This window comes from Cobetia sp. UCD-24C, assembly GCF_001306765.1.
Classification (GTDB): domain Bacteria; phylum Pseudomonadota; class Gammaproteobacteria; order Pseudomonadales; family Halomonadaceae; genus Cobetia; species Cobetia amphilecti.
On sequence record NZ_LJTD01000007.1, the window covers coordinates 1 to 115,343 of the forward strand.

Consider the following 115,343-nt stretch of genomic DNA (forward strand, 5'->3'; position numbering starts at 1 on the left):
GCTGGAAGTGCTCACCGACAGCGATTACCAGAAGGCCTGTCGCCCGTTCGCGCGCAACTGTGGCTTCACCATCGCGGAAGCGACCCAGTTCGTGATCCTGATGGCGGATGATCTGGCGCTGGACACCGGCGCTCGCATCATCGGCAGCGTGCCGGACGTGTTCGTCAATGCCGACGGCTGGAAGCGTTCCATCTCGGCGCCCGGCGTCGGCAACTACATCACCCTGAGCAAGGCGGTGGCGCTGGCGCGCGATATCGTCGGCGATGAAGGCGTGCGCCAGCGCAGCTTCGTGCACGCCCATGCCACCTCCACGCCGAAGAACCGCACCACCGAATCCCACGTGCTCAATGAAGTGGCTCGCGCCAACGACATTCAGGCCTGGCCTGTGGTGGCGGTAAAATCCTTCGTCGGCCACAGCCAGGGCAGTGCCGCGGGCGATCAGGCGGTGTCGGCGCTCGGCAGCATGGCGACCGGCATCCTGCCGGGTATCCCGACGCTGGATGCCATCGCCGATGACGTGCATCACAGCCACCTCGACATCCGCCGCGAGGCGCGCGAGTTCACCGCAGACGTCGCCTTCATCAATGCCAAGGGCTTCGGTGGCAACAACGCCAGTGGCGTGGTGCTGTCGGCAGACGTCACGCTGAAGTTGCTGGCGGCGCGACATGGTGAGGAGGCACTGGCCGCCTGGCGTGAACGCAGCGGTCTCTGCGAGCAGCGTCGCGCCGACTATCTGGACAAGGCAAAGCGCGGCGAATTCACGCCGACCTATCGCTTCGGTGAAGGCGTGCTCGAAGGTCCGGAGCTGGAGATCACGGATCGCGAGATCCGTATCCCCGGCTATGCGAAGCCCGTCTCGCTCAAGGTCGACAACCCCTTCGGTTCGCTGTAAGCCAGGCTCGCTGCAAGACCGGCTGGCTACCCCTCCCGAGTTGCGCACTCGCTGACGAATCCCCTCCCGCGACTGGCAAGCCGCGCGAGGGGTTCTACACTCGGCGTACCGGGGGAGCCGGCGGCGCATCAGCCACTGCGTCCCGGCCTTCTGCGGCTCCTCATCCTTCGTCGTCCACTGCAGCCGGTCACCAGGCTGACCCGCTGCCGACAGAGCTCGAGTTCGTCATGCCCAAGAACATTGCCGTCTATCCCGGCACCTTCGACCCGATCACCAATGGCCATACCGACCTGATCGAGCGTGGCGCCCGCCTGTTCGACAAGGTGGTGGTCGCGGTGGCTTACAGCCCCAGCAAACGCCCCGCGCTGCCGCTGGAGATGCGCATCGATCTGGCACGCCGGATTCTGGCGCATCTCGACAATGTCGAGGTCATCGGTTTCAGCTGCCTGCTGACAGAGCTGCTTGAGCAGCAGAATGCGCGTATCATTCTGCGCGGCCTGCGTGCGGTCTCCGACTTCGAGTACGAACTGCAGCTGGCCAACATGAACCGGGCCCAGGCACCGCACGTCGATAGCCTGTTCCTGACCCCGGAATTACAGAACTCCTACATTTCATCGACCATCGTGCGCGAGATATCGCGTCATGGCGGTGATGTGTCGCGTCTGGTGCATCCGCTGGTGGCCGAGACCCTCGCCCGGCATTTCTCCGCTACCGACGACGACACCGCCACAAGCTGAGGACAGCATCATGGCCCTGATCATCACTGATGAGTGCATCAACTGCGACGTCTGCGAGCCGGAATGTCCCAATGGGGCCATCTCGCCGGGGGAAGAGATCTACGTCATCGACCCGGACCTGTGCACCGAATGCGTCGGACACTTCGATGAGCCGCAATGTCAGCAGGTCTGCCCTGTCGACTGCATCCCGCTCGACCCGGCCAACAAGGAAAGCCAGGAAGAGCTGATGGACAAGTACCACATCATCACGGCCGCACTCGGCAACTGATTGCCGCCTGCTCCGGCAGCCGTCATGGCGATGACATGGCCTGTACTGCGCCACATCCGTCGTGACGGCTGCTGCTTGCTTCTTGCCTGACACCCCCTGCTTTCTCCGCAAGCCCTCTCTATAAGCTCTTTCCTCAAGCCCTTTCCTCAGGCTCGGCCCTGACTGACGCTTCAGCGCCAGACTCGCCAACGCGGCGCCTCTTGCTGCAAGACACCAACGGATAACGTAACCGACTGGCACTAACACCGACGGGCAAAGACGCCGGCTGGCAACACACTTCGTTCGCGATCAAGACCTCCCGCGCTGCCCGCCATTGCCTGCTCCCCTGGCCTCACTGCCGGCCCCGCTGCTGACATGGCCAGACAGCATCGTGGCTACCAGCCTGCTCTCGGCCCCTGCCTAAACGGCTACGCAATTAATACCAAACGCTACGTCAGGTTATTTTCTGTTAGGGCAATGTAAACAATCTATTCTATCCTGTAGTGATAAAGTCACTGTCGTACCCTTTCACGCGCACGGATTGCCCATGTCCTCTCGCTCGCTTTCTACCGTTCTCAAGCGCCCCTTCCAGGGGACACGCACACAGCTGCCCAATGCCGGCACGGGGATGCTGCTTGTCATGCTGGCGATCATGGTGGTCCTGATCGTGGTGCCGCGTCCGCAGCTGTTCAGCTCGGTCGGACAGTACCTCGTCCCGCATTCACTGCTGGAAATGGGCGCGATACTGGTCGCTCTGATGTCTGCCGTCTCCATCTTCCAGGGGCACCGTCGGACGCTGCCGACCAGCTTTCTGGTCATGGGGTGCGCCTTCATGCTCTCCGCCTTCTTCGACATGGTGCATATCTTCAGCTATGACGGCATGCCCGACTTCGTCAGCGAAGCCTCCATCAGCAAGGCCATCCATTTCTGGCTGGCAGGGCGGACCGCCTTCATCATCGCGCTGCTGGCCCCCTGCCTGCTGACGGCCCGCCCCGTACCGCGCCGCTATCTGCCCGTGGCCTTTGGCTTGACGCTCGCCATCGGGCTGGCGGTGAGCTGGATAGGCCTCTTTCATCTCGACTTCCTGCCAGAGACCTTCATCGTCGGCAGCGGCCTGACCGCCTGGAAGATCGGCTACGAGTGGGCCCTGGCGCTGAGCGCTGTGCTGGCCGCGGTACTTTTGCTCGGCGCGCGCCGACTGCCTGAAGGCACCAATGCCGGCTGGCTGGCAGTCGCGGCGCTGGCCACGGGGATTTCCGAGCTGTGCTTCACGCTCTATGCCACTGCCTTTGATGTCTTCAATCTGCTCGGCCATCTGTACAAGGTGGTGGCCTACGCGATGATCTATCACGCCATCTATTCATCGCGCATGGTCTACCCCTATCAGCAGCTGCAGAAGATGAGTGACGCCCTGGGCGAGGCCGAACAACGCTGGCAGTTTGCGCTGGAAGGCTCAGGCGCCGGCGTCTGGGACTGGAAGCAGGATACCGATCACGTCTTCTACTCTCCGCAGTGGAAGGCGACGCTCGGCTTCCAGGAACACGAGATCGGCAGCAGCTTCGATGAATGGAAGTCACGCATCCACCCAGATGACATGCCGCGCACCCTCGACGACCTGAAACAGCACTTTGAAGGCCACAGCGCAGAATATCGCAACGAGCACCGCATGCTGACGCGCAACGGTGAATGGAAGTGGATTCTCGATCAGGGACGCGTGGTGGAGCGTGCCGAGGATGGCCGGCCCCTGCGCATGATCGGTACTCACAGCGATATCGACTGGATCAAGGAGCAGCAGCAACGCCTGATCAGCAGCCGTGCCCGTCTGCGCTCCATCTATCACTCCGCCCCGGTGGGCATCATCGTCGCCGACCGGGATGGCACCATCGCGGATGCCAACTCGGCCATGCATGCCCTGCTGGGCAAGAGTGATGCCGAGCTTTTCCAGCAATCGCTGTGGGGGCTGTTCTCACTGGATGAGATCAGTCGCATGAAACGTGCCTGGGGCCAGCTGCAGCGCGAAGGCGGCAGCTTCCAGGACGAATACCACATGCAGACTGACACGGGGCAGATGTTCTGGGCGGAAGTCACCCTCACGCCGCTCGAGGGCGAGGAGCGCACCCTGGTACTGATCAACAATATCGAGGACCGCCGCCGCGCCATCGAGTTGCTCGAGGAGAACGCGACCCTGTACCAGGAAGTCTTCAGCACCGGCAACGCCATCAAGCTGCTGATCGACCCGGAGCTTGCCGAGATCATCGATGCCAACCCGGTCGCCGCCGACTTCTATGGCTACAGCATCGGCGAGATGTGCGGCATGCCACTGGGCCGTATCAACGTGCTGGCCAGCCAGTCGCTCTCCAAGCGCATCCGTGCGGTCGTCAACCGCACCGACAACCACTTCGAGGCCAGCCATCAGCTTGCCAACGGTGAATTGCGTGATGTCGAGATCTTTACCGGCCCGGTGGACCTGAACGGCCGCACCCTGCTGTTCTCCATCGTTCACGACATCACCGATCGCAAGCGTGCCCAGCGCGACCTGCAGGCCGCCAACCTCAAGCTGTCGCGACTCTCCGAGAGCCGCAGCCAGATCCATCACCTCGCGGAATGCCTGCTGACCTGCTCCCAGCTCGATGAGATCATCACCCAGCTCAATGTTCGTCTGCCCAGCCTGTTCGCCGGCTGCGAAGGCAACGTGACCCTGCATGACCCGAATGACATCAATCAGACGATGCATATCAACTGGGGGTCACCGCCCACCGACGCTCGTCACCTCAAGCAGACGCTGACGGTCGGGGATGGCCAGGTAGGGGAATTCGTACTGCTGATCCCGCCGGAAGAGGACAGCCTGGAGCGCCTGCAACCCCTGGCGGAAGATGTCAGCCACCTGGTGATGCTGGCACTGGCCGACCTGCAGTTGAAGCGGGGCCTGGCACATGAGGCGCGCAAGGATACGCTGACGCGCCTCTTCAATCGTCGTCACCTCGATGAAGTGCTGCCCCAGAAACTGGCCGAGGCCAGCATCGGCAACCCGCTGTCCCTGGTGGTGCTGGATCTCGACCACTTCAAGCAGGTCAACGATACCTACGGGCACGAGATGGGCGATCAGGTCCTCACGCGTCTAGCCAACCTGATACGTGAGTCGATGCGCAGCTCCGATGAAGCCTGTCGCTACGGCGGCGAAGAGTTCGTGATTCTGATCCCCGGTGCCAGCGCAGCGGTGTCACGCGCACGCGTCGAGGCCATTCTCGAAGCCTTCCACGAAGAAGTCTTCGAGCATGAGACGCTGGGGCCGCTGACCGGCTTGAGCTTCTCCGCTGGGGTCGCCAACGCGCCGCATGACAGCCAGGCCACCGACGCGCTGTTCAACATGGCCGACAATGCGCTCTACCAGGCGAAACGCGCCGGACGCAAACGCGTGCTGTGCTTCAACTCACTGCCGCCTGCAGCCGATAGCCACGCCAGGCAACCCGCGCACTGACCGCCGCCCTCACCACCCTTCAGACACGACAACGCCGACCCTCGAAGTCGGCGTTGTCGTGTCTGAATCATCGAGCCATGGCTCGTCTCACATTTGCCATATTCCTTCAGGTCTTACATTTCATCAGCACGTCGGCTCAACTCACACCCGAGGCAGCGACGGAATGTCGCTTCCGCGGGCGTCTTGACCAATGTCTCTGCTGTAGCATCCAGATTCCCTCCTAGAGCCGCGAAGGGGGCAGACACAAGGAAGACTGCCGTGCCAGCGACTGTCGTCAACAACAACAGGGGGCGCCCTATCAATGCATCTGCCACCATGGCGCCGGCTCCCGGTCCTGACTGCTCCGGTTCACCAGGCAGGTCCAGCGCCTGAGCGGGCACGGCCATGGCAAGAGCCATCGCCCCACCCACCATGAGCCCCAACCATCCTTCTCGTCTTGTTTTCATTCCCCTCACTCCCTGTAGGCTGCATGGATGCGCTCGCGTCCCTATCGGTATGACGGCCTGTTGGCGCACTACTCCACCCAAGTGTATCAGGTGAACTCATTCCAGCTGGAGATAGTGCATGCCAAGTGATCAACGTAGAGGGTGCGTCGCATCAAGGATACTGTGTCGAGAAACCTCATAATACAATATGACGATATATTAAATCTGTGGTGATATTATATAACTCGTACGGAACCATCATAATCAACAACACACGCAAGGATATTGATCATGTTTGCAAGGATGCTGTTTACTGGCGCTATTCTCTTCTCTGCGGCACAGGCGCATGCCGCCAGCGACACCGTTCCTTCTGATAAATTCTATCTGGGCGGGGGAGCCGGGCAGGCTGTCTATCACAGTGACACTCTCGATGATATCGATGACATCGAGGGCGCCAATGTTGACGAAAAGGATGCCGCTTACACCCTGTTCGGCGGTTATCGATTCAACCCGAACTTCAGCATGGAAGTCGGCTACGTCAACCTGGGAGAGGCAACGGGCAAGGTCAGCGGTGTTGGTGAGGTAGCGTCTTTTGAGGTCGATGGTGTGTCGGCTTCACTGCTGGGTCGCTTGCCGATAGATGGCGGCTTGAGCGTGATCGGACGCATCGGCGCCATCAAATGGGACTCCGAGGCCAAAGCGTCCAACGAAAAGGAAAAGGATAACGGCACTGACCCCCTTTTCGGTGGCGGCCTTGAATACAGCAATCAATCCCTTTTCGCCCGTGCTGAATACACACGTTATATGCTCGATGTGGATAGCGGCAGCTCCGATGAAGATTTCGACATCGATCTGTGGAGCCTGAGCGCTGGTATGTATTTCTAAAGAGCGACTCTAGTTTCTTTTACTAAACGTCAAGAATCATCGCCTGTATTGATGCCCTGCAGAGTTTCTGCGGGGCATCATCACATCCGGGCTCCTACAGGGCATTGACGACTTCCTGCGCAAGGGTAGGCTTGTAGCTCTTGAATGGAGCGCCAATGACCGATTCCCCACGCCAAACCGACATCTCCTCGCCTCTCCCTCCTCGCGCCGATCGCCATATGTGGCGCCTGGCCTGGCCCATCATCCTTTCCAACATTTCCGTGCCGTTGCTGGGGCTGGTGGATACCGCCGTGGTCGGGCATCTCGAGGATGCGGTGTATCTGGGCGCGGTCACGCTGGGCGCGGTCCTCTTCAGCTTTCTGTACTGGGGCTTCGGGTTCCTGCGCATGGGCACGACCGGCATGACGGCACAGGCCCATGGCCGTGAAGACCACGATGGCCTGCGTACCTTGCTGGGCCAGGGCATCGGGCTGGCACTCGCCATCGGGCTGGTGTTGATCATCGCCGGCTCGCCGCTGATCACCCTGGGACTATCGCTGATGGAGGCCAGCGAGACCACGCGCGCCCTGGCCCATGACTACGCCAGCATCCGGCTGTGGTCGGCGCCGGCGGTGCTGATCAACTACGTGATTCTGGGCTGGTTCCTGGGGCTTGGTAATTCGCGCGTCACGCTCGGCATCCTCGTGCTGACCAATGGCGTCAACATCCTGCTCGACCTGGCTTTCGTGCCCGGGCTGGGCATGACCAGCGATGGCGTGGCGCTGGCCAGCGTGATCGCCGACTACTGTGCGCTGGCCACGGGCCTGTGGCTGGTCGCCCGCCAGCTCAGACGCATGCCGGGGCGCAGTGATCGCGCAGCGCTGCTGTCTCTCCCCGCCTGGGGCGCGCTGATCCGCGTCAATCAGCATCTGTTCGTGCGCACCCTGTGCCTGCTGGGCGCGACGGCCTATTTCACCTCGCAGGGTGCCAGCTTCGGGGACGATGTTCTGGCGGCCAATGCGGTGCTGCTGCAGTTCGTGATGATGACGTCCTATGCACTGGATGGCTTCGCCCAGGCAGCGGAGTCAGAGGTCGGGCGAGCCGTCGGCCAGAACGACTGGCAACGCTTCGCGCGCAGCGTGGGGGCGGCAACCCGTTTCTCCTTGATCACCGCGACAGCGGCCAGCGGCCTGCTCTGGCTCTGCGGGCCGGCGTTGATCCACCTGCTGACCGACATTCCCGAAGTCCGTGCCCTGGCCACCCTCTATCTGCCCTGGATGGTCGCCATGCCCCTGGTCGCGGTGTGGAGCTACCTGCTGGACGGCATCTTCATCGGCGCCACGGCGACGCGTGAAATGCGCAATACGCTGGTGGTGTCCCTGCTGGCATTCATCGGCCTGTGGCCGCTGCTCGAAGGCTTCGGCAATCATGGACTGTGGCTGGCCTTCCTGCTGTTCACCAGCGTGCGCTCTGCCGTGCTCGGCGGCTACTACCTGCATCATCGCCGCCATCATTGGCGCTGATGCCATGCCAGTTGAAGCCTCCAGCAGGTTGATACAGCGCTGAAAGGCTTGCCGCTGGCATTGGCGTGCCACTCGACCATCGCGCGATATTATCCTGATAGCGAATGGACTAATGTGAGCGTGCCAACCCGTTTCCCATACCGATAAAAAGCCGACAGGGACTCTCACATGCTGCAATCGCTATCACGGCCAGCCGTCAAGCTGGTTGAGCGCTATCTGCCTGACCCCTATATCTTCGTCTTGTTGCTGACCGTCGTTGCAGCGGCAGCCGCCATGCTCATCGAACAGCGCTCCCCCACCGAGGTGATGCGCTATTGGGGCGATGGCTTCTGGAATCTGCTGACCTTCTCGATGCAGATGCTGCTGGTGTTGATCTCGGGCTTCATGCTCGCCAACACCCCGCCGGTGAAGAAAGGCCTGGCCAGCATCGCCTCGCTGGCCAGAACGCCCGGCAGCGCCATCATGCTGGTCACCTTCGTGTCGCTGATCGCCAGCTGGATCAACTGGGGCTTCGGGCTGGTCATCGGGGCACTGTTCGCCAAGCAGCTGGCCAGGATGATCAAGGTCGATTACCGCCTGCTGATCGCCAGTGCCTACTCCGGTTTCGTGATCTGGCATGCGGGCATCTCGGGCTCGATTCCGCTGACCATCGCCACCGCGGGCCACTTCACCGAGGACAGCATCGGCATCGTGCCCACCTCGGACACCATCTTCGCCTTCTTCAATATCGCCATCGTCGCGGCGCTCTTGATCATCATGCCGCTGGTCAATCGCGCCATGATGCCCTTCGAGAAGGAAAGCGTGTACGTGGACCCGGCCCTGCTCGAGGAGAAGCACACCGAGATCAGCGACCAGCCTCGTCCTGCCGAGCGTCTCGAGAACTCGCCGATTCTCGCCTGGGTCGTCGGGCTGTTCGGCCTCGCCTGGCTGGTGGATCACTTCGTGATTCGTGGCGGCGGCCTGAACCTGAACGTGATCAACTTCAGCTTCCTGTTCCTGGCCATCGTGCTGCATGGCACGCCGCGCAAGCTGCTGGACAGCCTGAATGAAGCCATCAAGGGTGGCGCAGGCATCGTCATCCAGTTCCCCTTCTACGCCGGCATCATGGCGATCATGGTGCAGTCGGGACTGGCCGCCACGCTGTCCGAAGGCTTCGTGTCGATTGCCACCGCCGACAGCCTGCCGTTCTGGTCCTTCATCAGTGCCGGTATCGTCAATCTGTTCGTGCCCTCCGGTGGCGGCCAGTGGGCCGTGCAGGCACCGGTCATGATTCCCGCCGCCCAGGCATTGGGTGCCGACCTGTCACGCGTCGCCATGGCCGTCGCCTGGGGCGATGCCTGGACCAACATGCTGCAGCCCTTCTGGGCATTGCCGGTGCTCGCCATCGCCGGCCTCAAGGCCAAGGACATCATGGGCTTCTGTCTGGTGCAGCTGCTGGTGACCGGCATCATCATCTCGCTGGGCCTGACGCTGCTCTGATACCTGCCTGACGGCGGCGTCAGCTAGCCTTTTCAGCCAGCGATTCAGATAGCCTTACCGATAACCCCGCAAGCTCCTTGCCCCCACAGGCGACGGTGGGGGCAAGGTCGTTTATAGATAGCTGATATGCCGCTCACGGGGTGCCAAGACGTCACGAATCCCGCAGACTAGCCATTATCCCTCTCTGCGCGGCATGCCAGAGCCATTGCTTCACCTGAGAGCCCCTGACAGCTCCCACTCACCTGACAGGCCCGTGCCTGAAGGACGCCCCAATGAGCGAGAACCAGCCAGAACAGACCGCCCTCAACGAAGCTCTGCCCGGCCAGCATCAGTTGATCATGACCGAGCTGATGACCCCCGACATGGCCAACTTCAGTGGCAAGGTGCACGGTGGCGCCATCCTCAAGAAGCTGGATGAAGTCGCCTACGCCTGTGCCAGTCGTTACAGCGGCAGCTATGTCGTCACCCTCTCGGTCGACCAGGTGCGCTTCAAGCAGCCGATTCACGTCGGCGAGCTGGTGACCTTCCTGGCCTCGGTCAATCATGTCGGCCGCTCCTCGATGGAGATCGGCATCAAGGTGGTCGCCGAATCCATCCAGGGTCGCTTGATTCGCCATACCAACAGCTGCTATCTGACCATGGTCGCGGTCGATTCCAACGGCCAGCCGGTGCCGGTGCCGCCGCTCAATCTGGAAACCCAGGAACAGAAGCTGCGCTTCCACAAGGCCGCCATCCGCAAGAAGCTGCGCAAGCAGGCCGAAGAAGAAGAGAAGCGCCAGGAATCCATCGAGTTCTGAGCGAAACCCGGCAAATGCTGCGAGCGCAATCCTGACAGTCAGCACAAGATACGGAGTGCACCGCCCCGAGCGGATGGCGATACTGATCGTGAACCTTGCACAGCGAGATGAACGATGACATCAGTGTCCGGCGAAAAGACGGCGGCGGGGATGACGGCACCACCTGCCGCTGGCGACGCTCAAGGGTGCGATGAGGCCATCTGGCAGCGTCTGCTGGCGCGCCAGCCGATCGCCGGGGAGGCGCTGCGCTACGGCGTGATCACCACTGGCATCTTCTGTCGCATCGGCTGCCCATCCCCGGCTCCACGCCGCGACAACCTGCGCCTGTTTGCCGACGCCCATGCGGCGCGAGCCGCAGGCATGCGCGCCTGTCGGCGCTGTCATCCTGAGCAGTCCGACAAGCCTGATCGCCCTCAGGCCGACAAGCAGACTCGCCATCCCGTCAGGGCCACGTCTGGAGCACCGACGATCCCGGAATTGAACGCCTCACATTCATGCGCCTCCACTGCCGCCCGCTCGACACCTGCGAATGCTGACTCAACCCCCGCCTCGCCCTGGCCGCTGGCGGTGTGTCGGCAGCTGGAGCAGGCCGTCGCCGCAGGCGAGCCCACCCCGACACTCGCAAGCCTGGCGGCGGAGCACGGGATAAGTGCCTCGCATCTTCAGCGCCGCTTCACGACACTGTTGGGCCTGTCACCTTCCGAGTACTCGGCGGGTCTGCGCCAGATGCAGTTCCATGCGCTGCTGGAGGAAGGCCATGGCGTGACCGAGGCGATCATCGCCGCCGGCTATCGCTCCAGCAGCCGCGCCTATGCGCGCAGGGACGGCATCACGCCTAGCGCCCGCCGCTCCGGCGGCCAGGGAGAAGACCTGCTGGCACTACATTGGCCGTGTCGCTTCGGGATACCGGAGCAGTCCTGCTGGCTGAGCGCAGGACTCAGCGCGCGTGGCGTGGTCGTCATTCAGCTCAGCGACAGTCGTGAGACGGGCCAGCAGGCGCTGGAAGCACGCCTGCCCAGAGCCAATTGGCAGCAGACAGAGACAGACGAGCAGGACGGCAACGCTCACGCGGCCAGTCGCCTGCTGCATGCCTCACTGGGGGCACGGTTACTCGCCCTGTGCGAGCAACCGGAGACCAGTCATGCACTGCTGCTCGAACTGCCGCTGGATGTGCGTGGCACCGCCTTTCAATTGAGCGTCTGGCAGCAGCTCAACGCCACCGTGAGCGGCGATACCCTGACCTACCGCCAACTGGCCGAGGCGCTCGAGCGACCGACCGCCAGCCGCGCCGTCGCCAATGCCTGTGGTGCCAACCCGCTGGCTCTGCTGACGCCTTGCCATCGTGTGGTACGCGGCGATGGCGGGCTTGGCGGCTATCGCTGGGGCGTGCCGCTCAAGCAGGCCAGATTGGCGCAGGAGTCCGGCACCCGCCGGGAGTGAGAGCGGCGATGTGCTAGAGCGTCATGGGGCGCAGTGCAGGCGGCGCCTGCAGCTGCTCGCGCACGATTTCCAGCGCGTGGGTCAGCGCCTCACGGCTCTCGGCGGCGCTCAGGCACAGTCGGATGGCCTGCGGTGGCGGCTCATTGCCGACACAGAAGGGCTCGGCGCTGGTGACGTGCACACCCCGCTCGGCCAATGACGCGACCATCGCCTGACTGCGCTGCCCTTCGGGCAACTCGAGCCACAGATCGAACGAGGACGGCCGCGCCGCCGGCGACCACTCCGCCAGCAGCGTGCGGGCCAGTCGCTGGCGCGCGCGCATCTCTTCCATCTGCCACTCCACCAGCTGTATCGCGTTGCCGCTGGTCAGCCAGGCGCAGACCGTTTCCATCAACAGCGGCGCCACCATCCAGCTGTGGCTGCGCAGCACTGCGCCGATGCGGGTCAGCACCTCCACCGGCGCCCGCAATACGCCCAGGCGCAGGCCACCGGCCAGCAACTTGGAGGTACTGAAGACATACAGGGTGCGCTCCGGCGCCATCTGATAGAGACGGGTGCCGCACTCCTCGTCGGGCAGATATTGCACCCCATCTTCCAGAATCCAGAAGTCATGCTGGCGCGCGAGGGCGACCAGTGCCTCGCGCCGTGCATGAGACAACTGCGCCGCGCCCGGATTGTTCTGCTCGGCCATCACATAGACCATTCTGGGCGCCTGCTGACGACACAGCCGCGCCAGCGCCTCGACATCCATGCCGTCCTTGTCCAGCGGCACCCGCAACAGCTTGAGGCCACGTTCGGCGCTGGCGACGATCAAGCCGGGATAGGTCAGTGCGCCGGTGACCACGGCATCCCCGGGCGCCAGCAGCGCCGACAACGCCAGCGTGATGCCATTCTGGCCGCCCTGGGTCAGCATCAGCTCCTCGGGGGCAACCGGCATGCCAAGCTCGCCCATCCAGCTCGCCAGCAACTGCCGGTGGCTGCCGTCGCCGAATTCATTCTGATACTCGACACTGCGCAGCAAGGCCTCGGGTGACTGGCTGATCGCGGCCAGCGCCGCCGCCATACCCTGCTGCCGCGCGGGGTGAGGCGGAGGCAGGCTCATGGTGAGATCGATCACGCCGGACGCTGCCGGCAGAGCGCCCTCCTGTTCTGGCGCCAATCCGTAGGCCTTGCTGGCACGCAGGGCATGCCCGAAGCTGCTGAAGGATCCATGCGCGCTCCGGGTGGCACCGTTGATGTAGGTGCCGCTCCCGACACGCGCCGACACCAGGCCACTCCGCTCGGCCTCGGCGTAGCCTCGCGTCACCGTGCCGATGGTCACGCCCAGCACATCCGCCAGCCGTCGTTGAGGCGGCAGTCGCTCGCCTTCCTTGAGTTGGCCCGCGGCGATATCGAGGCGAATGGCCTCCGCCAGCGCACGGTAACGCGGCATGGCGGGGTCCAGGGTCGGAATCCACATTGTCATGGTGACAAAAAACCTGTTGACGGTAATTGTCATCAGATTATGCTCAAAACATGCCGCCAACAAGCCACAAAACACGGGAATGTGCCGGCATCCACAAATTGAACCCATACAATCAGACACACCACCTCGACAACGCCCACCACGCTGAAGGACACCCATGGAATCCCTCGCCTTTCTGGCCCCCGCCACGCTTTTCATGCTGTCGATGACCCTGACGCCCGGCCCCAACAACGTGATGTTGACGGCCTCGGGGGCCAACTATGGTTACTGGCGCACCCTGCCGCATATCTTCGGCATCCTGATCGGCTGCCTGGTGCTGTTCATCGCCATCGCGCTGGGGCTGGGGCTGGTCTTCGAGCGTTATCCCATCGTGCAGACGCTACTGAAGGTGCTGGGCAGTGCCTACCTGCTCTACCTGGCCTGGAAGATCGCCACCGCCCCGCCCCCTGACTTCGCCAGCCAGCAGGATGCGCGTCCGATGACCTTCCTCGCGGCGTGCCTGTTCCAGTTCGCCAACCCCAAGGCCTGGGTGATGGGCATGGCGCTGATGGCAAGCTTTCTCCCCGAGGAAGGCCCGGCACTGCTCAACGCCGTATTGCTGGCAGGCTTCGCGGAACTGGTCGCGCTGCCGTGCATCTCGCTGTGGGCGGGCTTCGGGACCGCCATCGGGCGTCTGCTGAATACCGAGCGCGCCTGGAAGATCTTCAACCGCGTGATGGGCGTGCTGACCGCTTCCTGCGTGGTGATGATCCTCGGCTGACCTCAGCCTGCGTCTGGAGTACGCGGATGACACCGGAGCGTCGAACACTGTTCGAATAATCACTGTTCATGCAGGCGAGGTTGGTTAGACTGTCGAGACGCCAATTCCACGCTCGCACAGGACGCTCCCTGCATGCTGACACTCTACGGTGATCGCCGCTCCGGCAACTGCTACAAGGTCGAGCTGCTGCTGCACCTGCTCCAACGCCATCATCACTACATCGAGGTCGACATTCTGGCCGGCGACACCCGCACGCCGGAATTCCTGACCCGCAACGTCAATGGCAAGATTCCGCTGCTGGAGCTGCATCGCGGCGAAACGCTGTCAGAGTCGAATGCCATCCTGAATTACCTCGCCGATGGCAGCGACTACCTGCCGAGCGACCCCTTCCTGCGCGCCAAGGTGCTGCAGTGGCAGTTCTTCGAGCAGTACAGCCATGAGCCGTACATCGCCACCGCCCGCTTCATCAATCGCTACCTCGGTCTCCCCGACGAGCGCCGCGCCGAGTACGCCGCCAAGCAGGATGGCGGCAAGCGTGCCCTGCGCGTGATGGAGCACCATCTCGCCGAGCATGACTGGCTGGTCGGGGGCCGATTCACGATCGCCGACATTTCCCTTTATGCTTATACGCATGTTGCCGATGAAGGCGGCTTCGCGCTGGATGACTATCCCGCCATAAAGGCGTGGCTGGCACGTGTCGCGGCGCAGCCGGGGCATTTCGATATCCCGCGGGACTGATAGGATATGGCATCCCCGACGACCGCCGTTTGCCAGGACACACGATGCCAACCTTGACCTATCGCCCGATGACACCGGAAGACCACCCTGCCTTCATCGCCATGATGGAGGCGACCCCGGGAGTGGTCATCCGCGATTCCGACCGCCATGCCCCTGTCACCCGCTATCTGGCGCGCAACCCCGGCATGAGCCACCTGGCCTTTCTCGATGAGCGCCTGGTCGGCTGCGCCATGGCGGGCCATGACGGCAAGCGCGGCTATCTTCAGCATGTGATGACGGCGCCGGACATGCGTGGCCAGGGCATCGCCAGCACGCTGGTCGACCGCTGTCTGGCAGCCTTGGCCAGCGAAGGCATCGACAAGGTGCATCTGGATACCCTGCACGACAACCATGACGCTCATCGCTTCTGGGAGCGTCTTGGCTGGTCCAACCGCAATGCCGAGATCGTGCGCTTCTCGCGCATTCTGGTGGACAACCCCAACGCCTGAGACAGCCGCCTTCTATCCGGACGACCGCTAAGCAAGCCCGACGACCACTGAGCAAGCCCGACGACCGCTGAGCAAGGAGCTCTACCGTGCAATTTCTCGAAAATGACGACCTCGGCAAGCTGATACTGCGCCTGATGCTGGGCCTGCTGTTGCTGTTTCATGGCCTCTCGAAATTGCTCGGTGATGGCGGCACGCTGAGCTGGATCGCCGGCGAGCTCGAGAATCTGGGCATCCCGGGCGTGGTGGCCTATGGCGTCTACATCGGCGAGATCATCGCGCCCATCATGCTGGTGCTCGGCGTGCACTCGCGCATCGCCGGACTGATCGTGGCCGCCAACATGCTGTTCGCCTTTGCCGTGGCGCACATGGGCCAGCTGTTGAGCCTGTCGCCCTCCGGCGGCTGGGCGCTGGAGCTGCAAGGCTTCTTCCTCGCCAGCGCCCTGGCCATCGTCTTTCTCGGCAGCGGCCGCTTCGCGGTACAGGAGGACTGATGGCCGACGTCGTCACCGCCAGCACCTATTGCGAGAATGCTCCTCAGCACCCGATTCATGGCCCATATCATGATCATGAATACGGCTTTCCGGTCAGCGATGACCGGGTGCTGTTCGAACGCTTCGTGCTCGAGATCAATCAGGCCGGCCTCTCCTGGCTGACGGTGCTCAAGAAGCGCGCGGCCTTCCGCGAGGCCTTCGAGGAATACGATATCGCGCGCATCGCCGCCTACGGGGACGAGGACCGCGCGCGCCTGCTCAACAATGCCGGCATCATCCGCAACCGGCTCAAGATCAATGCCGTGATCCACAACGCAGGCGTGGTGACGCAGCTCAAGGACTCCCACGGCAGCTTCAGTACCTGGCTGGATGCCCATCATCCACAACCGCTGTCAGCCTGGGTCAAGCTGTTCAAGAAGACCTTCCGCTTCACCGGCCCCGAGATCGTCAACGAGCTGCTGATGAGCTGCGGCTATCTGCCCGGCTGTCATCGTGATGACTGTCCGGTGCAGGCACGCGTGCTGGATGCCGGCCCGCGCTGGGCCGAGCCGGGCGCCCTGGCGGCGATCCGCGCAGATGACTGACGCCTGCTCCCACGCCTCCCGCTTTCTTCTCCCTCACAGGTAGCCCACGCATGGACTCCCTCACCCAGATCTGCCTCGGAGCCGTCGTTGGCGGCGCCGTCATGGCGCCGGCCATTCACCGCCTGTCCGGCCCGAAACGCGGCGCGGCCATCCGCTATGCGCTGCTCGGCGGAGCGGCGCTCGGCACCCTGCCCGACCTCGACGTGATGATCGACTACGGCGACGCGGTCGCCAATTACACCCATCACCGCGGCTTCAGCCATTCCCTGCCGGTGCTGGCGATTATGGGCATCGTGCTCGGCTGGCTGCTGGCGCGCCTGCCACGTCTGGCGAGCCTCGGCCGTGGGCGGCTGATCGCCTGCTGCGTGCTGTGCCTGGTCACCCACCCGCTGCTGGACAGCTTCACCACCTACGGCACCCAGCTGCTGTGGCCGTGGCCCAGCCGTCCCATCAGTCTGGCCAGCGTCTTCATCATCGACCCGCTCTACACCCTGCCGCTGCTGATCACCGCCCTGTGGGTGGCGATTCGTGGTCGCGCCGGGCACCTGTTGAGCGCGGGCCTCATGCTCTCGAGCCTCTATCTGGGTTGGGGACTGGCCGCCAAGAGCTGGGTCGAACATCGCGTGGCGCCGATGCTGGCCAGCCAGGGCTTCGCCGACGCCCCGCGCATGGTGCAGCCGACTCCCTTCAACAGCCTGCTGTGGCGTGTCAGCGCAACCACGCCGCAGGCGGATCACGAGTGGATGGTCAGCGTGTTCGACTCCGACGCGCAGCTGGCGTCTCTCGCACGCCGTGATTTTCCGCGCCATCCGACGCTGGATGCCGAGGTCGCGAAGCTGGAGCACGGCCAGCGTCTGCGCTGGTTCGCGGCGCCCTATCTGCGAGCGAGCCGCGAGCGGACCCCAGAGGGTGAGACGCTGCTGGCAGTGACCGATACACGCCTGGGCTCACCCGGCTATCACCCCTTCCGCTTTGCCCTCGCACGCCAGAACGCCGCGGGGGAATGGCAAGGGCTCGAGGACAGCCAGCGCCTGCCCAGCCGGCCTGTCGATCGCGCCGCCCTGCTAAGCCTCTGGCAGGCCGTCCACGACCCGCAGACGCGCATGCAGCCGAATCAGCGCACCGTCTCTGCCACGCCCTCAAATCCCTCGGCCGAGACAAGATAAAGCGCCGCTGATGAAGGCCCGAGATACGACAACGCCCGCCATGGTAGCCATGGCGGGCGTTGTCGTATCAGTGCTGCAAAGACGATCAACCGAGGTACTTGATCATCACCCCCGCGGCAACCGCCGAGCCGATGACGCCGGCCACGTTCGGCCCCATGGCATGCATCAGCAGGAAGTTGTGCGGGTTGTACTCGAGCCCGACCTTGTTGGAGACACGTGCCGCCATCGGCACCGCCGAGACACCGGCCGACCCGATCAGCGGATTGATCGGTGTCTTGGAGACCTTGTTCATCAGCTTGGCCATCAGTACCCCGCAGGCCGTGCCGATACCGAAGGCGACCACGCCGAGGGCCAGAATGCCCAGCGTCTCCACCGCCAGGAACTTGTCGGCCTGCAGCTTGGAGCCCACCGACAGCCCCAGGAAGATGGTGGTGATGTTGATCAGTGCGTTCTGGGCGGTATCCGACAGACGCTCCACCACGCCACACTCGCGCATCAGGTTACCGAAGCAGAACATGCCCAGCAGCGGTGCAGCGTCCGGCAGCAGCATCGCCACCATGATCAGCAGCACCAGCGGGAACAGGATCTTCTCGGTCTTGGACACCGGCCGCAGCTGGGTCATGACCAGGCTACGCTCCTTGGCGGTGGTCAGCGCGCGCATGATCGGCGGCTGGATCATCGGCACCAGTGCCATGTAGGAGTAGGACGCCACGGCGATCGCACCCAGCAGCTCCGGCGCCAACAGGCTGGCGACATAGATGGAGGTCGGGCCGTCCGCACCACCGATGATGCCGATGGCCGCCGACTGCTGCAGGCTGAAGTCCATCAGGCCCATCGAGGTCATCGCCACCGCGCCCAGCAGGGTCGCGAAGATGCCGAACTGCGCCGCCGCGCCGAGGAACAGGGTCTTGGGATTGGCCAGCAGCGGGCCGAAATCCGTCATCGCGCCTACGCCCATGAAGATCACCAGCGGCGCGATGCCGGAGGCGATCGCCACGCTGTAGAAGCTGTAGAGCATGCCGTTGGAGAAGCCGCCATCCAGCGCCATGTTGCTGGCCTGCTGCTTGAGCGCGGCGGGAATCTCGCCATGCAGCGCCTGCTCCACCGCGTGGCGCGCCTCATCCAGCGGCAGGCTGGCGATGTTGACGTTGAGCAGATTGGCCATCGCAGCCAGCAGCTCCGGCTTGCCGAGATGGGCCGCCTGCTCGGCGGCAGACAACGCCAGCCCGGCTTCCGGGATGTTGGCCAGAATGCCGCCGAAGCCGATCGGCACCAGCAGCAGGGGTTCGAAGTTCTTGCGGATCGCCAGATAAAGCAGGCCAAGGCCGATGACGATCATCGCCAGCTGGCCGAAGCTCATGTTGTAGAGCCCCGAGCCGTGCCAGAGGTTGAGTATCTTGTCCATGTCGTGTCGCCTTGCAGAGGAGCATCACCGACCGGCCCGCCGCGCATGACGACGGGCCGGACACACCGGCTCAGAGGGTGATCAGAACGTCGCCGACACTGACACTGTCGCCTTCCTTGACCTTCACCGCGGAGACGGTACCGGCCTGGTGGGCACGGATCTCGGTCTCCATCTTCATCGCCTCGAGGATGATGACCACATCCCCTTCGGCCACGCTGTCACCGACACTGACATTGACCTTGAAGATGTTGCCCGCCAGCGGCGCACTCACCGGCTCACCGGAAGCGGCCTGTGCGGCAGGTGCCGCCGCTGCGGCGGCCGGAGCAGGCGCCGCTGGCGCGCTGGCCTGCACCTGGGTGATGTCTCCGCCTTCGGCGACCTCGACGACATACTGCTTGCCGTTGACGTTCAGGGTGTAAGTCTGCGGACCGCTGGACGCGGTTTGAGCACTGGTGGCAGGCGCTGCGGCGACGGGCGAACTTGCAGCCTTGGACGCCTTGTCATCGACAGCCTGCGGCGCGGGCTCGAAGGCATCCGGGTTGCCACGGTTGCGCAGGAACTTGAGGCCGATCTGCGGGAACAGCGCGTAGGTCAGCACGTCATCGGTCTCGCGCTCGCCGCCTTCCAGCGTGATGCCCTCTTCACTGGCCTTGCCCTTGAGCTCCTCACGCAGACGCTCCATCTCCGGCGTCAGGTTGTCTGCCGGGCGGCAGGTGATCGGCTCGCCGCCTTCCAGCACGCGGGACTGAAGCTCACTGTCGAAGGGCGCCGGTGCCGCGCCATATTCGCCCTTGAGCAGCGCCTGCACTTCCTTGGAGATCGACTTGTAGCGCTCACCCATCATCACGTTCATCACCGACTGGGTGCCGACGATCTGTGAGGTCGGGGTCACCAGCGGGATATAGCCCAAGTCCTTGCGTACACGCGGAATCTCGGCGAGCACGTCATCCAGCTTGTCACCGGCGCCCTGCTCCTTGAGCTGGCTTTCCATGTTGGTGAGCATGCCGCCCGGCACCTGCGCGACCAGGATGCGCGAGTCGATACCGCGCAGACTGCCCTCGAAGGCCGCGTATTTCTTGCGCACTTCGCGGAAATAGCCGGCGATATCCTCGAGCTTCTCGAGATCGAGCCCGGTATCGCGCTCGGTTCCCGCCAGCATCGCGACCACGGATTCCGTCGGGCTATGGCCGTAGGTCATCGACATGGAAGAGATGGAGGTGTCGACGTTGTCGATGCCCGCCTCGATGGCCTTGAGGGCCGTGGCGGTGGAAAGCCCGGTGGTGGCGTGGCACTGCATGTGGATCGGGATCGACAGGCTCGCCTTGAGGCGCGAGACCAGTTCAAAGGCGGTGTACGGCGTCAGCAGGCCCGCCATGTCCTTGATCGCCAGAGACTGGGCGCCCATGGACTCGATCTTCTGCGCCAGCTCGACCCACATCTCCAGGGTGTGCACGGGGCTCACGGTGTAGGAGATGGTGCCCTGGGCATGCTTGCCCTGATCCAGTACCGCCTTGAGCGGACGCTCGAGGTTGCGCGGGTCATTCATGGCATCGAAGACACGGAAGACATCGACACCGCTGGTCGCGGCACGCTTGACGAAGGTATCCACCACATCATCGGCGTAATGACGATAGCCGAGCAGGTTCTGGGCGCGCAGCAGCATCTGCTGCTGGGTCTTGGGCATCGCTTCCTTCAAGGCACGAATGCGTGCCCAGGGGTCTTCGCCCAGGTAGCGAATGCAGGCGTCGAAGGTCGCGCCGCCCCAGCTCTCCAGCGACCAGAAGCCGATGTCGTCCAGCTTGGCGGCGATCGGCAGCATGTCATCGAGGCGCATGCGCGTGGCCAACAGTGACTGATGCGCGTCGCGCAGTACCACATCCGTGATGCCCAGCGGTTGCTTGTCCATGAGTGATCCCTTGTTCTTTATATTGTGGATATCGAGTTCTGCGCGCGCTGCAGGCAGCCTGTTGCGTCAGCCTGCAACACAGAATATTGCACTCGGGGGGAGGTCTACCCACCGTACTGCTCGTGATAGAATCGCCGCCTGCTACTCTTGGCAGTGGTCGGACGCTCGGCAGAGCCCAGACGCTATCGGCGAAGCCGCGAAAGCGTCAGTGCCTGTGCTGGTCCTGCCGGAAGCGGTGAATCGCTGCGGCCATGACGGCCGTCAGTTCGCTGTCGTCCTCTGCCGCAGGTGCCGGGGCAACCGGCGCCCGCGCAGCACCTGGCGCAGCGGGCACTGGTGCAGGCGCGAAGCGATCCACCAGCCTGGCCATCGCCATCATGGCGACCACCAGCAGACTTAGAAACACGAACACGAACCCCATCCCGAACACCATCAGGTTCAAGCCTTCACCGAGCAGATCATTCTCTTGCATGCCAGTGTCCTCGAGTCTTTCTCGTTATCGAGCCGCACTACGGCGCAGCGCCTGCGCTGAACGCCAATGTCTTCGGTCACGCCGGACACGGCACGACGGATAGGCTCCGCCGCCGATAGCCTCTGTCGGTATGCCCATGCAGCTGCATTCAATGCTTGTTGGTCGCTCTAAAGTGCCTGATTCCACGGCAATTGCAATGACACCATCGTTGACCCCACAGGCCCTCGCGCGGGCCGGCCGCATCGGCATCGCGCCGATGGAAGGCGTGATAGATGACATCACGCGCGAATGTCTCACTGGCCTTGGCGGCTACGACTGGTGCGTGACGGAATTCGTGCGCGTGACCCACGTCAAGTTACCGCCGCGCGTCTTCAAGCGCATCTGTCCGGAGCTGCTCGACGCCTCCCCGACACAGACGGCCCGTACACGACACGAGACCCCGGTCGCCCTGCAGCTGCTGGGAGCCGACCCCGAGGCACTGGGCATCAATGCCCGCGTCGCCGCGCGTCTGGGTGCGCCAAGCGTCGATATCAATTTCGGCTGCCCGGCCAAGACCGTCAACCGACATGATGGTGGCGCGGCGCTGCTGCGCTCGCCGGAACGCGTCTTCCGCGCGGTGGAAGGCGTGCGCAAGGCACTCGAGGGCACGGGCGTACCGGTCACCGCCAAGATTCGTCTCGGCTTCAATGATCGGCGCCTGGCGCTGGCCTGCGCCCAGGCAGCCGAGGCAGGCGGCGCGACTCAGCTGGTGGTACATGGGCGTACCAAACAGGAAGGCTATCGCCCGCCGGCGCACTGGGAATGGATCGGCAAGATCACCTCCGAGCTCTCCATTCCGGTGGTCGCCAATGGCGATATCTGGGATATGCACTGCTACTGGCGGGCGCGCTCCCTGTCCGGCTGTCGCGATGTCATGCTGGGGCGTGCCGCCTTGGCTGACCCCTTCCTGGCGGCGCGCATCAAGCATTGGCAGGCGACCGGCGAGCTGCTGCCCGAGACGGACTGGACACAGCGTGCGCAGGTGCTGCTCTCCCACGCCGAACGCTGCGCTCACCTCCCCGACAAGGTGATGGTGCCGCTGCTCAAGCAGTGGATGAACATGATGCGCCAGAGCGGCAACGCGGAAGCCGAAAGCCGTTTCCAGGCCATCAAGCGCCACAAGGGGCGTGCCGAGTTCTTCACCGGCCTGGTGGCCGGCACTGCGCTGGAGCTGGCGCCGAGTCTTCTGACGTCGGTGACTCGTATGCCGGAACCGGCTCAGGCACCAGAATCGCCTCAGACATCGGAAACGGAAGCCGCGACCACCCCGGCCTGAGCCTGAACCGGAACATCAGCACCGGCCAACACCCGATCCGGTCGCGGCCTCGATCAGTGAACCAAAAAAAGGGCGCCCCTCGCGAAAAGGGCGCCCTGGCGATCGTCCGCCCGAAGGCGTGACATCACAGTCAAGGAAAGCGGTAGAACACTCAGATCGTCAGCAATGTGGGGATCGGGGCCGTGCAGGCGGCGATCTCTCGGCGCTGACCTTACCTCAGAGCCTTGCTTCAGAACCTTGTTTCAGAACCTGGCCTCAAAGCCTAGCTTCTTTCATTGCCTGACTTTTCTTCAGACGAAGAAAAACCCGCTTCAGTGAAGCGGGTTTTTCAATTGGCGCGCCCTGGAGGATTCGAACCTCCGACCGCCTGATTCGTAGTCAGGTACTCTATCCAGCTGAGCTAAGGGCGCATAAACCTTGAAATCTGTGGCCTGAGCATTTCAAATGACTTCAGGACTTTATCGTGCGAGTACTGCGTCTTTCCAACTTCACGTCTTGCGTTGCAGTGGCGCGCCCTGGAGGATTCGAACCTCCGACCGCCTGATTCGTAGTCAGGTACTCTATCCAGCTGAGCTAAGGGCGCATCTTACTGCATTTGTACCTAATGGCGGAGAGAGAGGGATTCGAACCCTCGATAGGGCTATAAACCCTATACTCCCTTAGCAGGGGAGCGCCTTCAGCCACTCGGCCACCTCTCCTCATCAGGTACGGCGCATATCTTACTCATTTGATTGGGCTTTGTCCAGCCCCTGTGTCGATTTTTTGGCTTCGATGCTGAACATCTCATCACCACTCGACAACAGGCTCGAGGCTGCGCGCCCCCAAGCAATCTCCCCGCATGAACCAGAACATGACGATGGCTAGCCTGTCGTCGCGTCTCGTTCGAGGGAGCGAGCATATTACCGAACCAGAATCGGCTTGTCTCCCCCTTTTTGAGAAAAAAGCCAAATTTTTCCCTTACGGAACACAGACTTGAACAAGCCGCCCTCTCATCACCCCGCATGAGCCGCTGCTCATGGAGGTAAGTACGCCGTTGTTCATGAGCTAGGCGGGCCGCCCTCGCCTGCTCCAGGCCCACACACGCGAACGCCAGCCATGGGGACAATGGCTGGCGTTTATCGGGTCGTGCAGGGTCGTGCGACGTGCAGGCGCAGCATGCCGTCAGGCGATGGCATCGCCATTGTCTTCTTTCTCACGCTGGATGCGCTGATAGATCTCTTCTCGATGGACGGCAACGTCCTTGGGCGCGTTCACACCGATACGCACCTGATTACCTTTCACTCCGAGAACGGTGACAGTGATGTCGTCTCCGATCATCAGAGTTTCACCCACTCTACGGGTCAGGATGAGCATGACTGATCTCCTTGTCAGAAATTCAAAACAGCTGGGACTTCAACGGGATGTGGAGGCGGCGATCGACCGGGACAAGTCGACCACCCTGATGCATGAAGCTCGAATTATGCGCTATGCATGCTCCGACGGCCAATGCCATACCTTCATCACACCCGATAGACACGTTGAATGAAAGCGCCCGATGCACAGACTGACATTCATAAGAATGACAGAAAATGCATCGGGCGCTATCGACTTCACGTGCCGCACGTCCGCCAGACCAATATCCCCGGCCTGGGCACCGGCGCTTCACGACTTGGGCAAGTCATTGATTGTCGGTGTCTTTACGACTTCCTTGCTGCACGCTCCGTGGTGAGACTCAGGCAGTCTCGTCGCTGATCGCTTCTGCATCCAGCCCGAAAGCGGTGTGCAGGGAGCGAACCGCCAGCTCCATGAATTTCTCGTCGATCAGGACGGAAATCTTGATCTCTGAAGTGGAGACCATGCGGATATTGATGCCTTCTTCCGCCAGTACGCGGAACATCTTGGAGGCGACACCGGCGTGAGAACGCATGCCGACACCGACCAGCGAGACCTTGGCGATGTTGTCATCACCGCGCATCTCACCACCACCGACGGACGGAATCACCGTCTCGGTCAGGATGCGCTGGGTCGCCTTGAAGTCGGTCTTGGCGACGGTGAAGGAGAAGTCAGTGGTATTGCCGTCCGGAGAGACGTTCTGGACGATCATGTCGATTTCGATGTTGGAATCGGCGATCGGGCCCAGAATCTTGGAAGCGACACCCGGGATATCCGGCGTGTTGAGCAGAGTCAGCTTGGCTTCGTTGACATTGAAGGCGATGCCGGAGATCAGCGGTTCTTCCATGTTGTCTTCTTCCTCAGCGACGATCAGGGTACCCGGGCCATCCTCGAAGGAAGACAGCACACGCAGGGGAACATTGTACTTGCCGGCGAATTCCACCGAACGGATCTGCAGGATCTTGGAGCCCAGGCTCGCCATTTCCAGCATTTCCTCGACGGTCACCGTTTCCAGACGACGTGCCTTGGAGCACACGCGCGGGTCAGTGGTATAGACACCATCGACATCGGTGTAGATCTGGCACTCATCCGCCTTCAGTGCGGCGGCCAGGGCGACACCGGTGGTGTCAGAGCCACCACGACCCAGCGTCGTGATATTGCCCTCTTCATCGACACCCTGGAAGCCTGCCACCACGACCACCTTGCCATCGTCGAGGTCTTCACGCAGGTCATCGGTATCGATGTGCTGGATACGCGCCTTGGTGTGCGCGCTATCGGTGCGGATTCCCACCTGCGCCCCTGTGTAGGAGGTCGCGTCGACGCCGATCTTCTGCAGCGCCATGGCCAGCAGGGAAATGGTGACCTGCTCGCCAGTGGAGACCAGCATGTCCATCTCGCGCGGTGTCGGGTCATCATTGATCTCGCTGGCGAGACCGATCAGTCGGTTGGTCTCGCCACTCATGGCAGAGACGACCACGACAATCTGATGGCCTTCATCGCGGAATCGCTTGACCTTCTCGGCGACGGCCTTGATCCGCTCCACCGAGCCGACCGAAGTGCCTCCGAACTTCTGAACGTATAGCGCCATGTGCGTTTCCGTTATCCGTGTCCGTTTGCGTTGTCCCCACATGAAGCTCATGTGAGCCCAAAAAGAGGCCGGGTCTCCCCAAGAGGAGCCCGGCCTTCATCTTGTACTGTCAGCCCAGCTGGGCGTCTACCCATGATGGCACACCGGCCAGTGCGCCCGGAAGCGAGGCGGCGTCACTGCCACCGGCCTGGGCCATGTCAGCACGACCACCACCCTTGCCACCGACCTGCTCAGCCACGTGACGCACCAGGTCACCCGCCTTGACGCGCGAGGTCAGGTCGTCGGTGACACCGGCGATCAGGCTGACCTTGTCACCGTCCGCGACGCCGAGCACCAGGATGCCGGAGCCGAGCTTGGACTTGAGGTCATCCATCAGGCCGCGCAGCTCCTTGCCGGAGACGCCTTCGACCTGCTTGGCCAGCACCTTGATGCCCTGGACATTCGCGATGTCGCTGAGCATGTCGCTCGCCGAAGCGGACGCCAGCTTGGCCTTGAGGCGTTCAAGCTCCTTCTCGAGGCCGCGGTTGCGCTCCAGCAGGCTGCCGACACGCTCTTCGACCTGCTCCGGCTTGGCCTTGAGGCGCTCACCGAGGCGAGCCAGAGTCGCTTCCTGCGCGAGCAGGAAGTCACGCGCGGCGCGACCGGTAATGGCCTCGATACGACGCACGCCGGATGCGATGCCGGTCTCGGCGAGAATGTGCATCTGGCCGATGTCGCCGCTGCGCTTGACGTGAGTTCCGCCGCACAGCTCGATGGAGAAGGCATCCTGACCGATGGTCAGCACGCGGACTTCCTCACCATACTTGGCATCGAAGAGTGCCGCTGCGCCGCGCGCCTTGGCCTCATCGAGGCTCATGAATTCAATGGTGGTCTCGGCGTTGGCCAGGATCTGCGCGTTGACGATGCGCTCGACCTCGGACAGCTGCTCGGCCGTCATCGCCTCAAAGTGACTGAAGTCGAAGCGCAGACGCTCGGCCGTGACCAGCGAGCCCTTCTGCTGAACGTGCTCGCCCAGCACCAGACGCAGCGCTTCGTGCAGCAGATGCGTGGCGGAGTGGTTGCGCACGGAAGCCGCGCGCAGCTCGGCATCGACCTGCGGACGCACCTTGTCACCGACCTTGAGAGCGCCTTCGATCAGCACACCGTGGTGCAGGTGATGGCCGGTCTGCTTCTGGGTATCGCTGACCTGGAAGCGGCCGCCATCCAGATGCAGATAACCGGTGTCACCGGCCTGGCCGCCTGACTCGCCGTAGAACGGGGTAGTATCGAGTACCACGATGCCCTTGGTGTCCACCTCGAGCTGCTCGACGGCATTGCCTTCGGCGTCGAACAGCGAGGTGACGGTGGCTTCCCCTTCCAGCTGGTCGTAACCGGTGAAGACGGTCTCGCCTTCCAGCACCAGGTTGGCGGAGTAGTCGCCGCCGAAGTTGCTGGCGGCGCGGGCGCGATCACGCTGTGCTTCCAGGGCCGCCTGGAAACCTGCCTCATCGAGGATCAGCTCGCGCTCGCGGCAGATGTCGGCGGTCAGGTCATACGGGAAGCCGTAGGTGTCGTAGAGCTTGAAGATGGTCTCGCCGTCGAGGGTATTGCCCTCGAGGCCAGCGATGGCTTCTTCCAGAAGCTTCATGCCATGTTCCAGCGTACGCGCGAACTGCTCTTCTTCCTTGAGCAGCACACGTTCGATCTGCTCGCGAGCGGCGCGCAGTTCCGGATAGGCATCGCCCATCTCGCTGTCGAGAGCCGCGACCAGCTTGTAGAAGAAGCTGCCACGCGCCCCCAGCTTGTGGCCGTGACGCACCGCGCGACGGATGATGCGACGCAGCACGTAGCCACGGCCTTCGTTGGACGGCAGCACGCCATCGGCGATCAGGAAGGCGCACGAGCGGATGTGGTCAGCCACCACGCGCAGTGATGGCGTGGCGATATTGTCGTGACCGATGATCTCGGCCGCGGCGGCCAGCAGATTCTGGAACAGGTCGATCTCGTAGTTGGAGTGCACGCCCTGCATCACGGCCGCGACACGCTCCAGGCCCATGCCGGTATCGATGGACGGCTTGGGCAGCGGGTGCAGCGTGCCCTCGGCGTCACGGTCGAACTGCATGAAGACCAGGTTCCAGATCTCGATGTAGCGATCGCCATCTTCATCCGGGCTGCCCGGCGGGCCACCGGCGACATCTTCGCCGTGGTCATAGAAGATCTCGGAGGACGGGCCGCACGGACCGGTGTCACCCATCTGCCAGAAGTTGTCCTCGTCGAGACGCGAGAAGCGGTTCTGGTCGATGCCGACCTCGTTGAACCAGATGTCACGGGCTTCGTCATCGCTGACGTGCACGGTGACCCACAGCTTCTCCTTCGGCAGGCCGAGTTCTTCGGTCAGAAACTTCCAGGCGAACTGGATGGCTTCGCGCTTGAAGTAGTCGCCGAAGCTGAAGTTGCCCAGCATCTCGAAGAAGGTGTGGTGACGGGCGGTATAGCCGACGTTGTCCAGGTCATTGTGCTTGCCACCGGCGCGCACGCAGCGCTGCGCGGAGGTTGCACGGCTGTAGCCACGCGGGTCACGACCCAGGAAGACATCCTTGAAGGGCACCATGCCGGCGTTGGTGAACAGCAGGGTCGGGTCGTTGTTCGGCACCAGGGAGCTGGTGGGAACGATGGTATGGCCCTGCTTCTCGAAATAGGTCAGGAAGGCGTTTCTGATTTCTGCGCTTTTCATAGAGGTTCCGTAGCGATGTGCGTAAAGACGCTCCGGGGGTCTTCTGCATGACTTCCGCATGGTTTCTGCATATTCATCCATGTGGGTATGCATGGAGGTGCAATGAAAAGCATGAAAGAAGGCGCCTGCCCCGTGCCGTCGCAAGACGACCTAGTATAACGCCTGTTCGCGCAAGCTAAAGGGGGGGAAATGTCTTGAAGCGCCGGTTTGCGCGTCATGAGAGCCAAACAGTCGCCCGCCAGCTAGCCTTCTTCGCCCTCATCACTCCAGGCGGACTCCATGGCATAGCGCAGCTGCTCATAGTCGAAGCCGCGCTGGAGCAGAAAGCGTTCGCGCCGTGCGCGCTCCTTGTGTCCCTCGCCGGGGCCGGTAAAGCGCCTGGCCAGCGTCTCGCGCGCCAGCTCGAAGAAATCCACCGCCTCGACATGACCGAAGGCATCCGGCGTCGGGTCACTGGCGGCACGCATCACGGCATTGAGCGTCTCGCTATCGATACCACGCTGGCGCAGCTCCTGCTGGATACGCCTCGGCCCCTGCCCGCGCAGTACTCGCGTCCGCAGGAAGCTGGCGGCAAAGCGCTCATCGGATTGCAGGCCCTCCTCGGCCATGCGCTCCAGCACCTCCTCGATCAGCAGCTCGACCTCATCGCGACTCAAGGCCGCCTGTGCGCCCTCCTCGCCCGCGGCTTGCCGCTCTGCCAACTCGTCATCGCTGACCGCACGCAGGTAGTCACGCTCCTTGAGATAGTCGTGCAGCTCGCGGCGGCTATGTTCGCGGCGCGCCAGACGCGCGATGGCATCATTGCGCGCACGCCGTTGCGGCGTCATCGCGCCTGAGTCGAGCGGTTGATACTCAGGCCCACCCATTTCAGCGCTGTCATCGTGCATGGTCATGCTCCCCGGGGTTGAGCAGAAGGACATCGATGGACGTGAACGCAAGGCGCCCGCCTCCGAGTCATCGGGGCGGGCGCCTTGGGATCATCGCACCGGGTCGGAAACGACACGGTGCGATGACGACAGCCTGGCGGCTGGCGCTCTTGCTCTTTCTTCTGGACGAACCTCAATCGAGATCGATATCCAGGTCGTCTTCACTCTCGGCGGCCGCGGTCTCTTTCGGCTCTTCCTTGGCTTCCGGTGCTGCCAGCAACTGGGCACGGATCTGGGTTTCAATCTCCTCCATGATGGCGGGATTGTCTTCCAGGTACTGGGCGGAATTGGCCTTGCCCTGACCGATCTTGCTGCCCTGATAGCTGTACCAGGCGCCAGACTTGCCGACCAGACCACACTGTACACCCAGGTCGATCACCTCACCGGCGTGATAGATACCCTTGCCGTAGAGAATCTGGAACTCGGCCTGACGGAACGGCGGCGCGACCTTGTTCTTGACGACCTTGACGCGGGTCTCGTTACCGGTGACTTCATCACCGGACTTCACGGAGCCGGTACGACGGATATCCAGACGCACACTGGAGTAGAACTTCAGTGCGTTACCGCCAGTCGTGGTTTCGGGGCTACCGAACATCACGCCGATCTTCATGCGGATCTGGTTGATGAACACCACCATGCAGTTGGCGTTCTTGATGTGACCGGTCACCTTGCGCAGCGCCTGGGACATCAGACGCGCCTGCAGGCCGACGTGGGAGTCGCCCATCTCGCCTTCGATCTCGGCACGCGGCGTCAGTGCCGCCACGGAGTCGACGATGATGACGTCAACACCGCCGGAACGTACCAGCATGTCGACGATCTCGAGCGCCTGCTCACCGGTGTCCGGCTGGGAGACCAGCATCTCGTCCAGATTGACGCCCAGCTTCTCGGCGTAGGACGGATCCAGTGCGTGCTCGGCATCGATGAAGGCACAGACCTTGCCCTGCTTCTGCGCCTGGGCGATGACCGAGAGGGTCAGTGTCGTCTTGCCCGAGGATTCCGGACCGTAGATCTCGACCACGCGCCCGAAGGGCAGGCCGCCGATGCCGAGTGCGATATCCAGCCCCAGAGAACCGGTGGAAACCGACGGGATGGCCACACGCGGGGCATCGCCCATGCGCATGACGGCGCCCTTGCCGAACTGGCGCTCGATCTGGGACAGCGCCGCGTTCAGCGCCTTGGTACGATTGTCGTCCTTTGCCATGTGGCCTCCTGTCGAACGGCGGAGCCACACGGGCTGCCACCTGGAATAGAGAATTCTGTCACTGAGAGCTGAGCAGACACCGTCAGACTAGCGGCTGAGGTGTCGTGGCAAAACCCTGTATACATGGACAGTATAATGCCGCAAGTTGCGTCACTCTGCCAGTCCGGTGATGCGCTTTTTCAGGCAGCACCCTCAACGCGGGGCTTGCATCGGCCTCACGCGTCTTCGGTGCCGATCTGCAAGGCCTCCACGCGCTCTATCAAGCCCTGCAGCGCTTCCCTCACCGCGGCGTCGCGCACGACCTGCCGGTCGCCGGGAAAGTGACAGCAGCGTGCCTGCTGCCGCGCCTCGCTCCCCCACGCCAGCCACACGGTGCCGACGGGCTTCTCGTCACTTCCCCCGCCGGGGCCGGCCACACCGCTGATCGCCACCCCCAGCTCAGCGCCGCTTTCGCGACAGGCGCCCCGCACCATCTCGCACACGACTGCCTCTGAGACGGCACCGAATGTTTCAAGCGATGCCTCACTGACCCCCAGCAGGCGCTGCTTGGTGGCATTGGAATAGGTCACGTAGCCCGCATCGAAATAGCTGGAGCTGCCGGCAATCGCCGTGATCGCGGCGCTCACCCCGCCCCCGGTGCACGACTCGGCGGTGGTGACACGCACGCCGCGCGCGACTGCCAGCGCCTGCAGCTGCTCAGCCAAGGCATTCGCGCACGCAGCCTCGGGGGTCGTACCAGTCAATTGGCTCACGAACTTTCTCCTTGTGGAGGTCATCGGGTGAAAAAGGCAGCGAGCAGGAGACATCACAGGCATTGGAGCCGGCCGCGCCAGTCCGTAGAATATCGCGCATCCCGCATGCCGTGCTCTCGCATGTGTGCTTTTTCCCATTGCAGTGCAGTCAAGGAAGTCCATGGCCATGGCCAAGAACAGCGCGCCCCAGATGACGCCGATGATGACGCAGTACATGAAGATCAAACGCGAGCACCCCGGCGTGCTGCTGTTCTATCGCATGGGCGACTTCTATGAACTGTTTCATGAGGACGCCAAGCGCGCAGCACAACTGCTCGACATCACGTTGACGGCGCGCGGCAGCTCCGGTGGCTCACCGATTCCCATGGCAGGGGTGCCCTATCACAGCGCCGAAGGCTATCTGGCACGCCTGGTCAAGATGGGCGAATCGGTAGCCATCTGTGAGCAGATCGGTGACCCGGCGACCAGCAAGGGGCCTGTCGAGCGCAAGGTCGTACGTATCGTCACACCGGGGACGCTGCACGATGAGGCGCTGCTGGATGCCAGCCGTGACAACCTGCTGGTGGCGCTGCACCGTGATGGCGAGACCTGGGGCCTGGCCGCTCTCGAGCTCTCCTCCGGTCGCTTCAGCGTGCTCGAGGTCAATGGTGATGATGAGCTGCTGGCCGAGATCCAGCGTCTGTCGCCTGCCGAAGTCATGGTCGGCGAAAGCCGTACCCTCCCTGCCAGCCTGTCCTCGCGTCCGGGCCTGACCCGCCAGAGCGATTGGCACTTCGATCACGAGACTGCCTTGCGCCTACTGTGCGATCAGTTCGGCGTCCAGGACCTCAACGGCTTCGGCTGCAGCCACCTGACGCGCGCCGTCACGGCAGCCGGCGCCTTGCTCGACTACGCTCGCGACACCCAGCGCACCGGCCTGCCCCACGTGACCGCGCTGGCCGTCGAGAGCCGCGATGACTCGGTGGTGATCGATGCCGCCAGCCGTCGCAACCTCGAGATCGATACCAACCTGGGCGGCACCAGCGACAACACGCTGGCCAGCGTGCTGGACGTCACCGCGACCGCGATGGGCTCACGCCTGCTCAAGCGCTGGCTCAACCGCCCGCTGCGCGATCAGCTCCAGATCGGCCAGCGTCAGGCGGCGGTGCAACGTCTGCTGGATGGCGACTATCCCTTCGAACTGCAAGGTCTGCTCAAGCGCATCGGCGATGTGGAGCGTATCCTCGCCCGTGTCGCGCTGCGCAGCGCACGCCCCCGCGACATGGCACGCCTGCGCGATGGCCTCAACACCCTGCCCGAGCTGCGCGCCGTGCTCGCCAGCGTCGAGAAAGGCAGCGCCATCGATGACCTGCGCGATGCCATCCGCCTGTTCCCGGCACTTTCCGCGATGCTCAGCGAGGCACTGGTCGAGAATCCGCCGGTGGTGCTGCGCGATGGTGGCGTGATCGCCGATGGCTACGATGATGAGCTGGACGAGTATCGCGGCCTGTCCGAGAACGCCGGCCAGTATCTGGTCGCACTCGAGACCCGCGAGCGCGAGCGCACCGGCCTGAGCAACCTCAAGGTCGGCTACAACCGCGTGCATGGCTACTTCATCGAGCTGCCGCGCTCGCAATCGGCCGAGGCCCCGCCGGAATACATCCGTCGCCAGACCCTCAAGAATGCCGAGCGCTTCATCATCCCCGAGCTCAAGGAGTTCGAGGACAAGGCGCTGTCCGCCAAGTCCAAGTCACTGGCGCGTGAAAAACTGCTGTATGAGCACCTGCTGGATGATCTGAATACCGAACTGGATGGCCTGCAGCAGACGGCCCGCGCGCTGGCATCACTGGATGTGCTGACCGCCTTCGCCGATCGCGCCGCCGCGCTCGATTTCGTGCGCCCCGAACTCAGCGAGACCCCGGGCATCGATATCGAAGGCGGCCGCCATCCGGTGGTCGAACATGTCAGCGATCATCCCTTCGTCCCCAACGATGTGCGCTTCGATGATGCGCGGCGCATGCTGGTGATCACCGGCCCCAACATGGGCGGTAAATCCACCTACATGCGCCAGACGGCACTGATCGCTCTGCTCGCGCATACCGGCAGCTTCGTGCCGGCGTCGCGCGCCTGCATCGGCCCGCTGGACCGCATCTTCACGCGCATCGGCTCATCGGATGACCTGGCCGGCGGACGCTCGACCTTCATGGTCGAGATGACCGAGACCGCCAGCATCCTGCACAACGCCACTGATGAGAGCCTGGTGTTGATGGATGAAATCGGCCGCGGCACCTCGACCTTCGATGGCCTGTCACTGGCATGGGCCAGCGCCGAGCATCTGGCGCGCACGCGTGCCTTCACCCTGTTCGCGACTCATTACTTCGAGATGACAGCGCTGCCCGAGCATGCCGATGCCGTCGCCAACGTGCACCTGACGGCCGCTGAGCACGGCGATGGCATCGTCTTCATGCACCGTGTCGAGGAAGGCCCTGCCAGCCAGAGCTATGGCCTGCAGGTGGCCCAGCTGGCCGGGGTGCCGCAGAGCGTCATCCTGCGGGCACGCGAGAAGCTGACCAGCCTGGAGCAGCAGGAAGTCGATCGTCCGCAGGTGGCGCGCGAGGATGCGCTGGGCCAGCCGGTACCGCAGCAGAATGACCTGTTTGCGGCACCGCCGCATCCGGTCGTCGAGGCCCTCAATGGTCTTGACCCGGATGACCTGAGCCCCAAGCGAGCGCTGGAGCTGATCTACGAATGGCACCGTCAGCGCTGAGCGCCGTCACACCGAGCCAGCGTTGGCGCGCCTGGCCCGAGAATGAGCGGCAAGGCTCGACAGCAACCTTCGGGCATAGCACCATTCCAAAACGATCCGCCCCTGCTGATTGCGGGGGCGGCAGAGCGCCACTAGAATAACGCCTTATAACATCTGCGCCGCTTATAACCTGAAGGCCATGATGTCGCCGAGACGACACATGGTGGGCGCCTGGACCACGACCTACGAGAGAGACGCCAATCCGCGTCAGGAGACCTGCATGGCATTCATCGTCACCGAGAACTGCATTCGCTGCAAATACACCGACTGCGTGGAAGTCTGCCCGGTGGATTGCTTCTACGAAGGCCCGAACTTCCTGGTGATCAACCCGGATGAGTGCATTGACTGCGCGCTGTGTGAGCCGGAATGCCCCGCCGAAGCCATCTTCTCCGAAGATGAAGTGCCGGAGAACCAGAAGGAATTCATCGAGCTGAATGCCGATCTGGCCGAAGTCTGGCCGAACATCAGCGAGAAGAAGGACGCCATGGAAGACGCCGAGAAGTGGGATGGTGTCGATGGCAAGCTTGAGTATCTGGAGCAGTAAACCCCTCAAGCAACCCGCATCTCACGTGGCAAGCGGCTTGCCCGCCCTGACCGGGCAAGCCCGGCTCTCACGACAGAAACGGCAGCGATTCCCCCGGGAGCCGCTGCCGTTTCGGTATCTGATGCCGGAAGCCGGTGCCTCAAGCTCATGCCAAGAGCTCATGCCAGGAGCTCATGCCAAGAGCTCAGCACCCTGACATCCGGACATAAAAAAGGGCGACCCCGTAAGGTCGCCCGCTCCAAGCGTGTCCCTGTCGATCCGTCCTGGATCGCACTCCTGAGTGCTGTCCCTGCCCTTCACGACGTCCTGTCATTCGGGGCGCACCGTCACGCGTGGCGGGCATTGCAGCACTGCTCGCGCAGCTGTCCCACCGCAATGCCCGTTAGTGCAGATATCTGCCTGTCCTGCTGTCCTGCCCATGCATTGCCCGGCGTCCTGCCTGTACCGCTCCCTGCCTGTGCAGCTGACAGCCTTACGACATTCCTTGTCCGACCATCCTTGTCGTGGCTTCCTGCCACTTGATGCTGCCGCTGTCTGCCCCATCATTCCTGACGCGGATGATGTCCCGTCATCCGTCACTTCCTGTGAAGGGCAAGCTTCCTGACTGCATATCAGAGCCTGGGGCTCTTCGACACTCCGTGTCGTTATCGTGCTTCCTGCCTGTGTGGCGCTTCCCATCGCCGACGGATCATCCTGATCCTGACACACTCCGGTGTCATGCCTGCCATCCTTACTTCCCTGGCATCTCTCGCCTGACTCCTTCAAGCGAAGATATGCAGCTCTCTGCTACCGACGTCCATGTCAGGTCCTTTTCCGCCAAGCGTCCTGCTCAGCGGGGCGAAACGTCCTGTCTCGCCATCAAGTCTTTTCTGATCATCCCGTTGGCATCCTGCCGAGACTGCGGTGTCCCGCCGCACCCTCACGTCCATGCAGCCATTCTGGGCAGCATTCGCCGGCGAGGCAACTAGCCAAACCGCTTAACCCGCTATACCTGAACAGGCCGTCAAAGAAAATATATTCAATAAAATCAAATAGATATTGAAGAACATACGTTCATATCCGCAGGCAACTCGCAGCCAGTGTCTCGATTGTCCTGCGGGATTTGTAAGAGATGGCTTACACGAAATCAATGCCTGAAAGCGGCCTGTTTCCTGCATCCCCCTCAAACGCACTCAATCATCGCCTGCAATGTACAACGGGGCCGTGCCAGAAGGCACGACCCCGTTGCAAGTTACCTCTGCGATGCTGGGCGCTGAGCCCTCACATCACAGGAGATTACTGACCCTTGATCTCTTTCAGGCCGTTGTAAGCCACATCACCCAGCTGCTGCTCGATCACCAGCAGACGGTTGTACTTGGCGACACGGTCAGAGCGGCACAGAGAGCCGGTCTTGATCTGGCCAGCACAGGTACCGACGGCGAGGTCGGCGATGGTGGTGTCTTCGGTCTCGCCACTGCGGTGGGAGATGACCGCGGTGAAGCCGGCGGCCTGCGCCATCTTGATCGCATCCAGGGTCTCGGACAGCGAGCCGATCTGGTTGAACTTGATCAGGATGGAGTTGCCGATGCCTTCATCGATACCACGGCTCAGGATGCGCGTGTTGGTGACGAAAAGATCGTCGCCGACCAGCTGCACCTTGTCGCCCAGCTCGTCGGTCAGCATCTTCCAGCCTTCCCAGTCGGACTCGTCCATGCCGTCTTCGATGGAGACGATCGGATATTCCGCGGCCAGGCCGGCCAGATAGTCGACGAAACCACGTGCGTCGAAGCTCTTGCCTTCGCCGGACAGGTTGTACTGACCGTCCTTGTAGAACTCGGAAGACGCGCAATCCAGCGCCAGGGTCACATCGGTGCCCAGGGTGTAGCCCGCATCGCTGACGGCCTGCTTGATGACGGCCAGTGCTTCGGAGTTGGACGCCAGGTTCGGTGCAAAGCCACCTTCATCGCCCACGGAGGTGCTCAGCTCGCGACCCTGCAGCACCTTCTTCAGCGCGTGGAAGATCTCGGCGCCGGTGCGCAGTGCTTCACGGAAGGTCGGCGCGCCGACCGGCTGGACCATGAACTCCTGGATGTCGACGTTGTTGTCGGCATGCTCACCGCCGTTGATGATGTTCATCATCGGCACCGGCATGGAGTACTGGCCCGGCTGACCGTAGAGCTCAGCGATGTGAGCGTAGAGCTCGATGCCCTTGGCCTGCGCTGCCGCCTTGGCAGCCGCCAGAGAGACGGCAAGAATCGCGTTGGCACCCAGCGATTCCTTGTTCTCGGTACCGTCCAGCGCCAGCATGGCATCGTCCAGCGCGCGCTGGTCGAGTGCATCCATGCCCACGAGGCGCTCGCGGATCGCGCCATTGACGGCTTCGACTGCCTTCAGCACGCCCTTGCCCAGATAACGGCTCTTGTCGCCATCACGCAATTCCAGCGCTTCACGCGAACCGGTGGAGGCACCGGAAGGAGCGCAGGCACTGGCGCGTTGGCCACCTTCCAGCACGACCTCGGCCTGTACGGTCGGGTTACCACGGGAATCGAGCACCTCAAGGGCGCGGATTTCGACGATATTGGCCATCTTGTGTCGTCCTCTACACGGGGGATTGAAACACCACGACGGGCATCTTGCCCATAGTGCAAAAAGGCCGCTCACACAGGGGTGAACGGCCAGTAGTCCTGCTCAACGAATGTCCAGCGGCGCGAAGCCCTTGACCAGCGCATCCAGCGATTGCAGCTGGCGCAGGAAGGGTTCGAGCTGGTCCAGCGGCAAGGCGCAGGGGCCGTCACACTTGGCGTTGTCCGGGTCCGGATGCGCTTCGAGGAACAGACCCGCCAGCCCCAATGCGACACCGGAGCGTGCCAGATCAAAGACCTGCTCACGACGCCCGCCAGCGGAATCGGCTCGCCCGCCCGGGCGCTGCAGCGAGTGGGTGACATCGAACAATACCGGCAGGCCGCTATCCTTCATCTCGGCCATGCCGAGCATGTCGACCACCAGGTTGTTGTAACCGAAGCTGGAGCCACGCTCGCACAGCAGAATCCGGTCATTGCCCGCTTCACCGCACTTGGCGACGATATGGCGCATCTCGTGCGGCGCAAGGAACTGCGGCTTCTTGACGTTGATGACGGCGCCGGTGCGCGCCATGGCCACGACCAGGTCCGTCTGCCGCGCCAGGAAGGCCGGCAGCTGGATGACATCGGCCACTTCCGCCACGGCTGCCGCCTGATGCGGCTCATGCACGTCCGTGATGATCGGCACACCGAAGCGCGACTTGATCTCGGCCAGAATCTCGAGCCCCTTCTCCATCCCGGGACCGCGGTAGGAGTGCATGGAGCTGCGGTTGGCCTTGTCGAAGCTGGCCTTGAAGACGTAAGGCATGCCCAGGCGTGTCGTCACTTCGACATACTGCTCGGCGACTTCCAGCGCCAGCTCCCGCGATTCGAGCACGTTCATGCCACCGAAAAGCGTCATCGGACGATCGTTGGCGACTTGCAGACCCGCAAATTCGATCACGCGTTGTTCGTTGCTCATCTCTGCACCGTCCATCAAATCGTTGTCCATCGGCAGTCTGCCTGGGGATGCTCTGGCGAACATCAAGACATGCAACCACCGCGGAGAAGACCTACGGGCGCCACCCGAGGTGGCGCCCGCTCAACACCCTATCACTCGCCGCGAGTACGCGCCGCCTTGTGACTGAGCGCGGCATTCACGAAGCCGGTGAACAGCGGATGGCCATCACGCGGCGTGGAGGTGAATTCCGGGTGGAACTGACATGCCACGAACCACGGGTGATCCGGCAGCTCGACCATCTCGACCAGCGAGTTGTCGACGCTGCGACCGGAGAAGACCAGGCCCGCTTCTTCAAGGGCCGGCACGAACTGGTCGTTGACCTCATAGCGGTGACGGTGACGCTCGACGATCTCGTCGCTGCCGTAGGCCTGATGCGCCTTGGAGCCGTTGAGCAGGCTGCAGGCCTGGCCGCCGAGACGCATGGTGCCGCCCAGATCAGACGCCGCGTCGCGGGTCTCGATCTTGCCTTCCGGCGTCAGCCACTCGGTGATCAGACCGACCACCGGGTGCTGGGTGTCATGGGTGAACTCGGTGGAGTTGGCATCGCTCCAGCCCGCAACATTACGCGCGAACTCGATGACGGCAACCTGCATGCCCAGGCAGATGCCCAGATACGGCACCTTGTTCTCACGCGCGAAGCGCGCAGTGGCGATCTTGCCTTCCACGCCACGCTCGCCGAAGCCGCCCGGTACCAGCACCGCGTCCTTGCCGATCAGACGGTCGGTGCCGTTGCGCTCGATTTCCTCGGAGTCGATGAAGTCGACGTTGACCTTCACACGCCCCTGGATACCGGCATGGATCAGCGCCTCGTTCAGCGACTTGTAGGCGTCGAGCAGCTCCATGTACTTGCCGACCATCGCGATGTTGATGGTCTTGAGCGGGTTGAGCTTGGCATCGAGCACCGCGACCCACTCGGACATGTCGGCCTCTTTGGCCTCCAGGCGGAACTTGTCGCAGACGATCTCATCGAGGCCGGCTTCGTGGAGCATCAACGGAATGCGATAGATGGTGTCGGCATCCTGCAGGGAGACGACGGCACGCTCTTCGACGTTGGTGAACAGCGAGATCTTGCGACGCTCGCTTTCCTCGATCTCGACTTCGCTGCGGCAGATCAGGATATCCGGCTGGATACCGATGGAGCGCAGCTCCTTGACGCTGTGCTGGGTCGGCTTGGTCTTGGTCTCGCCGGCCGTCTTGATGTATGGCACCAGCGTCAGGTGCATGAAGAGCGCACGCTCGCCACCCAGCTGCGCACGCAGCTGACGGATGGACTCCAGGAACGGCAGCGACTCGATGTCACCTACGGTACCGCCGATCTCGACCAGTGCGACGTCATAGCCTTCACCGCCGGCGATCACGCGACGCTTGATCTCGTCGGTGATGTGCGGGATGACCTGCACCGTTCCGCCGAGGTAGTCACCACGGCGCTCCTTGCGCAGCACGTGCTCGTAGACGCGACCGGTGGTGAAGTTGTTGCCCTGGGTCATGCGCGAGCGGATGAAACGCTCGTAGTGACCGAGGTCGAGGTCGGTTTCCGCGCCATCTTCGGTGACAAAGACTTCGCCGTGCTGGAACGGGCTCATGGTGCCCGGATCGACGTTGATGTACGGATCCAGCTTGAGGATGGTGACCTTGAGGCCACGGGCCTCGAGAATAGCCGCCAGCGAAGCGGATGCGATGCCCTTGCCAAGCGAGGACACAACGCCGCCCGTCACGAAGATAAATCGTGTCATGGAAACCTGCCGAAAACGTGAGCTGTAGGAGAGATCCGGGGGAACGGATCAGGATGGGTCGCCAGTCTAGCGGAAAGGCTGCTCCGGCTCAATTTGAATGCCACCACCTGCCCATCTCGCGTCGCCATCCGATGCACCCGCCATGACGCATCAGACCCGCCGTGGCGGGCCTGATGCGTGACGCCACATGACCTTTACACTTCCAGGAAATCAAGAATCCCTTCAGCGGCACGGCGACCTTCATCGATGGCGGTCACCACCAGATCGGAGCCGCGCACCATGTCACCGCCAGCGAACACCTTGGCATTGGTGGTCTGGAAGGCATGACGCTCGGCGCTGGTCGCGATGCGGCCACGCTCATCGACGGCGATGTCGAAGTCGGCGAACCACGGCGCAGGGCTTGCCTGGAAGCCGAAGGCCACGACCACGGCATCCGCCGGCAGAATCTCTTCAGAGCCCGGCACCACTTCCGGGCGCTGACGGCCATTGGCATCCGGCTCACCCAGACGGGTGCGCACGACCTTGACGCCTTCGACCTTGCCATCGCCGACCACTGCCACCGGCTGACGGTTGAAGAGGAAATCGACGCCCTCTTCGCGAGCATTGGTCACCTCACGGCGTGAGCCCGGCATGTTGGCCTCGTCACGACGGTAGGCACAGGTCACGCTTTCCGCGCCCTGGCGGATGGAGGTGCGGTTGCAGTCCATCGCGGTATCACCGCCGCCGAGCACCACGACCTTCTTGCCTTCCATGGAGACGTAATCCGCCGGGTCCTTCTCGAAGCCCAGGCAGTGATTGACGTTGGCGATCAGGAAGTCGAGCGCCTTGTGCACGCCCGGCAGATCCTCGCCCGGGAAGCCGCCGCTCATGGCGTTGTAGGTACCCATGCCCAGGAAGACGGCATCGTATTCCTCGAGCAGCGCATCGAAGGTCACGTCACGCCCGACCTCGATGTTGAGACGGAACTCCATGCCCATCTCTTCGAAGATCTCGCGGCGACGCGTCATCACGCCCTTCTCGAGCTTGAACTCCGGGATACCGAAGGTCAGCAGACCGCCGATTTCCGGATGGCGATCATAGATCACCGGACGCACGCCATTGCGCACCAGGATATCGGCGGCACCGAGACCCGCCGGGCCTGCACCGATGATGGCGACGCGCTTGTCGGTCCAGCTGACCTTGGACATATCGGGGCGCCAGCCCATGGCGAAGGCGGTGTCGGTGATGTACTTCTCCACCGAGCCGATGGTGACGGCACCAAAGCCGTCATTCAGGGTGCAGTCGCCCTCGCAGAGACGGTCCTGCGGGCAGACGCGACCACAGACTTCCGGCAGCGAGTTGGTCTGGTGCGAAAGCTCGGCGGCCTCGAGGATATTGCCCTCGGAGACCAGCTTCAGCCAGTTGGGAATGTAGTTGTGTACCGGGCACTTCCACTCACAGTAGGGATTGCCACAGCCCAGGCAGCGATGTGCCTGGCTGGCGGCTTCTACCGGCTTGAACTCGGCATAGATCTCGTTGAACTCACGTGCACGCACGCGAGCATCTTTCTTCTGCGGGTCCTGACGACCCACATCGATGAACTGGAAGTCGTTGGCGAGCTGATTGGCCATGATGAATCCTCCTTCAAAATCCGGGCACCGTCGCGGTGCGGGCCCTCACCCGAGGCATGCTGGGGTGAGGGATGCGATCACTCCGGCTGACGCCGTGACTGGTCCAGCAGGCCGTTGAGGCTTGCCGCCTTCGGCTTGACCAACCAGAAGTGACGCACGAAGTCAGGGAAATCACGCAGGATGTCGCGCCCGCGCTCGGAGCCGGTCTCGGCCACATATTCCTCGATGACTTCGCGCAGATGGCGACGATAGGCCTCCATGGCTTCGGTATTGATGCGGTGGATTTCCACCAGCTCGTGGTTGTACTTGTCGACGAAGTCGCGATTCTCGTCCAGCACGTAGGCGAAGCCGCCGGTCATGCCCGCACCGAAGTTGACGCCGGTCTCGCCCAGCACGCACACCAGACCGCCGGTCATGTACTCACAGCAGTGGTCACCCGCGCCCTCGATCACGGCGTGCGCACCGGAGTTGCGCACCCCGAAGCGCTCGCCGGCAGTACCCGCGGCATACAGCCGCCCGCCGGTCGCGCCGTACAGGCAGGTGTTGCCGATGATGGCGGTCTTGTGGCTCTCGAAGCGCGAACCACGCGGCGGCACGATGGTCAGCTTGCCGCCGTTCATGCCCTTGCCGACATAGTCGTTGGCGTCGCCTTCCAGATGCATCTCGAGTCCGTGCGCGTTCCAGACACCGAAACTCTGGCCTGCCACACCGGTCAGGCTGACCTTGAGCGGCGAGCCTGCCAGCCCGGCCTCACCATAGCGCTTGGCGATTTCACCCGAGACACGCGCGCCCACCGAGCGATCACAGTTGGTGACATGGAAGCTGAACTCGCCACCGCTGCGGCTGTCGATCGCCGATTCCATCGCGGCCAGCATCTCGAGGTTCTTGGCACCGGGATCATGCGGCTCGTTACGGCTGACCTGGCAGAACTGCGGCGCGTCCTTGGGCACGAAGTCATTGCCCAGCAACGGCGTGAGGTCGAGACGACGCTGCGCGTTGGTCTCGCCTTCCAGCACTTCGAGCAGATCGGTACGACCGATCAGGTCGGTGATCTGACGCACGCCCAGCAGCGCCATCAGCTCGCGCACTTCCTCGGCGATGAAGCGGAAGTAGTGCTTGACCATCTCGACGGTGCCGCGGAAATGCTCGTCACGCAGCGCCTGGTGCTGGGTCGCGACACCGGTGGCACAGTTGTTCAGGTGGCAGATACGCAGGTACTTGCAGCCCAGCGCGACCATCGGCGCGGTGCCGAAGCCGAAGCTCTCGGCGCCCAGGATCGCGGCCTTGACCACGTCCAGGCCGGTCTTGAGGCCACCATCCGTCTGCAGACGAATCTTGTGCCGCAGCTGGTTGATGCGCAGCGCCTGATGCACCTCGGGCAGCCCCAGTTCCCACGGGGAACCGGCGTGCTTGATCGAGGTGATCGGGCTGGCCGCGGTGCCACCGTCATAGCCGGAGACGGTGATCAGGTCGGCGTACGCCTTGGCGACACCGGTGGCGATGGTGCCGATCCCCGGCTCGGAGACCAGCTTGACCGAGACCTGCGCCGACGGATTGACCTGCTTGAGATCGAAGATCAGCTGCGCCAGATCCTCGATGGAATAGATATCGTGATGCGGCGGCGGCGAGATCAGTGTCACCCCCGGCACGGCGTAGCGCAGACGTGCGATCAGGTCGTTGACCTTGCCGCCTGGCAGCTGACCGCCTTCACCGGGCTTGGCGCCCTGTGCGACCTTGATCTGCAGTACCTCGGCATTGACCAGGTACGCCGGCGTGACACCGAAGCGACCGGAGGCGATCTGCTTGATCTTGGAGGAGCGCACGGTGCCATAACGCGCCGGGTCTTCACCGCCCTCACCGGAGTTGGAGCGCCCACCGGCCTCGTTCATGGCCTGGGCCAGTGCCTCATGTGCCTCGGGAGACAGTGCGCCAAGCGACATTCCGGCGCTGTCGAAGCGCGGCAGCAGTGACTCGACGGACTCGACTTCCTCGATCGGCAGCGGCTCGGCGACCGGCTTGAGGGTCAGCAGATCACGAATGGTCGCCACCGGACGCTCGTTGACCAGGCGCGCGAACTCCTTCCACTTGCCGTAGTCACCCTGCTGCACGGCCTGCTGCAGCTTCACCACCACATCCGGGTTGTAGGCGTGGTATTCGCCGCCATGCACGTACTTGACCAGCCCGCCCTGCTTGATGCGCTTGCGCGGCAGCCAGGCTTCACGGGCCAGCAGCTCCTGCTGGAACTGCAGCTCGGCAAAGCCGGCGCCTTCGATGCGCGAGGCCATGCCGGTGAAGCACATGTCCATGACTTCACTGTTGAGGCCGACCGCCTCGAACAGCTGCGAGCCACGATAGGAGCCGATGTGCGAGATGCCCATCTTGGACAGGATCTTGTAGAGCCCCTTCTGCATGCCCTTGCGATAGTTCTCGCGGGCATCTGCCGGGTTGCCGGACAGCTCGCCGGTGCGATGCATGTCAGCCATCACCTGATAGGCAAGGTACGGGTAGACCGCCGTGGCGCCCACCCCGAACAGCACTGCCATCTGGTGCGCGTCACGCGCATAGCCGGTCTCGATCACCAGGTTGACGCGCGGGCGCAGGGCCAGTGCACCGAGATGATGATGGATGGCGCCGGTCGCCAGAGCGGCGTGGATCGGCAGCTGCCCCTTCTTCAAGCCACAGTCGCTGAGTACCAGAATCACCTTGCCATTGCGCGCCGCTTCCTCGGCCTGCTGACAGAGGCCCTTGAGCGCCTGCTTGAGGGAGTCCTGCGCCGGGTCGTAGTGCAGCTTGAGCGTCTGCGAGGTGAAGGCCGGATCTTCGTGATTGACCAGCGCATTGAACTTGCGCGGTGACAGCACCGGCGTGGTCAGGATCAGGCGATGCGCGTGTTCCGGCGTCGCGTCGAAGATGTTGAGCTCGGCGCCACAACAGGTCTCCAGCGACATCACGATCGCTTCGCGCAGCGGATCGATCGGCGGGTTGGTGACCTGGGCGAACTTCTGACGGAAGTAGTCGGTCAGCACGCGATTCTGGCGCGACAGCACGGCCATCGGCGTGTCATCGCCCATGGAGCCGACCGCCTCCTGACCGCTTTCGGCCAGCGGGCGCAGCAGCTGATCGCGCTCCTCGAAGCTGACCTGGAACATCTTCTGGTAGACGTCCAGCTGATCGGCATCCATCGGCTGGAAACGCGCCAGCTCGGTCAGTGCAGACTCGAGATAGTTGGCGTTCTCACGCAGCCAGCGCTTGTAGGGATGCGCGCCCTTGAGGCGCTCGCTGACCTGATCGGTGTGCAGCACTTCACCGGTCTCGGTATCGACACCCAGCACCTGACCCGGCCCGACGCGCCCCTTGGCGACGACATCTTCCGGCTTGTAGTCGTAGGTGCCGATCTCGGAGGCCAGGGTGATGAAACCATTGCGCGTGATGACCCAACGCGCCGGACGCAGGCCGTTGCGGTCCAGCATGCACACGGCGTGGCGACCATCGGTGAGCACGATGCCCGCCGGGCCGTCCCAGGCCTCCATGTGCATGGAGTTGTATTCGTAGAAGGCACGCAGATCGGAGTCCATCTGCTCGACGTTCTGCCACGCCGGCGGCACCATCATGCGGATGGCGCGATAGATATCCATGCCACCGGTCAGCAGGACTTCCAGCATGTTGTCCATGCTGGAGGAGTCGGAGCCGACAGTGTTGACGATCTCGTCCAGCTCGGCGATCTCGGGCAGCTGCTCGGAGACGAAGTTCTCCTTGCGCGCGTTGGCCCAGCCGCGGTTGGCCTCGATGGTGTTGATCTCGCCATTGTGGGCGAGGAAGCGGAACGGCTGGGCCAGCGGCCAGCGCGGCGCGGTGTTGGTCGAGAAGCGCTGGTGGAAGACACAGATCGCGGTCTCGAGGCGCGGGTCGCCCAGGTCCTTGTAGAAGCGCGGAAGGTCTTCCGGCATCACCAGGCCCTTGAAGGAGATGACCTTGCCGGAAAGCGAGCAGACGTAGAAGTCCTCTTCACTCTTCAGCGCCTGCTCGGCATAGCGACGCGCCATGAACAGATCGACATTGAAGGCGATGTCAGTGCGCTCGTCGGCGGCACCGACGAAGACCTGACGGATGCGCGGCAGGCAGTCGCGGGCCATCGGGCCGCACACGCTGTCATCTACCGGCATGTCGCGCCAGCCCAGCACCTCGAGATTGCGCGCGCTCAGCGCCGACTCGAAGGCGTCACGCGCGGACTGTTCACGCGCGTCATCATCAGGCAGGAAAAGCGTGCCGACGGCATAGCGGGCGCCCAGTTCCAGCCCGAGGGTTTCTCGAGCGATCTGGCGCATGAAGCCGTCCGGCATCTTGAGCAGCAGGCCACAGCCATCGCCGGTCTTGCCGTCAGCGGCAATCCCGCCACGGTGGGTCATGCAGGTCAGGGATTCAATGGCGGTCTGCAGGAGTTCGTGGCTCGCCTGCCCTTCCATATGGGCGATCAGACCGAAGCCGCAGTTGTCGCGGAACTCTCCCGGATGGTGGAGACCTTTGTTCATGGGGCGTGCCTCACGGAGAAATCATGTGTCCAGATGCTTTTTTTCAAGCATTTTCCCGGTTATAGTTATCGGTTATCTTTATTTTTATACCTGCCGATAGTGGCGCCATCAGTGTCGCTACACGACGCCAGATTTCCCTCGAGCATATCCCCCAGCTTCCCGCCTGCGCAATTCTCCACAGGTCGCCCATCGACCAAAAAAACCTGACAAAACCGAAGGTTAGAAGAACCTTCAACCAAAAAACCCTGTAGGCTCAAGCGCTTAGCGGGTAGACATGCCTCATGAATTTCGCCTTGCAACTTTAGTATTGGTTAAATAAAAAACAGCGTTTTTATTCGATTTACCCCATACCGATTACGCATACGGCATACCAATTCAGGAATCACGCTCCACCAATGACTCCGGCACGGCGCGCTGACACCCGCCAAAAGAAAAGCCGCCACCCAGAGGGTGACGGCTTGCGTGGTCGTGCAGCGCTTATGAACCAGCCGATGGCTGGCCGGGATGTCAGCGAGAGCTGCGCGGCCAGTGCTCCAGCATGTCGGCCAGCACGCCGGCTGGCGCCTCTTCGGTAATCACCGCTCGGCCGATGCGCTCAAGCAGGATCAGGCGCAGACGGCCATCGACATTCTTCTTGTCCAGCTGCATGTGCTTGAGGAAGTCCTCGACGCCCATGTCTTCCGGAGCCGCCAGCGGCAAGCCTGCCTTGGCGATGATGTGCGAGACACGCTCCACATCCGCACTCGACAGCCAGCCCATGCGCGCCGAAAGCTCAGCCGCCATCAGCATGCCGGTGCCGACGGCTTCGCCGTGCAGCCAGACGCCATAGCCCTGGTCCGTCTCGATGGCATGCCCGAAGGTGTGACCCAGATTGAGCAGCGCACGCACGCCCTGCTCGGTCTCGTCCTGCGCCACGACATCCGCCTTGATGGCACAGCTGCGGCGAATGGCTTCACCGAGCAGGGTCTCGTCCAGCGCCATCAAGGCCGTCATGTTGTCTTCCAGCCAGCTCAGGAAGCTTTCATCCCACAGCAGACCATACTTGATGACCTCGGCCATGCCCGCTGACAGCTCACGCTGCGGCAATGTCTTGAGGCTTGCGGTATCGATCAGCACCAGACGCGGCTGCCAGAAGGCGCCCAGCATGTTCTTGCCACGCGGGTGGTTGACGCCGGTCTTGCCGCCCACCGAGGAATCCACCTGTGACAGCAGCGTGGTCGGCACCTGGATGAAGGCCGCGCCCCGCTGATAGCAGGCCGCCGCGAAGCCGGTCATGTCACCGATCACACCGCCACCAAGGGCGATCAAGGTGCAGCGGCGATTGAAGCCGGCCTCGAGCAGGGCGTCCCAGATCAGGCCGATGCTGGCCATGTGCTTGGTCTGCTCACCGTCGTCGAGAATGACCTCGCGGATATCGAGCCCCTCGCCCAACGAGGCCTTCAGTGCGTCCAGATACAGCGGTGCCACCACGGTGTTGGTGACGATCATCACCTGACGCCCCGCAAGGTGCTCACGAATCAGATCACCACGTGCGGTCAGGCCCGGCCCGATATGAATGGGGTAACTACGCTCGCCGAGCGCGACATCAAGACGATGAGCAGGTGCCAGGGACATCAGAATTCTCCTTGGGCGAAACAGATGACAGCGACTAATGCCCGCCAGGGCTACCAGGCGCTGATGAGACTAGCCAGGGGCGTGCAACGGGTCCGCCAGCGCCTTGATGCGGCGACGGATCTCGTTGGTGACCGCCCGAGGACTGCGCCGATCGGTACGCACGATGATATCGGCCGTCTCGCGGTAGAGCGGGTCACGCAACTCGAACAGGCGCTTGAGCACCCGCCCGGGATCATCCTGCTGCAACAGCGGACGATTGCGATCACGGCCAGCTCGCTTGAGCTGCTGTTCGACAGGCGCGTAGAGATACACGACAGTGCCGCGTTCGCGCAGTACGCGCCGATTGGCCTCCGCCATGATGGCGCCGCCACCGGTGGCCATCACGACTTCCCTGAGCGAGGTCAGCTCATCGATGACAGCCTGCTCACGCTCACGAAAGCCGGACTCGCCCTCGACGTCGAAAATCCACGGAATGCTGGCTCCGCAGCGGTCTTCAATCACATGGTCGCTATCGCAAAATTCACGATGCAAGTCGGCCGCCAGCAGGCGGCCGATAGTGCTCTTGCCGGCCCCCATGGGACCGACAAGAAATACGTTGGGAATCACATGCATCAGCGCACCGCCAGGCCGTCCTCGATGATCTTCGGGGTAATGAATACCAGCAATTCTACCTTCTCGTTGGACTCTTCGGTATAGCGGAACAGATTCCCGATCACCGGCAGGTCCCCGAGGAAGGGCGTCTTGAAGACGCTGCGAATCTGCTCGGAGGTCAGAATGCCGCCCAGCACCACGGTTTCGCCGTCATTGACCAGCACCTGCGTCTCAATTTCATTGGTATCGATGGCCGGTTCGCCATTGAAGCTGTCATCGGAGACATCGTCATTGTTGATCAACAGATCCATGATGATGCGGTTGTCAGGCGTGATCTGCGGCGTCACTTCCAATGCCAGCACCGCTTCCTTGAACTCGATGTTGGTCGCACCGCTGGAGGTCGCCTCCTCGTAGGGAATTTCCTGACCCTGCTTGATGACGGCCTTCTTCTGGTTGGCGGTGATGATCTTGGGCTGGGAGATGGTCTGGCTCTTGCCTTCGCTTTCCAGCGCCGAGAGCTCCAGGTCCAGCAGGATATCGCCGGACAGGTAACCGAAGCTGAAGGTGCTGCCCGGATCACTGTCATCGCCGAGATTGACACTCAGGCCGCCATCACTGGTCGTACCGGTCGACGCGCCTTCCAGGCCGAACTTGCCGTTGCTGCTGTTGGAAAGCCCCCAATTGACACCGATCTCGCTGGAGACACTGCTACGCGCGATGACGATGCGCGCCTCGATCTGCACCTGACGCACCGGGATATCGAGATATTCCAGCGTGCCGCGAATGGACTCGAGCGTATCGCGGGTATCCTGGATCAGCATGGTGTTGGTGCGCTCATCGACCATCACGCGGCCCCGCTCGGACAGCAGTCCGATACCGCCTTCACCGCGCAGCAACGCCGCCAGATCCGCCGCCTTGGCATAACGCACCTGGATGTATTCGGTGGTCATCGGCGCCAGCTCCTTGACCTGCTGGTTCGCCTCGAGCTCCTTGCGCTCCAGCGCCGCCAGCTCTTCCGCCGGCGCGACCATCAGCACGTTGCCCATGCGACGACTGGCCAGACCGTTGGACTTGAGCACCAGATCCAGCGCCTGATCCCAGGGCACTTCCTTCAGGTTCAGGGTCACGTTGCCGGTGACGTTGTCACTGGCGACCAGATTGAGCCCCGTGAAGTCAGCGATGATCTGCAGCACTGAGCGCACTTCGATGTTCTGGAAGTTGAGCGAGATCTTCTTGCCGGTATAGGGGAACTTGTCCTTGATGCGCTCCGCCTGCTCTTCGCGCGTCAGCGGCTTGACCTCGAGCACCAGCTCGTTGCCTGCCTGGGTGGCCAGCTGGGTGTAGTAGCCACTGGCATCCACCACCATGCGCACGCCATCACGGGTACGCTGCGGATCGATGCGCGTCACCGGCGTGGCGAAATCGCCGACATCCAGCACCTGATTCATCTCCGGCGGCAGCTTCACGCCCTTGATGTCGACGTAGATCTTGCGCCCGCGCTCGGTGACGCGCGATTCGACATTGGAGCGGTTGAAGTTGATCACGACACGGCCTTCACCGTCCGTGCCACGACGGAAATCGATGCCACTGACGGCCGGCTCGCTGGCCACTTCCAGGGCACGATTGTCCGGCGGCACGTTGGCGGCGTTCGCCTGGGAGGCAGCCGCAGGCTGAGCGCCCGGCGCACCGCCCTGCTCGCCGACGATGACGTAGAGGCTGTTGCCCTCGGTGCGCGTGACGTACGGCTTGGACTGGTTGAGCTTCATGACCAGACGCGTGCGCGAGCCGGCCTCCAGCGCCACCAGTTCGTCCACGCCGCTGAGCCCCAGATCGAAGCGACGCTTGTCGAGCTGACTGCTGGTATCCAGGAGGTCGATGGTGATGCGCGGCGGCGTCTCGATACGATAGCCCTTGACCTCCGGCACTCCGCCGACGAAGTCGAGCTTGAGCTCCATACGGTCGCCCCCGAGGGCGGTGAAGTTGAGGTCCTGCAGCGACGACGCAGCCATCGCCACATTCGCCATCAGGCTACCGACTGCCGCCAGCCCCAGCAGACTCATTCGTTGCAATCGCGTCATGTTCCCTAGTCCCCTGTCTCGCCGTGGCTCCGTTCAACCGTCGGGCTGATCGCGCCTTATTCTTATCGAAGCGTTATGGTGTCGGTCGCCAACTCTTGCGGGTCGACCGTTCGTCTTCCGTGACAATATGGCTACTGCCAACGCCAGTGATCTCAACCACCTTGCGACACGGGCTCTTTCAGCGCCATGGCGCGAGACCGCTCTATCCAACCGCCCTGACCATTGGGCACGATTTCCACCATATCGATCTGCGTATCACCGATACGAGTGATCCTGCCGAAGTTGCTGCCCATGTGGTTGCCGACCCTCACACGCTGCACTTCCTGCTCTGGCGTCAGAATCAACGCCGAACGCGCGCCATCGACATCCAGCGTCCCGACCATGCTGAGCTGCTCCATCGGCCAGGCTTCCAGTGGTTCACGAGGGCGATCGAGGTCCGGTCGCACACCGTTGTCGACGGCCGTCAGCTCCTCCTCGGGCTCCGGCAGGCGTGACTGGAAAGGACTACGCGCATCCGCCATGTCATAGGTGACGGGATGATACTCGGGTTGCGGTGGCAACTCCTGCACCTTGCCGGAAGGACGCCCTCTCAAGGACTCGAGCTCCCCCTCCAGCGCGCCCAGCTGCGGATCTCCACACCCCGCCAGCAGAGTGACCAGCAACGCACTTCCCATCACGGTATTTCGACGTGTCATCAGGCTCATTGCTTGCCTCCTGACGTTGCCGGGGTCTGGCGATAATTGTAGGTCTTGGCCAGCAGCGACAGCTCGAGATCATCGCTGTTGGCGACCGGCGTCAGCACGAAATCATGCAGCGTCACGATGCGTGAAAGCCCCGCGACACCGGAAATGAAGGCTGCGATACGATGATAGTCGCCGCGCACCTTGATATCGAAAGGTTGTTCGACGTAGAAGTTGCGATTCTCCGCCGGCTTCAGACGAATGTACTCGACCGCCAGCTGGTTGTTGATCGCCGTCTCGCTGATGTCATCCAGCAGCGCCGGGACTTCCGCGTCGGTAGGCAGCATTTCCAGCAGCTGGCCCATGCGGGACTCCAGCTCCACCATCTGCTCGCGCATGGCCGGCAGGTTGGCGGCCTTGAATGCCTTGCTCTCGAACTGCTGGAGCAGCTGACTTTCCTGGGCACGCAGACGCTCGAGATCTTCTGCCTTGGGCGCCGCAAGGAACCAATGGGACGCCCAGAACAGGGCGCCCAGCACGATGAGTGCCAGCACGGCCTGCAGCGTGACCGGCCAGATGCCGGCTTCCTTCAGGTCAAGATCACGAAAATCCGTCGACTTGAGGCGGCGGATTTCAGCATCGATGAAACTCATCGCCGACCTCCTTTCTTGTCATTTTTCGCATCGGCAGCGTTCAGCGCCGACCCCGTCGGGCGCTCCGGAATCATGATGTTGAAGCTGCGCTGATCGTCGTCATTGCTCTGCACATCGGAGAGCGTCGGGGTGCCGAAGGAATCCGACAGGGCAATGGCGCGCATCAGGCCGGAGACCTGACGCGTGCTTTCCGCCGTGCCATTCGCCTTGAGCTGGCGTCCGCTGCGACTGATGCTCTGATACCAGGCGCCGTCCACCAGAGACGTCACCAGCTGATTGAAGACCCGTACCGTTTCCGGACGCGAGAACTGCAGACTGCGGATCAGCTCTATCTGGTCGAGCATCTGGGTGCGGCGTGCCTCGATGTCCTCGACTTCCTTGATGTCCCGATTGAGGCGGGCCATTTCTTTCTCGATGAAGGCATGGCGCTGCTGCTGCGCCTCGAGCTGGCTCTGGTAATACTCGCTCATGCCATAGCCACCACCGATACCGATGACAGCCGCCAGCGCCAGTATGCCCATGAAGCGCTTGCTGCGCTTCTCACGCCGGTCTTCACGCCAGGAAAGCAGATTGATCTCGATGGTCATGAGCGCTTCCTCATCGCAAGACCGCAGGCCGTGAGCATCGCCGGGGCATCGCCCGCCAGCGCCTGGATGTCGACGCGCGGATTGACGCTCATGTGAGTGAAGGGGTTGGCCATGATCACTTCAAGCCCGGTGTGCTCCGCCAGGCCTTCACGCAGCCCGACGATGGCGGCCGTACCGCCCCCGAGCAGGATACGCTGCACCTCGCGACGCTTGCCGGCGGTGTAATAGAGCTGCAGTGAGCGTGCGATCTGCTGGATGAGCGTCTCGCGGAACGGACCCAGCACTTCGCTGTCATAGGTATCCGGCAGACCGCCACGCTTCTTGGCCAGGCCCGCCTCATCATTGGAGAGATCGAAGCGATTCATGATCTCGTCCGTCAGCTGACGCCCCCCGAAGACGGCGTCGCGACTGTAGACGATGCGGCCATTCTGGATGACGTGGAAGGCGGTCATCGTCGCGCCGATATCAACGACGGCAACGCACTCTTCGTTGTCGTAGGTCGGCGGCAACTGATGACGCAGCTCGCCGAAGGCGCGCTCGAGGGAGAAGGTCTCGACATCGACGGCAGCCGGCTCGAGGCCGGCCTGGGACAGTGCCGAGGTCAGCTGATCGACGTCCAGGCTACGACACGCCACCAGCAACAGGTCCTGCTGATCGGGATTGCGCGGATTGACGCCCAGATGCTGGAAGTCGAACGCGACATCGTTCAGCGGAAAGGGAAAGTGCTTCTCGGACTCGAGCGCGATGCGCTGCTCGATCTCGTCATCGGCGAGATTGGCCGGGAAGCTCAGTGTCTTGGTGATGGCAGCGCTCGCGGGAACCGCGACCACGGCACGCTTCGAGCGCGGCTGTGCCTGCTCGACCGCGCGCTTGATGGCCAGCACGACTTCGTCCATGTCCCGTATACGTCGCTCGACGACTGCGCCTTCCTTGAGTGGACGCACCGCATAGCTATCGATCTGGTATCGATTTCCTTGCCTGGACAGCTCCAGGAGCTTCACCGTGGCCGACGTGATATCGACCCCGATGAGTCCCTTGCCGGCGGATTTGAGTCCCAGCAATTGGCGTTCCCCTGCTCTGATGACGATCTTGCCAGACTGGCTGGCCGCCGGTTCCCTGACGACGTTGCCGCGACACCCTCTATCATTCCAGGATGTTACATTATGTTTCCCAGAATAACACAACAGACGCGCAAGTCAGGGTTCAACGCTGGCCGCATCTGAACCCGCTACTTATAATGCCCCAGCAATGGAATTGCCAATCCCCGCGCAGCCACTCGCTTTTCTTACCCACGGACCCTGTCTTGCCCATGAAGCTATTGAGACGACTATTTTCGCCAGTGTTCTGGCTGCTGCTATCACTATGTGCCGCGGGACTTCTGGCCATCGTTGGCGCTTCGCTGTACTTCTCGCCGGGCCTGCCCGACGTCCATCAGCTTCAGGATACCAAGCTGCAGACGCCGCTGCGCATCTATACCCGCGATGGCAAGCTGATCGGCGAATACGGTGACCAGCGCCGCATCCCGGTCACCTACGACGAGATCCCCGAGACCTTCGTCGACGCCCTCCTCGCCGCCGAGGACAGCAACTTCTTCTCCCACCCGGGCATCGACCCCAAGGGGCTGGCGCGCGCGGCCGTGCAGCTGGCCTCCAGCGGTAGCATCCAGTCCGGTGGCAGCACCATCACCATGCAGGTGGCGCGCAACTATCTGCTGACGCTGGACCAGACCTTCACGCGCAAGATTCGCGAGATCCTGCTGTCGCTGCAGATGGAAGAGATCCTCTCCAAGCAGGAGATCATGGAGCTCTACGTCAACAAGATCTTCCTGGGCCATCGCGCCTACGGGATCGCCGCCGCTGCGCGCACCTACTACGACAAGTCCCTGGATGAGCTGACCCTGGCCGAGCAGGCCATGCTGGCCGGCCTGCCCAAGGCGCCGTCGAGCTTCAACCCGCTGACCAACCCGCAGCGCGCACTGATCCGTCGCAACTGGATCCTGCTGCGCATGAAGGAGCTGGGCTACATCGAACCGCAGGCCTATGACGAAGCCGTCAAGGCACCGATCACCGCGGCACGCCACTACTCCAGACCGGAAGTGCAGGCACCCTACGTCGCGGAAATGGCACGCAGCTTCGCCGTCGACCGCTTCGGCGACAAGGCCTACACCGACAACGTCCGCATCACCACGACGCTGGACAGCTCGCTGCAGCCAATGGCACGTGATGCACTGATCAAGGGGCTGATCGCCTACGATACCCGCCACGGTTGGCGCGGGGTCGAGGAATCCGACATCGCCGCCTCGCTGGCGGAAGCTCAGGACCAGACCGATCAGGCCGGCCTCGAGGAAGAACTCTCCAAGTCACCGGAAGTGCTGGAAACCGCCAAGCAGGCGGCCCAGAAGAGCGAGAAGCGCATCGCCGGCATCGACCGTGATGTCTCGAACTGGCTGAAAGTGCTCGATCGCACCCCGGATTACGGCCCGCTGAAGGCCGCCATCGTGGTCGAAAGCACCGGCAAGCAGATGAAGGCACTGCTGGCCGACGCCACGGTCGTGACCCTCGACTGGGACGGCCTGAAGTGGGCACGCGAGTACAAGAGCGCCAAATGGCGTGGTGGCGTGCCGGGTTCGGCCGCCGAGATCGCCAAGGCCGGTGATCTGGTACGCGTGATCAAGCAGGACGACGGCTACCGTCTGGGCCAGCTGCCGGACGCGCAATCCGCCATCGTCTCGCTGGACCCGGAAAGTGGCGCCATTCTCGCCCTGCAGGGTGGCTTCAGCTATTCCGCCAGCAAGTTCAACCGCGCCATCCAGGCACGCCGTCAGGCAGGCTCGATCTTCAAGCCGTTCGTCTATCTGTCCGGGCTCGAGCAGGCCGGCATGTCACCGGCGACCATCATCAACAACGCCCCTGTCGTGCTTCAGGATGGCGGCAAGGTGTGGCGTCCGGAAAATGCCGGCGGCAAGTTCACCGGCCCGACCCGTATCCGCGTTGGCCTGTATCGCTCGCTGAACCTGGTCTCCGTGCGCCTGCTGCAGACGGTCGGCCTCGACAAGACTCTCGACTTCCTGGTCAAGCTGGGCTTCCAGCGTGACGAGCTGCCCAATGGCCTGTCACTGGCCCTGGGCAGCGCCTCGCTGACCCCGCTGGAGATGGCACGCGGCTATGCCGTGCTCTCCAATGGCGGCTTCCGTGTCGAGCCCTGGTACATCGATACCATCACGCGTGGCGATGACGAGACCGACTATGAAGCGCATCCGCCGGTTGCCTGCGCCAACTGTGCGCCGGGCATGGTCACCGTCAATCGTGACGGTCGCCAGTACCCGCTGGCCGAGCGTGTCGCCTCCCCCGAAGCCATGTATCTGATCCGTGACATGATGCAGGATGTCATCAAGCGCGGTACTGGCCGTGGCGCCCTGGCGCTGGGTCGTGATGACCTGGCCGGCAAGACCGGCACCACCAACGACCAGCGTGATGCCTGGTTCTCCGGCTTCAACAGCAAGCTGGTGGCCACGGTCTGGGTCGGCAAGGACTCCAACGACACCCTGGCCGAGTATGGCGCCCAGGCTGCCCTGCCCATCTGGGTCGACTACATGCGCGGCGCCCTCGAGGGCATGCCGTCCTCCACCATGGAGCGTCCGGACAACATCGTGACGGCAACCATCGACCCGGACACCGGCAAGCGCCTGCGCAGCGGTCAGTCCGGCGGCATCAGTGAGCTGTTCCGCAAGGATAATCTGCCGCCCTACAAGGAACGCACCATCCGCAAGGAGCTGGAGCAGGAAAGCGGCTCGGAAGGTACCGGAACTTTCGAGGCCATCTTCTGATCTGATCTCCAGACCTCGCCTGCCAGCCTTATCGGCAGGGGGAGAGCCCAAGGAAGAGCGGCCGCTGGTCGCTCTTCTGCCATCTGAGCATTCGCAAGGCTCCCCCGTATCGCGATCCACTGGTAGCGTCCGGATGACGCGCCAGGCCGCCTCGCTCAGCAAGCGTCATCTCGCAAGCCATATTCCCGATGATGATGTCATGCCTCAAACATGCCGGAGTTCGCATGCTTCACCCATTGCCCACACTGCGCAGGACCGCGTTTCTGTGCCTGGCCCTGCTTCCCCTCGACACGGCTGTCGCAGACGACCTCTTCTATGCACCGCCACCCGCCAGCGAGGACTCTGAGCCCTTCAGCGGCCAGGCCGAGCTGGGCTTCACCAAGCTGTCGGGCAACTCGAACAGCGAGACCCTGCTGGGCAAGACCAGCCTGTCCTGGCACCTGAAGCCCTGGACCCACACCTTCCGTGTGGAGGCCAAGCATGTCTCCAGCAGTGGCGAGACCACGACCGACAAGTATCTGGTCGGGCAGCGCGAGCGCTATGACCTCAGCGATGACCACTACGCCTTCGGGCTGCTGCGCTGGGAGAAGGAGCGCTTCTCCGGCTACAACCACCAGGTCACCTCCATCGTCGGCGAGGGCATCACGATACTGGATGGCCCCGAGCACAACCTCTCCCTCGAGGCCGGGCCGGGCTATCGCTTCGATGACATCACGGCGGGGGATCACGAGAACTACCTGCTGGGCTATGGCGCGATGGATTACCGCTGGCAGCTGTCCGACACCTCCAAGTTCGAGCAGCAGTTCTCGGCGGAGGCCACGCGCGAGAACGTGATCAGTCGCAGCTATACCGCGCTGACGGTCGCCATCAATGCAAGCCTCGCTCTCAAGCTCTCGCACGAGATCGAGAACAACACCAACCCGCCCGACGAGTCGGATGCCAAGACCGACACCACCACGGCGGCCTCCATCCTCTACAGCTTCTGAGCACAGGCCTGACGCCTGCCTGCCCAGGCGCTACTCGCTGGTGGCTCGTGGCTCGCGGTTCATGGCTCTAGGCTGAAAGCAGCCACCAACAAAAAGCCCTCGCCGGAATCTCCGACGAGGGCTTTTTCATGTCTTGCGTCGCTTCAGCGACGCCGCCAACCGGCCATTCGACCGCTGACGCTTAACCGTAGACCTGATCCGTGCTGGTCAGCGGGTAGTGCGCCGGGTACGGCTTGCGCGCGACACCGGAATCGATGGCCGCCTGGGCCACGGCGGCCGGCAGACGCTCGAGCAGACGCGAATCCATCGGCGTCGGGATGATGTAACCCGGGCCAAATTCGAGGCTGTCGATCTCGTAGGCATCCAGCACATCCTGGCTGACCGGCTCACGCGCCAGGTCTTTCAGGGCGTGAACGGCGGCCAGCTTCATCTCTTCATTGATGCGCGTCGCACGCACATCCAGCGCGCCACGGAAGATGAACGGGAAGCCCAGCACGTTGTTGACCTGGTTCGGGTAGTCGGAGCGACCTGTCGCCATGATGACGTCCGGGCGTGCTTCGCGAGCGGTATCCGGATGAATCTCCGGGTCCGGGTTGGAGCAGGCGAAGACGATCGGGTTGGCGGCCATCTTCTTGAGCTGCTCGGCCTTGAGCAGGTTCGGGCCGGACAGACCGACGAAGACGTCGGCGCCATCGATGGCGTCGTCCAGCGTGCGCAGCTCGGTCTCGGTGGCGAACATCGCCTTGTACTGGTTCAGGTCGTCACGGCCGCTGTGGATCACGCCCTTGCGGTCGAGCATGAAGATGTTCTCGACCTTGGCACCACTGGCCACCAGCAGCTTCATGCAGGCGATGGCGGCAGCGCCGGCACCCAGGCAGACGATGCGCGCGTCTTCCAGCTTCTTGCCGGCGATATCCAGGGCGTTGAGCATGCCGGCAGCGGTGACGATGGCGGTACCGTGCTGGTCGTCATGGAAGACCGGGATGTTGCACTGTTCGATCAGCGCCTGTTCGACTTCGAAGCACTCCGGCGCCTTGATGTCTTCCAGGTTGATGCCACCGTAGGTGGTGTGGATGCGACGCACGGTGTCGATGAAGGCCTGCGGGCTTTCCGCATCCACTTCGACATCGACGGAGTTGATGCCAGCGAAGCGCTTGAACAGCACGCCCTTGCCTTCCATGACCGGCTTGGAAGCCAGCGGCCCCAGGTTGCCCAGGCCAAGGATGGCAGTCCCGTCAGAGATGACCGCGACCAGGTTGCCCTTGCCGGTGTACAGGTAGGCATTTTCCGGATCGGCGGCGATTTCGCGGCACGGTTCGGCAACGCCCGGGCTGTAGGCCAGCGCCAGGTGCTTGGCGGTCTCGGTCGGCTTGGTCAGCTCGATGGAGAGCTTTCCGGGAATCGGTTCGGCGTGATATTGCAGTGCTGCTTTCTTCATGGCATCAGACATGCGTGTCATCCGGTATTTTGGCGGGGGGTTGGCTGCTCCAGAATATAGAAAAAGACACCTCTGAACAACCGACGCAACTTGCTGTTATGCATGGCTTTAAAACGTTCGTTTAAAAAATATTTTAGCCATTCGTCTAACGTTATGGATGCCCTACCCAGCCATAAACCTTTCCTTATCGCTGACCGGATTTCGCGTCGATTTCGGCCCGAGATGACGCCACGATTCGCGCAAGATCCTCGATTTTCGACCGTTCGCTGACGCAACCCGCCATTCCGGCGCACTTGATGCAGAGGCAGAGCAGAAAAAGTGCCAAATCGGAAACAATCTTTCCTTTCAGCAAGCGCAGCGCCGGGGTGACATCTTCGCAAGGGCATCACGGCAGACCATCACGTCAGACCATCACGTCAGACCATCACGTCAGACCATTACGACCAGAACATCACGACAAGGGCATCCCGGGCCGGCTGTCGTGATCGCGACCTCTTCAGGGTGACGCTTGAACGACAGGCACAAAAAAACCCGCTCGTGAGCGGGTTTTTCGTCCATGACGCTGCAAGATGCGCAGCGCCATGAAAGCGACAAGCAGCTGAAGGTATCAGCGCTTGATGGCAGCACCGAAACGCTTGTTGAAGCGCTCGACGCGACCACCGGTGGTAGCCTGCTTCTGCTTGCCGGTGTAGAACGGGTGGCACTCGGAGCACACGTCAAGCGCGAAAGTCTGCTTGGAAGTGGTACCGATTTCGTGCTGCGCGCCGCAGGAGCAAGTTGCGGTCTGGCGCTGGTAGTCCGGATGGATACCCTGTTTCATGATGTGTAACCTCAGGTCGCTGTGCACCGCCACCTGATCACTTGCCAGGCACCGTACACGGGTTTTGGATTGAACCGGTCATTCCGCCGTTTCCGACGGAAGGCCGCGCATTTTACCAGTCATCTGCCGCAAGACCAAACTTTGTGCCGTTTATTGCGGGCAACACTCTGTAGACTGCGTGCCACGGCATATCCCCATTTTACTGAACGCCTCATATCACCTCATATCCGGATACCTTGCGTGCCTGACACTACCGACAAGACTGCGACTCACCTGCCGGGACGTGTGCTGGGCATCGCGATTCCCGGCCCGCTGCGCGATCTGTTCGACTACCTGCCATCCCGCCAGCCGCCTCGCCACGGCTGGCAGGTGGGCCTGCGCGTGCGCGTCGAATTCGGGCGTCGCCAGCTGGTCGGGGTGATCGCCGAGCTGCGCAGCGACTCAAGCTTCCCCATCGACAAGCTCAAGCCTGTCAGCGAGGTCATCGATGACGAACCGCTGCCGGCCGACTGGTTGTGGATATGTCAGTTTACCGCGCGCTATTACCAGCACTCGCTCGGCGACACCTTCGCCCAGGCGATGCCCTCGCTGCTGCGTCAGGGACGCGCCCTCGAGGCGCGTACCCGTGAGCGCTGGACGCTGACCGACAAGGGCCGCGCCACCGAGCCGGCAAGCCTGGGGCGAGCCACCCGCCAGATCGCGTTGCTGGAGCTGCTCGCTCAGCATCGTCATGGCCTGGTGCACAGCGCCATCACCGCCCAGGGCTTCACCCGCCAGCAGCTGGAGACCCTGCGCGGCCGCGGCTACATCGAATCCCGCGAGGAGCCGGTAACCGGCGCCACGCCGGAACAGGCCAACAAAGGCGTGCTCGCCGAACCCGGCCTGGCCCTCAATGATGAGCAGGGTCGCGCCCTCTCGCGTCTGCATGAAGGCCTGAGCCGCTTCTCGCCCACGCTGCTGGAAGGCGTGACCGGTTCCGGCAAGACCGAGGTCTACCTGCAATTGATCGAGGCGGTGCTGGACCGCGGCGGCCAGGCGCTGGTGCTGGTGCCCGAGATCGGCCTGACGCCCCAGACACTGGAGCGCTTCCGCAGACGCTTCCGCGTGCCGCAGGTGATGCTGCACTCCGGCGTCAGCGATGGTGAACGCCTCGATGGCTTCGAAGCCGCCCGCAGCGGCCGGGCGCGCATCGTGATCGGTACCCGCTCCGCCATCTTCACGCCGATGGCCAGACTCGGCGTGATCATCGTCGACGAGGAGCACGATGGCTCCTTCAAGCAACAGGATGGCCTGCGCTATCACGCCCGCGATCTGGCGCTGGTGCGTGGCAAGCAGGAAGGCATACCCGTGGTGCTCGGCAGCGCCACGCCGTCCCTTGAGAGCCTGCGCCATGCACGCGAGGGACGATTCACGCATCTGCACCTGCACCAGCGCGCCGGTCGCAGTCAGCCGGCGCGCCTGCACCCCGTCGACCTGCGCGGCCGCATGACGCTGGGCGGCCTCTCGACCCAGAGTCTGGAGGCGATCGAGAAGCGCCTCGCCCAGGGCGATCAGGTGCTGGTGTTCATCAATCGGCGTGGCTTTGCCCCGACCCTGACCTGCCATGCCTGCGGCTGGATCGCCGAATGCGACAACTGCGATGCGCGCATGACCCTGCATCGTCATCCGCCCCAGCTGACCTGCCACCACTGCGAGCGCACCCGCCCACTGCCGGATGCCTGTCCGGCCTGTGGCAGCGGGGATGTACGCCCGCAGGGCGCGGGCACCGAACGCACCGAAGAGCTGCTCGGCGAGAAATTCCCCGACGTGCCGGTGCTGCGCATCGACCGCGACAGCACCCAGCGCAAGGACGCCATGAGCGAGGCGCTGGCGGTGATCCGGCGTGGCGAGCCTTGCCTGCTGGTCGGCACCCAGATGCTGGCCAAGGGCCACCACTTTCCCCACGTCACCCTGGTGGTGGTGGTCAATGCCGACAGCGGCCTCTATGCCGCCGACTTCCGCGCACTTGAGCAGTCCGCGCAGCTGCTGGTGCAGGTCGCGGGGCGTGCCGGACGCGCCGAGCGCCCCGGTGAGGTGTTGATCCAGACCCGCCACCCGGAAGACCCCAACCTGCTGACGCTGATTCAGGCCGGCTACCCGCAGCTGGCGGGGGAATTGCTCGAGGAGCGCCGCATCGCCCAGCTGCCGCCGTTCAGCCATCTGGCACTGCTGCGCGCCGAGGCCAGCGACCAGCAGCAGGTCGAACAGTGGCTGTTGAAGGTCGGTGGCGCCCTGCGCCAGCACCTCGAGGCTGCCAATCTCAAGGTGGATTGCCTCGGTCCGGTGCCCGCACCGATGGAGCGCCGCCAGAATCGCTATCACGCCCAATTGCTGTTGCGCTGTGCGAAACGCGGCCCATTGCATGAAGCGGCGGCCTGGCTGGTGACGCTCTGCGAGCAGGACCGCGACGCACGCCGCCTGCGCTGGTCGCTGGATGTCGATCCCATCGGCATGGCCTGAGTGATACGCAAGCGGCGTGACAGCCCTTCACGCCGCTTGCGATGAACTGACCACTATCCCTGCAGGCGCGGAATGCGGCGCGATTGATCACGACGGTTTATGCAAGCCGCAGGATCGGTGATAATGCCCGCCATCGTGCAGCGACATCCGCACTCCCCCATTGCCCGCAGGCCTGATGCCTGCAACCGCCTGCTGTATGGCACGCGGTGCGACCCGAGCCGTGAAGAGACCGATATTCCATGAAAGAGACGATCATCGAACTGCTGGGCCAGGCCCTGGAAACCCTCAAGGCCGACGGCACCCTGCCCGCCGACGCCAGCCCGCAGATCAAGGTCGACCCGACCAAGGACAAGAGCCACGGCGACTACGCCAGCAATCTGGCGATGATGACGTCCAAGGCCGCCGGCATGAAGCCGCGCGATCTGGCCGAGAAGCTGATCGCGGCGCTGCCGGCCTCCGATGCCGTCTCCAAAGTCGAGATCGCCGGCCCCGGCTTCCTGAACTTCTTCGCTGATACCGGTGCGGTAGCCGACATCGTGCGTCGCGTCTTCAGCGAAAGCGATAGCTTCGGTCACAGCGACGTGGGCGCCGGCGAGAAGGTGCAGGTCGAGTTCGTCTCCGCCAACCCGACCGGCCCGCTGCACGTCGGTCACGGCCGCGGTGCCGCGGTCGGCGACGTGCTGTGCCGCCTGCTGGCCGCCACCGGCCACGACGTCACGCGCGAGTTCTACTACAACGATGCCGGCGCCCAGATCAACAATCTGGCGCTCTCCGTCCAGGCGCGCGCCAAGGGTCTGGGCCCGGACGATGCCAGCTGGCCGGCCGATGGCTATCGCGGTGACTACATCAGCGAACTGGCCACCTCCTACATGGCCGGCGACACCGTCGAAGCCGATGGCAAGCAGGTAACGGGCGCCGCGGACCCCGATGACCTGGAGGCCATCCGCGTCTTCGCCGTCGCCTACCTGCGCCACGAGCAGGATCTCGATCTCAAGGCCTTCGGGGTCGAATTCGATGTCTACTTCCTCGAGTCCTCGCTCTACAGCGACGGCAAGGTCGAGGAGACCGTCAAGCGCCTGGTCGACAACGGCTACACCTATGAAGACGACGGTGCCCTGTGGCTGCGCACCACCGACTTCGGTGATGACAAGGACCGCGTGATGCGCAAGCGTGACGGCGGTTACACCTACTTCCTGCCCGACGTCGCCTACCACCTCGACAAGTGGCAGCGTGGCTTCACTCAGGTCATCAACGAGCAGGGTGCCGATCACCACTCCACCGTGACCCGCGTGCGTGCCGGTCTGCAGGCTCTGCAGGCGGACATCCCCAAGGGCTGGCCGGACTACGTGCTGCACCAGATGGTCACCGTGATGCGCTCCGGCGAGGAAGTGAAGCTGTCCAAGCGTGCCGGCAGCTACGTGACCCTGCGCGACCTGATCAAGGAAGTCGGCCGCGACGCGACCCGTTACTTCCTGGCCGCACGTCGCGCCGACTCCCAGCTGACCTTCGACATCGACCTGGCGCGCTCCCAGTCCAATGACAACCCGGTCTACTACATCCAGTACGCTCATGCCCGCGTGCACAGCGTGCTGCGCAAGGCCAGCCGCGAAGAGAAGCCCTTCGACGAAGCCCTGGCCATGGCGCAGCTCACCCTGCTGACCAGCGACCAGGAAAAGGCCGTGATGAATCGCATGGCGCAGTTCCCGGACGTCGTCGCCCACGCCGCCAAGGTGCGCGAGCCGCAGCAGGTCGCCCAGTACCTGCAGGACCTCTCCTCCGACTTCCACACCTGCTACAACGCGGTGAAGGTGATGGTCGAGGACGACGCGACCCGCAATGCGCGCATGGCGCTGGGTCTGGCGACCGCTCAGGTCATCCGCAACGGCCTGGCCCTGCTGGGTGTCAGCGCTCCCGAGGAGATGTAAGCCATGGCTGCTCGCCGCCCCGCCAACAAGAAGCCCGCCTCCCGCCAGGGGGCGAGCCCCCGTCGGCAACCCGCTGCCAGCCAGAGTCGTGGTCTGCCCGGCTGGCTGTGGGGCATCATCGGTCTGATCGCCGGCTTCGCTCTCGCGCAGTACTTCGAGAAACAGGCCCCGCGTCTGCCGGTCGCGGCCATCGTGCCCAAGGCCAACACGCAGCAGAACGGACAGCAGAACGGGCAGCAAGCCGCCAAACAGGGCAACCAGCAGCAGAAGGAAGCCCCCGAAGAGTCCGCCGGCAACATGCCGACCTTCGAGTTCTACACCCTGCTGCCGGAAACCGAGGTGATCGCGCCCAAGGTGGATGAGTACAAGTCCACGCCGCGTCCGGGCAGCGCCGAGAGCACCAAGAAGTCCGAGGCCTCGCTGACCAACTACATGTTGCAGGCCGCGTCCTTCCGCGAGATGAGCGATGCCAAGAAGCTGGCCGGCAAGCTCAAGGATCTTGGCCTGCTGGCCAAGGTCAGTGACGTCAACGCCTCCGGTGGTACCGTCTGGCACCGGGTGCAGGTCGGCCCCTACAAGGACACCCGCGAGCTCAATCGCGCCCAGGACCTGATGAACACCCAGGGCATCGAGCCCTTGTTGATCAAGCTGCAGTAAGCCAGGCGTGAGCCTCGCGACAGACGGGCCCGCTCATTTTTGAGCGGGCCCGTTGCATGAGGGCGCAGACCAGGACCGATCGCAGTCAACGCTGAGTCGCCGATGACTTGAAACCCGTATCGGCGCCCCCATCTACAGCATTCCGGTGAGATATCAGGCCCGCGTGCCGCCCATCAGGCGGTGCAGGATCGCGGCAAGCAGTGGCAAGCGCCAGGCTGACGATCACCACCCGTTTTACGCGACGAGGCCACGGCCTCGTCTGCCCAGAAATGCCATGCCCGGCCCCGTTCACCTTATTCCAATCGCCGGCATGCTCTCTCAGGAGTTATCCATGACCACGATCGTCTCCGTGCGTCGCAACGGCCAGGTCGCCCTGGCTGGTGACGGCCAGGTATCCCTTGGCAACACTGTCATGAAAGGCAACGCCGCCAAGGTGCGTCGTCTGTATCGCAATCAGGTACTGGCCGGTTTCGCCGGTGGTACCGCCGATGCCTTCACGCTGTTCGAACGCTTCGAAGCGCAGCTCGAGAAGTATCAGGGCCAGTTGGTGAAGTCCGCCGTGGAGCTTGCCAAGGAGTGGCGCTCAGACCGCGCCCTGCGCAAGCTGGAGGCCATGCTGGTGGTCGCCGACAAGCATGCCTCCTTGATCATCACCGGCAACGGTGACGTGGTCGAGCCCGAGCACGGCGTGCTGGCCATCGGCTCCGGCGGCAACTATGCCGAGGCCGCTGCCCGCGCCCTGATCGAGAATACCGAGCTTTCCGCCCGCGAGATCACCGAGAAGTCCATCTCCATCGCGGCCGATATCTGCGTCTTCACCAACCACAATGCCATCATCGAGGAGCTGTCCTGAGATGTCCCAGATGACCCCGAAGGAAATCGTCAACGCCCTCGATCAGCACATCGTCGGCCAGCCTGAAGCCAAGCGCGCCGTGGCGGTTGCCATGCGCAACCGCTGGCGCCGCATGCAGCTCGATGACGATCTGCGCCCGGAAGTCACGCCGAAGAACATCCTGATGATCGGCCCGACCGGTGTCGGCAAGACCGAGATCGCCCGTCGTCTGGCCAAGCTGGCCGGTGCGCCCTTCCTCAAGATCGAGGCGACCAAGTTCACCGAGGTCGGCTATGTCGGCCGTGACGTGGAATCCATCATCCGCGACCTGGTCGAGGTCGCGATGAAACTGGTGCGTGAAGACGCCATGAAGGAAGTGCGCGACAAGGCCGAAGATGCCGCCGAAGAGCGCATCCTCGACGCCCTGCTGCCGCGTGTGCGTGGCGAAGAGTACGACGCTGCCGCCAACAACAGCAGCACGCGCCAGATGTTCCGCAAGAAGCTGCGCGAAGGCCAGCTGGATGACAAGGAAATCGACATCGAGCTGAGCCCGGCCAGCCAGAGTCTCGATTTCGCCACCCCGCCGGGGATGGAAGAGATGACCAGCCAGCTGCAGTCCATGTTCTCCAACATGGGCAAGCAGCAGAAAGAGAGCCGCCGCATCACCGTCAAGGAAGCGCTCAAGCTGGTTCACGAGGAAGAAGCGGCCAGAATGGTCAGCGATGAAGACCTCAAGAGCCGTGCCATCGAGGCCGTCGAACAGAACGGCATCGTCTTCCTCGACGAGATCGACAAGGTCGCCAAGCGTGGCGAATCCGGCAGTGGCGGCGATGTGTCCCGCGAAGGCGTGCAGCGCGATCTGCTGCCGCTGATCGAAGGCTCCACCGTGTCCACCAAGCACGGCATGGTCAAGACCGACCACATCCTGTTCATCGCCTCCGGTGCCTTCCACCTGTCCAAGCCGTCGGACATGATTCCGGAGCTGCAGGGCCGCCTGCCGATCCGTGTCGAGCTCAACGCCCTGACGCCGGAAGACTTCAAGCGCATCCTGACCGAGCCGTCCGCCGCCCTGATCCGTCAGTACAAGGCATTGCTGGCGACCGAAGGCGTCGAGCTGAGCTTCGCGGATGACGCCATCGAGCGCATCGCCCAGATCGCCTATCAGGTCAACGAAGGCACCGAGAACATCGGTGCCCGTCGTCTGCACACCGTGATGGAGCGTCTGCTGGAAGAGATCTCCTACGAGGGTGGCGATCAGCCCGGCGAACTCAAGGTCGATGCCGCCTACGTCGATGCCCGTCTGGGTGATCTGGCGCGTGATGAAGACCTGTCGCGCTACATCCTCTGACGACACGCTCACGCGCCTGACAGCCCCTCATGGAAGCCAGTCCCGTTCCTGAGGGGACTTCTGACGCCCGATCCGGCTTGGCCCGGATCGGGCGTCAGTGCATCATGCGCACAAGACACATCGACCGGCCAAGCGCCGCGCTCGACGCCTATTGCCTTCGCCATGCCGCCCTGCGCCCCACGCCGCCGCGCGGCATGCAAGCCCGAGGATGCCCCGATGAGCCACGACACTCCCAAGGACGCCGCCGCGTCCCACGACGCTGATACCAGCGGCCAGCAGCGCGACTACCGCCTCAATGAGCGCCATGCCCGCGATGGCGAAGAGGCCCCGGTACCGACGCGCGTGCACTACCACAAGTCAGAGCGCGAACTGGAACTGGGCTACGCCGATGGCCAGAGCTTCCGCCTGAGCACCGAATTCCTGCGCGTGATGTCGCCGTCGGCGGAAGTGCGTGGCCACGGTGTCGGCCAGGAAACCCTGCAGGTCGGCATGCGCTACGTCGGGCTGACCAACATCACCCAGAGCGGCCGCTACGCGCTGAAGCTGCACTTCGATGATGGCCATGACAGCGGCCTGTATACCTGGGAATACCTGTGGGAACTGGCCAATCGCCGCGACGCCATGTGGGCCTACTACCTGCGTCAGCTGGAAGAGGCCGGCGCCTCGCGCGAACCACTGGGCATTCCGCTCAACCAGCTGTAAGCCACTGATGCCACTGGGCGCGGCAAGATGTCCGAGTCGACGTCTTGCCAAAAGACAGCCCGCTGGCCAGCGGTTACAATCGAGCCACTGCGAAAGCTCACCATATTGTGCTGACGTCGCCACGGCGGCGTCACAACAGGGGAAGTCATGGACAAGCGTACGACTCACTTCGGTTATCAGGAAGTTGCCGTGGACGAGAAGGCAGGCCGCGTCGCGGATGTCTTCCACAGTGTCGCCGCCAAGTACGACGTGATGAATGACCTGATGTCGTTCGGCATCCACCGTCTGTGGAAGCGCATCACCCTGGAGCGTGCCGGCGCCCGCCCCGGCCAGTCGGTGCTGGACATCGCCGGCGGCACCGGTGACCTGACGCTGAAGTTTTCGCGTCTGGTCGGCCCGAAAGGCCGCGTGGTGCTCGCCGACATCAATGCCTCGATGCTCAACGTCGGCCGCGACAAGCTGCTCGACCGTGGCGTCGGTGGCAACGTCGAATACGTGCAGGCCAATGCCGAGGCCCTGCCCTTCCCGGACAACACCTTCGACATCATCACCATCGCCTTCGGGCTGCGCAACGTCACCGACCAGGCCAAGGCCCTGCGCTCCATGCAGCGCATCCTCAAGCCGGGTGGCCGTCTGCTGGTGCTGGAATTCTCCAAGCCGGTCAATCCGCTGCTCTCCACCGCCTATGACCAGTACAGCTTCCGGCTGCTGCCCAAGATGGGCGAGATGGTCGCCGGCGACGCCGACTCCTACCGCTACCTGGCCGAGTCCATCCGCATGCACCCCGACCAGAAGACGTTGGCCGGCATGATGGAAGAGGCCGGTCTCGAGCGCGTCGAGTACACCAACCTGACGGGCGGCATCGTCGCGTTGCACCGCGGTATCAAGCTCTGAGGCTGTCATGGCATTGCTGACCCCCCTGCTGTTGGCGACCGCTGAGCGGACGCTGAATCAGCTGCTTGCTCGCGACCCGGCCTCGACGTCGCGCCTGAATGCACTGGCAGGCCGACGCCTGCTGGTGCGTGTCGAACGCCCCGCCTTCGACCTGCTGGTGCATTTCGACCTGCAGGGCCTGCACCTGTTGCGCCTGCCCCAGGCCAACGAGAGCGATGGCGATGTGGTGGTGGAGCTCGACATGGAGACCGCCGCCGCCCTGCTGTCCGGTGAGTCCATCGAGCGCCTGATGTTCGAGGGCCGCCTCGCCGTGCGTGGCCGTATCCATCTGCTGGAGAGCGGCCGTGACCTGGTGATGGACCTCGACCTGGACTGGGAAGGTGCACTCAGTGAGTGGTTCGGCGAAGCCCCAGGCCATAGCCTGGCCAGCGGCCTGCGCAGCCTCGGGCGTTTCGGTCTGATCAGCCGCCGCGAGCTGGAGCTGGACCTGCGCGAGTACCTCACCGAGGAGGCCCGCTGGCTGCCCGGTCAGGCGCAGATGCTTGTCGCGCGCGACGAGCTGACCGAGCTGACCCAGTGTCTGGATCGCACCGAAGCGCGGCTGGCGCGGCTGCGCCGTCATCTCGAGGCCGCCACCTCTCATCAACCTGCCGAGCGGGAGTGCCAGCCGTCGTGAGACTCTATCGCCTGCTGAGCATCCTGTGGGTCATCGCCCGCTACCGCCTCGACGACCTGGTACCGCCGGGGCGCGTGCCGGCCCTGCTGCGCCCGCTGCTCAAGCTGTCGCCGCTGCGTCTGTTCCCCATCGGCAGACGCACGCGCGGCGAGCGTCTGCGTCTGGCGCTCGAGGCCCTCGGCCCGATCTTCATCAAGTTCGGCCAGATGCTCTCGACGCGGCGCGACCTGCTGCCGCCGGACATCGCCGACGAACTCAAGCGCCTGCAGGATCAGGTGCCGCCGTTCGAGAACCAGGTCGCGCGGGAGCTGGTCGAGCAGGAGCTCGAGATGTCGGTCGAGGAAGCCTTCGCCGAATTCGAGGCCCAGCCTCTGGCCTCCGCCTCCATCGCCCAGGTACATGCCGCACGCCTGCACGATGGCTCGGACGTGGTGGTCAAGGTCATCCGCCCGCGCATCGAGGAAGTGATGCGCAAGGACATCGGCCTGCTCTACATGTTCGCGCGCCTGTTGATGAAGGTCTCGCCGGAAGCCCGTCGCCTGCGCCCGGTCGAGGTCGTCGCCGACTACGAGGCGACGCTGTTCGACGAGCTCGACATGCACAAGGAGGCCGCCAACACCTCCCAGCTCAAGCGCAACTTCCTTGACTCGCCGCTGCTCTACGTCCCGGCCATCCACTGGCCACTGACGCGCCGCCGCGTGATGGTGCAGGAACGCATCCGCGGCATCCCGGTCGCCGATATCGAGGAGCTGACCGCGCAGGGCACCGACCTCAAGAAGCTGGCCGAACGCGGCGTGGAGATCTTCTTCACCCAGGTATTCCGCGACAACTTCTTCCACGCCGACATGCACCCCGGCAACATCTTCGTCTCGCGCGAGAACCCGCACGATCCGCAGTTCATCGCCATCGACTGCGGCATCGTCGGCAGCCTGACCCGCGAAGACCAGGACTATCTGGCCCGCAACCTGCTGGCCTTCTTCCGCCAGGATTACTACGAGGTCGCGGCGCTGCATATCGAGTCCGGCTGGGTCGGCGAAGGCACGCGCGCCAACGAATTCGCCGCCGCCATCCGCGCCGTCTGCGAGCCGATTCTCGAGAAGCCGCTCAAGGACATCAGTTTCGGTCAGGTCCTGCTGGGGCTGTTCCAGACCGCGCGCCGCTTCAACATGGAAGTCCAGCCGCAGCTGGTGTTGCTGCAGAAGACGCTGCTCAATATCGAGGGCCTCGGCCGCCAGCTGTATCCGGACCTGGACCTGTGGGCCACCGCTCGCCCCTATCTGGAGCGCTGGATGAAGGAGCGCGCCGGTCCCAAGGCGTTCTGGGCCGAGATGGTCAAGCAGGCACCGGAGCTGTCGCATCAGCTGCCGCAGCTGCCGGCGATGGCCTTCCAGGCCATGGAGCGCATCGAGGACGAGCATCGCGCCCGTCAGCGTCAGACAGAGGCCATCACCACGCTGCGCGACCGGGTCAATCACGCCTCCAGCACCAGCTGGCGGCTGCGCGCGGGCCTGCTGCTGGTGGCCGGCGCGTTCGGCTGGCAGCCCCTGATGGCCTGGGCGGAGACCCAGCCCGTGGCGGTACTGGTGGGCGCAGGACTGGGAATCGTGTTATTGCTGTGGCGCTAGCCGCAGGCAGACATGATGGCCTGACTAGCCCGGCGCGCAACGACACTTGCCGCCCCATGGGACGCAGTGCAATATGAATGACATATAACACTTGCATCCTGAGTCGCCTGCCCACGCCGTGCCGTTTGCCGTGCAAGGTGTGCCGTCAGCGCAGAACTCGATGACTTAACGCAAGACCCAAGCTTTCAGGAATGATGATTCATGAGTGATATTCTCAACCGTCTGTCAGTGGTACTGGCAGAACGGCGCGACGCTGACCCGACCTCCTCCTATGTCGCGAGCCTGCATCACAAGGGCCTCAACAAGGTACTGGAGAAGATCGGCGAAGAGGCGACCGAAACCGTACTGGCCGCCAAGGATTTCGCTCACGACGACGTGGACTCGCAGCGTGCCGTGATCGGTGAGACCGCTGACCTGTGGTTCCATTCACTGGTCATGCTGTCGCACCTGGGGCTGGATCATCAGGAAGTGCTGGATGAGCTGGCACGCCGCTTCGGTGTTTCCGGCCATGATGAAAAGGCCGCTCGCGGTCAGTGAAGGACCCGTATTCTTCCGGCGCAAGTCGGCTTTCCGGCAGCGGTGCCAGCACCCTGCAAGTCTCAAGGCCCAATGACCCGGTGTCAGCGGCCCAAATGGAGAATTTCCCATGTTAGGTGGCATCAGTATCTGGCAGCTTCTCATCGTGCTCGGCATCATCATCCTGATCTTCGGGACCAAGAAGCTGCGCAACGTCGGCTCTGATCTCGGCGGTGCCGTGAAGGGCTTCAAGGGCGCGATGAAGGAAGAAGAGAAGAAGAGCGACGAGCCGACTGCCCAGCAGAAGGTCGCGCATGAGGAAAAGCGTGGCGACACCATCGATGTCGAGGCCGAGAGCCGCGATACCGCTGACAAGCGCTCGTAACCCGCATGTTCGATATCGGCTTTTTTGAACTGGCATTGATCGCGCTGCTGGCGCTGATCGTGCTCGGCCCGGAGCGTCTGCCCCGGGCCGCCCGCACTGCGGGTCTGTGGCTGGGACGCATCAAGCGCAGTGTTTCGGGCATTCAGCAGGAAATCAGTGCCCAGCTGGAAGCCGAGGAACTGCGTCAGACGCTCAACGAGCAGAAGAAGCAGCTCGATGAGACGCTCGCTCATGCGCGCAACGAGGCACGCGATGTCGAGCGCGGCATCACCGAGTCCAGTACATCCCGCGATGCAGGCGCCTCCGGCGCTGAGACCAGCCCCCGCCCTGCCGAGAATGGTGCGCCGGCCACCGAGCCGAGCACTGCTTCCGACACCCGTGAATCACGAGAGCCACGTTCCTGATGAGTGATCCACATGCCTCACCGTCAGGTGGTCAGGGCGACGCCGCACATGCGCCGCTCATCGAGCACCTGATCGAGCTACGCTCGCGCTTGCTGCGCGCCACCCTGGTGGTGCTGGTGGTTTTCGCCGCGCTGTACGGCTTCTCCAACCAGATCTACCTGTATGTCGCCGAACCGCTGATGGCATTGCTGCCACCGGGTTCGCAGATGATCGCCACCGAAGTGGCCTCGCCCTTCCTAGCGCCCTTCAAGCTGACATTGGTGGTGGCGCTGTTCCTGGCGATTCCCGCCGTGCTCTATCAGGCCTGGGCGTTCATCGCGCCGGGCCTCTATGAGAACGAGAAAGCGTTGGCCCTGCCGCTGCTGGCCTCCAGCATCCTGCTGTTCTATGCCGGTGCGGCCTTCGCCTACTACGTGGTGTTCCCGCTGCTGTTCCAGTTCTTCACCACCACGGGCCCCGAGAACGTGGCGATCATGACGGACATCAATCAGTACCTGAATTTTGTCCTCAAGCTGTTCTTCGCCTTCGGGGTGGCCTTCGAGATCCCCATCGCCACCTTCCTGCTGATCTGGACCGGCGCGACCACGGTGGAGGCACTGAGCAAGAAGCGCCCCTATATCGTGATCGCCTGCTTCGTGGTCGGCATGCTGCTGACACCGCCGGACGTGATCTCGCAGTCGCTGCTGGCGATTCCGATGTGGCTGCTGTTCGAGGTCGGCATTCTGGCCTCGCGCCTCTTCAAGCGCCGGCGTGCGGCCTCAGACGATGAGGCATCGCAGGAAGCGCCCTGAACGTGGCTGCCTGCAATCGGGCATCAGAATCAGAGCATCAAAACAGAAAGCCCCGCCGGGTCACCGGCGGGGCTTTCTGTTTCTGGGGGCTTTGTGTTGCCAATGAACTCGCCCACACCAGCCACGCGCTATCACGCCAGACGCACAGGCGTGTCGAGATCAGTCCTGCTCGGCGGCACGCGCCTTGTCGTCCTCGATCCAGCTATCGATGCGCTCGACCAGCTTGAAGATGCCCTGGGCCGCTTCGCTGATGCGCTCCGCCAGCAGGTAGGCCGGGGTGGTGACGACACGGTTGGCGGCGTCGACGACGATGTCCGTCACCTCACAGCTCTTGTGCAGGCCGCCCTGGGCACTGATCGCCCCGGAGACGCTGGCGTCGTTGCCGATGGTGACCGAGATGCCCTCACCCAGCAGCTTGGGCACCATCACCGGCGCGATGCACATCACACCGATCGGCTTGCCGGCCGCATGGAAGGGCTGCACCGCGTCCTGCAGGCCCGCGACGAGCTCGAGGTCCTCACCCTTGACGGCAAAGTCACACAGATTCTTGGCGGCGCCGAAGCCGCCGGGCAGGATCAGTGCATCGAAGTCGTCCGCTGACAGCTCTTCCAGCGGCCGCACCTTGCCACGTGCCAGACGCGCGGACTCGACCAGCACGTTGCGGGTCTCCTCCATCTCGTCGCCAGTGCCGTGATTGATCACGTGGTGCTGCGCGACATCCGGTGCAAAGCACTCATAGGCAATGCCCAGCTGATCGAGACGCAGCAGCGTCAGGGTAGTTTCATAGATCTCGGAGCCATCAAAGACACCGCAACCGGAAAGGATCAGGGCTACCTGCTTGGTCATGGGTTACTCCATTGACGATGAGCTGTGCACGGCGATTGCCGAACAGGTCAGAAAAGACTAATACAAGCGCGTAACTGATTCGAATGCCGAGCCTCATTTCATGCCCGGCGTCATGCTCGGCGTCATGCCAGGCGCGAGACGCTTCAGCGGCACCGAAGATGCGCGACCGCCACGCGGCAGACAGTGACAGGCGTGCAGGCGAGGCATGTCACTGCGCATCCTCTCAAGACTATGGGCGGCCCTGGCACAACTCAAGTGCTGCTCCTCGTCCACTCGCATGCCATCAAGGCTCTGGTGCCGGAGGCTTGCCGCGGTTGTCCGGAGGGGTCTGTCAGGCCCCACACCCGCCCATCAGGGCCGTGCATGGGGCGCGACACCGCGACACATCTCCTGCACCTGTGGCCACAAGTCAACGCTGATATACTCAATTGACCCTGCCACAGGGACGACGGCTCCCGTCACGGGCCACCCACTTGCAGGCCGCAAGCCAAGCCTTCTCGTCGCCCGACAGACGTCTTGTCGTCATGTTCAGCCCCTGCTGGCACCTCACGTGACCGGCCTTGCCCCATGACCGCTGGCATCACTGTAATATTAATGAAATATTATAGACCTAGACTGCCTGCGACCATCACGGGAGCGGACCACCCGACCCGGAGAGCATTTCTTGAGCCAACGTACCCCGCGCCAGTTTCCTGCGACTCGTATGCGCCGTATGCGCAAGGACGACTTCTCTCGCCGCCTGATGCGTGAAAACCAGCTGACGGCCGATGATCTGATCCTGCCGGTCTTCGTTCTCGAAGGCTCCCAGCGTCGTGAAGCCGTGCCCAGCATGCCGGGCGTCGAGCGCCTGTCCATCGACCTCATGGTCGAAGAATGCCGCGCCGTCCACGCACTGGGCGTGCCGGCCATCGCGCTCTTCCCGGTGGTCGATGCCGAGGCCAAGACGCTGTATGCCGAAGAATCCTACAACGCCAACGGCCTGGTGCAGCGTTGCGTGCGCGCCTTGAAGGAAGCGCTGCCGGAGCTGGGCGTCATCACGGATGTCGCGCTCGACCCCTACACCGTTCACGGTCAGGACGGCATCCTCGACGAAGACGGCTACGTGCTCAACGACCGCACCGTCGAGACCTTGATCAAGCAGGCGCTGTCACACGCGGAAGCCGGTGCCGATGTCATCGCGCCCTCCGACATGATGGATGGCCGCATCGGCTCCATCCGCGCCATGCTGGAACAGGAAGGCCTGATCAACACGCGCATCATGGCCTACTCGGCCAAGTACGCCTCCAACTACTACGGCCCGTTCCGTGACGCGGTCGGTTCGAGCGGCAATCTGGGCAAGGCCGACAAGCAGACCTACCAGATGGATCCCGCCAACAGCGACGAAGCCCTGCATGAGGTGGCAATGGACATCGCCGAGGGTGCTGACATGGTGATGGTCAAGCCGGGCATGCCCTATCTTGATGTGGTAACGCGTGTGAAGCGCGAGCTGGAAGTGCCGACCTTCGCCTATCAGGTCAGCGGTGAGTACGCCATGCACATGGCGGCTTTCCAGAACGGTTGGCTGGATGCCGACAAGGTCATTCTCGAGTCGCTGATGTGCTTCAAGCGTGCGGGTGCCGACGGCATCCTCACCTATTTTGCTCGCCAGGCGGCCGAATTGCTGGCGCAGAAAAACCGCCTTTGACAACCCCGGCCATTGCGGATGCGGCTGACCGGGATCATGGAGTTGATGATGGAACAGACGCCCAAGCAAGACACCGACAACAACACGGCGACCCTGCCGGAAGTCGCTGACAGTCGCGACAAGGATGCTGCCCCCAAGGCAGCATCCACCCCACGGGAAGGCGAGATCGAGCTGGCGGCGGATGAGCCGCCGGCTCAGGAACCTCTGCCCCTGCGCGTCAACCGGACGCGTACCGGTATCCATGCCAAGGCCACCCCCTCCCCCGAGGCTGATCTCGCTGATCCGGCGCTGTACTTCAATCGCGAGCTGTCCAACCTGCAGTTCAACATCCGCGTACTCGAGCAGGCCAAGGATACCTCGCATCCGCTGCTCAACCGCTTGATGTTCCTGCTGATCTTCACGTCCAACATGGACGAGTTCTTCGAGATTCGCGTGGCGGGTCTCAAGCATCAGATCGCCTTCGATCGCACCGACCCCGGCTGTGACGGCATGCTGCCGAGCAAGGTGCTCGATGAGGTGTCCCGCATCACGCATGAGCAGGTCGAACGCCAGTACCGCATGCTCAACGAGGACCTGATCCCAGCACTGGAAGAGCAGCACATCCGCTTCCGTCGCCGCAATCAGTGGAACGATGCCCAGAAGGCCTGGGTGCGCGATTACTTCGATGAAGAGATCCAGCCGGTCATCAGCCCGATCGGTCTCGACCCGTCGCACCCGTTCCCGCGCCTGGTCAACAAGAGCCTCAACTTCATCGTCGAGCTGGAAGGCAAGGATGCCTTCGGTCGTGAAGGTGGCCTGGCCATCCTGCCGGCCCCGCGCTCGCTACCGCGCCTGATCCGCATCCCGGATGGCCTCGTCGAGCCGGGGTACACCGAATACGTCTTCCTGTCCTCGATGATTCACGCTCACGCCCAGGAGCTGTTCCCGGGCATGAAGATCAAGGGCTGCTATCAGTTCCGCCTGACCCGCAACGCCGATCTGTCGGTGGATGCCGAGGATGTCTCCGACCTGGCCTCCGCGCTGCGTGGCGAGCTGCTGGCGCGCCGCTACGGCGACGGGGTGCGTCTCGAGGTGGCGGACAACTGCCCGGAAGCGCTCTACACCTTCCTGCTCAAGCAGTTCGATCTGGAAACGCGCGACCTCTATCAGGTCAAGGGCCCGGTCAACCTCAACCGTCTGATGGAAGTCATCGGCGACGTCGGCCGCGAGGACCTGCTCTACGCCCCGTTCACCCCGGGCATTCCCAAGGCGCTCAAGGGCGACAACAGCCTGTTTGATGCGATCCGTCGCGAGGACATCCTGCTGCATCACCCCTTCCAGTCCTTCTCCCCGGTCGAGAACCTGCTCGCCGAGGCGGCGCGCGACCCGAACGTGCTGGCCATCAAGCAGACCCTCTATCGCACCGGCGCCGACTCCAACATCGTTTCCTCACTGGTGGAAGCCGCACGTCAGGGCAAGGAGATCACCGTGGTGATCGAGCTGCGGGCGCGCTTCGATGAGGCCGACAACCTGCAGCTGGCCTCACGCCTGCAGGAAGCCGGCGCCATCGTCATCTACGGCGTGATGGCCTACAAGACCCACGCCAAGATGCTGCATATCGTGCGGCGTGAACACGGCGAGCTGCGTCACTACGCGCACCTGGGCACCGGTAACTACCATGCCAAGACGGCGCGCCTGTATACCGATTACAGCCTGCTGACCGCCAACGAGACGCTGTGCGAGGACGTCCACAAGGTCTTCCAGCAGCTGACCGGCATGGGCAAGCAGCGCAATATCGAGAAGCTGCTGCACGCGCCCTTCACGCTGCATGAGCGCATGGTGGAGATGATCGACCGTGAAGCGCGCAACGCCGAGAAAGGCAAGCGCGCCCACATCATCATCAAATGCAATTCACTGACCGAGCCCAAGCTGATTCGCGCCCTCTACCGCGCCTCGCGGGCTGGCGTGCAGTGTGACCTGATTATCCGCGGCGTCTGCTGTCTGCGCCCGGGCGTGCCGGGGATTTCCGACAACATCCGCGTGCGCTCGGTGATCGGTCGCTTCCTCGAGCACACGCGCACCTTCCACTTCCACAATGCCGGCCAGCCGGAAACCTGGTGCTCCAGCGCGGATTACATGGAGCGCAACATGTTCCACCGCGTCGAGACCTGTTTCCCGCTGCTCGACAAGAAGCTTGCCCAGCGTATCCGCAAGGACCTGGACACCTATCTGGTCGACAACTGCCAGAGCTGGCGTCTGGAGAGCGATGGCCACTACACCCAGCTGGATGCCGGCGACGCGGAACCGATCAGCGTGCAGGAAACCCTGCTGTTCGCCTACGCCGCCAAGGCCTGATCGCGCTCGGCAAGGTCAGGACAGAACAAAGCTCATGAACTCTCGGCCCTCACGCTTGCGTGGGGGCCGTTGTCGTTGGCCCTCCCCACCCGCTTGATCGACCTAGCGCCCTCAAGCGAAGGGGACTACGTTCAGGCGCATGAAAAAGCCCCCGTATCATCGATACGGGGGCTTCGCGTTCACACCTGACGCGCGGCTTTCATCAGACGCCGATCTGGCCGCCATCTTCGCGCTGGATGACCACGGTCGCGGCGCGGGCACGCACACTGCCGTCGGTCTCGGCGGTGGCGTCATCGCTCTGCGGCCAGTTGGCCGGGTGCTGGATGTTGATGAACATCGCGGTCTTGTCCGGGGTGGTGAAGATCCCGGTGACTTCACAACCATTCGGGCCCACCGCGAAGCGCTTGAGCTGCGCCTGGTTGTCGGCACCGATCACGGCCGCGTCTCCCTCGGCCTGCTCGAGTCCTGCCGGCACGACCGCCAGCAGCTGGTCATTGGTGACCTCGGTGATGCCTTCGTAGCCGTTGTCCGTCTGGATCCACAGGATGCTGTCCTGTCCTTCGCGGCCGTCGAAATAGAGGCCATCGGGACTGGCGAACTCGTTCATCTCGGTCAGGCCGGACAGGTTGTCGGCATCGCTGGCCGCTGCGCCGAACACGAAGATCTCCCAATCGAAGGCCTTGTGATCGCCCGCTTCACGCCAGCGGATGATCTGACCCGCTTCGTTGTTGCCACGCGGATTGGCCGCGTTGGTCGGCGCCGTCTTGTAACCGACACCCGGCTCCTCGATGGCGGTGCCATCGTTGGTGAAGGCGGCGTCAGTGCCTTCCTCGGTGCGCTTGGAGTTGTTGGTCAGCGTCATGTAGACCTCACCGGACACCGGGTCCACCGCGCCCCACTCCGGACGGTCCATCGGGGTCGCGCCCATCAGGTCAGCCGCATCGGTGGTGTGGATGATGATGCCAGCCAGGTCATCGGCCGCCAGCCCCAGTGCCTCGGCCAGGGTGCGGCCATCCTTGGTCACGGCGTCCGGGGTCAGCTTGAGCCACGTGCCGGTGCCATCGGCGGAGAACTGGGCGACATACAGCGTGCCCTTGTCCAGGTACTTGTCGCCGATCGCCAGGCGGTCCTTGAAGTCACCGGCGCCACGGGCATCAGCGGCGTCCCACTTGGCGTCCGACACGAACTTGTAGATGTACTCGTTGCGCGAATCGTGACCGGAGTAGAAGACCACCGGCTCACCCTCGACCAGCTTGCCCGGCCAGCAACCTTCGTGACGGAAGCGGCCCAGCGCGGTGCGCTTGATGGCCTGCTCGCCGGTGTAGGGATCGATCTCGACGATATAGCCGAAGGTCCGCGGTTCGTTGCGGTAATCCTTGTCGGCGCTCTCTGCCGTCGGCGTGTTGTCGAAACGCGCGAACTCGCCATCGACTTCACTGGCATCCCCGGCGGCGGTTTCCCAGCCATAGCGGCCACGCTCGGTCTCGATGCCGATGCGGTTGTCATCGAGCTGACGATCGCTGCGCTTGACGAAGTAGCCCGGCCAGTTCTCTTCGCAGGTCAGGTAGGTGCCCCACGGGGTGTAGCCGTTGGCGCAGTTGTTGTTGGTACCACGGGTGCGCATGCCATCCGGCGAGAAGGCCGTCTTGACGTAATCGCTGCCCGCCACCGGGCCGCTCAGCTTCATTTCGCTGGCGCTGGTGTAGCGGCGGTTGTAGCGCGAATCGCCCACCACTTCCCACTTGCCGTTGCTGGCCTTCTTGACCTCGACGATGGTCACGCCGTGGGCATTGATCTCGGTGCGCACTTCATCGGCCGGACGCTTGCCGGAATCCGCATTGGTCGCGCCACCCTTGGGTGCCCACAGAGCATCCTGATCGATGTATTCGTTGTTCATGACCAGCAGGAAGTTGCTGGAGGCCGTGTCGTCACTCAAGGCGAAGTTGTGCATGCCATCGTGATGCATGCCGACGGTGTTGAGCTGGATCTCCGGCGTCATCGCCAGGTCCTTGCTCCACTTGGGTGCCTTGGCATTGAGCGGCGTGCCCCACGGCGCCAGCACCTGTGCGGTATACCCCTTGGGAACCACGACTGCATCCGTGCGTGAACCCTTGATCGATTCGAAGGCCAGTGCCAGAGCCGTCTTCTCGCCCGCAGCGTTGCTGGCGGCGTGGGCCGTGGTGCTCAGCCCCGCAAGACCGAAACCACCCAGCATGCTGGCAGCCGCCATGCCAAGGCCGCCCTGCAGGACACGACGACGCGAGATGTGTCGTTCAATGACGGATGAGAACGTCTCGTTGCTGCTGGGATTAAGCAGGCGATGGTCTTCGATTTCCTTGCTCATGTCGCTTCCCCGTAGTCAGGTTTCGGGTTGTTCTGTTCAGGCATGCCCCTTGAGGGCATGCCGAAGGCAACAAGAGTGATACGCGAGTCCGATGACAATAGCGTGACGAACGGGCAACAAGGACGAGAGACGACAGCGCCCAACGGCCTTTCGACCGTTGGGCGCTGGGGACTTCAGGACAAGCCGACAAATTCAGCAGACATCAGGCAAGCGCGACGTCATCCTCCCATCGAGGCGTGAGTCTGGCGCCTGATCTCAGGCCTCGCGCAGGCGCTCGGCGGCCAGGCTCAGCAGGTGCTCGGTGGTTTCCCAGCCAAGGCATGCATCGGTGACGGACACGCCATGACGCAGCTGGGAGAGCTTCTCCGCTGCCGGCAAGGCCTGCTTGCCTTCATTGAGGTGACTCTCGAGCATCACGCCGATCAAGGCATCATCCCCCGTCAGGCGCTGAGAGAGCACATCCAGCATCACTTCGCTCTGACGGCGGTGGTCCTTGCGGGAATTGGCGTGGCTGCAATCGACCATCAGGCGCGGCGTCAGGCCAGCGCCTTCCAGCTCACGCCGGCAGGCGGCCACCGAGGCGGCGTCATAGTTGGGCTGGCCATGGCCGCCGCGCAGCACCACATGGGCATGCGGGTTGCCCGCGGTCTCGATCAGCGCCGGACGTCCGCTGTCATCCATGCCGAAGTGGCGATGCCCATGCGCCGCCGCCCCGATGGCCTGCACGGCGACCTCGACGCCTCCGTCAGTGCCGTTCTTGAAGCCCACCGCACAGCCGAGGCCGGAGGCCATCTCGCGATGGATCTGTGACTCGGTGGTGCGGGCGCCGATGGCCGCCCAGCCGAGCAGGTCTTCCAGGTAGGCGGCGGTCAGCGGCTGCAGCAGCTCCGTCGCCACCGGCAGGCCCAGCTGGTTGATCTCGCGCATCAGCTCGCGTGCCTGACGCAGGCCGGTGGCCATGTCATCGCTGCCATCCAGATGCGGATCATAGGCCAGCCCCTTCCAGCCCACCGTGGTGCGCGGCTTCTCGACATAGACACGCATCACCAGCTTGAGGCGATCACGCACCTGCGGCTCGATCACCGCCAGGCGCTGGGCGTACTCGCGCGCGGCCTTGAGATCATGGATGGAGCACGGCCCGACCACCACCAGCAGACGATCATCGTCGCCGGCGAGAATGGCGTTGATCTCATCGCGATGCTGGCGAATCTGGCCGGCCAGGGCGGCGTCCACCGGCAGCTGCTCGCGCAATTCGCTGGCGCTGGGCAGGGCTTCACGACTGATGCGTCCGGGTGTGGTCGGTGTCTGGGCGGCATCAGAGCGGGTCACGGTGGCGTTCTCGGCAGTCAAGGGGTCAACAGTGGCGTCGGCAGTGTGCGGGTTGGCGGTCAACACGCGTTCAAGGCTGGCGTTCATGGTCTTCTCTCCTGTGATGAAGCCTTGGCTCCATCACGCAATATTCATTCTGACAGACAGGGACTTCGCGAATCGTCACCCCGGTGTTGCTCGCCCTTCCCCTCGGTGACAGCGGAAAGAGGCAGGACGCCGCTAAATCGCCAGCGCCAATAACCATGCACGACCCGAGCGGAGGCAAGAGAAAAGCGGGTAGTCAGGATAGTGGTGCGCATGGTCATTCCTCTCGTCATTCATGCTGCAATCATTGTCGGCACGTTAGGGTGACATGCCTCTCGTCATGGATTTCGCAAGGCCCGAAACGCAAGAACCCCCGGCCGTGGCTGCGACCGGGGGTTCTTCAAGGAGGTGGCAGCCCGTACGAGACAGGCGCGCCGTAACCTCAGGCGCGCCCCTGTGTAAACCAATACCAATAGCCGGCCGCACACGCCGCCGTCACGACCTGGCCCGAAGGGCAGGCAGCGACAGTGAACGGGCGGTGGCTGGTGGTCTGATTCATGGGTCGGGCCGGTATCCAGTAGTGACGATGAAAATGGTGATAGGCCTATCCTTGCACTCCAGATCGTCCTGCGCAAGCGTGAACCGGCAACAAACCGTTGCCCGCACGCATAAAGAAGGGCTATCAGCCTGAAGTGGCATCAGTATAATCTTTGGTTGTCGAGCAACATGATCGGCAACACGCATTCGTCCAGCGGTGCCTGACACCGCGCCCACAGCTTGGAATGCATGCATGCAGGATTCCCGAAATGATGCACTGATTGAGTATCTGTCGGGATGCGCCCGGCAGGATGCCAAGGCACTGGATCAGCTCTATCGAGCGACCAGTGCGCATCTATACGCTCAGTTGCTGCGTATCTTGAGACATGAGGCATCCGCGCAGGATTGTCTTCAGCAGGTCTACATCCGGGTATGGGCCGCCGCCGCCCAGTATGACGCCGGCCGCGCCCGCCCGATGACCTGGCTCGGCACCATGACCCGCAACATCGCCATCGACTGGATACGTCGACAGCGACCCAGCGAGCATGACAGCGATGAATTGATCGCCGCCATGCCGGGGCGGAGTGATATCGAGGCAGATGTCGACCTGGCTCAGCACAGTGGTGAACTCCACCAGTGCCTGGCCGAGCTGAATGACGATCAACGCCGCGCCCTGGAACTGGCCTACTTCGAAGGCCTCACCCACCAGGATCTGGCCAATCAACTGGACCAGCCCTTGGGCACCGTCAAGAGCTGGGTCCGTCGTGGACTCGAGAGGTTGAAGACATGCATGAGTCATTTGATCTGAGCGACCCGGAACTGCGCGAAGCCGCAGCGGGCGAATATGCGCTCGGCACATTGACACGCGACGAGCGCGCGGCATTCGAGTCACTGCTGGCCGTCAGCCACGACCTGCAACATGATGTGGAGCGCTGGCGCGAGCATCTCAACGTGTTCAATGAACAGCTTCCCCCCGTCACGCCACCGGCCCATGTCTGGCAAGGCATCGCCGAGGCGACGGGCACCGCCCGTCAGCCCTGGTGGCGTCGCCTGGGCCTGTGGCAGGGCATGACCGCCACGGCGTTCAGCCTGGCGCTGGCGGTCACCCTGACCTTCAGCCTGGGGCACAACGCGGGCATGGAGAGCGACTACGTGTTCGTGGTCAACAACTCTGACAGCAGCCCCGGCTGGATCGTCAACGCCTCCCATTCGGGCGAGATGATGGTGCAGGCCGTCAGGCCCGAAGCACCGGCCCCCGGCAAGGTCTGCGAGCTGTGGCTGATGGCCAAGGATGGCAAGGAGCCCATGTCACTGGGCATCCTGCCGCACTCCGGTACCATGAAGGTCGAGGTGCCCAAGGAGTATCTGGCCGCCTTCCCTGACAGCGACCTGGTGATCACGCTGGAAAGCCCGCAGGGCGCTCCCTCCGGCAACCAGATGGGCCCGACCCTCAAGAAAGGTCAGCTGACGCCGGTCGAAGGCCGCCATATCCTGTAAGCGCTTCAGTAGTGCAGGATGTAGTAGCAACGATCGCAACAACGATCGCAATAACGGTCGCAGCAACGAAAAAAAAGCCCCCGCTTTTCAGCGGGGGCTTTTTTTGTGCAGTGCTCAGGTCTCGAATGTCACGCCTCGGAAGTCGAAAGCGATAACCGAAAGACCACTGACACAAGCTATCAGCGCAGGTGGCGGCCACCATCCACCGGCAGGGTCGTGCCCGTGACATAGGGACTCTCCAGCAGGTAGCGCAGCGCCTGCCAGATGACGCCTGGCCCCGGTACCTGCTGCATCAACGACTTGGCGCGCGCACGCTCGGCATAGTCATCATCATCGTCCGGGCGCAGCATGATCAGCGCCGGCGCGATGGTGTTGACCTGGATGCGTGGCGCGAACATCGACGCGAACGACAAGGTCAGGTTCTCGAGCCCCGCCTTGCTGGCCGCGTAGGCCGCATGCTTGCGCGAGCCCTTCTGGACCACGAAGTCACTCATGTGGACGATGTCCGCCTGCGTCTCGACTCCGGCTTCCAGCAGATCGCGCAGCGCCAGATTGATCAGGTACGGCGCCTGCATGTGGACACGGAACAGGTGCTCGAACAGCTCGCCCTGCCCCTCGCCGTCGCCATCCGGCGCCCAGTCGCCAGCATTGTGCACGATGGCCCGCAATGTCGGAGTCAGCTCACGAATCGCCGCGATGAAGGCCTGGATGCCTGCCTCGCTGGAGAAATCCGCCTGCACGGTGCGAATGCCCAGCGCGCGCAGGGCATCGAGCTCTTCCCGCTCGCGTCGATAACTGATGATGACCGGATGACCATCATCGATCAGTCGCTCGGCACAATAGCGCCCCAGACGCTGCGCGCCGCCCGTGATCAGTATCGGGGACTGACTCATTCACTCGACTCCTTCAGGCAATGTCAGGCTGCTTCAGGCAATATAAGGCTGCTTCAGGCAGAGACCAGCGCCGGATCCAGCAGCGGCTCGCGTGGCGCATAGCTGAACACATCGGAGCTCAGCGCGCTGGCCTCGACACCCAATGGCGTCAGCGCATCGACACAGGCATAGACCATGCCCGGCGAGCCGGACAGATAGACGCGCTTGCCCGCCATGCTGCCCGCGTGCTTGCGCAGCGCCTCATCGATACGCCCCAGATGGCCATTGAAAGCGGCCTCGACACCGGCCGCTTCCAGCGCGCGATGGTGGGCATCACCGACTTCCGGCGCTTCTTCCAGTACCGGGAAATAACGGAAATTGGGCTGACTGGCGGCCCAGTTGAGCGCCGCGCTCTCCAGATACAGATCACGCCGCTCGCGCGCCGCCCACCACAGCTCGATGGGCTGGGTCAGGCCACGCGCAAACGCCGCCTGCAGCATGGCGTGCATCTGCGAGAACCCGGTGCCGGCACAGATCAGCACGATGGGGCTGGGGTCGTCGAGGTCCAGCACGCACTCGCCACTGGGCAGACGCAGCTCAAGCTGATTGGCCGCGACCAGCAGGCTGCGCAGACGCGCGGAATTGCTGCGCTCCGGCCAATGCTGGATATGCAGCTCGAGCACGCCATCATCACTGGCGGCATTGGCGATGGAGAACGGTACCCAGGTGGTGTCATCGAGCTTCATCTCGAGATACTGGCCCGGCGCGTGCGCCAGGGCCTCGGGACGTGCGGCGAAGCGCACACGAAACACGTCCGGGGTCAGATCTTCCACACTCTCGACATGACAGGTCAGGGTCCGCGCCGTCATCGTATCCTCTTGTTATCTGATGCCTGCCGCCAGCGCGCCGCGCAACGACAGGGTAAATGCATGGGTGTTGATGGTCTGTCGCGGAATCAGTCCAGAATGCCCAGACTGTCCCAGCGTTCATCGACACGGGATGTGATCTCTTCGCTCATCACGATGGGCTCGCCCCACTCGCGGTCCGTCTCGCCGGGCCACTTGTTGGTCGCGTCCATGCCCATCTTGGAGCCAAGACCCGCCGTTGGCGAGGCGAAGTCCAGATAATCGATCGGCGTATTGTCGACCAGAACGGTATCACGGCTCGGGTCCATGCGCGTGGTGATGGCCCAGATGACATCTTCCCACTTGCGGGCATCGACATCATCATCCAGCACGATCACGAACTTGGTGTACATGAACTGACGCAGGAAGCTCCAGACCCCCATCATCACGCGCTTGGCGTGGCCGGGGTACTGCTTCTTCATCGTCACCACCGCCATGCGGTAGGAGCAGCCTTCCGGCGGCAGATAGAAGTCGACGATCTCCGGGAACTGCTTGCGCAGAATCGGCACGAAGACTTCATTGAGCGCCAGGCCGAGAATCGCCGGCTCATCCGGCGGACGCCCGGTATAGGTGGAGTGATAGATCGGGTCGCGCCGATGGGTGATGCGCTCGATGGTGAAGACGGGGAAGGTCTCCACCTCGTTGTAATAGCCGGTGTGATCGCCGTAGGGGCCTTCCGGCGCCACGTCATCCGGATACAGATAGCCTTCCAGGATGATCTCGGCGCTGGCCGGGACTTCGAGATCCGACAGGCCGCATTTGACCAGCTCGGTGCGCGAGCCGCGCAGCAGGCCGGCAAAGGCATACTCGGAGAGTGAATCCGGTACCGGCGTGACAGCGCCGAGGATGGTGGCCGGATCAGCACCCAGTGCCACCGCGACCGGGAAGGGCTCGCCCGGATGGGCCTTCTGCCACTCGCGGAAATCCAGCGCGCCGCCACGGTGTGCCAGCCAGCGCATGATCAGGCGATTCTTGCCGAGCTTCTGCTGACGATAGATGCCGAGGTTCTGGCGCTCCTTGTGCGGACCACGGGTGATCACCAGCGGCCAGGTCACCAGCGGCGCGGCATCCCCGGGCCAGCAGTGCTGGATCGGAATCATGTCGAGATCGACATCATCCCCTTCCAGCACGATCTCCTGACAGGGCGCACGCTTGACCTTCTTCGGCCCCATGCTCATCACCTGCTTGAAGATCGGCAACTTGTCCCAGGCATCCCGGAAGCCCTTGGGCGGCTCCGGCTCCTTGAGGAAGGCCAGCAGCTCGCCGACTTCGCGCAGCGCCTCGACGGATTCCTGGCCCATGCCCAGCGCCACGCGCCGCGGCGTGCCGAACAGATTGCCCAGCACCGGCATGCTGTGGCCCTTGACGTTCTCGAACAGCAACGCCGGACCACCCGCCTTCAGGGTGCGATCGCAGATCTCGGTCATCTCCAGATAGGGGTCCACCTCGGCACGAATGCGCTTGAGTTCGCCCTTCTCTTCCAGCGCCGCGATGAAATCGCGTAAGTCTCGATACTGCATGGGAGTTTCCGCTCGGCTTGATCAAGTCCCGAGCATACCATTGCCAGCCGGCACTCGGCAGGTCAGCAACGCAAGACGCCCACTTCCCGGGTGGGAAGTGGGCGTCCTGGCAAGCACCTGTCGAGAACATGGCCAGCCAACCGGCTGGGCCAGTGTCGATCAGCGGCGCTTCATGGCCTCGAAGAACTCGAGGTTGGTCTTGGTATCTTTCAGGCGATCGATGAGGAACTCGGTGGCTGCCACATCTTCCATCGGGTTGAGCAGCTTGCGCAGGATCCACATGCGCTGCATTTCATCCTCGGACGCGATCAGGTCTTCACGACGCGTGCCGGAGCGACGGATGTTGAGGGCCGGGAAGACACGACGCTCGGCCAGCTTGCGGTCGAGGTGAGCTTCCATGTTACCGGTGCCCTTGAATTCCTCGAAGATGACTTCGTCCATCTTGGAACCGGTATCGACCAGCGCCGTGGCGAGGATGGTCAGACTGCCGCCTTCTTCGATGTTACGCGCGGCACCGAAGAAGCGCTTCGGCTTCTCGAGCGCGTGAGCGTCGACACCACCGGTCAGCACCTTGCCGGAAGACGGCACCACGGTGTTGTAGGCACGCGCCAGACGGGTCACGGAATCGAGCAGGATGACGACATCCTTCTTGTGCTCGACCAGACGCTTGGCCTTCTCGATCACCATCTCGGCGACCTGGACGTGACGGGCCGGCGGCTCATCGAAGGTGGAGGCCACGACTTCGCCACGCACGGTGCGCGACATCTCGGTAACTTCCTCGGGACGCTCATCGATCAGCAGCACGATGAGGTGACATTCGGGATTGTTGCGCGTGATGGAGGCGGCGATGTTCTGCAGCATCATCGTCTTGCCCGCCTTGGGCGGCGAGACGATCAGACCACGCTGGCCCTTGCCGATCGGCGCGGTCAGATCAAGGATGCGCGAGGTGATGTCTTCGGTGGAACCGTTGCCGATTTCCATCAGCAGGCGCGACTGCGGGAACAGCGGCGTCAGGTTCTCGAACAGGATCTTGTGCTTGGCATTCTCGGGGCGGTCAAAGTTGATCTGATTGACCTTGAGCAGCGCGAAGTAACGCTCCCCTTCCTTCGGCGGGCGAATCTTGCCGGAGATGGTGTCGCCCTTGCGCAGATTGAAGCGACGGATCTGGGACGGTGAAACGTAGATGTCATCAGGACCCGCGAGGTAGGAAGAGTCTGCACTGCGAAGGAAGCCGAAGCCGTCCTGCAGGATTTCCAGAACGCCGTCGCCGTAGATGTCCTCACCGCTTTTCGCGTGCTTCTTGAGGATGGCGAAGATGATGTCCTGCTTGCGCGAACGTGCCAGATTATCGATGCCCATTGTCTGGGCAAGTTCCAGCAGTTCGGGGACAGTATTTTGCTTGAGTTGGGTAAGATTCATCGGCTTTGTTTGAACGTGGCTCAGGTCAGCAGGGCTGATAGATAAGAAGGGAATCGAGAAGACGGGCAGAAGGCAAGGACCGGCACTGCAAAGGTGCAGACAGAACTCGACAGCATTCCCGGAGGCAAGCGCCTGAGCTGGATGAAGACAGGTGCCAAAAGTTCAGGAAAGATCACTCACCACGGCCGAACAACGAATTCAGCAACGGAGTGTCGAGCTACGGATGTCCAGCGACGACGGACCGGTCGAAGGGACACGGAGCGTCATGCTTCCTGACAGAAAAGTCTTCTCGATATGGAATCTAGCGGTATGAATCGCCTGGTGGCTGGCCGGCGTGTCGCGGGCAGCATTACCAGAGGGCTGGCTGACAACTGGGGGACCGTGGGACGGTCGACATGACGCAATCAGAGAGCGTGTAATCAGGCGAACGCCTCGATGGTAGTCAAGCCGGCCCCTGAACGCAAGCCCCGGCGGCCTGGTGGCGCTCCCGGCGCTGCCTGAAGCGCTCGCTAGCGGCCAGCCAGCGCTGCAATAGCCGCCGCTGACGTGGCGCTTTCACTGACGGCTCAAGGCACCCGACGGCGGCAAGGCCCGATTCACAGATTGGCATCCAGAAAGGCTGCCAGCTGCGCGCGCGGCATGGCGCCCACCTTGCTGGCTTCGACATTGCCGCCCACAAACAGCATCAATGTCGGCACACCGCGCACGCCGAAGCGGGCGGCGAGTTCAGGGGCTTCATCGACATCGACCTTGACGATCTTGAGCTGCCCTTCGTATTCCTCGGCCAGGGATTCCAGCGTCGGTGCCACGCTCTTGCACGGCCCGCACCAGGAAGCCCAGAAATCCACCAGCACCGGATGCTCGCTCTCCAGCACCACGGATTCGAAGTCCCTTTCTGCAATCGGTACCACACGTTCGCTCATCGCGACGTTATCTCCCAGACCCGGTTGGTCTTGCTGATTGTGCTGCGTGATGGCTTGCGATTCATTGAGCGTGATGATGACCCGCGACTTCGTCGTTCTGTCATATCACGCCGCTAGAATAGCATGCCCCATGCGCTGAATGTGCCGCCAGCCCCTCGTGGTGATGGCGCCGTGTGTGCCACCGGTTTGACACCTCTGGCCAGTCGCCGCAATCTTGCGAGAGTCGCCGCCGCGACCTGCTGCCAGCGTCATCTTCCCGCAGCAGGCTCGCGCCCGGTGGCCGCCCACGCTCACGACAACTTCATTGCGCCATGGTCGCCACGCAAGGAAGCCGTCGCAGGAGTTGGCGTGAAGGAGGCAGTGCATGATGCCTGCCATGAATGACCCGCCGTAAAGGACTCCGCCCTTGAGTGAATCAGCACCCTCCCAGCACCCGCAACCCACCGCCTCTGATGAAGGCAGTGCCGGCAATGAGGCCCCGCTGCTGAAGCTGGCCGCCATCGATCTGGGTTCCAACAGCTTCCACCTGCTGCTGGCCAACCACCAGGCGGGGCAGCTGCAGGTCGTGGCCAAGCAGGGTGAGAAGGTCCAGCTGGCGGCAGGGCTGGACGAAAACGGCATGCTCAGCGAGGAAGCCATGGAGCGCGCCCTCAACTGCCTCGCCCAGTTCGCGCCCTTCATCGATGGCATCGAGGCCGACCATCTGCGGGTCGTGGGCACCAACGCCCTGCGCGCCGCGCATAACAGTGAAGAACTGATCGAGCGTGCCGAGGCCCTGCTGGGGCATCCCATCGAGATCATCGCCGGGCGCGAAGAAGCCCGCCTCATCTATCTGGGCGCGGCGCATGCGCTGGCCGATGTGCACGGCAAGCGCCTGATCGTCGATATCGGCGGCGGTTCCACCGAGTTCATCATCGGTGAGCAGTTCGAGCCCCAGCTGCTGGAAAGCCTGCACATGGGCTGCGTCGCCTATACCAAAGCCTTCTTCCAAGATGGCGAGATCAGCGAGAAGCGCATGCGCCGCGCCGAGCTGGCCGCACGCTCGGAACTGGCCAGCATCCAGCGCACCTATCGCGAGATGGGCTGGGATGACCCGGTCGGCTCCTCCGGCACCATCAAGGCCGCCGCCAACGTACTGGAAGCGCACGGCTGGGCCCCGCATGGCGTGGTCACACGTGAAGGGCTGCACAAGCTGCGCGCGGCGCTATTGGAGTTCAAGCGCCTCGACAAGGTCAGCCTGCCGGGCCTGAAGAGCGATCGCGCCACTGTCTTCCCGGCGGGCATCGCCATCCTGTGCGGCGTCTTCGAGGCACTGGGACTGGAGCAGATGCGCTACTCCGACGGCGCGCTGCGTGAAGGCGTGCTGTTCGATCTGCTCGGGCGCAACACGCCGGAGGATTCGCGTCTGTCCGCCATCGAGTCGCTGCAGCGTCGTTACGGCATCGATACCCGCCACGCCAGCAATGTGCGCGACACCGCCCTGCAGCTGTTCGATCAGGTCGCCGGCGACTGGGCACTGGGGGCGACGTCACGTCAGCTGCTGAGCTGGGCCGCTGACCTCCACGAAGTCGGCCAGGCGATTTCCCACAGCCAGTTCCATCGCCATGGCGCCTACCTGCTCGAGCATTCCGACCTGCTCGGCTTCTCGCGTCCGGAACAGCGCGCGCTGGCCTTCCTGGTCCGCGCCCACCGTCGCAAGTTCCCCAAGAACGAACTGGCGGCGCTGCCGGAGCCGCAGCAACCGCGTCTGGCGCGTCTGGCACGCCTGCTGCGCATGGCGGTGATGCTCAACCATTCACGCTCGGAAGCGCCGGTGCTCGGCATGCACCTCAGCGCCGAAGGCGACGACCTGACGCTCAACCTGACCGAGGAATATCGCGATCACAGCCTGATCAACGATGACCTCAGTCAGGAAAGCGAGCTGCAGAAAGCTGCCGGCATGACGCTGACACTGGCCGATGCCTGAGCGAGCACTGCGCAAGACATCGGCGAGATCGTCCGCTGGCCTCACTGCTATGTAAGTGCGGCCAGTAGCCACCAGCCCCGCGAGGGGTGCCACAGCCCCGCGACTGTCCCGTCGTGCATGCGTGCCACACGCAACTGGTCACGCTGCCACGGCGGGATGTCGGCTTCCTGCAGCAAACGCTTGATATCGCGCCGCCCCCGCCCTGCCACTCGCAGTACATCTCCCGGCTGACGTGAGGTGAAGGCAACATGCTGCTCGTCCCTCCCCAGCGCCCGCCATGCCTTGCGCGCCTCAGCATCCCACTCAGAGGAAGGCGTCTCTCCGGGTTGGCGACCACTTCTCGCGTAGCCGGTATCGCCTTGTCGATGACGCACACCCTGCTCAATAACGGTATCTGACACCTGCCACCACAGCTGGCCGCGCCACGCACGCACGCTGACGGCATATTCGGCATTGGCCCAGTGCACCTCGGCCACCGAGTCGGGCGGCGTCGCGATCAACTGCTGCAGGCTCATCAAGCGACCCCGCGGCGGTACCGGCCAGCCACGCGACTGGCATAGATGGCGCAGGACCAACCGTTGACGTGACTCACTCAAGCCTGCCAGCTCCGCCAGTGACAGCTGCGCCTCTTGCGCCCGTCCCTGATCCAGGCCCTGATTAAGTCTCTGATTCAGACCCTGCCCCTGCTCCTGTCCTTGTCTCTGAGCCAGGCGCTCCGCGCCTGACACCTGAACCTTCGCCAGCAGCTCGGCCGCCAGCTCATCAAGCAGTGACTGCTCTTCCTGCAACTGCTGCGCCGAACGCGCCAGGCTGGCCACGGCCTGCGGCCAGCGCGCCTGCAGCAGCGGCACGACACTGTGGCGCAGGTAGTTGCGATCAAACTGCTGATCGACATTGCTGGGGTCTTCACACCAGTCGTGACCGGCCTGCAAGCCCTGCTGGCGCGCCAATGTCTGGATTTCATGCCGCGGGATGCCCAACAGCGGCCGGAGTAGTCGTGCCCGCTCATGGGCGATCAGGCCTCGCCCGGGGGACGCCTCGCCCACGGCCAGCGCCCGCTCAGGCGGCATGGCCGCCAGCCCGCGCCCGCCACTGCCACGCAGCGCGTTGAGCAACAGCGTCTCGGCCTGATCATACTGATGCTGCGCCAGCCACAGGCTATCCCCCGCCACCAGACAGGTGCTCAGTGCCGCCAGCCGCCCTTCGCGCGCTGCCGCCTCCAGCCCTCGCGACTTGAGTGCTGTCTCCGCCAGCGCCAGATGACGCACGCTAAGCGGTAGCCCGAGACGCGAGGCCAGCCTGCGCGCCAGCTGCTCGAAGTCATCGTTGGCTGCCTGCAGGCCGTGATGCACATGCACCAGCCGCAGTCGACGCGGGCAGTCCTTGACCGCGCGTGCCGCCAGCCGCGCCAGCATTACCGAATCCAGCCCGCCCGAGAGCGCGATCCACACCGTGCGCCCGGCATCGCTGGCCTCGAGCGCCTCGCGCACCGCGACGAGTGCGCGCGACTCCGCCATCTCGCTCAGCGGTTGAGCACGCAGGCACAGCGAATCCAGTGAGGGGGACAGAGACATGTCGGGCTCCTGTCGCGAAGCGGATGAAGGAAGTGGAGGAGAAAACGCCGGCCCTGAACGCAAGAACGCCCCCGGAAGAATCCGGAGGCGTCCTGGTCACGCGGGCATGAGCCGATCGCGCATCACGCGAGAGGCACCGGGATCATGCCGGGGCGCCGTAGCTCATCAGGCGCTGGTAACGACGCTCCAGCAGGGCATCGGTATCCAGGGCGCCAAGACGCTCCAGACCTTCGCCCAGCGCAGCCTTGATGCTGTCGGCAGCGGACTGCGGGTTGCGGTGCGCGCCACCCAGCGGCTCCTTGATCAGGTTGTCGACGAAGCCCAGCTCCTTGAGGCGCGAGGCAGTGATGCCCATCGCATCAGCGGCGTCGGCGGCACGCTCGGCGCTCTTCCACAGGATGGAAGCGCAACCTTCCGGCGAGATCACCGAGTAGGTGGAGTACTGCAGCATGTTCAGCTCGTCACACACGCCGATGGCCAGTGCGCCGCCGGAACCACCCTCACCGATGACGGTGGAGATGATAGGCGTCTTCAGGCGAGACATCACCGCCAGGTTGTAGGCGATGGCCTCGGACTGACCGCGCTCCTCGGCACCGATGCCCGGATAGGCACCCGGGGTGTCGATGAAGGTCAGGATCGGCATCTTGAAACGCTCGGCCATTTCCATCAGACGGCAGGCCTTGCGGTAGCCTTCCGGACGCGGCATGCCGAAGTTGCGACGCACCTTTTCCTTCACGTCGCGGCCTTTCTGGTGACCGATCACCATCACCGGCTTGTCGTCGAGACGCGCGATACCGCCGACCAGCGCTTCGTCGTCCGCGTAGTGACGGTCGCCGTGCAGCTCATCGAAATCCGTAAACAGATTCTCGAGGTAGTCGAGGGTATACGGGCGCTGCGGGTGACGTGCCAGCTGAGATACCTGCCAGGCGCCGAGGTCCTTGAAGATGGACTCGGTGAGCTTGGTGCTCTTTTCCTGCAGACGAGCGATCTCGTCAGACAGGTTGACCTGGGAGTCGTTACCGACCAGACGGAGTTCCTCGATCTTGGCCTGCAGCTCGGCGATCGGCTGTTCAAAGTCCAGATAATTGGGATTCATAAGGCGTTTCGTTCGTCGTCTCGGGCAGCCAGGAAAGCGAGTCGGCCGGGTCACTCCCCCTGAGCACACGCTCAGGCGATCTGTGGCTCGCGGCGGTCACAGTCGGCATGGAATTGGGTACGGAAAAGATGGACAGGCATTATCGCACCCTGTTCGACAGGTGCAAACCTTGCCCGCCTGTTAGGCGTGGATTAACTCTGCGCCCACGCCACTCATCTCGGTGCTGCGCCTGCCCCGCCGCTTGGCGAGGCAGGCACCATCCGGTGGGCCAGCGCCTCAATCACGGTACTTGAGGCGCACACCGCGCTGGCCTTCCACCTCACCCAGCTGGATCAACAACTCATCACTGGGCGCAACGCGCCATTGCTCGCCCAGCTCCAGCCAGGCCTCCGCCGCGGCGTTGCGATAACGCAGGCGCATCGGCAGGCCTTCACTGGCCAGGTGTGGCGTCAGCAAGGTGGTCAGCTGCTGGGTGAAGCGACCGCCGATGTCCTCGGCGGCGATACTCATCTCGACCGCCTCACCGAAGCGCGCCCGCGCGTCGATGATCGGCGTGACATCCTTGCCGCGCAGGCGCAGGCCACCGGAATAGTCATCCTGGCTGACCTCGCCCTCGACGATCACCACGCTGTCAGGTACCAGCTTGTTGCGCACCTGATCGTAGAGCTCACCGAACATCGAGGCCTCGATGCGTCCGGTGCGGTCATCCAGGGTCACGAAGGCCATGGTGTCGCCCCGCTTGGACTTCATGGTGCGCATGGCGATCACCAGCCCGGCGATGCGCTGCGGCTCACGCGACGGCTTGAGGTCACTGATGCGCGCATTGATGAAGCGCTTGAGCTCCCCCTCGTACTCATCGATGGGATGGCCGGTCAGATAGAGCCCCAGCGTGTCCTTCTCGCCGGTGAGGCGCTCCTTGTCAGTCCACTCGCGCGCCTTGCGATAGCCGGCGTAGACATCGGTTTCCGGCTCGCTGAAGGCATCGCCGAACATGTCGGTGATGCCGACATCGTTGTTGGCGTGATTCTGGGAGGCAGCCTTGAGCGCATCTTCCACCGCCAGCATCAGCACCGCACGCGACGGGCCGATGTTGTCCAGCGCGCCGGAGCGGATCAGCGCTTCCAGGGTGCGCTTGTTGATCTTCTTGGCGTCGATGCGCTTGCAGAAATCGAAGATGTCGCTGAACGGGCCACCCTCGGCGCGCGCGCTGACGATAGCATCGATCGGGCCCTCGCCGACGCCACGGATGGCGCCCAGGCCGTAGACGACGCGCCCTTCCAGGTCGACGGTGAACTTGTAGCCGCCGATGTTCACATCCGGCGGCGTGACCGTGAGGCCGATATGACGGCACTCCTCGATCAGCGGCACCACCTTCTCGATGGTCTGCATCTCGGTCGAGATCACCGCGGCCATGAACGGCCCCGGATAGTGCGCCTTCAGCCAGCCTGTCTGATAGGAGACGAGACCATAGGCCGCCGAGTGCGACTTGTTGAAGCCGTAACCGGCGAATTTCTCCACCAGGTCGAAGATGTTGCCGGCGAGGTCCTTGTCGATGCCCTTGCCCGCACACCCTTCCATGAAGCCGGCGCGCTGCTTGGCCATCTCTTCCGGCTTCTTCTTGCCCATCGCGCGGCGCAGCATGTCGGCCTGGCCCAGTGTATAGCCGGCCAGCACCTGCGCGATCTGCATGACCTGCTCCTGGTACAGGATGATGCCGTAGGTAGGCTCCAGTACCGGCTTGAGCAGCTCATGCTGGTAATCCGGGTGTGGATAAGACACTTCCGAACGACCGTGCTTGCGGTTGATGAAGTCATCCACCATGCCGGACTGCAGCGGGCCGGGGCGGAACAGGGCCACCAGGGCGATCATGTCTTCCAGGCAGTCGGGCTTGAGCTTCTTGATCAGCTCCTTCATGCCGCGGGATTCCAGCTGGAAGACGGCCGTCGTCTCCGCCTTCTGCAGCATGTCGAAGGTCTTGGCATCATCCAGCGGGATGTCATCGATATCCAGCGGCGCCAGCCCTTCCCGCTCACGGATCTTGTCGACCATCTCGGTCGCCCAGTCGATGATGGTCAGGGTGCGCAGACCCAGGAAGTCGAACTTGACCAGCCCGGCCTCCTCGACGTCGTTCTTGTCGAACTGGACCACCAGACCGCTGCCGTCTTCATCACACAGCAGCGGCGCGAAGTCGGTCAGCTTGGTCGGCGCGATCACCACGCCCCCGGCGTGCTTGCCGGTGCCGCGCGTGGTGCCCTCGAGCTTGAGCGCCATCTCCCAGATTTCCTGGGCTTCCTCGTCGTTGTCGATGAATTCCTTGAGCTGCGGCTCCTGCTCGATGGCCTTCTCGAGCGTGATGCCGACCTCGAAGGGAATCAGCTTGGAGAGCTTGTCACCCAGCGAATAGGGCTTGCCCTGGGCACGCGCCACGTCACGTACCACGGCCTTGGCGGCCATGGTGCCGAAGGTGACGATCTGCGAGACCGCGTTGCGCCCGTAGCGCTCGGCCACGTAGTCGATCACGCGGTCACGCTTCTCCATGCAGAAATCGACGTCAAAGTCGGGCATGGAGACACGTTCCGGGTTCAGGAAGCGCTCGAACAGCAGGTCATATTCCAGCGGGTCCAGATCGGTGATCTTCTGGGCGTAGGCCACCAGCGAGCCGGCACCGGAACCACGCCCCGGGCCGACCGGCACGCCGTTGTCCTTGCCCCACTGGATGAAGTCCATGACGATCAGGAAGTAACCGGGGAAGCCCATCTGCAGGATGATGTCGAGCTCGAAATCCAGCCGCGTGCGGTAGCGCTGCTCGATCTCGGCCCAGGCCTCGCTGTCACGAGGATGCCTGGCATGCGGATACAGCTTGTCGAGGCGCTCCGTCAGGCCATCATGTGAGACCTTGCGGAAGAACTGGTCCATCGTCATGCCTTCCGGCACCGGGAACTCGGGCAGGAAGTAGGTGCCCAGCTGCACGGTCACCGAGCAGCGCGCCGCGATCAGCACACTGTTCTCGAGCGCTTCGGGAATGTCGGAGAACAGCTCGCTCATCTCCTCGGCGCTCTTCAGGTACTGCTCATCGCTGTAGCGGGTCTCGCGCCGCGGGTCATCCAGCGCCTTGCCTTCACCGATGGAGACGCGCGTCTCGTGGGCCCAGTAGTCCTCACGCTTGAGGAAGCGCACATCATTGGTGGCGACCACCGGCGTATCGGTGGCCTCGGCCAGCGCCACCGACAGGTGCAGGCACTCTTCCTCGTACTGACGCTGAGTGCGGGTCAGCTCCAGATAGAAGCGATCCCCGAACACCGCCTTCCACTCACCGAGCAGTGCCCGAGCGCTGTCTTCGTGGTCCGACAGCAGATGACGGCCGATCTCGCCTTCACGGCCACCGGACAGCACGATCAGGCCCTCGGCCTGCTCGAAGATCCACTGTTTCTCGAGGTAGGCGCGGTCCTGCTTCTGGCCGTCGGTCCAGCCGCGCGAGATCAGTTCGGTAAGATTGCGATAGCCGGTGTCGTTCATCGCCAGCAGCGTGAGGCGATACGGGCGCGTGGCATCCTGGGGGTTGATCAGCCACATGTCGGCCCCGATGATCGGCTTGATGCCGGCAGCGCGCGCATTGGAGTAGAACTTGACCAGCCCGAACAGGTTGGCCTCGTCAGTCACCGCGACAGCCGGCTGGCCCGCCGCGGCGGTCGCCTTGATCAGCGGCTTGACGCCGGGCAGACCATCGACGAGGGAGAACTCGGTGTGAACGCGCAGGTGAACAAAGGGCGTGGTCATGGAATCGGCTCGTGAAGTCGGCGTGACGGTGAAGGATTCGGTTGCGGCTGGTGCTGTCGTCGCTGCGGGTGCCGCCGGCGGCTGCGAGGCTGAAGGCTCGGGCTCGGGCTCGGGCTCGGGCTCGGGCTCGGGCTCGGGCTTCAAGGATAGCCTGTCAGCGCCATCGTCTGAAGGCATAGCATCTGAAGGGGCAGCATCCGTCCGGGCAGGCTCGACTGACGGGGATGCCGTGGTCTCACTGGCATCAGTCAGACCACGGCTGGCGGCTTTTTTGCCGTGGGACGCTGGCTCGTCTCGCTTGCCTCGCTCGGCTCCGGGGCCGGAAGCGCGATCAACGCGTCTGGCGGCACGGCCTGTGGCACGTGACCCGACATGAACAGTCGCTTGACCGGCCCGAAGCTCTTGCGATGCAAGGTGAGGATGCCATGTTCCTCGATGGCGGCCTGATGCTCGCGGGTCGGGTAGCCCTTATGACGCGCGAAGCCATAGGCGGGGAAGCGTGAATCCAGCGCCGCCATCTGGGCGTCGCGATGCACCTTGGCCAGAATCGAGGCCGCGCCGATGGCAGCGTGGCGCAGATCGCCCTTCACCACCGCCATGCCGGGAATCTCGTGTCCCGGCAGGCGATTGCCATCCACCAGCAGGTATTCCGGGCGCACGCCCAGTGCATCGATGGCGCGACGCATGGCCAGATGCGTGGCCTGATAGATGTTCAGCTCATCGATCTCGTCGCTGGTGGCCTCGGCGATCGCCCACGCCCAGGCTCGGGCACGAATCTGCTCGTAGAGGGCCAGACGCTTCTTCTCGCTGAGCTTCTTGGAGTCCGTGATGCCCTCGATGGGGTCATTCGGGTCCAGAATCACCGCTGCCGCCACCACCGGGCCGACCAGCGGCCCACGCCCGACCTCGTCGATACCGGCCAGCAACTGCCCCTGATAAGGAATCACCAGCGGCGGAAAATCATCGGCGGGTTTACGCTTGCGCACAGAAGGCGTGGTGGCGTGGCTGTCGGCAGAGTCGGTCATGATATCTCGAGGCGTAAGACAACAGGCAGAGCGCCAATGCGATCTGCCTGTCGAGGTGATTCAATCAAGGGTAGCGCAATGTCTGGCGGCGACACGCGGGATCAGCGTCCGGCCAGTTCACCGATGGCTATGGCGGCCGCGGCGCTGGCATCGCAGGTCAGTTCACGATGCATGGCGGTGAAACGCTCACGCAGTTCTCGTTGGCGGGCGACGTCACCGGCGGCACGCGACAGCAATGGCGCAAGGCTTTCCTCGATGGACTCCGGCGTGGCGGCGTCCTGGATCAGCTCCGGCACCAGCGTCTCGCGGGCGATCAGATTGGGCAGGGAAATCCACTCGGTCTTGACCATATGCCGCGCGATGCGATGCGTCATCGGCGCCATGCGATAGGCCACCACCATCGGGCGATGGCACAGCAGACATTCGAGCGCCGCTGTGCCGGAAGCCAGCAGCACGGCATCGGCGGCGGTCATCGCTTCACGCGATTGGCCATCCACCAGATGGATGCGGCTGCGATCCAGCCCTTCGCGCTCCGCCATCAGGGACTCGAGCTCGGTCCGCCGCAGCGGCGTGGCCGCTGGGATCACCACCTCAAGGCCGGGGTAACGCTGACAGAGACGCTCGATGGCGGCCAGGAAGGTCTCGCCGAGAAAGCGGATCTCGTTGGCGCGGGAGCCCGGCAATACCGCCAGCAGCTGCACTTCCGGGTCGATCCCCAACTGTCCACGGGCAGCAGCGCGATCATCCTCGAGCGGCAACTCATCGGCCAGCGGATGGCCGACGAAGGTCACCGGCACCTGATGCTCACGATAGAAGGCGGCCTCGAAGGGCAGGAAGGTCAGCATGCGATCGACGGCGCGGCGAATGGTCTTCACGCGCCCCTGACGCCAGGCCCACACGGAGGGACTGACGTAGTGCGCGGTGGTGATGCCGCGTTTGCGCAGGCGCAGCTCGAGCCCCAGATTGAAGTCCGGGGCATCGATGCCGATCATCACGTCGGGCTGCCACTCAAGGGCGTCGCGCAACAGATGGCGACGCACCTTGATCAGCGCCGGCAGATGCTTGAGCACCTCGACCAGCCCCATCACCGACAGGGTTTCCAGCGGATAGAGGCTGTCGAAGCCCTCGGCCTGCATGCGCGGGCCGCCGATGCCACGGAACTCGACATCGGGATAGCGCGCCTTGAGCGCGCGCATCAGGCTGGCACCGAGGATGTCACCGGAGAGCTCCCCGGCTACCAGGTAGATGCGCATGCTCAGCGAGTCAGACCGCGAGTGGACGCCTTGAGCGAGGCGATGAAGACATCGCGCTCGGCCAGCGGCGGCTCGGCTTCCAGCTGCTCGAGGGCCTGGGCCAGCGTCAGACCCTGACGGAAGACCGTCTTGTAGGCCGTGTTCAGCGCGGAGATGGTCTCGCGGCTGAAGCCACGACGCTTGAGGCCGACGCTGTTGAGGCCATGCGCTTCCGCCGGGTGGCCATTGACCATCACGAAGGCCGCGATGTCCTTGGTGATGATGGAGCCACCACCCGCCATGGCATGTTCACCGATATGGCAGAACTGATGCACCGCCGACAGGCCACCCAGAATGACGTGGTTGCCGAGATGGACATGGCCACCCAGCGTCGCCTGATTGGCCATGATGCAGTCGTCACCGATGATGCAGTCATGGCCGACATGCGAGTAGGCCATGAACAGGTTGCGACTGCCGATACGCGTGAGGCTGGCATCCTGGACGGTGCCGCGATGCAGGGTCACGCCCTCGCGGATGACGTTGTCATCCCCGATTTCCAGACGCGTCGGCTCACCGGCGTACTTCTTGTCCTGACAGTCCTCGCCCACTGACGCGAACTGGAAGATACGGTTGCGCTCACCGATGACGGTGGTGCCCTTGATGACGACATGCGGCCCCACCACCGTGCCAGCGCCGATCTCGACATCAGCCCCGATCACGCAGAACGGGCCGACCTCGACATCATCGGCCAGGCGGGCGCCGGGATCGACAATGGCAGTAGGATGTATCAAGCGACCTTCCTCTCGGCACAGATGATTTCGGCCTCGCAGACCAGATCGCCGTCGACCTTGGCCTGACAGGCGAATTTCCAGATGCCACGCTTCTCGCGCAGCACGCGGGCGCTGATCTCGAGCTGGTCACCCGGCATCACCGGGCGCTTGAAGCGCACATTGTCGCTTCCGACGAGATAATAGATGTAGCCATCGGCGGGACGTTTGTCGACGGTCTTGAAGCCGAGAATACCCGCCGCCTGAGCCATGGCTTCCACGATCAGAACGCCCGGCATGATCGGGTGCTCCGGGAAGTGACCATTGAAGAACGGCTCATTGATGCTGACGTTCTTGCGCGCGACGATGAACTCGCCAAGGGTCAGGTCCATGACACGATCGATCAGCAGGAAAGGATAGCGGTGCGGGAGATACTCACGGATCTCGTTGACGTCCATAACCATTGGCTTGCAACCTCTGAAATAACGAAATGCCTGCCGCTCGCGGGCAGGCATGTAATGACGGTCCGGACCGCCGTTCGGGCAATGGCGCGCATTATAGCGTCCTTGCGCGTGGCTGGCAGCCGCTCATTGCCCGACAGTGCGCCAAGCAGGTGCGAGACTCTGCTCTGGACAGGTACTACCCGGGCTTGCAGTACTACTTGTCCTTCAAACTCTTCTCGACCTGATTCAAGCGTCGCGCCAACTGATCCAACTGCTTGAAACGTACAGCATTTCTGCGCCACAGGCCGTTATCCATCGCACCAGTGCCGGAGGAATAGACGCCCGGCTTGGTGATGGAGTTGGTCACCAGACTCATGCCGGTCACCTGCACGCCATCGGCGATTTCCAGGTGGCCCGCCAGACCCACGCCACCGCCCATCAGACAGTAGCGACCGACCTTGGTGGAGCCGGCGATGCCGACACAGCCCGCCAGCGCCGAGTGATCACCGATCTGCACGTTGTGCGCGATCTGGACCTGGGAGTCGATCTTGACGTCATTGCCGATGATGGTGTCGCCGAGCGCGCCACGATCGATGCTGGTGCAGCTGCCGACTTCGACATCATCGCCGATCAGCACGCCGCCGAGCTGGGCGATCTTGTGCCAGCCCTTGCCATCGTGGGCGAAGCCGAAGCCATCGGCGCCGATCACGCAGCTGCTGTGGAGTACTGCGCGCGCCCCGATCACCACGCCATGATAGAGCGTGACATTGGGGTGCAGCAGACAGCCCTCGCCCAGCACGCTGTCAGCCCCGATCACGCAACCCGCGTGAATGCGCGTGTTGTCGCCGATGCTGACGCCCGGGCCGATCACGACCTGCGGGCCGACCTCGACATTGGCCCCCAGGGTTGCGGTCTCGTCGATGACGGCACTGGCGTGCACGCTCGCCTGAGGCTCGACCGCCAGCGGATCGAACAGACGAGACAGCTCAGCGTAGGCCAGATACGGATTGTCCAGCACGAGGGCATTGCCCTTGCACTCTTCAAGATGGCTTTCATGCAGCAGCACGGCAGTCGCGGCGGTTTCCCCGAGATACTTGAGGTAGGCGCGATTGGCGAGGAAGGCGATATCGCCGGGCTCAGCATCGACCAGCGTCGACAGGCCGGTGACCCGGACAGCCGGGTCACCGACGAGACGAGCGCCCAGCCGCTGAGCCAGATCCTCGAGAGTGTAAGAGAATTGTCGCTTTTTCATTCTGTCTCTGGGCGCTGAGCGCCTCTGGCTCGCATTCGCGTTGGCATGCTCGGATGCAACACATCCCGCACGCTTGCGCGCGCGGGATGCACTCAGTTGAGCGAGTTGAACACCTGAGTCACTTCATTGGTCAGGTCCATACCGTCCTTGCTGTAGACCGTCGCATTGCGGTCGACCAGCAGCTCGATGCCATGCTTGTCGACGACCTGCTGGATGGCCTTGTCGAGCTTCGGCTTGGACTGCTTGAGGAAGGTCTGCTCCGCCTGCTGCTGCTGCTGCTGGACCTGGCCACGCAGCTGCTGGAACTGGCCGCCCTTCTGGCGCAGCTGCTGCTGCACGGACTGACGCTCGGAATCGGACATCACGGCGCCGTCCTTCTGCAGCTTGGCCTGCAGGGATTCCAGTTCCTTGGCGAGTGCCTTGGCCTGGTCCTGCTTGCCGGCCAGCTGATTCTTGAGCTGGTTCATGGAAATCTTGGCCGAGTCGGAACTCAACAGCGCCTGGCGCCAGTCGAGGACCGCGACTTCGGTGGCCTGTGCCAGCATCGGAGTCGCCATGGCGGCAAGGCCACCAGCCAGACACAGGGCGCGGGTCAATTTACGCATCACACAAACTCCTTGTAGGCCTGTTGTTCAGTCACTGATGACTCAGTGACCGACGGTGCGAGGACCGGCGACGGAACAGGGACAGCGCCGCCGGTGGTCGTGACGAAGGCCGCACCGGCTCAAGCGGGTGCGGCCTCGTACGGCCTTAGAAGGTCTGGCCCAGCGAGAACTGGAAGATCTCGGTGTCATCGTCGTCATCGTCACCGATCGGCTGGGCGACACTGAAGGTCAGCGGGCCTACCGGCGTGATCCACGACAGGCCGATACCGGCACTGTAATTCAGCTCGCCCAGGTCGACGCCGCTCTCACAGCTGCTGGTGTCACTGGAGCTCACGTCGTAGCACGACGTCAGATAGGTGTTACCGGCATCGACGAAGAACGACGGCTGCACCGAGCGCTTGTCCTTGATGAAGGGCATCGGGAAGATCAGGTCCACCCCACCTTCGATCAGGATGTTGCCGCCAATGGTATCGTCGTCACCATCGTTCTGTTCGGTGGTGGACTGCCCCAGGGTATTGGAGCTGTAGCCACGCACGCTGCCCAGACCGCCGGCATAGAAGTTCTTGAAGAACGGATAGGTATCGCCGGAGAACGAGTTGGCATAGCCCAGCTCGGTACGGAACTTGAGTGACCAGTCCTGACTCAGCTCGAAGAACTTGGATCCCTTGTAGCGGAGCTTGTAGTAATCCGCATCGGAGCCCGGCACCGCCACTTCCAGCGACAGCAGCTGAGAGCTGCCCGCCGTGGGCAGGATGCCACGGTTGAGGTTGTTGCGTGACCAGCTGGCCGTCAGCTTGTAGAGGTTGAAGTCTTCGCCTTCATCCTCGATGAACTGGGTGACCTCCGCCGGGCTGTCGTCGAAGTCCTTGACGCGCACGAACTCGTAACCGCCGCCGAAGTTCAGACGTGACAGCTCGTTGATCGGGTAACCGAAGTTGATTCCGCCACCGAAGCTGTCGGTCGCGTAGCTGGCGACGTCATCATCATCGTCGTAGTCCACCTTGCGGTAGAACATGTTATAGCCGCGCGAGATGCCATCCAGCGTCCAGTACGGGTCGGTATAGCCGAAGCTGACGTTGGTGTAATCGTCCGACTTCTGGGCGTTGATGTTGACTTCGTTACCGGTGCCCAGGAAGTTCTTCTGCGACAGGCCCACCCCGTAGATGACACCGTCACCCTGGGAGAAACCAACCGACGCCGAGATCGAGCCTGACGGCTGCTCCTCGACGTTGTAGTTGACGTCCAGCTGGTCCGGCTCGCCGGCGACAGGACGCGTGTCGACATCGACCTGCTTGAAGAAGCCGAGGCGCTCAAGCTTCTGCTTGGACTGCTTGATCTTGTCGGTGGAGGCCGGTGCACCTTCCAGCTGGGTCATCTCACGACGCAGCACTTCGTCTGCGGTGGTGGTGTTGCCCTTGAAGTTGATGCGACGCACGTAGGCGCGCTTGCCGGGGTCGACCGCGAAGGTCAGATCGACAGTGTCGCTCTCTTCGTTGACCTCCGGCACCGCGTTGACCTTGGCGAAGGCGAAGCCGTCGGCACCCAGTGCCTGGCGCAGCGCCTCGCTGGAAGCGGTCACATCACGCTGGGAATAGAGGGCATCCGGGGCGAGCTTGACCAGATCGCGGGCGCGCTCTTCCTTCATCTTCAGGTCACCGGCAAAGCCGATGTTGCCGATCTTGTACGGCTTGCCTTCATCGACGTTGATGGTGACGAAGATCTCGGACTTGTCCGGCGAGATGGACACCTGGGTCGAGCGCACCTGGAAGTTGACGTACCCGCGATCGAGATACCAGGACTTGAGGGTCTCGATATCGCCGGTCAGCTTCTCACGCGAGTATTCATCATCGGAGAACCAGCCGAAGAACCAGCTCGGCTTGTCTTCCAGCTCCAGCTGTTCGCGCAGGGTCTCGTCATCGAAGGCATCGTTGCCGACGATGTTGATCTGATGAATCTTGGCGATCGCGCCTTCCTTGACGTCGATGTTGACCTGTACGCGGTTGCGCTCGAGCTCCTCGACGGAGGTCTCGATACGCGCGCTGTAGCGGCCCTGAGCCTGGTAGACACGCTCGAGCTCACGCTGCATCTCTTCCAGCGTGGAGCGCTGCAGAACCTGACCCTCGGCCAGCCCTGCTTCCTTGAGGCCCTTGCGCAGGTCTTCGTCGGGAATCTGCGAGTTGCCGTCAATCTCGATCTTGGAGATCGTCGGGCGCTCGACCACATCGATGATCAGGACATCGCCATCACGCTTGAGGCGGATGTCGTCGAACAGGCCCGTGTCGAACAGCTGACGCGCAGCCGAGGACAGGTCCTCTTCTTCCACATTCTGATCCGCGGAGACGGGGAAGGCGTTGAAGACGGTGCCCGCAGACACGCGCTGGAGGCCCTCTACCCGGATGTCCGAAATTTTAAAAGATGCGGCCAAGGCGCCCTGACTGGCCCCGAGCAGCGCAGCTGCCAATCCAATGGTCTTGAGTTTCATGCAGTCGCTTCGCTTCTCTGGATTCCGCCCGCTTGGGTGAACAGGCACCTTATACACAACCCCCTGCAACTGACAAGACAGCTACGAGTGAGGATCGGCAATCGGGGCCGAAGTCGTGTGGGCATGATGACGGGAGTTGATCGCATTGACCAGCCCGTGCAATGAATTGACCCCCATGGGCATCGACAGTTCAGATTCGGTTCATCCTGCGGGAGCCATCACGCACTGATGACTCCCCGAATCCGTCACCAAAGACGCATGAGATCGAAGTAGATGGCCATCAGCATGAGGGAACCGACCAGCGCCATGCCGATCTTCAGCCCCGCATTCTGGACCTCTTGCGAAAGTGGTTTGCCGCGCACGGCTTCCACCAGATAGAACAGCAGGTGACCGCCATCCAGCACCGGAATCGGCAGCAGGTTGAGGACACCCAGGCTGATGGAGAGGTAGGCCATGAAGCCGAGGAAGGCCTCGAGGCCGGAGCGCGCCGTGTCGCCGGCGATACGCGCGATGGTGATCGGACCAGACAGGTTGGACGGTGCGATCAGACCGACCAGCATCTTGCGGATCGAATCCAGCGTCAGCACCGTCATCTCGCCGGTCTTGCCGACGGCCTGCCCCACTGCCGCCAGCGGCCCGAAGCTGAGCTCGCGCTGATACTGCTCGGGCCAGCTGACGTTCTCGACACCGGCGCCGACCTGCCCCACCACACGCCCGTCATCAAGCGAATTGCTGGCGGGGGTCAGTGACAGCGTCTCTTCCTTGCCATCACGCGCCACCAGCACCGACAGCGTCTCGCCCGGCGCACCGCGCACGCGTTCGACGAAATCGATCCAGTCGACCACCAGGGTGCCATCGATGCTGACGATGCGGTCACCGGCCTGCAGGCCTGCCGCCTGAGCGGCGCCACCGTCCAGCACCCGCCCCAGCACCGCCGGCAACTGAGGACGCCAGGCCGTGATGCCCAGCGTCACCAGCGGACGCGGCGGGTCCTGATCGACCAGGAAGCGTGTCACGTCGAGGGACTGCTCACGCGTGGCGCTGGCACCTTCGGCACGTGTGGTGAGCGTCAGGCTGTCATCGCCGATCGCACCGATCAAGCGCAGGTTGACCTCATCCCACGAGGGAGTGGCCTGACCATTGATGGCGACGATCTCGGTCTTCGGCGCAAGGCCGGCGCGGCCAGCCGGCGAGTCCGGCGCCACGGCACCGACCATCGGCACCACCGTGGTGGTACCAGCGACGAACAGCGCCCAGTAGGCGACGATGGCCAGCAGGAAGTTGGCCAGCGGGCCCGCCGAGACGACGGCGATACGCTTCCACACCGACTTGGTATTGAAGGCCAGATGACGCTCGGCCGGATCGACCGGCCCTTCGCGCTCATCCAGCATCTTGACGTAGCCACCCAGCGGGATGGCGGCGACCCCGTACTCGGTGCCGTGGCGATCGGTCCACGACCAGAAGGGTTTGCCGAAGCCGATGGAGAAGCGCAGCACCTTGATGCCGCAACGACGCGCGACCCAGAAATGACCGTACTCATGGATGGTGATCAACACCCCCAACACGACGATCACGGCAAGAATATTCTGGATCACACCCATCACGCGCTCCTGGAGATTGGTGCCCGAGATGGGCAGCCTGCCTTGCCACGCTCACGAAGAAAGTGACAAGACAGTGCAAGATAGGATTTCAGGGCCCGGCGAGGGCCAACTCGGCGGCAGCCAGCTCACGCGCCGCCGCATCTTCGGCGAGAATCACCTCGAGGCCATCCACCGCCAGTGGCGGACGCGCCTGCATGACGGCCTGCACCACTGCCGGGATTCGATCGAAGGCCAGGCGACCCTCGAGGAAGGCTGCCACTGCCACCTCATTGGCAGCATTCATCACCGCAGGCCAGGTGCCGCCTGCCGCGATGGCCTCGCGCGCCAGCCGCAGACACGGGAAGCGCGTCTCGTCAGCGGCACGGAAATCGAGGCGCGCGACCTGAAACAGGTCCAGCGGCTCGACGCCGGCATCGATACGCTCCGGCCACGCCAGCGCATAGGCGATCGGCGTACGCATGTCCGGATTGCCCATCTGGGCAAGCACCGAGCCATCACTGTAGGCCGCCATCGAGTGAATCACGCTCTGGGGATGCACGACCACCTGAATGTCGTCCGGCCCGCAGGCGAACAGCCAGCAGGCCTCGATCAGCTCCAGGCCCTTGTTCATCAGGGTGGCGCTATCGACGGAAATCTTGCGCCCCATCGACCAGTTGGGATGCGCGCAGGCCTCGTCCGGCGTCACCGTGGCCAGTCGCTCGGCAGGCCATTCGGCATCATCGCGGAACGGGCCGCCGGAGGCGGTCAGCAACAGCTTCTCGACGCCGATCGGCGCCAGGCCATCACGATGCTGGGCCGGCAGGCACTGGAAGATGGCGTTGTGCTCGGAATCGATCGGCAGCAGGGTCGCCCCGTGCTGCTTCACCGCATCCATGAACAGCTGCCCGGCGCACACCAGCGCCTCCTTGTTGGCCAGCAGCACGCGCTTGCCGGCTCGCACCGCCGCCAGTGTCGGCAACAGGCCAGCCGCACCGACGATGGCAGCCATCACGCTATCGACTTCAGGCGCCTCGCTGATATCGACCAGCGCCTGCTCACCGTGGCGCACCTCGATGGGCGTGCCCTGATAGCTCTCGACGCCCTTGAGGGCCTCACTGAGCCACGCAGCCGCCTCACGCGTGGCGATCACCGCCACCTGCGGGCGATGCGTCAGGCACAGCTCCAGCAGCGCCTCGTGACGCGTGGCAGCGCTGAGCGCATGCACCCGATAGCGCTCGGGATGGCGCGCGATCACATCCAGGGTGCTGGACCCGATGGAGCCGGTCGCGCCAAGAATGGTGATGCGCTGCAGCGCAGGCGCCTCATGAGGAGTCTCGTGGTTCACGCTCACGTTCACATTCGTGCTCACGCACCACCTCCCAGCACCCACGGCAACAGCAGGGCAAACAGCGGCACCGCCGCGGTCAGGCTGTCGATGCGGTCCATCACGCCACCATGACCGGGCAGCAGATGGCTTGAGTCCTTCATCTGACGCTGGCGCTTGAACATGCTCTCGAGCAGGTCACCCAGCACCGAGACGGCCGTCACGCCCAGCGTGACCAGCAGCAGCGGCAGCCAGTCGGCCAGCCCCGCCAGCGCATAGCCGGTCGCCAGCAGGCCGGTGGCCACCAGACCACCATAGACGCCCTCCCAGGACTTGCCCGGGCTGACGCGCGGCGCCAGCTTGCGCTTGCCGAAGCGCTTGCCGGAGAAGTAGGCACCGATGTCCGCCGCCCACACCATCAGCAGCACATACAGCAGCCACTCGCCGCCACTGGCCTTGAGCTGCACGAAGCCGAACCAGGTCGGCAGCAGTGCCAGCACGCCGACGCCCAGCCGCACGCCGGTCGCCTGCCATTCCTGACTGGCGGCCGGATAGCGCATCACCCAGCGCAGATTGACCAGCCATGCCAGTGCCGCCAGATACAGCGGCCAACGCGCAAGAGCGCCATCGAACTGCCAGACCAGCAGCATCAGCACGCTGAGCACCAGCGGGAACAGCAGACGCGCCATGCCGGCACGCACGCCAGACAGGTTGGACCACTCCCAGGCGGCCAGCGCGACGACAGCCCCGGTGAAGGTGGCAAAGGCGGCACCGTCGAGGCCGAACAGCCCCCACAGCGCCAGCGGCGCGAGAATGAGCGCGGTGATGATTCGTTGTCTGAGCACTAGAGCCCCTCGGCGTCGAGTTGTTCGCTGGTCATGCCATAACGACGCTGACGCAGGGCGTAGGCGCTGAGCGCTTCATCGAAGGCCGCCGCATCGAAATCAGGCCACAGTACGGGCGAGAAATAGAACTCGGCATAGGCCAGCTGCCAGATCAGGAAGTTGGAGATACGCTGCTCACCGCTGGTGCGGATACACAGATCCACCTCCGGCAGTTCACTCAGGCACACTTCCGCCCCGAGACGTGACTCGTCGATGTCCGCGGCCTTGAGCTCGCCGCGCTCGACCTGCTCCGCCAGACGACGGGCGGCCTCGGCGATATCCCAACGACCGCCATAATTGGCGCAGATCACCACGTGCATGCCGCGATTGCCGCGCGTCATGTCTTCGGCGCTCTGGATATGCTTTTGAATCGAATTGGAAAAACGACTGCGCTCACCGATGACCGAGAGTCGGATATCGTGGCGATGAAGCTTCTTGACCTCGCGCTTGAGCGCCAGCAGAAACAGCTCCATCAGCGCACTGACTTCATTGGCCGGGCGCTTCCAGTTCTCACTGGAGAAGGCAAACAGGGTCAGCACTTCCACACCCTGCTCGGCAGCGCGACGGATGGTACTGCGGACGGTTTCGGCACCGGCGCGATGGCCGCGTATGCCAGCCCAGCCGCGGGACTTCGCCCAGCGGTTGTTGCCGTCCATGATGATCGCCACATGGCGTGGCGTGGAGGGGGAATTCGGTGACGTCATGGGGTCTCGCTACGAGCACCGGATGCCGCCGGCAAACGCCGGCGGCAGACCCGATCAGACCTGCATCAGGTCGGTTTCCTTGTGCTCCAGAGCACTGTCGACTTCCGCCACATACTTGTCGGTCAGCTTCTGGATCTCGTCTTCTCCGCGACGTGCATCGTCTTCGGAGATGTCCTTGTCCTTGAGCAGGCTCTTGATGTCGCCATTGGCGTCACGACGCACATTGCGGAGCGCCACGCGGGCGTTTTCCGCTTCTGCACGCGCCTGCTTGGTGTAACCGCGACGCGTCTCTTCCGTCAGCATCGGCATCGGGACGCGAATCACGTCACCGGCGGTGGACGGGTTGAGACCCAGGTCAGAAGTCATGATGGCCTTCTCGACCTTCGGCACCATGGGCTTTTCCCACGGCACGACAGTCAGGGTGCGCGCATCTTCGGTGGTGATGTTGGCCACCTGATTCAGCGGTACCTGGCTACCATAGTAATCGACCGTCACGGCATCCAGGATGCTGGGATGCGCACGACCCGTACGGATCTTGCCGAAGGCGGCACCGAGGGACTCGATGGTCTTCTTCATGCGTGATTCGGCGTCTTTCTTGATGTCGTTGATCACAGTCTTACCCTCTATCAATCAGCGTGCCTTCCTTGCCACCCACCACCAGGTTGAGCAGCGCGCCTGCCTTGTTCATGTTGAACACCCGCACCGGCATGTCATGGTCACGTACCAGGCAGATGGCGGTCAAATCCATCACGCCAAGCTTCTGGTCCAGCGCATCATCGTAGCTGAGGCTGTCGTACTTCACGGCATCCGGGAACTTGACCGGGTCCTTGTCGTAGACACCATCCACCTTGGTTGCCTTGATGACGGCATCCGCGTCGATCTCGATACCGCGCAGACAGGCAGCGGAATCGGTAGTGAAGAACGGGTTGCCGGTACCGGCGGAGAAGATGACCACATCGCCAGACGTCAGATAACGGATGGCGGTACGGCGATCATAATGTTCTACCACGCCACTCATCGGGATGGCAGACATCACGCGTGAACGGATGTTGGAGCGTTCCAGCGCATCACGCAGCGCCAGACCATTCATCACGGTCGCCAGCATGCCCATATGGTCACCGGTCACACGCTCCATGCCGACTTCCTGCAGGGCTGCGCCACGGAACAGGTTGCCGCCACCGATGACGATGCCGACCTGGACGCCGATGCCCACCAGCTGACCGATTTCCAGCGCCATGCGATCCAGCACCTTGGGGTCGATGCCGAAATCGCCATCGCCCATCAGGGCCTCACCGGAAAGCTTGAGCAGTATGCGCTTGTACTTGGCATTGCGTTCAGCGGAAATGGTGGCCATGCGAATCTCTCCTGATACTGACATACGGGGAACGGGGCGGCCCGAAGGCGGGGGCCAGATACACGATGGCGTGCGACTATGCGCACGCCATCATGAGAAGCGAAAACAGTCAGCCCTTACGCGCGGCTGGCCTGCTCACGGACTTCAGCTGCGAAGTCGACTTCTTCCTTCTCGATACCTTCACCGACTTCCATGCGTACGAAGGATACCACTTCACCACCGGCTGCCTTGACGAACTCGGCGACGGTCTGGTTCGGATCCTTGACGAACGGCTGTTCGGTCAGGCTGTTCTCAGCCAGGTACTTCTTCAGACGACCCTGGGACATCTTCTCGGCGATTTCCGCCGGCTTGCCTGCCATGTCCGGCTGAGCAAGGATGATGGCCTTTTCAGCGTCCATCTGTTCCTGCGGCATGTCGGACGGACGTGCACAGACCGGGTTGACGGCTGCGACGTGCATGGAGACGTCCTTGGCTGCTTCACCAGTACCGCCGTTCAGCAGGGTCAGCGCAGCGATGCGGCCGCCGTGGACGTAGCCACCGACGACGCCGCCAGCCGGCGCTTCGACCAGCTCGGCACGACGAACGGAGATGTTCTCACCGATCTTCTGAACCAGCTGACCACGGGTGTCTTCCAGCTCGCCTTCCATCAGGGAAGCGATGTCGGTGTTCTTGGTAGCGAACACACGATCGGCGATCAGCTGGGTGAAGGCCTTGAAATTGTCATCACGAGCGACGAAGTCGGTCTCGGAGTTGATTTCGACCATCACGCCGTAGCTGGCGTCGTCGGCGACCTTGATGACGATGGCGCCTTCAGCGGCCACGCGGCCAGCTTTCTTGGCGGCCTTCAGGCCGGAGTTCTTGCGCAGGTTCTCGATCGCCAGCTCGATGTCGCCACCGGCTTCGGTAAGAGCCTTCTTGCATTCCATCATGCCGAGCGCAGTACGCTCACGCAGTTCCTTGACCATAGATGCGCTGATAGCTGCCATGGGATGAAACCTCTGTCGTGTCGACGTCTTTGAATACGGGAATTCGGTCACGACCGCTGAACGGTCGCAAATAAGGGGGCCGTGGCCCCCTCATTGCCTGACCTGACTGCCACCTGGCTAGGCCATGCCGCACTTAGTGTAGCGCAGCGTTTGTGACAGTCAGATCAAGCCGCCAGGATCACTCTGCTGCGTCTTCTTCAGAAGCAGTTTCGACGAACTCACCGGCCAGCTCTTCTTCCTTGTTCTTGCCACAGGCGCCTGCAATTGCCTGGACATAGATCTGGATGGCGCGGATGGAGTCATCGTTACCCGGGATGACGTAGTCCACGCCGTCCGGGTTGGAGTTGGTATCGACGACGCCGATGACCGGGATGCCCAGCTTGTTGGCTTCGTTGATCGCGATGCGCTCGTGGTCAACGTCGATCACGAACATTGCGTCCGGCAGGCCGCCCATGTCCTTGATACCGCCGATGGAGCGCTCGAGCTTGTCCTGCTCACGAGTGGCCATCAGGACTTCTTTCTTGGTCAGCTTCGCGAAGGTACCGTCTTCATGCATCTGCTCGATTTCACGCAGGCGCTTGATGGACTGACGGATGGTCTTGAAGTTGGTCAGCATGCCGCCCAACCAGCGATGGTTGACGTACGGCTGGCCAGCCTTGCGAGCTTCTTCCTTGATGATCTTGCCGGCAGCGCGCTTGGTGCCCACGAACATGATCTTGTTGCCATTGGCAGCCATCTTCTCGACCACTGACACGGCTTCGTTCAGCGCCGGCAGGGTGTGCTCGAGGTTGATGATGTGGATCTTGTTGCGAGCGCCGAAGATGAACTTGGACATCTTCGGGTTCCAGTACTTGGTCTGGTGACCGAAGTGTGCGCCTGCCTTGAGCAGATCGCGCATGTTGACTTGCGCCATGTGAATATCTCCTGGATATCGGGTTGGGCCTCCACGTCCCCCATGGATCCGACCGCTTGCGCGGCACCCGGGACCATGTGACGGAACGTGTGTGGATTGGGGTTATGTACGTCAGTCCTTCAATCTCGCCTCGGCCAGGCGCCCGGAGGTGGCCGATCGAGGAGAATTTGCAGGAAAGCGCGCGGCTTTATACCATAGCTCGACCACGATATGAAGTCGCCACTGCCCGACGCGGCATGCGATGCGTCGCGCCATTCCCCCGTCACGCGCGGCCTGGCGGCGTTTCATCCCTCTTATCTCCTGCCTCGAGTCCTCATGAACATTCCCATCAAGACAGCTGAAGAAATCGACAAGATGCGCGTCGCCGGCCGTCTGGCGGCTGAAGTGCTGGAGCTGCTCGACGAGCATGTCCGTCCCGGCGTCACCACGGGCGAGCTCAACCGCATCGCGCACCACCACATCACCGAAGTTCAGGGCTGCATTCCGGCGCCGCTCAACTACCACGGCTTCCCGAAATCGATCTGCACCTCGATCAATCACGTGGTCTGTCACGGCATCCCCGATGACAACAAGAAGCTCAAGAAAGGCGACATCCTCAACATCGACATCACCGTGATCAAGGACGGCTATCACGGCGACACCTCGAAGATGTACATCGTCGGCGAGCCGAGCATCCAGGCCGAGCGTCTGTGCCGCGTCACCCAGGAATGCCTCTATAAAGGCATCGAGCTGGTACGTCCGGGCGTACGCCTGTCAGAAATCGGTCGCGCGATCCAGAAGCATGCCGAAGCGGCAGGCTACAGTGTCGTGCGTGACTTCTGCGGCCACGGCATCGGCGCCGGCTTCCATGAAGACCCGCAGGTGCTGCACTATGACGGCTACGAAGCCCGTGCCGACGCCGAGCTTCTGGAAGGCATGTGCCTGACCATCGAGCCGATGGTCAATGTCGGTGGCTACAAGGTGAAGGTCCTCAAGGACGACTGGACAGCCGTCACCAAGGACAAGAGCCTCTCGGCCCAGTGGGAGCACACCCTGCTGGTCACCGCCACCGGCGTCGAGGTACTGACACGTCGCACGGAAGAGGACCTCTCCTTCCTCGAGGGTTGATCAAGATGCTCCTGCACCACTATCACTTCGTCGAGCGTGAAGCGCTCTACGATGCCGTCACCTTCGACGGCGAGCTGGCCACGACGAAGACACCCATCCCGCTGTTCAAGCGGGCTCTGGCACAGGTACAGGAGCGTCTCGAGGCTCGCTTCAAGGCGGGCGCCGACATCCGCGACCTCATCCATGGTCGTGCCCGCGCCATCGACCGCCTGCTGGCCATCGCCTGGCAGCGTCAGACCTGGCCGGATGACGGCATCGCCCTGCTCGCCGTGGGCGGCTACGGCCGCGGCGAGCTGCACCCGCATTCCGACATCGACCTGCTGCTGTTGCTGGAGCAGGACGACGACACGCCCTATCGTGAGGCGCTGTCCGACTTCATCACCTTCCTGTGGGACATCGGTCTCGAGATCGGCCAGTCCGTGCGCTCGCTGAGTGACTGCGAGCGTGAGGCACGCGCCGATGTCACCGTGATCACCAATCTGCTGGAATCCCGTGTCATCGCCGGCCCTCAGCGGCTGCGCGAGGCCATGCGCGAACGTCTGGCCACCGACCGTCTGTGGCCGGCCGAAGCCTTCTTCGAGGCCAAGTGGCAGGAGCAGATCGCTCGCCACCACAAGTTCGCCAACACCGAATATCACCTCGAACCCAACATCAAGTCGTCGCCCGGCGGCCTGCGCGACATCCAGATGATCGGCTGGGTCGCCAAGCGTCACTTCGGGGTCGAGCGCTACGACAATCTGGTCGCGCTGGGCTTCATGAATGATGCCGAGCTGCGCATTCTCAGCCAGGGCCAGGCCTTCCTGTGGCAGGTGCGCTTCGCGCTGCACATGCTGGCCGGGCGCGCCGAGGACCGGCTGCTGTTCGACCACCAGCGCACCATCGCCGAGCTGTTCGGCTTCCGCGACACGCCCGAGCATCTGGCGGTCGAGCAGTTCATGAAGCGCTACTACCGTCATGTCACCGCCCTGGCGGGCCTCAACGACATGCTGCTGCAGCACTTCGACGAGGCCATCCTGCGTCATGACGAGCCGGTCAACATCGTACCGCTCAATCCGCGCTTCGAGATCCGCAGCGGCTACATCAGCCTGCGCGAGGAAGGCGTGTTCCGCCGCCGCCCCGCCGCGCTGCTGGAGCTGTTCCTGCTGATGGCGCAGCACCCGGAGATCGAGGGCGTGCGCGCCGACACCATCCGCGCGCTGCGTGATCATCGCCACCAGATCGACGACGCCTTCCGCGACGACGTGCGCCACCAGAGCCTGTTCATGGAGCTGATACGCTGTGGCGGCAACGTACCCCGCGTACTCAAGCGCATGGCGCGCTACGGCATCCTCGGCAAGTACCTGCCGGCCTTCGGACGCGCCGTGGGGCTGATGCAGCACGACCTCTTCCACGTCTACACCGTCGATGCGCACACCCTGCGCCTACTCAAGGTCGCCCAGGAATTCCGCGCCCCCGATGCCGAGGAGGAATTCCCGGTCGCCGCAACCCTGATCCGCGAACTGCCCAAGCTGGAGCTGCTGTGGATCGCC

At 63.2% G+C, this 115,343-nt stretch carries 89 protein-coding genes, 3 tRNA genes and 1 pseudogene (1 of these 93 running past the window's edge); 40 read left to right on the plus strand and 53 right to left on the minus strand.

What is annotated here, in order from left to right:
• From AOG28_RS11340 to AOG28_RS11385, 9 genes are all read left to right on the plus strand, one after another.
• The coding region (locus AOG28_RS11340) for a beta-ketoacyl synthase (RefSeq protein ID WP_200906780.1) at positions 1 to 892 on the plus strand (892 nt) is incomplete at its 5' end.
• A 227-nt stretch (positions 893 to 1,119) separates the two neighbouring features.
• Positions 1,120 to 1,629 (plus strand): pantetheine-phosphate adenylyltransferase, encoded by a 510-nt coding sequence (gene coaD / locus AOG28_RS11345; protein WP_043334599.1) that lies wholly within the window; start codon positions 1,120 to 1,122, stop codon positions 1,627 to 1,629.
• 10 nt (positions 1,630 to 1,639) lie between these two features.
• Positions 1,640 to 1,897 carry a YfhL family 4Fe-4S dicluster ferredoxin gene (locus AOG28_RS11350; RefSeq protein ID WP_043334597.1) on the plus strand — a complete coding sequence of 86 codons (258 nt, stop codon included), beginning with the start codon at positions 1,640 to 1,642 and terminating at the stop codon, positions 1,895 to 1,897.
• A 526-nt stretch (positions 1,898 to 2,423) separates the two neighbouring features.
• A complete protein-coding gene (locus AOG28_RS11355; protein ID WP_054556488.1) occupies positions 2,424 to 5,354 on the plus strand; it encodes a sensor domain-containing diguanylate cyclase in 2,931 nt (976 codons plus the stop codon).
• A gap of 716 nt (positions 5,355 to 6,070) precedes the next feature.
• Positions 6,071 to 6,664 carry an outer membrane beta-barrel protein gene (locus AOG28_RS11365; protein ID WP_082388721.1) on the plus strand — a complete coding sequence of 198 codons (594 nt, stop codon included), beginning with the start codon at positions 6,071 to 6,073 and terminating at the stop codon, positions 6,662 to 6,664.
• Between the two features lie 155 nt (positions 6,665 to 6,819).
• Entirely contained in the window at positions 6,820 to 8,166 is a 1,347-nt protein-coding gene (locus tag AOG28_RS11370) for an MATE family efflux transporter (protein WP_082388722.1), read from the plus strand.
• Positions 8,167 to 8,334: 168 nt separating this feature from the next.
• On the plus strand, positions 8,335 to 9,645 hold the full coding sequence (locus tag AOG28_RS11375) for a short-chain fatty acid transporter (protein WP_054556491.1): 1,311 nt from the start codon (positions 8,335 to 8,337) through the stop codon (positions 9,643 to 9,645).
• Positions 9,646 to 9,917: 272 nt separating this feature from the next.
• Positions 9,918 to 10,442 carry an acyl-CoA thioesterase gene (locus AOG28_RS11380; protein WP_043332919.1) on the plus strand — a complete coding sequence of 175 codons (525 nt, stop codon included), beginning with the start codon at positions 9,918 to 9,920 and terminating at the stop codon, positions 10,440 to 10,442.
• Between the two features lie 114 nt (positions 10,443 to 10,556).
• Positions 10,557 to 11,882, plus strand: coding sequence for a methylated-DNA--[protein]-cysteine S-methyltransferase (locus AOG28_RS11385; protein ID WP_082388723.1), 1,326 nt, complete (start codon positions 10,557 to 10,559; stop codon positions 11,880 to 11,882).
• 13 nt (positions 11,883 to 11,895) lie between these two features.
• Here AOG28_RS11385 and AOG28_RS11390 read toward each other — a convergent pair whose 3' ends face one another.
• The gene (locus AOG28_RS11390; RefSeq protein WP_054556493.1) at positions 11,896 to 13,347 is read right to left on the minus strand and encodes an aminotransferase-like domain-containing protein; all 1,452 of its coding nucleotides are present in this window, start codon (positions 13,345 to 13,347) and stop codon (positions 11,896 to 11,898) included.
• A gap of 157 nt (positions 13,348 to 13,504) precedes the next feature.
• Here AOG28_RS11390 and AOG28_RS11395 point away from each other — a divergent pair, with 157 nt between their 5' ends.
• The 6 genes from AOG28_RS11395 (at position 13,505) to AOG28_RS11420 (ending at position 17,574) form a co-directional block, all read left to right on the plus strand.
• Positions 13,505 to 14,107, plus strand: coding sequence for a LysE family translocator (locus tag AOG28_RS11395; RefSeq protein ID WP_043332923.1), 603 nt, complete (start codon positions 13,505 to 13,507; stop codon positions 14,105 to 14,107).
• A gap of 132 nt (positions 14,108 to 14,239) precedes the next feature.
• Positions 14,240 to 14,845, plus strand: a complete 606-nt coding sequence (locus tag AOG28_RS11400) for a glutathione S-transferase family protein (RefSeq protein ID WP_054556494.1) — start codon at positions 14,240 to 14,242, stop codon at positions 14,843 to 14,845.
• Between the two features lie 44 nt (positions 14,846 to 14,889).
• A complete protein-coding gene (locus AOG28_RS11405; RefSeq protein ID WP_054556495.1) occupies positions 14,890 to 15,333 on the plus strand; it encodes a GNAT family N-acetyltransferase in 444 nt (147 codons plus the stop codon).
• An 86-nt stretch (positions 15,334 to 15,419) separates the two neighbouring features.
• Entirely contained in the window at positions 15,420 to 15,824 is a 405-nt protein-coding gene (locus AOG28_RS11410; protein ID WP_235507018.1) for a DoxX family protein, read from the plus strand.
• Positions 15,824 to 16,408, plus strand: a complete 585-nt coding sequence (locus tag AOG28_RS11415; protein ID WP_054556496.1) for a DNA-3-methyladenine glycosylase I — start codon at positions 15,824 to 15,826, stop codon at positions 16,406 to 16,408. Before AOG28_RS11410 ends, AOG28_RS11415 begins: the two co-directional genes overlap by 1 nt.
• Positions 16,409 to 16,458: 50 nt before the next feature.
• A complete protein-coding gene (locus AOG28_RS11420; protein WP_054556497.1) occupies positions 16,459 to 17,574 on the plus strand; it encodes a metal-dependent hydrolase in 1,116 nt (371 codons plus the stop codon).
• An 85-nt stretch (positions 17,575 to 17,659) separates the two neighbouring features.
• Here AOG28_RS11420 and AOG28_RS11425 read toward each other — a convergent pair whose 3' ends face one another.
• The 3 genes from AOG28_RS11425 to AOG28_RS11435 all read right to left on the minus strand — a co-directional run bounded on the left by AOG28_RS11425 (position 17,660) and on the right by AOG28_RS11435 (position 21,357).
• Positions 17,660 to 18,979 carry a sodium ion-translocating decarboxylase subunit beta gene (locus tag AOG28_RS11425; RefSeq protein ID WP_043332930.1) on the minus strand — a complete coding sequence of 440 codons (1,320 nt, stop codon included), beginning with the start codon at positions 18,977 to 18,979 and terminating at the stop codon, positions 17,660 to 17,662.
• A 70-nt stretch (positions 18,980 to 19,049) separates the two neighbouring features.
• On the minus strand, positions 19,050 to 20,885 hold the full coding sequence (gene oadA / locus AOG28_RS11430; RefSeq protein ID WP_054556498.1) for a sodium-extruding oxaloacetate decarboxylase subunit alpha: 1,836 nt from the start codon (positions 20,883 to 20,885) through the stop codon (positions 19,050 to 19,052).
• 205 nt (positions 20,886 to 21,090) lie between these two features.
• Positions 21,091 to 21,357, minus strand: coding sequence for an OadG family protein (locus tag AOG28_RS11435; protein ID WP_054556499.1), 267 nt, complete (start codon positions 21,355 to 21,357; stop codon positions 21,091 to 21,093).
• A 256-nt stretch (positions 21,358 to 21,613) separates the two neighbouring features.
• On the opposite strand from AOG28_RS11435, the gene AOG28_RS11440 reads away from it, so the two are divergent.
• Complete coding sequence (locus AOG28_RS11440; protein ID WP_082388733.1) at positions 21,614 to 22,672, plus strand: tRNA dihydrouridine synthase; 1,059 nt, start codon at positions 21,614 to 21,616, stop codon at positions 22,670 to 22,672.
• A 333-nt stretch (positions 22,673 to 23,005) separates the two neighbouring features.
• Here AOG28_RS11440 and AOG28_RS11445 read toward each other — a convergent pair.
• The 9 genes from AOG28_RS11445 to AOG28_RS11485 form a co-directional block, all read right to left on the minus strand.
• Positions 23,006 to 23,082 (minus strand) — tRNA-Arg (locus AOG28_RS11445).
• A 96-nt stretch (positions 23,083 to 23,178) separates the two neighbouring features.
• Positions 23,179 to 23,255, minus strand: a tRNA-Arg gene (locus tag AOG28_RS11450).
• Positions 23,256 to 23,277: 22 nt separating this feature from the next.
• Positions 23,278 to 23,370 (minus strand) — tRNA-Ser (locus AOG28_RS11455).
• Positions 23,371 to 23,833: 463 nt separating this feature from the next.
• Positions 23,834 to 24,025: a carbon storage regulator CsrA gene (gene csrA, locus AOG28_RS11460; RefSeq protein ID WP_043332937.1), complete on the minus strand. Its 192-nt coding sequence runs from the start codon at positions 24,023 to 24,025 to the stop codon at positions 23,834 to 23,836.
• 358 nt (positions 24,026 to 24,383) lie between these two features.
• The gene (locus AOG28_RS11465; protein ID WP_043332939.1) at positions 24,384 to 25,631 is read right to left on the minus strand and encodes an aspartate kinase; all 1,248 of its coding nucleotides are present in this window, start codon (positions 25,629 to 25,631) and stop codon (positions 24,384 to 24,386) included.
• Between the two features lie 109 nt (positions 25,632 to 25,740).
• The gene (gene alaS, locus AOG28_RS11470) at positions 25,741 to 28,344 is read right to left on the minus strand and encodes an alanine--tRNA ligase (RefSeq protein WP_054556500.1); all 2,604 of its coding nucleotides are present in this window, start codon (positions 28,342 to 28,344) and stop codon (positions 25,741 to 25,743) included.
• Between the two features lie 242 nt (positions 28,345 to 28,586).
• Positions 28,587 to 29,231, minus strand: coding sequence for a regulatory protein RecX (locus tag AOG28_RS11475; RefSeq protein WP_054556501.1), 645 nt, complete (start codon positions 29,229 to 29,231; stop codon positions 28,587 to 28,589).
• A 172-nt stretch (positions 29,232 to 29,403) separates the two neighbouring features.
• On the minus strand, positions 29,404 to 30,471 hold the full coding sequence (recA, locus tag AOG28_RS11480; RefSeq protein ID WP_043332943.1) for a recombinase RecA: 1,068 nt from the start codon (positions 30,469 to 30,471) through the stop codon (positions 29,404 to 29,406).
• Between the two features lie 215 nt (positions 30,472 to 30,686).
• Complete coding sequence (locus AOG28_RS11485) at positions 30,687 to 31,223, minus strand: CinA family protein (RefSeq protein ID WP_438265457.1); 537 nt, start codon at positions 31,221 to 31,223, stop codon at positions 30,687 to 30,689.
• Positions 31,224 to 31,389: 166 nt separating this feature from the next.
• Here AOG28_RS11485 and mutS point away from each other — a divergent pair, with 166 nt between their 5' ends.
• Together mutS and fdxA are read left to right on the plus strand one after the other, a co-directional pair.
• Positions 31,390 to 33,969, plus strand: a complete 2,580-nt coding sequence (gene mutS / locus AOG28_RS11490; protein ID WP_054556557.1) for a DNA mismatch repair protein MutS — start codon at positions 31,390 to 31,392, stop codon at positions 33,967 to 33,969.
• A gap of 259 nt (positions 33,970 to 34,228) precedes the next feature.
• A complete protein-coding gene (gene fdxA, locus AOG28_RS11495) occupies positions 34,229 to 34,552 on the plus strand; it encodes a ferredoxin FdxA (protein ID WP_043333067.1) in 324 nt (107 codons plus the stop codon).
• A gap of 1,275 nt (positions 34,553 to 35,827) precedes the next feature.
• On the opposite strand, the gene eno is transcribed toward fdxA, so the two are convergent.
• The 12 genes from eno to pilM form a co-directional block, all read right to left on the minus strand.
• Positions 35,828 to 37,117, minus strand: a complete 1,290-nt coding sequence (eno, locus tag AOG28_RS11500; protein ID WP_043332946.1) for a phosphopyruvate hydratase — start codon at positions 37,115 to 37,117, stop codon at positions 35,828 to 35,830.
• Positions 37,118 to 37,219: 102 nt separating this feature from the next.
• A complete protein-coding gene (gene kdsA, locus AOG28_RS11505; RefSeq protein ID WP_054556558.1) occupies positions 37,220 to 38,071 on the minus strand; it encodes a 3-deoxy-8-phosphooctulonate synthase in 852 nt (283 codons plus the stop codon).
• Between the two features lie 131 nt (positions 38,072 to 38,202).
• Positions 38,203 to 39,843, minus strand: coding sequence for a CTP synthase (locus AOG28_RS11510; protein WP_054556502.1), 1,641 nt, complete (start codon positions 39,841 to 39,843; stop codon positions 38,203 to 38,205).
• Positions 39,844 to 40,037: 194 nt separating this feature from the next.
• Positions 40,038 to 41,453: an FAD-dependent oxidoreductase gene (locus tag AOG28_RS11515; RefSeq protein ID WP_054556503.1), complete on the minus strand. Its 1,416-nt coding sequence runs from the start codon at positions 41,451 to 41,453 to the stop codon at positions 40,038 to 40,040.
• Between the two features lie 77 nt (positions 41,454 to 41,530).
• Positions 41,531 to 45,982, minus strand: coding sequence for a glutamate synthase large subunit (gltB, locus tag AOG28_RS11520; RefSeq protein ID WP_054556504.1), 4,452 nt, complete (start codon positions 45,980 to 45,982; stop codon positions 41,531 to 41,533).
• Positions 45,983 to 46,489: 507 nt separating this feature from the next.
• Positions 46,490 to 47,596, minus strand: coding sequence for a 3-dehydroquinate synthase (gene aroB / locus AOG28_RS11525; protein WP_054556505.1), 1,107 nt, complete (start codon positions 47,594 to 47,596; stop codon positions 46,490 to 46,492).
• Positions 47,597 to 47,665: 69 nt separating this feature from the next.
• Complete coding sequence (gene aroK, locus AOG28_RS11530; RefSeq protein WP_054556506.1) at positions 47,666 to 48,208, minus strand: shikimate kinase AroK; 543 nt, start codon at positions 48,206 to 48,208, stop codon at positions 47,666 to 47,668.
• Entirely contained in the window at positions 48,208 to 50,265 is a 2,058-nt protein-coding gene (locus tag AOG28_RS11535) for a type IV pilus secretin PilQ (RefSeq protein WP_054556507.1), read from the minus strand. Before AOG28_RS11535 ends, aroK begins: the two co-directional genes overlap by 1 nt.
• A 152-nt stretch (positions 50,266 to 50,417) precedes the next feature.
• The gene (locus AOG28_RS11540) at positions 50,418 to 50,969 is read right to left on the minus strand and encodes a pilus assembly protein PilP (protein WP_107335934.1); all 552 of its coding nucleotides are present in this window, start codon (positions 50,967 to 50,969) and stop codon (positions 50,418 to 50,420) included.
• Complete coding sequence (locus AOG28_RS11545) at positions 50,966 to 51,598, minus strand: type 4a pilus biogenesis protein PilO (RefSeq protein ID WP_043332958.1); 633 nt, start codon at positions 51,596 to 51,598, stop codon at positions 50,966 to 50,968. The genes AOG28_RS11540 and AOG28_RS11545 overlap by 4 nt, the downstream gene beginning before the upstream one ends.
• The gene (locus AOG28_RS11550) at positions 51,595 to 52,185 is read right to left on the minus strand and encodes a PilN domain-containing protein (RefSeq protein ID WP_082388725.1); all 591 of its coding nucleotides are present in this window, start codon (positions 52,183 to 52,185) and stop codon (positions 51,595 to 51,597) included. Before AOG28_RS11550 ends, AOG28_RS11545 begins: the two co-directional genes overlap by 4 nt.
• Complete coding sequence (pilM, locus tag AOG28_RS11555) at positions 52,182 to 53,246, minus strand: type IV pilus assembly protein PilM (RefSeq protein ID WP_107335932.1); 1,065 nt, start codon at positions 53,244 to 53,246, stop codon at positions 52,182 to 52,184. The genes AOG28_RS11550 and pilM overlap by 4 nt, the downstream gene beginning before the upstream one ends.
• 248 nt (positions 53,247 to 53,494) lie before the next feature.
• Here pilM and AOG28_RS11560 point away from each other — a divergent pair, with 248 nt between their 5' ends.
• Both AOG28_RS11560 and AOG28_RS11565 read left to right on the plus strand, forming a co-directional pair.
• Positions 53,495 to 56,011 carry a penicillin-binding protein 1A gene (locus tag AOG28_RS11560; RefSeq protein WP_054556508.1) on the plus strand — a complete coding sequence of 839 codons (2,517 nt, stop codon included), beginning with the start codon at positions 53,495 to 53,497 and terminating at the stop codon, positions 56,009 to 56,011.
• Between the two features lie 224 nt (positions 56,012 to 56,235).
• Positions 56,236 to 56,997, plus strand: coding sequence for a DUF481 domain-containing protein (locus AOG28_RS11565; protein WP_043332961.1), 762 nt, complete (start codon positions 56,236 to 56,238; stop codon positions 56,995 to 56,997).
• A gap of 181 nt (positions 56,998 to 57,178) precedes the next feature.
• Here AOG28_RS11565 and AOG28_RS11570 read toward each other — a convergent pair whose 3' ends face one another.
• Both AOG28_RS11570 and rpmE read right to left on the minus strand, forming a co-directional pair.
• Entirely contained in the window at positions 57,179 to 58,447 is a 1,269-nt protein-coding gene (locus AOG28_RS11570; protein WP_054556560.1) for a malic enzyme-like NAD(P)-binding protein, read from the minus strand.
• A 595-nt stretch (positions 58,448 to 59,042) separates the two neighbouring features.
• On the minus strand, positions 59,043 to 59,255 hold the full coding sequence (rpmE, locus tag AOG28_RS11575) for a 50S ribosomal protein L31 (RefSeq protein WP_054556509.1): 213 nt from the start codon (positions 59,253 to 59,255) through the stop codon (positions 59,043 to 59,045).
• 240 nt (positions 59,256 to 59,495) lie between these two features.
• Here rpmE and AOG28_RS11580 point away from each other — a divergent pair, with 240 nt between their 5' ends.
• The 13 genes from AOG28_RS11580 (at position 59,496) to tatC (ending at position 72,509) form a co-directional block, all read left to right on the plus strand.
• The gene (locus AOG28_RS11580) at positions 59,496 to 61,754 is read left to right on the plus strand and encodes a primosomal protein N' (RefSeq protein ID WP_054556510.1); all 2,259 of its coding nucleotides are present in this window, start codon (positions 59,496 to 59,498) and stop codon (positions 61,752 to 61,754) included.
• A 239-nt stretch (positions 61,755 to 61,993) separates the two neighbouring features.
• Positions 61,994 to 63,679 carry an arginine--tRNA ligase gene (gene argS, locus AOG28_RS11585; RefSeq protein ID WP_054556511.1) on the plus strand — a complete coding sequence of 562 codons (1,686 nt, stop codon included), beginning with the start codon at positions 61,994 to 61,996 and terminating at the stop codon, positions 63,677 to 63,679.
• Positions 63,680 to 63,682: 3 nt separating this feature from the next.
• Entirely contained in the window at positions 63,683 to 64,336 is a 654-nt protein-coding gene (locus AOG28_RS11590) for an SPOR domain-containing protein (RefSeq protein ID WP_043332968.1), read from the plus strand.
• A 331-nt stretch (positions 64,337 to 64,667) separates the two neighbouring features.
• Positions 64,668 to 65,189, plus strand: coding sequence for an ATP-dependent protease subunit HslV (gene hslV / locus AOG28_RS11595; RefSeq protein WP_043332970.1), 522 nt, complete (start codon positions 64,668 to 64,670; stop codon positions 65,187 to 65,189).
• Position 65,190: 1 nt separating this feature from the next.
• Positions 65,191 to 66,516, plus strand: coding sequence for an ATP-dependent protease ATPase subunit HslU (hslU, locus tag AOG28_RS11600; RefSeq protein ID WP_043332972.1), 1,326 nt, complete (start codon positions 65,191 to 65,193; stop codon positions 66,514 to 66,516).
• A 342-nt stretch (positions 66,517 to 66,858) separates the two neighbouring features.
• Entirely contained in the window at positions 66,859 to 67,218 is a 360-nt protein-coding gene (locus tag AOG28_RS11605; RefSeq protein WP_043333080.1) for a gamma-butyrobetaine hydroxylase-like domain-containing protein, read from the plus strand.
• A 147-nt stretch (positions 67,219 to 67,365) separates the two neighbouring features.
• Positions 67,366 to 68,112, plus strand: coding sequence for a bifunctional demethylmenaquinone methyltransferase/2-methoxy-6-polyprenyl-1,4-benzoquinol methylase UbiE (ubiE, locus tag AOG28_RS11610; protein WP_043332974.1), 747 nt, complete (start codon positions 67,366 to 67,368; stop codon positions 68,110 to 68,112).
• A gap of 7 nt (positions 68,113 to 68,119) precedes the next feature.
• Positions 68,120 to 68,788 (plus strand): ubiquinone biosynthesis accessory factor UbiJ, encoded by a 669-nt coding sequence (locus AOG28_RS11615; protein ID WP_054556512.1) that lies wholly within the window; start codon positions 68,120 to 68,122, stop codon positions 68,786 to 68,788.
• Positions 68,785 to 70,413: a ubiquinone biosynthesis regulatory protein kinase UbiB gene (gene ubiB / locus AOG28_RS11620; protein ID WP_054556513.1), complete on the plus strand. Its 1,629-nt coding sequence runs from the start codon at positions 68,785 to 68,787 to the stop codon at positions 70,411 to 70,413. The genes AOG28_RS11615 and ubiB overlap by 4 nt, the downstream gene beginning before the upstream one ends.
• Positions 70,414 to 70,614: 201 nt before the next feature.
• Positions 70,615 to 70,950, plus strand: a complete 336-nt coding sequence (locus AOG28_RS11625) for a phosphoribosyl-ATP diphosphatase (protein ID WP_043332980.1) — start codon at positions 70,615 to 70,617, stop codon at positions 70,948 to 70,950.
• Between the two features lie 109 nt (positions 70,951 to 71,059).
• Positions 71,060 to 71,314 (plus strand): Sec-independent protein translocase subunit TatA, encoded by a 255-nt coding sequence (gene tatA / locus AOG28_RS11630; protein ID WP_043332981.1) that lies wholly within the window; start codon positions 71,060 to 71,062, stop codon positions 71,312 to 71,314.
• 5 nt (positions 71,315 to 71,319) lie between these two features.
• A complete protein-coding gene (tatB, locus tag AOG28_RS11635) occupies positions 71,320 to 71,718 on the plus strand; it encodes a Sec-independent protein translocase protein TatB (protein ID WP_043332982.1) in 399 nt (132 codons plus the stop codon).
• Positions 71,718 to 72,509, plus strand: coding sequence for a twin-arginine translocase subunit TatC (tatC, locus tag AOG28_RS11640; RefSeq protein ID WP_043332983.1), 792 nt, complete (start codon positions 71,718 to 71,720; stop codon positions 72,507 to 72,509). The genes tatB and tatC overlap by 1 nt, the downstream gene beginning before the upstream one ends.
• Positions 72,510 to 72,668: 159 nt before the next feature.
• Here tatC and elbB read toward each other — a convergent pair whose 3' ends face one another.
• The gene (gene elbB / locus AOG28_RS11645; protein ID WP_054556514.1) at positions 72,669 to 73,355 is read right to left on the minus strand and encodes an isoprenoid biosynthesis glyoxalase ElbB; all 687 of its coding nucleotides are present in this window, start codon (positions 73,353 to 73,355) and stop codon (positions 72,669 to 72,671) included.
• 664 nt (positions 73,356 to 74,019) lie between these two features.
• On the opposite strand from elbB, the gene hemB reads away from it, so the two are divergent.
• Positions 74,020 to 75,039 (plus strand): porphobilinogen synthase, encoded by a 1,020-nt coding sequence (gene hemB, locus AOG28_RS11650; RefSeq protein ID WP_054556515.1) that lies wholly within the window; start codon positions 74,020 to 74,022, stop codon positions 75,037 to 75,039.
• Positions 75,040 to 75,087: 48 nt separating this feature from the next.
• Positions 75,088 to 77,373 (plus strand): polyphosphate kinase 1, encoded by a 2,286-nt coding sequence (ppk1, locus tag AOG28_RS11655; protein WP_082388727.1) that lies wholly within the window; start codon positions 75,088 to 75,090, stop codon positions 77,371 to 77,373.
• A gap of 202 nt (positions 77,374 to 77,575) precedes the next feature.
• Here the strand turns inward: ppk1 and AOG28_RS11660 are convergent, their stop codons facing one another.
• A complete protein-coding gene (locus AOG28_RS11660; protein WP_054556516.1) occupies positions 77,576 to 79,717 on the minus strand; it encodes a PhoX family protein in 2,142 nt (713 codons plus the stop codon).
• 255 nt (positions 79,718 to 79,972) lie between these two features.
• A complete protein-coding gene (locus tag AOG28_RS11665; protein WP_082388728.1) occupies positions 79,973 to 81,133 on the minus strand; it encodes a 3-deoxy-7-phosphoheptulonate synthase in 1,161 nt (386 codons plus the stop codon).
• 727 nt (positions 81,134 to 81,860) lie between these two features.
• Here AOG28_RS11665 and AOG28_RS11670 point away from each other — a divergent pair.
• Together AOG28_RS11670 and AOG28_RS11675 are read left to right on the plus strand one after the other, a co-directional pair.
• Positions 81,861 to 82,415: a sigma-70 family RNA polymerase sigma factor gene (locus AOG28_RS11670; RefSeq protein ID WP_043332989.1), complete on the plus strand. Its 555-nt coding sequence runs from the start codon at positions 81,861 to 81,863 to the stop codon at positions 82,413 to 82,415.
• On the plus strand, positions 82,394 to 83,104 hold the full coding sequence (locus AOG28_RS11675; RefSeq protein WP_054556517.1) for an anti-sigma factor: 711 nt from the start codon (positions 82,394 to 82,396) through the stop codon (positions 83,102 to 83,104). Before AOG28_RS11670 ends, AOG28_RS11675 begins: the two co-directional genes overlap by 22 nt.
• A gap of 179 nt (positions 83,105 to 83,283) precedes the next feature.
• Here AOG28_RS11675 and folM read toward each other — a convergent pair whose 3' ends face one another.
• The 5 genes from folM to trxA form a co-directional block, all read right to left on the minus strand.
• On the minus strand, positions 83,284 to 83,997 hold the full coding sequence (folM, locus tag AOG28_RS11680) for a dihydromonapterin reductase (RefSeq protein ID WP_054556518.1): 714 nt from the start codon (positions 83,995 to 83,997) through the stop codon (positions 83,284 to 83,286).
• A 53-nt stretch (positions 83,998 to 84,050) separates the two neighbouring features.
• Complete coding sequence (locus AOG28_RS11685) at positions 84,051 to 84,845, minus strand: FAD-binding oxidoreductase (protein ID WP_043332993.1); 795 nt, start codon at positions 84,843 to 84,845, stop codon at positions 84,051 to 84,053.
• A gap of 86 nt (positions 84,846 to 84,931) precedes the next feature.
• Entirely contained in the window at positions 84,932 to 86,401 is a 1,470-nt protein-coding gene (gene ubiD, locus AOG28_RS11690) for a 4-hydroxy-3-polyprenylbenzoate decarboxylase (protein ID WP_054556519.1), read from the minus strand.
• 159 nt (positions 86,402 to 86,560) lie between these two features.
• Entirely contained in the window at positions 86,561 to 87,820 is a 1,260-nt protein-coding gene (gene rho, locus AOG28_RS11695; RefSeq protein WP_043332997.1) for a transcription termination factor Rho, read from the minus strand.
• Between the two features lie 596 nt (positions 87,821 to 88,416).
• Positions 88,417 to 88,743: a thioredoxin gene (gene trxA / locus AOG28_RS11700; RefSeq protein WP_043332999.1), complete on the minus strand. Its 327-nt coding sequence runs from the start codon at positions 88,741 to 88,743 to the stop codon at positions 88,417 to 88,419.
• 406 nt (positions 88,744 to 89,149) lie between these two features.
• On the opposite strand from trxA, the gene ppx reads away from it, so the two are divergent.
• Positions 89,150 to 90,709, plus strand: coding sequence for an exopolyphosphatase (ppx, locus tag AOG28_RS11705; protein ID WP_054556520.1), 1,560 nt, complete (start codon positions 89,150 to 89,152; stop codon positions 90,707 to 90,709).
• 47 nt (positions 90,710 to 90,756) lie between these two features.
• Here ppx and tilS read toward each other — a convergent pair whose 3' ends face one another.
• The 18 genes and pseudogenes from tilS to rpsB form a co-directional block, all read right to left on the minus strand.
• The gene (gene tilS, locus AOG28_RS11710) at positions 90,757 to 92,283 is read right to left on the minus strand and encodes a tRNA lysidine(34) synthetase TilS (protein WP_054556521.1); all 1,527 of its coding nucleotides are present in this window, start codon (positions 92,281 to 92,283) and stop codon (positions 90,757 to 90,759) included.
• A 142-nt stretch (positions 92,284 to 92,425) separates the two neighbouring features.
• Positions 92,426 to 93,379: an acetyl-CoA carboxylase carboxyl transferase subunit alpha gene (gene accA, locus AOG28_RS11715; RefSeq protein ID WP_043333001.1), complete on the minus strand. Its 954-nt coding sequence runs from the start codon at positions 93,377 to 93,379 to the stop codon at positions 92,426 to 92,428.
• 276 nt (positions 93,380 to 93,655) lie between these two features.
• The gene (gene dnaE / locus AOG28_RS11720; RefSeq protein WP_054556522.1) at positions 93,656 to 97,156 is read right to left on the minus strand and encodes a DNA polymerase III subunit alpha; all 3,501 of its coding nucleotides are present in this window, start codon (positions 97,154 to 97,156) and stop codon (positions 93,656 to 93,658) included.
• A gap of 380 nt (positions 97,157 to 97,536) precedes the next feature.
• Positions 97,537 to 98,181 (minus strand): annotated as a pseudogene (gene rnhB / locus AOG28_RS11725) (ribonuclease HII); the annotation flags it as partial.
• A gap of 101 nt (positions 98,182 to 98,282) precedes the next feature.
• On the minus strand, positions 98,283 to 99,434 hold the full coding sequence (lpxB, locus tag AOG28_RS11730; RefSeq protein WP_054556523.1) for a lipid-A-disaccharide synthase: 1,152 nt from the start codon (positions 99,432 to 99,434) through the stop codon (positions 98,283 to 98,285).
• Positions 99,435 to 99,436: 2 nt separating this feature from the next.
• The gene (gene lpxA / locus AOG28_RS11735; RefSeq protein WP_043333008.1) at positions 99,437 to 100,204 is read right to left on the minus strand and encodes an acyl-ACP--UDP-N-acetylglucosamine O-acyltransferase; all 768 of its coding nucleotides are present in this window, start codon (positions 100,202 to 100,204) and stop codon (positions 99,437 to 99,439) included.
• Complete coding sequence (gene fabZ / locus AOG28_RS11740; protein ID WP_043333010.1) at positions 100,201 to 100,644, minus strand: 3-hydroxyacyl-ACP dehydratase FabZ; 444 nt, start codon at positions 100,642 to 100,644, stop codon at positions 100,201 to 100,203. The genes lpxA and fabZ overlap by 4 nt, the downstream gene beginning before the upstream one ends.
• Positions 100,645 to 100,837: 193 nt before the next feature.
• On the minus strand, positions 100,838 to 101,875 hold the full coding sequence (lpxD, locus tag AOG28_RS11745) for a UDP-3-O-(3-hydroxymyristoyl)glucosamine N-acyltransferase (protein WP_043333012.1): 1,038 nt from the start codon (positions 101,873 to 101,875) through the stop codon (positions 100,838 to 100,840).
• A 92-nt stretch (positions 101,876 to 101,967) separates the two neighbouring features.
• Positions 101,968 to 102,480, minus strand: a complete 513-nt coding sequence (locus AOG28_RS11750) for an OmpH family outer membrane protein (RefSeq protein ID WP_043333014.1) — start codon at positions 102,478 to 102,480, stop codon at positions 101,968 to 101,970.
• Positions 102,481 to 102,625: 145 nt separating this feature from the next.
• On the minus strand, positions 102,626 to 104,962 hold the full coding sequence (gene bamA / locus AOG28_RS11755) for an outer membrane protein assembly factor BamA (protein WP_200906781.1): 2,337 nt from the start codon (positions 104,960 to 104,962) through the stop codon (positions 102,626 to 102,628).
• 245 nt (positions 104,963 to 105,207) lie between these two features.
• The gene (gene rseP, locus AOG28_RS11760) at positions 105,208 to 106,563 is read right to left on the minus strand and encodes a sigma E protease regulator RseP (protein WP_043333016.1); all 1,356 of its coding nucleotides are present in this window, start codon (positions 106,561 to 106,563) and stop codon (positions 105,208 to 105,210) included.
• A gap of 88 nt (positions 106,564 to 106,651) precedes the next feature.
• Positions 106,652 to 107,854, minus strand: a complete 1,203-nt coding sequence (gene ispC, locus AOG28_RS11765) for a 1-deoxy-D-xylulose-5-phosphate reductoisomerase (protein WP_054556564.1) — start codon at positions 107,852 to 107,854, stop codon at positions 106,652 to 106,654.
• Positions 107,855 to 107,907: 53 nt separating this feature from the next.
• Positions 107,908 to 108,711 (minus strand): phosphatidate cytidylyltransferase, encoded by an 804-nt coding sequence (locus AOG28_RS11770; protein ID WP_054556524.1) that lies wholly within the window; start codon positions 108,709 to 108,711, stop codon positions 107,908 to 107,910.
• On the minus strand, positions 108,711 to 109,454 hold the full coding sequence (gene uppS / locus AOG28_RS11775) for a polyprenyl diphosphate synthase (protein WP_043333020.1): 744 nt from the start codon (positions 109,452 to 109,454) through the stop codon (positions 108,711 to 108,713). The genes AOG28_RS11770 and uppS overlap by 1 nt, the downstream gene beginning before the upstream one ends.
• Positions 109,455 to 109,508: 54 nt before the next feature.
• A complete protein-coding gene (gene frr / locus AOG28_RS11780; RefSeq protein WP_043333023.1) occupies positions 109,509 to 110,066 on the minus strand; it encodes a ribosome recycling factor in 558 nt (185 codons plus the stop codon).
• A gap of 4 nt (positions 110,067 to 110,070) precedes the next feature.
• Entirely contained in the window at positions 110,071 to 110,808 is a 738-nt protein-coding gene (gene pyrH / locus AOG28_RS11785) for a UMP kinase (RefSeq protein WP_225347344.1), read from the minus strand.
• A gap of 116 nt (positions 110,809 to 110,924) precedes the next feature.
• The gene (gene tsf, locus AOG28_RS11790; protein ID WP_043333025.1) at positions 110,925 to 111,794 is read right to left on the minus strand and encodes a translation elongation factor Ts; all 870 of its coding nucleotides are present in this window, start codon (positions 111,792 to 111,794) and stop codon (positions 110,925 to 110,927) included.
• A gap of 178 nt (positions 111,795 to 111,972) precedes the next feature.
• Positions 111,973 to 112,707, minus strand: a complete 735-nt coding sequence (gene rpsB, locus AOG28_RS11795) for a 30S ribosomal protein S2 (protein ID WP_043333027.1) — start codon at positions 112,705 to 112,707, stop codon at positions 111,973 to 111,975.
• Between the two features lie 315 nt (positions 112,708 to 113,022).
• Here rpsB and map point away from each other — a divergent pair, with 315 nt between their 5' ends.
• Entirely contained in the window at positions 113,023 to 113,814 is a 792-nt protein-coding gene (map, locus tag AOG28_RS11800; protein ID WP_043333030.1) for a type I methionyl aminopeptidase, read from the plus strand.
• A 5-nt stretch (positions 113,815 to 113,819) separates the two neighbouring features.
• A protein-coding gene (locus tag AOG28_RS11805) for a [protein-PII] uridylyltransferase (RefSeq protein ID WP_054556565.1) crosses the window boundary here: on the plus strand, positions 113,820 to 115,343 show its 5' portion. 1,188 nt of this gene lie beyond the right edge of the window; the window shows 1,524 of its 2,712 coding nt (coding positions 1-1,524); it begins with the start codon at positions 113,820 to 113,822; its stop codon lies beyond the right edge, outside the window.

Bases quoted from the DNA above. Each gene is read 5' to 3' on its own strand.
- aroK (WP_054556506.1), bottom strand. From the start codon at position 48,208: ATGCATGTGATTCCCAACGTATTTCTTGTCGGTCCCATGGGGGCCGGC.
- bamA (WP_200906781.1), bottom strand. From the start codon at position 104,962: ATGAAACTCAAGACCATTGGATTGGCAGCTGCGCTGCTCGGGGCCAGT.
- alaS (WP_054556500.1), bottom strand. From the start codon at position 28,344: ATGAAAAGCGCAGAAATCAGAAACGCCTTCCTGACCTATTTCGAGAAG.
- AOG28_RS11420 (WP_054556497.1), top strand. From the start codon at position 16,459: ATGGACTCCCTCACCCAGATCTGCCTCGGAGCCGTCGTTGGCGGCGCC.
- AOG28_RS11665 (WP_082388728.1), bottom strand. From the start codon at position 81,133: ATGAACGCCAGCCTTGAACGCGTGTTGACCGCCAACCCGCACACTGCC.
- AOG28_RS11625 (WP_043332980.1), top strand. From the start codon at position 70,615: ATGAGTGATATTCTCAACCGTCTGTCAGTGGTACTGGCAGAACGGCGC.
- argS (WP_054556511.1), top strand. From the start codon at position 61,994: ATGAAAGAGACGATCATCGAACTGCTGGGCCAGGCCCTGGAAACCCTC.
- AOG28_RS11565 (WP_043332961.1), top strand. From the start codon at position 56,236: ATGCTTCACCCATTGCCCACACTGCGCAGGACCGCGTTTCTGTGCCTG.
- AOG28_RS11365 (WP_082388721.1), top strand. From the start codon at position 6,071: ATGTTTGCAAGGATGCTGTTTACTGGCGCTATTCTCTTCTCTGCGGCA.
- AOG28_RS11465 (WP_043332939.1), bottom strand. From the start codon at position 25,631: ATGGCGCTATACGTTCAGAAGTTCGGAGGCACTTCGGTCGGCTCGGTG.
- AOG28_RS11415 (WP_054556496.1), top strand. From the start codon at position 15,824: ATGGCCGACGTCGTCACCGCCAGCACCTATTGCGAGAATGCTCCTCAG.
- AOG28_RS11510 (WP_054556502.1), bottom strand. From the start codon at position 39,843: ATGACACGATTTATCTTCGTGACGGGCGGCGTTGTGTCCTCGCTTGGC.
- pyrH (WP_225347344.1), bottom strand. From the start codon at position 110,808: ATGGCCACCATTTCCGCTGAACGCAATGCCAAGTACAAGCGCATACTG.
- AOG28_RS11560 (WP_054556508.1), top strand. From the start codon at position 53,495: ATGAAGCTATTGAGACGACTATTTTCGCCAGTGTTCTGGCTGCTGCTA.
- AOG28_RS11380 (WP_043332919.1), top strand. From the start codon at position 9,918: ATGAGCGAGAACCAGCCAGAACAGACCGCCCTCAACGAAGCTCTGCCC.
- tatA (WP_043332981.1), top strand. From the start codon at position 71,060: ATGTTAGGTGGCATCAGTATCTGGCAGCTTCTCATCGTGCTCGGCATC.
- aroB (WP_054556505.1), bottom strand. From the start codon at position 47,596: ATGTCCCTGGCACCTGCTCATCGTCTTGATGTCGCGCTCGGCGAGCGT.
- csrA (WP_043332937.1), bottom strand. From the start codon at position 24,025: ATGCTCATCCTGACCCGTAGAGTGGGTGAAACTCTGATGATCGGAGAC.
- AOG28_RS11675 (WP_054556517.1), top strand. From the start codon at position 82,394: ATGCATGAGTCATTTGATCTGAGCGACCCGGAACTGCGCGAAGCCGCA.
- AOG28_RS11425 (WP_043332930.1), bottom strand. From the start codon at position 18,979: ATGGACAAGATACTCAACCTCTGGCACGGCTCGGGGCTCTACAACATG.
- lpxB (WP_054556523.1), bottom strand. From the start codon at position 99,434: ATGCGCATCTACCTGGTAGCCGGGGAGCTCTCCGGTGACATCCTCGGT.
- AOG28_RS11545 (WP_043332958.1), bottom strand. From the start codon at position 51,598: ATGAGTTTCATCGATGCTGAAATCCGCCGCCTCAAGTCGACGGATTTT.
- gltB (WP_054556504.1), bottom strand. From the start codon at position 45,982: ATGAACAAAGGTCTCCACCATCCGGGAGAGTTCCGCGACAACTGCGGC.
- map (WP_043333030.1), top strand. From the start codon at position 113,023: ATGAACATTCCCATCAAGACAGCTGAAGAAATCGACAAGATGCGCGTC.
- AOG28_RS11685 (WP_043332993.1), bottom strand. From the start codon at position 84,845: ATGACGGCGCGGACCCTGACCTGTCATGTCGAGAGTGTGGAAGATCTG.
- AOG28_RS11395 (WP_043332923.1), top strand. From the start codon at position 13,505: ATGGAATCCCTCGCCTTTCTGGCCCCCGCCACGCTTTTCATGCTGTCG.
- recA (WP_043332943.1), bottom strand. From the start codon at position 30,471: ATGGCAAAGGACGACAATCGTACCAAGGCGCTGAACGCGGCGCTGTCC.
- ppk1 (WP_082388727.1), top strand. From the start codon at position 75,088: ATGGAACAGACGCCCAAGCAAGACACCGACAACAACACGGCGACCCTG.
- dnaE (WP_054556522.1), bottom strand. From the start codon at position 97,156: ATGACCACGCCCTTTGTTCACCTGCGCGTTCACACCGAGTTCTCCCTC.
- lpxD (WP_043333012.1), bottom strand. From the start codon at position 101,875: ATGAAAAAGCGACAATTCTCTTACACTCTCGAGGATCTGGCTCAGCGG.
- tatC (WP_043332983.1), top strand. From the start codon at position 71,718: ATGAGTGATCCACATGCCTCACCGTCAGGTGGTCAGGGCGACGCCGCA.
- AOG28_RS11570 (WP_054556560.1), bottom strand. From the start codon at position 58,447: ATGTCTGATGCCATGAAGAAAGCAGCACTGCAATATCACGCCGAACCG.
- AOG28_RS11750 (WP_043333014.1), bottom strand. From the start codon at position 102,480: ATGCGTAAATTGACCCGCGCCCTGTGTCTGGCTGGTGGCCTTGCCGCC.
- AOG28_RS11515 (WP_054556503.1), bottom strand. From the start codon at position 41,453: ATGGCCAATCAGCTCGCCAACGACTTCCAGTTCATCGATGTGGGTCGT.
- AOG28_RS11615 (WP_054556512.1), top strand. From the start codon at position 68,120: ATGGCATTGCTGACCCCCCTGCTGTTGGCGACCGCTGAGCGGACGCTG.
- ubiE (WP_043332974.1), top strand. From the start codon at position 67,366: ATGGACAAGCGTACGACTCACTTCGGTTATCAGGAAGTTGCCGTGGAC.
- kdsA (WP_054556558.1), bottom strand. From the start codon at position 38,071: ATGAGCAACGAACAACGCGTGATCGAATTTGCGGGTCTGCAAGTCGCC.
- AOG28_RS11435 (WP_054556499.1), bottom strand. From the start codon at position 21,357: ATGCAAGAGAATGATCTGCTCGGTGAAGGCTTGAACCTGATGGTGTTC.
- AOG28_RS11355 (WP_054556488.1), top strand. From the start codon at position 2,424: ATGTCCTCTCGCTCGCTTTCTACCGTTCTCAAGCGCCCCTTCCAGGGG.
- AOG28_RS11475 (WP_054556501.1), bottom strand. From the start codon at position 29,231: ATGCACGATGACAGCGCTGAAATGGGTGGGCCTGAGTATCAACCGCTC.
- AOG28_RS11550 (WP_082388725.1), bottom strand. From the start codon at position 52,185: ATGACCATCGAGATCAATCTGCTTTCCTGGCGTGAAGACCGGCGTGAG.
- AOG28_RS11590 (WP_043332968.1), top strand. From the start codon at position 63,683: ATGGCTGCTCGCCGCCCCGCCAACAAGAAGCCCGCCTCCCGCCAGGGG.
- folM (WP_054556518.1), bottom strand. From the start codon at position 83,997: ATGAGTCAGTCCCCGATACTGATCACGGGCGGCGCGCAGCGTCTGGGG.
- AOG28_RS11370 (WP_082388722.1), top strand. From the start codon at position 6,820: ATGACCGATTCCCCACGCCAAACCGACATCTCCTCGCCTCTCCCTCCT.
- elbB (WP_054556514.1), bottom strand. From the start codon at position 73,355: ATGACCAAGCAGGTAGCCCTGATCCTTTCCGGTTGCGGTGTCTTTGAT.
- AOG28_RS11400 (WP_054556494.1), top strand. From the start codon at position 14,240: ATGCTGACACTCTACGGTGATCGCCGCTCCGGCAACTGCTACAAGGTC.
- coaD (WP_043334599.1), top strand. From the start codon at position 1,120: ATGCCCAAGAACATTGCCGTCTATCCCGGCACCTTCGACCCGATCACC.
- AOG28_RS11385 (WP_082388723.1), top strand. From the start codon at position 10,557: ATGACATCAGTGTCCGGCGAAAAGACGGCGGCGGGGATGACGGCACCA.
- AOG28_RS11440 (WP_082388733.1), top strand. From the start codon at position 21,614: ATGGAAGGCGTGATAGATGACATCACGCGCGAATGTCTCACTGGCCTT.
- ubiD (WP_054556519.1), bottom strand. From the start codon at position 86,401: ATGCAGTATCGAGACTTACGCGATTTCATCGCGGCGCTGGAAGAGAAG.
- AOG28_RS11540 (WP_107335934.1), bottom strand. From the start codon at position 50,969: ATGAGCCTGATGACACGTCGAAATACCGTGATGGGAAGTGCGTTGCTG.
- AOG28_RS11390 (WP_054556493.1), bottom strand. From the start codon at position 13,347: ATGACAATGTGGATTCCGACCCTGGACCCCGCCATGCCGCGTTACCGT.
- AOG28_RS11405 (WP_054556495.1), top strand. From the start codon at position 14,890: ATGCCAACCTTGACCTATCGCCCGATGACACCGGAAGACCACCCTGCC.
- fdxA (WP_043333067.1), top strand. From the start codon at position 34,229: ATGGCATTCATCGTCACCGAGAACTGCATTCGCTGCAAATACACCGAC.
- tsf (WP_043333025.1), bottom strand. From the start codon at position 111,794: ATGGCAGCTATCAGCGCATCTATGGTCAAGGAACTGCGTGAGCGTACT.
- mutS (WP_054556557.1), top strand. From the start codon at position 31,390: ATGGCCAAGAACAGCGCGCCCCAGATGACGCCGATGATGACGCAGTAC.
- AOG28_RS11375 (WP_054556491.1), top strand. From the start codon at position 8,335: ATGCTGCAATCGCTATCACGGCCAGCCGTCAAGCTGGTTGAGCGCTAT.
- trxA (WP_043332999.1), bottom strand. From the start codon at position 88,743: ATGAGCGAACGTGTGGTACCGATTGCAGAAAGGGACTTCGAATCCGTG.
- tilS (WP_054556521.1), bottom strand. From the start codon at position 92,283: ATGTCTCTGTCCCCCTCACTGGATTCGCTGTGCCTGCGTGCTCAACCG.
- uppS (WP_043333020.1), bottom strand. From the start codon at position 109,454: ATGACGTCACCGAATTCCCCCTCCACGCCACGCCATGTGGCGATCATC.
- AOG28_RS11350 (WP_043334597.1), top strand. From the start codon at position 1,640: ATGGCCCTGATCATCACTGATGAGTGCATCAACTGCGACGTCTGCGAG.
- tatB (WP_043332982.1), top strand. From the start codon at position 71,320: ATGTTCGATATCGGCTTTTTTGAACTGGCATTGATCGCGCTGCTGGCG.
- AOG28_RS11535 (WP_054556507.1), bottom strand. From the start codon at position 50,265: ATGACGCGATTGCAACGAATGAGTCTGCTGGGGCTGGCGGCAGTCGGT.
- accA (WP_043333001.1), bottom strand. From the start codon at position 93,379: ATGAATCCCAATTATCTGGACTTTGAACAGCCGATCGCCGAGCTGCAG.
- hslV (WP_043332970.1), top strand. From the start codon at position 64,668: ATGACCACGATCGTCTCCGTGCGTCGCAACGGCCAGGTCGCCCTGGCT.
- rpsB (WP_043333027.1), bottom strand. From the start codon at position 112,707: ATGGCGCAAGTCAACATGCGCGATCTGCTCAAGGCAGGCGCACACTTC.
- rpmE (WP_054556509.1), bottom strand. From the start codon at position 59,255: ATGAAACAGGGTATCCATCCGGACTACCAGCGCCAGACCGCAACTTGC.
- rho (WP_043332997.1), bottom strand. From the start codon at position 87,820: ATGAATCTTACCCAACTCAAGCAAAATACTGTCCCCGAACTGCTGGAA.
- eno (WP_043332946.1), bottom strand. From the start codon at position 37,117: ATGGCCAATATCGTCGAAATCCGCGCCCTTGAGGTGCTCGATTCCCGT.
- rseP (WP_043333016.1), bottom strand. From the start codon at position 106,563: ATGGGTGTGATCCAGAATATTCTTGCCGTGATCGTCGTGTTGGGGGTG.
- AOG28_RS11660 (WP_054556516.1), bottom strand. From the start codon at position 79,717: ATGAGCAAGGAAATCGAAGACCATCGCCTGCTTAATCCCAGCAGCAAC.
- fabZ (WP_043333010.1), bottom strand. From the start codon at position 100,644: ATGGTTATGGACGTCAACGAGATCCGTGAGTATCTCCCGCACCGCTAT.
- AOG28_RS11670 (WP_043332989.1), top strand. From the start codon at position 81,861: ATGCAGGATTCCCGAAATGATGCACTGATTGAGTATCTGTCGGGATGC.
- oadA (WP_054556498.1), bottom strand. From the start codon at position 20,885: ATGGACAAGCAACCGCTGGGCATCACGGATGTGGTACTGCGCGACGCG.
- hslU (WP_043332972.1), top strand. From the start codon at position 65,191: ATGTCCCAGATGACCCCGAAGGAAATCGTCAACGCCCTCGATCAGCAC.